108 protein-coding genes and 5 tRNA genes (2 of these 113 cut by a window edge) are annotated in these 115,343 nt (G+C 49.8%); 40 read left to right on the forward strand and 73 right to left on the reverse strand.

What is annotated here, in order from left to right; all coding sequences use genetic code 11:
* The 12 genes from QP938_07735 to fliM form a co-directional block, all read right to left on the reverse strand.
* Positions 1 to 308, reverse strand: the 5' portion of a protein-coding gene (locus QP938_07735) for a hypothetical protein (protein ID WIO73203.1). The gene continues 1,057 nt to the left of window position 1, outside the view; 308 of the gene's 1,365 nt are visible here — the first part of the coding sequence; the start codon lies at positions 306 to 308; its stop codon lies off the left edge, out of view.
* 425 nt (positions 309 to 733) lie between these two features.
* A complete protein-coding gene (locus QP938_07740; protein WIO73204.1) occupies positions 734 to 1,186 on the reverse strand; it encodes a YbjN domain-containing protein in 453 nt (150 codons plus the stop codon).
* 110 nt (positions 1,187 to 1,296) lie between these two features.
* Positions 1,297 to 2,298, reverse strand: coding sequence for a flagellar motor switch protein FliG (fliG, locus tag QP938_07745; protein WIO73205.1), 1,002 nt, complete (start codon positions 2,296 to 2,298; stop codon positions 1,297 to 1,299).
* Positions 2,299 to 2,303: 5 nt separating this feature from the next.
* Positions 2,304 to 3,467: a chemotaxis response regulator protein-glutamate methylesterase gene (locus QP938_07750; GenBank protein ID WIO73206.1), complete on the reverse strand. Its 1,164-nt coding sequence runs from the start codon at positions 3,465 to 3,467 to the stop codon at positions 2,304 to 2,306.
* Between the two features lie 41 nt (positions 3,468 to 3,508).
* Positions 3,509 to 4,144: a chemoreceptor glutamine deamidase CheD gene (locus QP938_07755; GenBank protein ID WIO73207.1), complete on the reverse strand. Its 636-nt coding sequence runs from the start codon at positions 4,142 to 4,144 to the stop codon at positions 3,509 to 3,511.
* A 2-nt stretch (positions 4,145 to 4,146) separates the two neighbouring features.
* Positions 4,147 to 4,974, reverse strand: a complete 828-nt coding sequence (locus QP938_07760) for a protein-glutamate O-methyltransferase CheR (GenBank protein WIO73208.1) — start codon at positions 4,972 to 4,974, stop codon at positions 4,147 to 4,149.
* Positions 4,975 to 5,002: 28 nt separating this feature from the next.
* A complete protein-coding gene (locus QP938_07765) occupies positions 5,003 to 5,278 on the reverse strand; it encodes an STAS domain-containing protein (protein ID WIO73209.1) in 276 nt (91 codons plus the stop codon).
* A gap of 10 nt (positions 5,279 to 5,288) precedes the next feature.
* Positions 5,289 to 7,649, reverse strand: a complete 2,361-nt coding sequence (locus QP938_07770; protein WIO73210.1) for a methyl-accepting chemotaxis protein — start codon at positions 7,647 to 7,649, stop codon at positions 5,289 to 5,291.
* 64 nt (positions 7,650 to 7,713) lie between these two features.
* The gene (locus QP938_07775) at positions 7,714 to 8,211 is read right to left on the reverse strand and encodes a chemotaxis protein CheW (protein ID WIO73211.1); all 498 of its coding nucleotides are present in this window, start codon (positions 8,209 to 8,211) and stop codon (positions 7,714 to 7,716) included.
* Positions 8,212 to 8,275: 64 nt separating this feature from the next.
* Positions 8,276 to 10,366, reverse strand: coding sequence for a chemotaxis protein CheA (locus tag QP938_07780; protein WIO73212.1), 2,091 nt, complete (start codon positions 10,364 to 10,366; stop codon positions 8,276 to 8,278).
* A 133-nt stretch (positions 10,367 to 10,499) separates the two neighbouring features.
* Positions 10,500 to 10,781 carry a FliM/FliN family flagellar motor switch protein gene (locus tag QP938_07785; protein ID WIO73213.1) on the reverse strand — a complete coding sequence of 94 codons (282 nt, stop codon included), beginning with the start codon at positions 10,779 to 10,781 and terminating at the stop codon, positions 10,500 to 10,502.
* Positions 10,778 to 11,758 (reverse strand): flagellar motor switch protein FliM, encoded by a 981-nt coding sequence (gene fliM, locus QP938_07790; protein WIO73214.1) that lies wholly within the window; start codon positions 11,756 to 11,758, stop codon positions 10,778 to 10,780. The genes QP938_07785 and fliM overlap by 4 nt, the downstream gene beginning before the upstream one ends.
* A gap of 317 nt (positions 11,759 to 12,075) precedes the next feature.
* Here fliM and QP938_07795 point away from each other — a divergent pair, with 317 nt between their 5' ends.
* From QP938_07795 to QP938_07840, 10 genes are all read left to right on the forward strand, one after another.
* On the forward strand, positions 12,076 to 12,447 hold the full coding sequence (locus QP938_07795; GenBank protein ID WIO75637.1) for a response regulator: 372 nt from the start codon (positions 12,076 to 12,078) through the stop codon (positions 12,445 to 12,447).
* Positions 12,448 to 12,471: 24 nt separating this feature from the next.
* Positions 12,472 to 13,257 carry a protein phosphatase CheZ gene (locus QP938_07800; GenBank protein WIO73215.1) on the forward strand — a complete coding sequence of 262 codons (786 nt, stop codon included), beginning with the start codon at positions 12,472 to 12,474 and terminating at the stop codon, positions 13,255 to 13,257.
* A 273-nt stretch (positions 13,258 to 13,530) separates the two neighbouring features.
* On the forward strand, positions 13,531 to 15,060 hold the full coding sequence (locus QP938_07805; GenBank protein WIO73216.1) for a PAS domain-containing methyl-accepting chemotaxis protein: 1,530 nt from the start codon (positions 13,531 to 13,533) through the stop codon (positions 15,058 to 15,060).
* A 172-nt stretch (positions 15,061 to 15,232) separates the two neighbouring features.
* The gene (locus QP938_07810; protein ID WIO73217.1) at positions 15,233 to 15,592 is read left to right on the forward strand and encodes a metalloregulator ArsR/SmtB family transcription factor; all 360 of its coding nucleotides are present in this window, start codon (positions 15,233 to 15,235) and stop codon (positions 15,590 to 15,592) included.
* A gap of 37 nt (positions 15,593 to 15,629) precedes the next feature.
* Positions 15,630 to 16,634, forward strand: coding sequence for an ArsJ-associated glyceraldehyde-3-phosphate dehydrogenase (locus tag QP938_07815; GenBank protein WIO73218.1), 1,005 nt, complete (start codon positions 15,630 to 15,632; stop codon positions 16,632 to 16,634).
* An 18-nt stretch (positions 16,635 to 16,652) separates the two neighbouring features.
* Complete coding sequence (arsJ, locus tag QP938_07820) at positions 16,653 to 17,864, forward strand: organoarsenical effux MFS transporter ArsJ (GenBank protein WIO73219.1); 1,212 nt, start codon at positions 16,653 to 16,655, stop codon at positions 17,862 to 17,864.
* Between the two features lie 237 nt (positions 17,865 to 18,101).
* On the forward strand, positions 18,102 to 18,893 hold the full coding sequence (locus QP938_07825) for a transporter substrate-binding domain-containing protein (GenBank protein WIO73220.1): 792 nt from the start codon (positions 18,102 to 18,104) through the stop codon (positions 18,891 to 18,893).
* 107 nt (positions 18,894 to 19,000) lie between these two features.
* A complete protein-coding gene (locus QP938_07830) occupies positions 19,001 to 24,337 on the forward strand; it encodes a transporter substrate-binding domain-containing protein (GenBank protein ID WIO73221.1) in 5,337 nt (1,778 codons plus the stop codon).
* Positions 24,338 to 24,387: 50 nt separating this feature from the next.
* The gene (locus QP938_07835) at positions 24,388 to 25,404 is read left to right on the forward strand and encodes a two-component system response regulator (protein ID WIO73222.1); all 1,017 of its coding nucleotides are present in this window, start codon (positions 24,388 to 24,390) and stop codon (positions 25,402 to 25,404) included.
* Positions 25,405 to 25,862: 458 nt separating this feature from the next.
* Positions 25,863 to 26,723, forward strand: a complete 861-nt coding sequence (locus QP938_07840) for an MliC family protein (protein ID WIO73223.1) — start codon at positions 25,863 to 25,865, stop codon at positions 26,721 to 26,723.
* A gap of 118 nt (positions 26,724 to 26,841) precedes the next feature.
* Here the strand turns inward: QP938_07840 and QP938_07845 are convergent, their stop codons facing one another.
* From QP938_07845 to QP938_07865, 5 genes are all read right to left on the reverse strand, one after another.
* Entirely contained in the window at positions 26,842 to 27,402 is a 561-nt protein-coding gene (locus QP938_07845) for a PqiC family protein (GenBank protein ID WIO73224.1), read from the reverse strand.
* A 13-nt stretch (positions 27,403 to 27,415) separates the two neighbouring features.
* Positions 27,416 to 29,047, reverse strand: coding sequence for an intermembrane transport protein PqiB (gene pqiB, locus QP938_07850; protein ID WIO73225.1), 1,632 nt, complete (start codon positions 29,045 to 29,047; stop codon positions 27,416 to 27,418).
* A 4-nt stretch (positions 29,048 to 29,051) separates the two neighbouring features.
* Complete coding sequence (locus QP938_07855) at positions 29,052 to 30,029, reverse strand: paraquat-inducible protein A (GenBank protein WIO73226.1); 978 nt, start codon at positions 30,027 to 30,029, stop codon at positions 29,052 to 29,054.
* 892 nt (positions 30,030 to 30,921) lie between these two features.
* A tRNA-Ser gene (locus QP938_07860) sits at positions 30,922 to 31,009 on the reverse strand.
* Positions 31,010 to 31,381: 372 nt separating this feature from the next.
* Positions 31,382 to 31,936, reverse strand: a complete 555-nt coding sequence (locus tag QP938_07865) for a nitroreductase family protein (GenBank protein WIO73227.1) — start codon at positions 31,934 to 31,936, stop codon at positions 31,382 to 31,384.
* Positions 31,937 to 32,049: 113 nt separating this feature from the next.
* Between QP938_07865 and QP938_07870 the strand changes: the two genes are divergently transcribed.
* A complete protein-coding gene (locus QP938_07870) occupies positions 32,050 to 33,441 on the forward strand; it encodes an adenylate/guanylate cyclase domain-containing protein (GenBank protein ID WIO73228.1) in 1,392 nt (463 codons plus the stop codon).
* A gap of 59 nt (positions 33,442 to 33,500) precedes the next feature.
* On the opposite strand, the gene queF is transcribed toward QP938_07870, so the two are convergent.
* From queF to QP938_07905, 7 genes are all read right to left on the reverse strand, one after another.
* Positions 33,501 to 34,328, reverse strand: coding sequence for an NADPH-dependent 7-cyano-7-deazaguanine reductase QueF (gene queF / locus QP938_07875; protein ID WIO73229.1), 828 nt, complete (start codon positions 34,326 to 34,328; stop codon positions 33,501 to 33,503).
* 27 nt (positions 34,329 to 34,355) lie between these two features.
* On the reverse strand, positions 34,356 to 35,129 hold the full coding sequence (locus tag QP938_07880) for an ABC transporter permease (GenBank protein ID WIO73230.1): 774 nt from the start codon (positions 35,127 to 35,129) through the stop codon (positions 34,356 to 34,358).
* Entirely contained in the window at positions 35,126 to 36,064 is a 939-nt protein-coding gene (locus tag QP938_07885) for an ABC transporter ATP-binding protein (protein ID WIO73231.1), read from the reverse strand. The genes QP938_07880 and QP938_07885 overlap by 4 nt, the downstream gene beginning before the upstream one ends.
* A 134-nt stretch (positions 36,065 to 36,198) precedes the next feature.
* A tRNA-Gly gene (locus QP938_07890) sits at positions 36,199 to 36,274 on the reverse strand.
* A gap of 1 nt (position 36,275) precedes the next feature.
* A tRNA-Glu gene (locus tag QP938_07895) sits at positions 36,276 to 36,351 on the reverse strand.
* 55 nt (positions 36,352 to 36,406) lie between these two features.
* Positions 36,407 to 36,482, reverse strand: a tRNA-Gly gene (locus tag QP938_07900).
* Position 36,483: 1 nt separating this feature from the next.
* A tRNA-Glu gene (locus QP938_07905) sits at positions 36,484 to 36,559 on the reverse strand.
* Between the two features lie 282 nt (positions 36,560 to 36,841).
* Here QP938_07905 and QP938_07910 point away from each other — a divergent pair.
* Both QP938_07910 and QP938_07915 read left to right on the forward strand, forming a co-directional pair.
* Positions 36,842 to 38,062, forward strand: coding sequence for a pyridoxal phosphate-dependent aminotransferase (locus tag QP938_07910; GenBank protein WIO73232.1), 1,221 nt, complete (start codon positions 36,842 to 36,844; stop codon positions 38,060 to 38,062).
* Positions 38,063 to 38,198: 136 nt separating this feature from the next.
* Positions 38,199 to 38,351, forward strand: coding sequence for a hypothetical protein (locus tag QP938_07915; GenBank protein ID WIO73233.1), 153 nt, complete (start codon positions 38,199 to 38,201; stop codon positions 38,349 to 38,351).
* Positions 38,352 to 38,373: 22 nt separating this feature from the next.
* Here QP938_07915 and QP938_07920 read toward each other — a convergent pair whose 3' ends face one another.
* The 3 genes from QP938_07920 to QP938_07930 are packed head-to-tail and all read right to left on the reverse strand — an operon-like array spanning position 38,374 to position 40,933.
* A complete protein-coding gene (locus tag QP938_07920) occupies positions 38,374 to 39,480 on the reverse strand; it encodes a 4-phosphoerythronate dehydrogenase (protein ID WIO73234.1) in 1,107 nt (368 codons plus the stop codon).
* Positions 39,477 to 40,370 (reverse strand): 5'-3' exonuclease H3TH domain-containing protein, encoded by an 894-nt coding sequence (locus QP938_07925; GenBank protein WIO73235.1) that lies wholly within the window; start codon positions 40,368 to 40,370, stop codon positions 39,477 to 39,479. Before QP938_07925 ends, QP938_07920 begins: the two co-directional genes overlap by 4 nt.
* Positions 40,367 to 40,933, reverse strand: coding sequence for an elongation factor P hydroxylase (locus QP938_07930; GenBank protein WIO73236.1), 567 nt, complete (start codon positions 40,931 to 40,933; stop codon positions 40,367 to 40,369). Before QP938_07930 ends, QP938_07925 begins: the two co-directional genes overlap by 4 nt.
* A gap of 186 nt (positions 40,934 to 41,119) precedes the next feature.
* Between QP938_07930 and QP938_07935 the strand changes: the two genes are divergently transcribed.
* On the forward strand, positions 41,120 to 41,815 hold the full coding sequence (locus QP938_07935; protein ID WIO73237.1) for a hypothetical protein: 696 nt from the start codon (positions 41,120 to 41,122) through the stop codon (positions 41,813 to 41,815).
* 160 nt (positions 41,816 to 41,975) lie between these two features.
* On the opposite strand, the gene tusA is transcribed toward QP938_07935, so the two are convergent.
* Entirely contained in the window at positions 41,976 to 42,209 is a 234-nt protein-coding gene (tusA, locus tag QP938_07940) for a sulfurtransferase TusA (protein ID WIO73238.1), read from the reverse strand.
* Positions 42,210 to 42,291: 82 nt separating this feature from the next.
* Here tusA and QP938_07945 point away from each other — a divergent pair, with 82 nt between their 5' ends.
* Positions 42,292 to 42,573: an antibiotic biosynthesis monooxygenase gene (locus tag QP938_07945; protein WIO73239.1), complete on the forward strand. Its 282-nt coding sequence runs from the start codon at positions 42,292 to 42,294 to the stop codon at positions 42,571 to 42,573.
* A 6-nt stretch (positions 42,574 to 42,579) separates the two neighbouring features.
* On the opposite strand, the gene rlmM is transcribed toward QP938_07945, so the two are convergent.
* Genes rlmM through QP938_07960 form a run of 3 tightly spaced genes read right to left on the reverse strand, consistent with a single transcriptional unit; the run spans position 42,580 to position 44,545 of the window.
* Positions 42,580 to 43,662: a 23S rRNA (cytidine(2498)-2'-O)-methyltransferase RlmM gene (gene rlmM / locus QP938_07950; GenBank protein WIO73240.1), complete on the reverse strand. Its 1,083-nt coding sequence runs from the start codon at positions 43,660 to 43,662 to the stop codon at positions 42,580 to 42,582.
* 5 nt (positions 43,663 to 43,667) lie between these two features.
* On the reverse strand, positions 43,668 to 44,303 hold the full coding sequence (locus QP938_07955; GenBank protein ID WIO73241.1) for an alpha/beta hydrolase: 636 nt from the start codon (positions 44,301 to 44,303) through the stop codon (positions 43,668 to 43,670).
* A complete protein-coding gene (locus QP938_07960; protein ID WIO75638.1) occupies positions 44,303 to 44,545 on the reverse strand; it encodes a YheU family protein in 243 nt (80 codons plus the stop codon). Before QP938_07960 ends, QP938_07955 begins: the two co-directional genes overlap by 1 nt.
* A 168-nt stretch (positions 44,546 to 44,713) precedes the next feature.
* On the opposite strand from QP938_07960, the gene QP938_07965 reads away from it, so the two are divergent.
* On the forward strand, positions 44,714 to 45,253 hold the full coding sequence (locus tag QP938_07965) for an ACT domain-containing protein (protein ID WIO73242.1): 540 nt from the start codon (positions 44,714 to 44,716) through the stop codon (positions 45,251 to 45,253).
* 6 nt (positions 45,254 to 45,259) lie between these two features.
* Here the strand turns inward: QP938_07965 and QP938_07970 are convergent, their stop codons facing one another.
* The gene (locus QP938_07970; protein ID WIO73243.1) at positions 45,260 to 46,024 is read right to left on the reverse strand and encodes a VIT1/CCC1 transporter family protein; all 765 of its coding nucleotides are present in this window, start codon (positions 46,022 to 46,024) and stop codon (positions 45,260 to 45,262) included.
* A gap of 65 nt (positions 46,025 to 46,089) precedes the next feature.
* Here QP938_07970 and trmL point away from each other — a divergent pair, with 65 nt between their 5' ends.
* The 4 genes from trmL to mnmC all read left to right on the forward strand — a co-directional run bounded on the left by trmL (position 46,090) and on the right by mnmC (position 49,747).
* Positions 46,090 to 46,554, forward strand: coding sequence for a tRNA (uridine(34)/cytosine(34)/5-carboxymethylaminomethyluridine(34)-2'-O)-methyltransferase TrmL (trmL, locus tag QP938_07975; GenBank protein ID WIO73244.1), 465 nt, complete (start codon positions 46,090 to 46,092; stop codon positions 46,552 to 46,554).
* An 80-nt stretch (positions 46,555 to 46,634) separates the two neighbouring features.
* Positions 46,635 to 47,081: a flavodoxin domain-containing protein gene (locus QP938_07980; protein ID WIO73245.1), complete on the forward strand. Its 447-nt coding sequence runs from the start codon at positions 46,635 to 46,637 to the stop codon at positions 47,079 to 47,081.
* Positions 47,078 to 47,602: a flavodoxin FldB gene (fldB, locus tag QP938_07985; GenBank protein WIO73246.1), complete on the forward strand. Its 525-nt coding sequence runs from the start codon at positions 47,078 to 47,080 to the stop codon at positions 47,600 to 47,602. The genes QP938_07980 and fldB overlap by 4 nt, the downstream gene beginning before the upstream one ends.
* A 93-nt stretch (positions 47,603 to 47,695) precedes the next feature.
* A complete protein-coding gene (gene mnmC, locus QP938_07990) occupies positions 47,696 to 49,747 on the forward strand; it encodes a bifunctional tRNA (5-methylaminomethyl-2-thiouridine)(34)-methyltransferase MnmD/FAD-dependent 5-carboxymethylaminomethyl-2-thiouridine(34) oxidoreductase MnmC (protein WIO73247.1) in 2,052 nt (683 codons plus the stop codon).
* A gap of 3 nt (positions 49,748 to 49,750) precedes the next feature.
* On the opposite strand, the gene QP938_07995 is transcribed toward mnmC, so the two are convergent.
* Positions 49,751 to 50,026 (reverse strand): hypothetical protein, encoded by a 276-nt coding sequence (locus tag QP938_07995; GenBank protein ID WIO73248.1) that lies wholly within the window; start codon positions 50,024 to 50,026, stop codon positions 49,751 to 49,753.
* Between the two features lie 87 nt (positions 50,027 to 50,113).
* The gene (locus tag QP938_08000) at positions 50,114 to 51,583 is read right to left on the reverse strand and encodes a peptide MFS transporter (protein WIO73249.1); all 1,470 of its coding nucleotides are present in this window, start codon (positions 51,581 to 51,583) and stop codon (positions 50,114 to 50,116) included.
* Between the two features lie 250 nt (positions 51,584 to 51,833).
* Here QP938_08000 and QP938_08005 point away from each other — a divergent pair, with 250 nt between their 5' ends.
* From QP938_08005 to QP938_08020, 4 genes are all read left to right on the forward strand, one after another.
* The gene (locus QP938_08005) at positions 51,834 to 53,933 is read left to right on the forward strand and encodes a peptide MFS transporter (protein WIO73250.1); all 2,100 of its coding nucleotides are present in this window, start codon (positions 51,834 to 51,836) and stop codon (positions 53,931 to 53,933) included.
* 181 nt (positions 53,934 to 54,114) lie between these two features.
* Positions 54,115 to 55,689: an MFS transporter gene (locus tag QP938_08010; protein WIO73251.1), complete on the forward strand. Its 1,575-nt coding sequence runs from the start codon at positions 54,115 to 54,117 to the stop codon at positions 55,687 to 55,689.
* Positions 55,690 to 55,905: 216 nt separating this feature from the next.
* Positions 55,906 to 57,351: an MFS transporter gene (locus QP938_08015; GenBank protein WIO73252.1), complete on the forward strand. Its 1,446-nt coding sequence runs from the start codon at positions 55,906 to 55,908 to the stop codon at positions 57,349 to 57,351.
* Positions 57,352 to 57,548: 197 nt separating this feature from the next.
* Positions 57,549 to 59,015, forward strand: a complete 1,467-nt coding sequence (locus QP938_08020) for a hypothetical protein (GenBank protein ID WIO73253.1) — start codon at positions 57,549 to 57,551, stop codon at positions 59,013 to 59,015.
* 68 nt (positions 59,016 to 59,083) lie between these two features.
* Here the strand turns inward: QP938_08020 and QP938_08025 are convergent, their stop codons facing one another.
* From QP938_08025 to QP938_08035, 3 genes are all read right to left on the reverse strand, one after another.
* Positions 59,084 to 61,078, reverse strand: coding sequence for an oligopeptide transporter, OPT family (locus tag QP938_08025; protein ID WIO73254.1), 1,995 nt, complete (start codon positions 61,076 to 61,078; stop codon positions 59,084 to 59,086).
* Between the two features lie 136 nt (positions 61,079 to 61,214).
* On the reverse strand, positions 61,215 to 61,679 hold the full coding sequence (bfr, locus tag QP938_08030) for a bacterioferritin (protein WIO73255.1): 465 nt from the start codon (positions 61,677 to 61,679) through the stop codon (positions 61,215 to 61,217).
* Between the two features lie 141 nt (positions 61,680 to 61,820).
* Complete coding sequence (locus QP938_08035; GenBank protein ID WIO73256.1) at positions 61,821 to 62,027, reverse strand: bacterioferritin-associated ferredoxin; 207 nt, start codon at positions 62,025 to 62,027, stop codon at positions 61,821 to 61,823.
* 177 nt (positions 62,028 to 62,204) lie between these two features.
* Here QP938_08035 and nfo point away from each other — a divergent pair, with 177 nt between their 5' ends.
* The gene (nfo, locus tag QP938_08040) at positions 62,205 to 63,047 is read left to right on the forward strand and encodes a deoxyribonuclease IV (GenBank protein ID WIO73257.1); all 843 of its coding nucleotides are present in this window, start codon (positions 62,205 to 62,207) and stop codon (positions 63,045 to 63,047) included.
* Between the two features lie 100 nt (positions 63,048 to 63,147).
* Here nfo and QP938_08045 read toward each other — a convergent pair whose 3' ends face one another.
* Both QP938_08045 and QP938_08050 read right to left on the reverse strand, forming a co-directional pair.
* The gene (locus tag QP938_08045) at positions 63,148 to 63,750 is read right to left on the reverse strand and encodes a YigZ family protein (GenBank protein WIO73258.1); all 603 of its coding nucleotides are present in this window, start codon (positions 63,748 to 63,750) and stop codon (positions 63,148 to 63,150) included.
* A 55-nt stretch (positions 63,751 to 63,805) separates the two neighbouring features.
* Positions 63,806 to 64,483, reverse strand: coding sequence for a hypothetical protein (locus QP938_08050; protein WIO73259.1), 678 nt, complete (start codon positions 64,481 to 64,483; stop codon positions 63,806 to 63,808).
* A 100-nt stretch (positions 64,484 to 64,583) separates the two neighbouring features.
* Here QP938_08050 and QP938_08055 point away from each other — a divergent pair, with 100 nt between their 5' ends.
* Positions 64,584 to 65,120, forward strand: a complete 537-nt coding sequence (locus QP938_08055) for a YaeQ family protein (GenBank protein ID WIO73260.1) — start codon at positions 64,584 to 64,586, stop codon at positions 65,118 to 65,120.
* 14 nt (positions 65,121 to 65,134) lie between these two features.
* On the opposite strand, the gene QP938_08060 is transcribed toward QP938_08055, so the two are convergent.
* The 4 genes from QP938_08060 to QP938_08075 all read right to left on the reverse strand — a co-directional run bounded on the left by QP938_08060 (position 65,135) and on the right by QP938_08075 (position 70,770).
* A complete protein-coding gene (locus QP938_08060; GenBank protein WIO73261.1) occupies positions 65,135 to 66,097 on the reverse strand; it encodes a DMT family transporter in 963 nt (320 codons plus the stop codon).
* Between the two features lie 268 nt (positions 66,098 to 66,365).
* Positions 66,366 to 69,086 carry a TonB-dependent receptor gene (locus QP938_08065; GenBank protein WIO73262.1) on the reverse strand — a complete coding sequence of 907 codons (2,721 nt, stop codon included), beginning with the start codon at positions 69,084 to 69,086 and terminating at the stop codon, positions 66,366 to 66,368.
* A 78-nt stretch (positions 69,087 to 69,164) separates the two neighbouring features.
* A complete protein-coding gene (locus QP938_08070; GenBank protein WIO73263.1) occupies positions 69,165 to 70,196 on the reverse strand; it encodes a FecR domain-containing protein in 1,032 nt (343 codons plus the stop codon).
* Positions 70,186 to 70,770, reverse strand: a complete 585-nt coding sequence (locus QP938_08075) for a sigma-70 family RNA polymerase sigma factor (GenBank protein WIO73264.1) — start codon at positions 70,768 to 70,770, stop codon at positions 70,186 to 70,188. Before QP938_08075 ends, QP938_08070 begins: the two co-directional genes overlap by 11 nt.
* A gap of 377 nt (positions 70,771 to 71,147) precedes the next feature.
* Between QP938_08075 and QP938_08080 the strand changes: the two genes are divergently transcribed.
* On the forward strand, positions 71,148 to 71,558 hold the full coding sequence (locus tag QP938_08080) for a hypothetical protein (GenBank protein WIO73265.1): 411 nt from the start codon (positions 71,148 to 71,150) through the stop codon (positions 71,556 to 71,558).
* 415 nt (positions 71,559 to 71,973) lie between these two features.
* On the opposite strand, the gene QP938_08085 is transcribed toward QP938_08080, so the two are convergent.
* The 3 genes from QP938_08085 to QP938_08095 all read right to left on the reverse strand — a co-directional run bounded on the left by QP938_08085 (position 71,974) and on the right by QP938_08095 (position 74,420).
* Positions 71,974 to 73,158 carry an NAD(P)/FAD-dependent oxidoreductase gene (locus QP938_08085; GenBank protein ID WIO73266.1) on the reverse strand — a complete coding sequence of 395 codons (1,185 nt, stop codon included), beginning with the start codon at positions 73,156 to 73,158 and terminating at the stop codon, positions 71,974 to 71,976.
* Between the two features lie 22 nt (positions 73,159 to 73,180).
* Positions 73,181 to 73,708, reverse strand: a complete 528-nt coding sequence (locus QP938_08090; protein WIO73267.1) for a SprT-like domain-containing protein — start codon at positions 73,706 to 73,708, stop codon at positions 73,181 to 73,183.
* 151 nt (positions 73,709 to 73,859) lie between these two features.
* Positions 73,860 to 74,420, reverse strand: a complete 561-nt coding sequence (locus QP938_08095; protein ID WIO73268.1) for a DUF2058 domain-containing protein — start codon at positions 74,418 to 74,420, stop codon at positions 73,860 to 73,862.
* Positions 74,421 to 74,536: 116 nt separating this feature from the next.
* Here QP938_08095 and QP938_08100 point away from each other — a divergent pair, with 116 nt between their 5' ends.
* Positions 74,537 to 74,764 (forward strand): DUF3820 family protein, encoded by a 228-nt coding sequence (locus QP938_08100; protein ID WIO73269.1) that lies wholly within the window; start codon positions 74,537 to 74,539, stop codon positions 74,762 to 74,764.
* A gap of 8 nt (positions 74,765 to 74,772) precedes the next feature.
* On the opposite strand, the gene QP938_08105 is transcribed toward QP938_08100, so the two are convergent.
* The 4 genes from QP938_08105 to kynA form a co-directional block, all read right to left on the reverse strand.
* Complete coding sequence (locus tag QP938_08105; protein WIO73270.1) at positions 74,773 to 76,203, reverse strand: MATE family efflux transporter; 1,431 nt, start codon at positions 76,201 to 76,203, stop codon at positions 74,773 to 74,775.
* A gap of 67 nt (positions 76,204 to 76,270) precedes the next feature.
* A complete protein-coding gene (dbpA, locus tag QP938_08110; GenBank protein WIO73271.1) occupies positions 76,271 to 77,653 on the reverse strand; it encodes an ATP-dependent RNA helicase DbpA in 1,383 nt (460 codons plus the stop codon).
* A 446-nt stretch (positions 77,654 to 78,099) separates the two neighbouring features.
* The gene (locus QP938_08115) at positions 78,100 to 78,546 is read right to left on the reverse strand and encodes a hypothetical protein (GenBank protein WIO73272.1); all 447 of its coding nucleotides are present in this window, start codon (positions 78,544 to 78,546) and stop codon (positions 78,100 to 78,102) included.
* 442 nt (positions 78,547 to 78,988) lie between these two features.
* On the reverse strand, positions 78,989 to 79,822 hold the full coding sequence (gene kynA, locus QP938_08120; protein WIO73273.1) for a tryptophan 2,3-dioxygenase: 834 nt from the start codon (positions 79,820 to 79,822) through the stop codon (positions 78,989 to 78,991).
* Positions 79,823 to 79,982: 160 nt separating this feature from the next.
* Here kynA and recQ point away from each other — a divergent pair, with 160 nt between their 5' ends.
* From recQ to QP938_08140, 4 genes are all read left to right on the forward strand, one after another.
* Positions 79,983 to 81,797 (forward strand): DNA helicase RecQ, encoded by a 1,815-nt coding sequence (gene recQ / locus QP938_08125; protein WIO73274.1) that lies wholly within the window; start codon positions 79,983 to 79,985, stop codon positions 81,795 to 81,797.
* Positions 81,798 to 81,807: 10 nt separating this feature from the next.
* Positions 81,808 to 82,221 carry an alternative ribosome rescue aminoacyl-tRNA hydrolase ArfB gene (gene arfB, locus QP938_08130; GenBank protein WIO73275.1) on the forward strand — a complete coding sequence of 138 codons (414 nt, stop codon included), beginning with the start codon at positions 81,808 to 81,810 and terminating at the stop codon, positions 82,219 to 82,221.
* Between the two features lie 117 nt (positions 82,222 to 82,338).
* Complete coding sequence (locus QP938_08135) at positions 82,339 to 82,632, forward strand: GIY-YIG nuclease family protein (protein ID WIO73276.1); 294 nt, start codon at positions 82,339 to 82,341, stop codon at positions 82,630 to 82,632.
* An 85-nt stretch (positions 82,633 to 82,717) separates the two neighbouring features.
* Positions 82,718 to 83,578 carry a PHP domain-containing protein gene (locus QP938_08140; GenBank protein WIO73277.1) on the forward strand — a complete coding sequence of 287 codons (861 nt, stop codon included), beginning with the start codon at positions 82,718 to 82,720 and terminating at the stop codon, positions 83,576 to 83,578.
* A gap of 49 nt (positions 83,579 to 83,627) precedes the next feature.
* On the opposite strand, the gene hrpB is transcribed toward QP938_08140, so the two are convergent.
* Positions 83,628 to 86,159, reverse strand: coding sequence for an ATP-dependent helicase HrpB (hrpB, locus tag QP938_08145; GenBank protein ID WIO73278.1), 2,532 nt, complete (start codon positions 86,157 to 86,159; stop codon positions 83,628 to 83,630).
* Between the two features lie 15 nt (positions 86,160 to 86,174).
* A complete protein-coding gene (locus QP938_08150; protein ID WIO73279.1) occupies positions 86,175 to 86,777 on the reverse strand; it encodes a DUF502 domain-containing protein in 603 nt (200 codons plus the stop codon).
* Positions 86,778 to 86,936: 159 nt separating this feature from the next.
* On the opposite strand from QP938_08150, the gene QP938_08155 reads away from it, so the two are divergent.
* From QP938_08155 to QP938_08170, 4 genes are read left to right on the forward strand one after another with little or no spacing between them, the layout of a single operon-like run.
* The gene (locus QP938_08155; protein ID WIO73280.1) at positions 86,937 to 87,431 is read left to right on the forward strand and encodes a glycine zipper 2TM domain-containing protein; all 495 of its coding nucleotides are present in this window, start codon (positions 86,937 to 86,939) and stop codon (positions 87,429 to 87,431) included.
* 41 nt (positions 87,432 to 87,472) lie between these two features.
* On the forward strand, positions 87,473 to 87,817 hold the full coding sequence (locus QP938_08160) for a PepSY domain-containing protein (GenBank protein ID WIO73281.1): 345 nt from the start codon (positions 87,473 to 87,475) through the stop codon (positions 87,815 to 87,817).
* 28 nt (positions 87,818 to 87,845) lie between these two features.
* Positions 87,846 to 88,535 (forward strand): response regulator transcription factor, encoded by a 690-nt coding sequence (locus QP938_08165; protein WIO73282.1) that lies wholly within the window; start codon positions 87,846 to 87,848, stop codon positions 88,533 to 88,535.
* Positions 88,532 to 89,872, forward strand: coding sequence for an ATP-binding protein (locus tag QP938_08170; GenBank protein WIO73283.1), 1,341 nt, complete (start codon positions 88,532 to 88,534; stop codon positions 89,870 to 89,872). The genes QP938_08165 and QP938_08170 overlap by 4 nt, the downstream gene beginning before the upstream one ends.
* A gap of 33 nt (positions 89,873 to 89,905) precedes the next feature.
* On the opposite strand, the gene QP938_08175 is transcribed toward QP938_08170, so the two are convergent.
* Both QP938_08175 and QP938_08180 read right to left on the reverse strand, forming a co-directional pair.
* Complete coding sequence (locus QP938_08175) at positions 89,906 to 90,508, reverse strand: hypothetical protein (GenBank protein WIO73284.1); 603 nt, start codon at positions 90,506 to 90,508, stop codon at positions 89,906 to 89,908.
* A gap of 39 nt (positions 90,509 to 90,547) precedes the next feature.
* Positions 90,548 to 91,075 (reverse strand): polymer-forming cytoskeletal protein, encoded by a 528-nt coding sequence (locus tag QP938_08180; GenBank protein WIO73285.1) that lies wholly within the window; start codon positions 91,073 to 91,075, stop codon positions 90,548 to 90,550.
* A gap of 211 nt (positions 91,076 to 91,286) precedes the next feature.
* Between QP938_08180 and QP938_08185 the strand changes: the two genes are divergently transcribed.
* Positions 91,287 to 92,264 (forward strand): tRNA-dihydrouridine synthase, encoded by a 978-nt coding sequence (locus tag QP938_08185; GenBank protein ID WIO73286.1) that lies wholly within the window; start codon positions 91,287 to 91,289, stop codon positions 92,262 to 92,264.
* A gap of 135 nt (positions 92,265 to 92,399) precedes the next feature.
* Here QP938_08185 and djlA read toward each other — a convergent pair whose 3' ends face one another.
* Positions 92,400 to 93,191 (reverse strand): co-chaperone DjlA, encoded by a 792-nt coding sequence (gene djlA, locus QP938_08190; protein ID WIO73287.1) that lies wholly within the window; start codon positions 93,189 to 93,191, stop codon positions 92,400 to 92,402.
* A 121-nt stretch (positions 93,192 to 93,312) separates the two neighbouring features.
* On the opposite strand from djlA, the gene QP938_08195 reads away from it, so the two are divergent.
* Positions 93,313 to 94,689 (forward strand): MBL fold metallo-hydrolase, encoded by a 1,377-nt coding sequence (locus tag QP938_08195; GenBank protein WIO73288.1) that lies wholly within the window; start codon positions 93,313 to 93,315, stop codon positions 94,687 to 94,689.
* A gap of 35 nt (positions 94,690 to 94,724) precedes the next feature.
* On the opposite strand, the gene QP938_08200 is transcribed toward QP938_08195, so the two are convergent.
* The 8 genes from QP938_08200 to QP938_08235 form a co-directional block, all read right to left on the reverse strand.
* On the reverse strand, positions 94,725 to 95,024 hold the full coding sequence (locus QP938_08200; protein WIO73289.1) for a DUF1244 domain-containing protein: 300 nt from the start codon (positions 95,022 to 95,024) through the stop codon (positions 94,725 to 94,727).
* Between the two features lie 49 nt (positions 95,025 to 95,073).
* Positions 95,074 to 96,408, reverse strand: coding sequence for a type II toxin-antitoxin system HipA family toxin (locus QP938_08205; protein WIO73290.1), 1,335 nt, complete (start codon positions 96,406 to 96,408; stop codon positions 95,074 to 95,076).
* Complete coding sequence (locus QP938_08210; GenBank protein ID WIO73291.1) at positions 96,402 to 96,749, reverse strand: helix-turn-helix transcriptional regulator; 348 nt, start codon at positions 96,747 to 96,749, stop codon at positions 96,402 to 96,404. Before QP938_08210 ends, QP938_08205 begins: the two co-directional genes overlap by 7 nt.
* Positions 96,750 to 96,878: 129 nt before the next feature.
* The gene (locus QP938_08215; protein ID WIO73292.1) at positions 96,879 to 97,118 is read right to left on the reverse strand and encodes a hypothetical protein; all 240 of its coding nucleotides are present in this window, start codon (positions 97,116 to 97,118) and stop codon (positions 96,879 to 96,881) included.
* A complete protein-coding gene (locus QP938_08220; GenBank protein WIO75639.1) occupies positions 97,111 to 97,755 on the reverse strand; it encodes a class GN sortase in 645 nt (214 codons plus the stop codon). Before QP938_08220 ends, QP938_08215 begins: the two co-directional genes overlap by 8 nt.
* A 21-nt stretch (positions 97,756 to 97,776) precedes the next feature.
* Positions 97,777 to 99,897, reverse strand: a complete 2,121-nt coding sequence (locus tag QP938_08225) for a marine proteobacterial sortase target protein (GenBank protein ID WIO73293.1) — start codon at positions 99,895 to 99,897, stop codon at positions 97,777 to 97,779.
* A 26-nt stretch (positions 99,898 to 99,923) separates the two neighbouring features.
* Positions 99,924 to 100,469 (reverse strand): OmpA family protein, encoded by a 546-nt coding sequence (locus tag QP938_08230; GenBank protein WIO73294.1) that lies wholly within the window; start codon positions 100,467 to 100,469, stop codon positions 99,924 to 99,926.
* Entirely contained in the window at positions 100,454 to 100,672 is a 219-nt protein-coding gene (locus QP938_08235) for a hypothetical protein (GenBank protein ID WIO73295.1), read from the reverse strand. The genes QP938_08230 and QP938_08235 overlap by 16 nt, the downstream gene beginning before the upstream one ends.
* Positions 100,673 to 100,954: 282 nt before the next feature.
* Here QP938_08235 and QP938_08240 point away from each other — a divergent pair, with 282 nt between their 5' ends.
* Both QP938_08240 and QP938_08245 read left to right on the forward strand, forming a co-directional pair.
* Positions 100,955 to 101,650 (forward strand): response regulator, encoded by a 696-nt coding sequence (locus QP938_08240; GenBank protein WIO73296.1) that lies wholly within the window; start codon positions 100,955 to 100,957, stop codon positions 101,648 to 101,650.
* Positions 101,651 to 101,652: 2 nt separating this feature from the next.
* Positions 101,653 to 103,791, forward strand: a complete 2,139-nt coding sequence (locus tag QP938_08245; protein ID WIO73297.1) for an ATP-binding protein — start codon at positions 101,653 to 101,655, stop codon at positions 103,789 to 103,791.
* A 53-nt stretch (positions 103,792 to 103,844) separates the two neighbouring features.
* Here the strand turns inward: QP938_08245 and ilvA are convergent, their stop codons facing one another.
* The 10 genes from ilvA to pheA form a co-directional block, all read right to left on the reverse strand.
* Positions 103,845 to 105,389, reverse strand: a complete 1,545-nt coding sequence (ilvA, locus tag QP938_08250) for a threonine ammonia-lyase, biosynthetic (protein WIO75640.1) — start codon at positions 105,387 to 105,389, stop codon at positions 103,845 to 103,847.
* Positions 105,390 to 105,418: 29 nt separating this feature from the next.
* Positions 105,419 to 105,718, reverse strand: coding sequence for an acetolactate synthase 2 small subunit (gene ilvM, locus QP938_08255; GenBank protein WIO73298.1), 300 nt, complete (start codon positions 105,716 to 105,718; stop codon positions 105,419 to 105,421).
* A complete protein-coding gene (gene ilvG, locus QP938_08260; protein WIO73299.1) occupies positions 105,718 to 107,367 on the reverse strand; it encodes an acetolactate synthase 2 catalytic subunit in 1,650 nt (549 codons plus the stop codon). The genes ilvM and ilvG overlap by 1 nt, the downstream gene beginning before the upstream one ends.
* Before the next feature lie 428 nt (positions 107,368 to 107,795).
* Positions 107,796 to 109,013 (reverse strand): lipopolysaccharide assembly protein LapB, encoded by a 1,218-nt coding sequence (gene lapB, locus QP938_08265; protein ID WIO73300.1) that lies wholly within the window; start codon positions 109,011 to 109,013, stop codon positions 107,796 to 107,798.
* Positions 109,010 to 109,306: a lipopolysaccharide assembly protein LapA domain-containing protein gene (locus QP938_08270; GenBank protein WIO73301.1), complete on the reverse strand. Its 297-nt coding sequence runs from the start codon at positions 109,304 to 109,306 to the stop codon at positions 109,010 to 109,012. Before QP938_08270 ends, lapB begins: the two co-directional genes overlap by 4 nt.
* Before the next feature lie 183 nt (positions 109,307 to 109,489).
* Positions 109,490 to 109,783, reverse strand: coding sequence for an integration host factor subunit beta (ihfB, locus tag QP938_08275; protein ID WIO73302.1), 294 nt, complete (start codon positions 109,781 to 109,783; stop codon positions 109,490 to 109,492).
* Positions 109,784 to 110,183: 400 nt separating this feature from the next.
* Positions 110,184 to 111,869, reverse strand: coding sequence for a 30S ribosomal protein S1 (rpsA, locus tag QP938_08280; GenBank protein ID WIO73303.1), 1,686 nt, complete (start codon positions 111,867 to 111,869; stop codon positions 110,184 to 110,186).
* A gap of 202 nt (positions 111,870 to 112,071) precedes the next feature.
* On the reverse strand, positions 112,072 to 112,770 hold the full coding sequence (cmk, locus tag QP938_08285; GenBank protein WIO73304.1) for a (d)CMP kinase: 699 nt from the start codon (positions 112,768 to 112,770) through the stop codon (positions 112,072 to 112,074).
* A gap of 45 nt (positions 112,771 to 112,815) precedes the next feature.
* Positions 112,816 to 115,059, reverse strand: a complete 2,244-nt coding sequence (locus QP938_08290) for a bifunctional prephenate dehydrogenase/3-phosphoshikimate 1-carboxyvinyltransferase (GenBank protein WIO73305.1) — start codon at positions 115,057 to 115,059, stop codon at positions 112,816 to 112,818.
* Positions 115,060 to 115,181: 122 nt separating this feature from the next.
* Positions 115,182 to 115,343, reverse strand: partial view of a prephenate dehydratase gene (gene pheA, locus QP938_08295; protein ID WIO73306.1) — the final stretch only. It continues 918 nt past the right edge of the window; the window shows 162 of its 1,080 coding nt (coding positions 919-1,080); its start codon lies beyond the right edge, outside the window; it ends in the stop codon at positions 115,182 to 115,184.

The following is a 115,343-nucleotide window of genomic DNA, read 5'->3' on the forward strand; positions in this document are numbered from 1 at the left end:
GCCTTGATCAGTACAGACAGCTTGTCGTAATCCTCATCTTCCAGCATTTCACGCTGCGGGAATACCAGCCTGAAAATCGCATCATTGCGGGGATCATCCCAACCGACCAGCTGATCCAGCACATAGGTATTAACCCGAAACGGGAACACGCTGGCAGCTACTTTAATGTCGTGCTGCAGTGCTTCTGGCAGTTGCTGGAACTGGGGAATCTTGTCGATATTGCGATCGGTAAAGACAGTGAATTTGGGAGCGTCGGCAAAAGTGGACGCAATCACGGAGGAGTCGATATTTACTTTTAAACTGGTCATAGGCCTATGTAAGCTGGTTTCCGGACTGTCTCTCGACAGCCATTACGTCGTCATACAGGTCGCCCAAAGGACGAAACATATTTAACAGGTTGTTGAAATCCTATCTGCGTTGCTACTACGGCGTTAAAATGGGCTAAATTTGGTCATTTATTACAATAAATTCCCTCATTTCAACCATTTTTGCCTTGTATTAACGGCCTCGATAACGAACTTCAACAGCCTGTTGGACCGAGCGGGTCTAATCACACTACTGGAAGACTTGCTGCTTGCGGTCAGACGGGGGAGACAACACAAACCCCTGAGGTGTCAAAAGCGGGAAAAAACCACCCCGCTCTGGAAAGAGTCCTAATTTTACTGAATTGTGGGCAATTTTACCAATTTGAGCTGGATTTCACTGTTTTCGGGGCTTTGCTCCAACCGAAAACTCAATGCAGTGATTTGCGGTCTGGCGTTGCCGAGCGCTCGCCCAGGTAGTCCATTCGGGTACATTCGGCGATCAATTCGCGAGTAGCGTCGAGAGTGGACTGCACAAACAGATTGAACTGTTCCAGGCTGATTCCGGCTTGAAGATGAAAGAAATCACTCACCACCAGTTGCGGCCGTCCTTCGTCTACAACGTCAAGGAAAAGCTTGAGATACGGGTAATTGATATTTAGCGCGGTCAAATCTGCAGACAGATGCATCAAAACGGACGGGCGCACTTCCAGCTCTGTGGATAGCAGCAATCCACCCTGCTCCAGAAACAGGCGGCACTCCACCACATTGTCCAGGCTCTGAACGTCTGCCAGGTGCAGGCCGTGACACTCTCCACACAGATAGTGTTTGATACCCGCCTGGTCGAGCCACTTGGCGATATCGGTTTCTGTGGGTGATTGCATGGCGTAATGCCTCTGGTAGAAAATTTGGGGGGGCGTAAGGATAAAGCAAAGCGCCGCTGGTAGCTACCGACGGCGCTTTTTGGTTATGACTTGATAGTATGGATTTGAGTCTAGCCGAGCATTTCCTCGGCACCAGAAGCAACTGTAATCTTACCCTCGTCCAGCAGTCGTTTGGCGACGATCATGATTTCACGCTGCGCGGCTTCCACCTCACTGACTCGCACAGGTCCACTGGCCTCCATGTCCTCCACCAGCATCTCGGCGGCACGTTTGGACATATTGCGAAACACCTTGTCCTTGATAGCGTCGTCTGCACCTTTCAGGGAGGTAACCAGCTGATCCATTGGTACTTCCTGAACCAAAATCTGGAATTCACGATCCGGCACACCGATCAGGTCATCAAACACAAACATCAACTGCTGAATATTGGCGGCCATCTGTTCATCAACTTCGGTTATGCGTTCCATCAACTCTTTTTCCTGGGACGATTCCAGGCTGTTGACGATATCTGCCACCGCTTTTAACCCACCCATGTTGGTCTGCGACATGGAGGTGGTGTTATCAAGCTGCTTGTCGAGCACGTCGCTCAACTCTTTCATGGCGTCCGGGTGCATGGGTTGTAACGAAACCACTCGCATCACCACCTCCAAACGCACTTCGGGCGCGAGGAATGAGAGCACCTCCGCCGCTTTCTCGGACTCCAGGTAGGAAACCACGGAAGCCTGGATTTGCGGGTGCTCGCCTTTGATCAGATCGGCGATAGCGCGGGATGGCATTAGTTTCAGGGATTCAAGGCCACTGCTCTCCTCGCTCAGGAAGATACGACTGGTCAGTCGTTTTGCTTCTGATTCGCCCAGCGCCTTCACCAGGGTTTCCCGAATGTAATCTTCAGTTCCCACTTCAAATCCGACGGTTGAGGATGACTCTTCGAGAAAATCTCCCAGCGCTTCGCGAATTTGCTCAAGGTTAACCCGCTTGAGTTGCTTCATGGCATGACCGATGCGTTGCACATCGGACTGGTGCAAATACCTGAAAACTTCAGCGGCACACTCCTCACCAATAACCGACAACAGCAGTGCCGCCTTATCCAGTTTGCTCATTCCATCAGCCATAAAACTTATTCACCTTGACTGTCAATTTGCTCTTTTTCTTCGGCAAGTCCCACCAGTATCTGGCGTGCCACACGCTCTACAGGGGCTATCGCCCTGGCAGCCTGCAATCTTACCGCTTCGCCGGGCATTCCCCAAACCACACTGGTCGCTTCATCCTGGGCGATAGTATACGCACCATGTTGCCGCATCAAACGTAACCCTTCAGCGCCATCTTTGCCCATACCGCTGAGAATTACACCCAGTGCATCGCGGCCCGCACTGGTCGCCACCGAGTGAAACAGTGCATCTACCGAGGGCTTGTGGCGATTGACCTTGGGTCCATCGTCCAGCTTGCAACGGTAGCGCGCGCCATCGCGAACCACCAGCAAATGGCGATCGCCGGGGGCTACATAGGCATGACCCGGTACAATCCAGTCCCCATCGGCAGCCTGCTTGACAGTCAACTTGGACGTGGCATTCAATCGCTCGGCAAAAGAGCGACTGAAGGTCACCGGAATATGCTGGGCAATTACCACACCGGGACAATCCTCCGGCAGTTGGTCCAGCACTTCACGGATCGCTTCAGTACCACCGGTGGATGCGCCAATGGCAATTACTTTATGGGTGGTGCTATAGCTTCGCTTGGCACGATTAATAATATGGGTAAGATCCGCTGCCGGTTTGGCTGGAGTTGCCGATGTTTTGAGAGTGCCTGCCTGCAGTCGCTGTTTGGCTTTTGCGGCTTGCTTAACTTTGGCAATCAGCTCGTCGGCGTAATCGTGTATCGCAGAGGTCACATCAATTTTGGGTTTTGTTACGTAATCAATAGCACCTAAAGCCAATGCTTCCAGGGTAGCTGCTGCGGATTTTTCCGTCACAGTGGAGACCATCACCACTGGCATCGGGCGCAATCGCATCAAGTTACGCAAAAAAGAAATGCCGTCCATTTTGGGCATTTCCACATCCAGGGTAATTACATCCGGATCGTGCTTTTTGATTTTTTCCCGAGCTGCATAAGCATCCATCGCAGTATCGACCACTTCAATATCGCGATCCGAACTCAGTATTTCGGACAACAGCTTGCGCATCAGCGCCGAATCATCCACTACCATGACGCGAATTTTTTTACTGCGAGAACTTATTTCGCTGATATCACTGGCGGATTTGATTTCAATGGTATCTGTAATCATCGATTGTTTCTTGTTTATTTTTAGCGGTTATTGCCTGAATGTTAACGCGGCCATTCAATGGGCATTCCGCGACGATAATTGCCTTCCCGCCGCTCAATAGTATCGTTTTTCAGCGATTTTAATCGCTTTACCATTACTTTTCCGGTCAATGGCGAAAACTTTATCTTGCGAGGAAACTGGCTTCCAGTGTCTTCCACCGCAATCATTATGCCTTTTTCCAAAAAGTAGCTGCGACAGTATTCGGCATTCAGCCGCCCAACTACCCCTTTATCCCCAAACACCTGAGCGCCACCAAAAACTTTAATGACCAGGTTTTGCTGCTTGCAGCCAAGCCTTAACAAATCACCAAGTAGAGCATCTATCGCGGAGCGACCATAGCGCAGGCGCTCATTGAAACGCTGCTTGCGACACTTACCTGGCTCGTCACCAGCTTGGCCCGGCAACATAAAGTGATTCATGCCGCCCACCTGAATTTCCGGGTCGTATGCACAAACTGCAACACAGGAGCCAAGCACCGTAGTAATCATTTCACCGCGGGTGGAGATGTAGTATTCCCCCGGCAGAATTTTTGCAGCAAAACATTGGTGCATGGAATCGTAATAGCGGTTGACATGCACAAACTGGGGCAGGCATGGTGGCAATACTCGATTGCCCAGACGCGTAGTAGCCTGCAGCAAATTTAACCTACCTTCTCGTAAACGGTTTTTCCCAGCAACCGAATACGACTCGACATATTCTGAATCATCTCAGAGTGACCAACAATCAAATGGCCACCGGGCTTCAGATGATCGGCGAACCGCTCGACCAGACGTTTTTGGGTTGGTTTATCAAAATAGATCATTACGTTTCGGCAAAAAATAACATCGAACTGGCCGACACCGGGCCAACTTTCCATTAAGTTCAGGCGTTCAAATTTAATTAAATTAACCAGTTCTTTTTTCGCTTTGACGAAACCATCCCGACCACCCTTGCCTTTCATAAACCAGCGCGCAAGGCGCTCCTGCCCTACTTTGTCCATCTGTTCAATGCGATAAACGCCGTCACGCCCGGAGCGCAGACAATTTTGGTCAAGGTCGGTAGCGAGAATTTCGACATTGCCACTCATGCCAAAAAACTCCCTCATCACCATTGCCATGCTGTAGGCCTCTTCGCCACTGGAGCAACCGGCAGACCAAGCGCGAAATGGTTTGTAGCGACCATGGTTTTTGGCAAAGGCAGGTAAAATGAGATCACTGAGCATTTCAAAGTGATGCTCTTCCCGAAAGAAATAGGTGAGGTTTGTGGTAATTGCGTCCGAGAAACTGAGAATTTCCTGCTGGTGACCGGACTTCAAATATTCAATATACGCGCGGAATGATGGAATCCCCAAGGTTCTCATACGCGGGGTCAGCCGGCGCTTTACCAGGTCGACTTTATTATCTGCCAGACTAATACCAGTGTGTCGACGAACCAAGTCACGCAATTCGTTAAAATCGTCGAGTTCCAGTTTGACGTTAGTCAGATCCAAGTGGGCAGTCTCCGATAATCAGCACTGTCTACAGCTCGAGCTGTAAAGCGCCACACAACCCGAGCTCATCAGCACTTTGGTAAAGGTCGATGGACAGGTTATCCCACACAACAACAACTGATCGTCGAGCCAGATCTGCCACCAGAACAGCCAGAAATTGTAGCCCCAATAGGTCTGTTTCAATCAGTTCACCACTGTCTATTACAGCTTTGCTGTCACAGCTTTCAACCTTCTGGCTAAAAGCCATGTGCAGCTCCACTACAGTTTCGGCTGTCAATTTTTCTGGCAATGTAAATGTCGCCATATCCCAGCCCTTAGAACTCTTCCCACTCGGCATCACTATCCGCAACAAAGGCCGCGGTTGCCGCAGGTGCTGGTGCTGGTGCTGGTGCTGGTTCAGCTTTTGGCGCTGCCATAGGCTCGTTCATAAAGCTCATCATGTCATCGAAGGTGTCCAGTTGTGGAATCGCCTTCGGAGCAGAGACAGTGCCATCGCCCAATTTAAAGAACGACATCTGGTTATCCAGGTGTACCGACTGATCACCCATTGAGGTACTTGCTGCCGCAGCCTGTTCAACCAGTGCCGCGTTTTGCTGGGTGATTTCATCCATCTGCAAGATAGCGCGGTTAATCTGCTCAATCCCCGACGCCTGCTCGTCACTGGCAGCAGAAATTTCCGCCACAATATCGGACACTTTTTTCACTGACGCAACGATGTCTTCAAGGGTAGAACCCGACATATCCACCAGGCGACAACCTTCCTCCACCTGTGCGCTACTCTCTTCAATCAGGCCTTTAATCTCTTTGGCCGACGTAGCAGAGCGACCAGCCAAATTGCGAACCTCACTGGCCACCACCGCAAATCCGCGGCCCTGCTCACCGGCACGCGCTGCCTCTACCGCTGCGTTCAATGCAAGCAGGTTAGTCTGGAAGGCAATGTCATCAATTACGCGAATAATGTCCGCCACTTTTTTACTGGAAACGCTGATGCCGTTCATGGCATCCACCGCATTGCGTACTACATTGCCGCCCAACTCGGCTTTTTCCCGTGCGCTTTGAGCAAGAGTATTTGCCTGGCGGGCATTGTCGGCGTTTTGCTGAACGGTACTGGTCATCTCTTCCATACCGGACGCGGTTTGCTCCAGACTCGCCGCCTGTTCTTCGGTACGCTGGCTCAGGTTGAGGTTGCCTTCGGAAATTTCCTGCGCTCCAGTGCGAACTGTGGCGGAGCTGGATTTAATTCGGCTTACCACGTCGGTGAGTTTGGTTACCGTTTCGTTCACGTAGTTTTTCAATTCACCAAATGAACCCTGATAGTCTTCGGTGATTGAGCGGGTCAGATCACCGCCGGAAATACAGCGCAACACGTTGGTAACATCGCCAATAATGCTTTCGTTCACCTGAACCAGTTCATTAATACCAACACTGACCTTACGATAAAAACCGTCCTTATCCCTTAGGTCAATACGCTTGGTGAGGTCGCCAGCCAGAGCGTAATAAACAATTTCTTCCACTTCATTTTCGATGCGTTTTTCCACACTGCGGTCAGACCACTCTACAACCACACTGCGCATGGATCCGTCTTCGTCAGACATTGGTGTAGCCACCAAATGGAAGCTGCGGCCACCAACGGTCATATCAAAATCACGTGGGGCATTGAGTTCTTTAAGTCCACCAACCAGGCCCAGCTCCTGTAGCATGTCGCTGAGGTTACTGCCGCGCAGTTTGTTGATATTGAAATGTGGCATCACCGACATCAGGTCCATCTCGGCTGCACGGAACATACGCTGGATATTGTTATTCAGGTAAATAATGCGGCAGTCGGCATCGGCGATCATCACGTTGGTCTGAACGTTATCGAGCGCCAGTTGAATTCGCTGGTTATCCTGGGTCAGGCGCATGCGACTTTCCGCTTCGCGAATTTTAACTTCCGCTTCTTTGCGCGCGCGCTCTTCGCGAGCGAGAATTTCAGTAACATCCATCCACTCAACAACGGTGCCTACACGACGGCCATCGCCATGGATTGGGTTCAGCACGATCTGGAAAGAACGCCCCCCCAGGGTCATGGTGGTTTTATGTGTGTCCACCAGGCTGTCGAGCAGTTTTTTCAACGGGCCGGGATTGTGGTGAACGTGCTGAATATTGGAGCCCATCAGGCGCTCAACACTGAAGTTTGGCAGTTGCTCACGAAGGTCTTCTTCCACACGGCGCAGTGTGGCGTAACCCGCTTTATTCAGGTAGGCAACACTGTGGTCTTTATCCACCACCATTATGTTGCCACGCATACCTTCCAAAGCTCCCAGCAGGGTTTCCTGATTCTGCTTTTGGGTATTTCGCTCTTCGCCGGAATGACGCATTTCGTATTGCATGTGTGCCAGTGCGCGGGCCAAATCGCCCATTTCACCACCGGCAACATTAGTTAACTGTGTGTCGAACTTACCCTGCTCGATGCGCTTGATGGCACTCTCCATTACATCGACAGGTTTCGATATCGAGAGCTTCGCCACCAACTGCAAGCTGACCGCAGCAATTACCACGATGGCTGCATCAATTAAATAACCGGCTACCACATCTTCCGGCAGCACCAACCAGGCGACGACTTTCAACGGCACCCAAACCGCCAGCAGCACCAGCAGCAATCTCTGGCCGAGCTTCATATTGCTGAAAAAGTTCATCCGTCTCACACTCCGTTAACCAAAAATTATTCTTTCGTATCTAATTTTTTGCACCTAAAACAAGTCAGGCGCTCTCAATCGCTTCGCCCATCTCGGCAGCGCCACCCAGCGCTCGCAACAAATCGGCATTTACCAGCCTGTCCACATCCAGCAGGATGATCATGTTTTCTTTGATGGTGACCAGCCCGCTCACATAATCAGCATTAACCGTGCCACCAAAATCCGGGGCTTCACACACGTCGCTGGCTTCGATACTGTACACATCGGATACCGCATCCACGACCAAACCTACTGTGCGGCTGCTGTCGCCCTTCGCCACTTTTACAATCACTACTACGGTGGTTCTCTGAATATCGGCAGTGGGCAAATTAAAACGAATCCGCAAATCCAGAATCGGCACAATAATTCCGCGCAGATTTATTACCCCCAGCACATAGTCCGGTGTATTGGGGATCGGCGTGACCTTGTCCCAACTCTGAATTCCCTGAACTTTCAGAATATCGACACCGTACTCCTCGTTGCTGAGGAAAAACGTCAGGTATTGGTTACTTTCCGATAACATTCACTGGGTCCTGATAATTCTTTTGTCATTAACTTTTGCGAACTCTTTTTCAACTTCTTTTAAATCAGAGTTCTGCCACCACTGCACGGCGACTTGGAATTGCTCCGCCATGCACTTTGTTTATTCTTACCAGATCCGGCACATCCAGAATCAACGCCACTGAGCCATCCCCCAAAATAGTGGCGCCAGCCAGTCCATCCACCTGCCCGTAATTAGCTTCGAGACTTTTAATAACCACCTGTTGTTGTTCCAGCAGTTCGTCAACCACCAGACCAAAGTGCTGGCCTTCGGACTCCACCACCACCAGCAACTGACCTTCCAGATCATCCTGCTGCCATGCGTGTCGATTGCCTTCGCTGTAACTCTTCATCAGAATGATCGGTATCGGCTCGTCGCGCAGTGAGTACACGGTTAATTCACCGCCAATCACACTGATTAATTTGCTGCGAATCTGGATGGTTTCAATAATGGAGAGCATCGGAATGATGTAAATTTCCGGGCCAACCTTGACCAGCTGACCATCCATAATGGCGAGGGTCAGGGGCAGCACCACGATAAAAGTGGAGCCTTTGTCCTGCTCAGAACGGACCTCTACACGGCCACCGATATCCTGAATATTGCGTTTCACCACATCCATGCCGACACCGCGGCCGGATACATCACTCACTGCTTCGGCAGTGGAAAATCCCGGCGCAAAAATCAGCTGGTGAACCTGTTGATCGGTAAGCTGCTCGTCACTGCTCACTAGTCCTTTACTGATTGCTTTTTGAAGCACCTTATCGACCGGAATACCGGCACCGTCATCGGTAATGCGAATCACGATTTTCCCGGATTCGTGCGATGCACTCATAATCAGTTTGCCGCGCTCTGACTTACCTTTTTCAAGGCGCTTTTCCGGCGCTTCTATGCCGTGATCAAGGGCGTTGCGCACCAGGTGCACCAGCGGATCGGCAATTTTTTCCAGTACGATTTTATCGAGCTCTGTCTCTTCGCCTCGCAGTTCCAGATCTACGTGCTTACCGAGTTTGCGCGACAGGTCGTGAACCAGTCGTTTGAAGCGCTGGAATGTGGCCGCAATCGGCATCATTCGCACGCGCATCACACTCTCCTGTAGCTCGCGGGCGTTGCGCTCCAGTTGAGCCAAACCATCGCGCAGTCCGTGTAGAGCCGGATGCTCCATCAGCTCGCTGTTATAGCTATTGAGCATTGACTGGGTAATAACCAGCTCGCCCACCAGGTTTATCAGACTGTCAATTTTATTGGTATCAACCCGAATCGAGGCGTTACTTTTGGCGGTTTTTTTGCCATTACTGGCAACGACCGGTTTTTGCTCGGGAGCATCTTCCGTTTCGGGTTGTTGAATAATCACTTCCGGTTCAATAACCGGATCAACTATTGGCTCTTGCTCAATGACCGGCGCATTGTTTTTCACGCTCAGCAACCAGCCATCATCGAGCCAGGCCAGAAAATCTTCCAGGTCGGTTTGTTTCACGTCACTGTCGAGAAACACATTCCAACCCATTACCAGGGTATCGGGCTTAAGCTCGGCGAGTGATGGCAAAGTTTCAGAATCCAGCTCAACTCGATACTCACCAAAGCATTTCAGCTCTTCAAAAATACGCACCGGCCCTTGGGGCTGAAGCGCTTGTTCCGGGTCGGGCTTAATGGAAATCAGGTATTGGCTGGTTAAAGGGGCCGACTCAGATTGCGGTGCTTCAACCGCAACTGCCACTTCCGCCGGAGCAGTAGAACAGGGCTTGCGGTCCAGCTCTGCTTGAACCCGTCTGGATAAATCTGCGCAATAAGTTGTGTCCTGACCATTGCCCTCTTCCGCCTGCGGTAACATCAGGCGCAGGGCATCCAGGCAGTCCAGAAACAGGCTTACCAGATCATCGGTCACCTGGCGCTCATCAGAGCGAATTTCGTCCAGCAGGGTTTCTATGCCGTGGGTGAATTCGGCAATGGCGGTAAATCCAAAAGTAGCCGAGCCACCTTTAAAAGAGTGGATGGCGCGAAATACTTCGTTAATATCGTCGTGCAGGTCGCCCTCACCGGATTCGATGCGCAACAAAGCCGCTTCCATAGTGTCGAGCCCCTCGGCGCTCTCCTCCAGGAATAACTGCTTGATGCCTTCCATTCCGAAATCGTCGGACATGTGCTCCCCGTACTACCTAATCTCTTTCGTGTTTTTATTACCGGCAAGGACTTGCCACACCACGGCAAGTCCTCACCCCAACTGGCCGTTAGTTCTGCCTGTCAGTTAGCGTCTTTAATTCGAAAAACTTTAATTACCCCAACGTGCGAATTCGCTCTTCGGGCGTGGCCACGTCAACAATGCGTACCCCATAGTGATTGTCGGTTTCCACTACTTCACCAGTCGCCAGCGGTACGTTGTTTACGTATACATCCATCAGGTCATCAGCAGACCGATCGAGGGTGACGATGGTGTCCGGCTTCCACGAGAGAATTTCACGCACAGTCAATTGTGCAGAGCCCACTTCCACTGAGAGCCCAACCGGAATATCGAGAATCAGGCCAAGCTCCGAATTACTTTTGTCCGAATTGATCATTGCAGTTCACCCTGTGCAGTGGATTGGGACAGGCTTTCGAGAATACGCAACGCCACCTTGCCGTTGGAGCTGCCACAGCGCGCTTTGTACACAGGCACGTTGTTGGCGCAGAGTGTGGCGGTATCTTTCATCTGAATGGGGATTACATCGCCAACCTTGAGGCTGTTGACGTCGCGGAAAGTGAGGTCTGCTTCCGCCATTGCGCAACTGAGGCTGACCTCGACATCGCTGAGGTGTTGCAGCAGCGCCTCGGTCCAGCACTCTTCTTCGTTGTCGTTGTTTTTTACTCCGGCATCCAGTGAATCAAATACCGGCTCCAGCATGCTGTACGGCATGGCGATATCGATCTGCCCCTTCACCCCTTCCAGCTCAATGCGGAAAGGGCTCACCACCAGCATGTCATCCGAGCCATAAACGGTGGCCATCATCGGGTTCATTTCACTGCCGATGCGATCAAATCCGAGATCCACCACATTGGACCAAGCCTCCTTTAAATCACCGAAGGTGCGCTCCAGAACCTTGTCGATAATGCGGTTTTCGATGGTGGTAAACTCGCGCCCCTCAATCTTGGTGTAACGGCCTCCACCACCAAAGAACAAGTCCACCATGCCAAACACCAGCTTGGCATCGAGGATGATCATGCCCACCCCGCGGAGCGGGTTGAATCGCACGATATTCACACTGGTTGGTACAAACATGCTCTGCAGGTAGTCAGAGAACTTGAGTACCTGCACATCTTCCGCCGTCACTTCCGCATTGCGTTGCAGCAGCGCAAAAATGGTCATACGCAGCAGGCGAACGTATTTCTTGTTAACGATATCCAGCGACGGTAAGCGGGCACGGATTATCTTGTCCTTACTGGTCAGGTCACACAGCCGAACATCGCCATGGTCGTTACTGCCAGCGGTCTCGACTTCACCGGACTCCACGCCACCAAAAAGCGCGTCGATTTCGTCTTGAGATAAAATGTCTTGCACGGCTCGCGCCTCACCCCGATAGTTAATACATCCAAAACCTATGCAAGCCCTGTGCCAGCAAGCGCCCTTAAATTTTTCAAAAATTTGCCCATAAAGACTCAAGTTTTCTAAAAACAGGCCGACAATGGTGCTGAGAAAGACGGTGAACTGACTTTGATGTACACCGGGCGTCAGACTCTTGACGCACTGGCACATCAAATAACCGACTTGAATCGCCTGATACTTCAGCGCCCGCCACCGCCGACAAAGGCAGACGACGGACGAACGATAAAGCCAATTACAGAAGCAGGAGCTAACCCGTGGCCCCCAATAAAGACATGAAAATTCTGGTAGTAGACGACCACGAGAGCATGCGACGTATCGTCAAGCAGATTCTGATGGACATCGGCTTCACCAACATTGAGATGGCCGACGACGGCGCCACCGCCTACCCAATGCTGCTTAACGGCAACTTCGATTTTCTGGTGACTGACTGGAACATGCCGCAAATGACCGGTATCGACCTGCTCCGCAAGGTGCGCTCCAACGACACCCTGAAAACCATGCCGGTACTTCTGGTAACTGCAGAAACCAAAAAAGAACAGATTATCGCGGCCGCCCAGGCCGGCGTTAACGACTATGTTGTCAAACCTTTCAACGCCCAAACCCTGAAAACCAAGATCGAGCGCATTTTCGCCAAGCTGGGATAAACCAATTCGCTGACAGGTAGCTACATGCAATTACATAATAACGATACCGCGTCTATCGCTGATGAGGCGCTCGGGGGACTGAAAAGCCACGCCGACAAGCTGATGCATAGCATTCAGCAAAACGATCTGGCCGGGGCAATGGAATCCATCAAGCGCATCAATGCCCTGAAAGAACAGAGTATTTTTAAAGCGTTAGGCGAAATGGCCAGCGGCCTGCGCAAAGCCCTCGCTGACCTGGATCAGTCCCTGCCCGGTGCCGGAGAGATTCAGGAAAAAGACGGTGCGAAAATCGCCCAGGGCCTGACCAAGATTATTCAGCTCACCCACGACGCATCATCGAAAACTCTGGATATGGTGGATAACGGCATCCCCAGCGCCAGTAGTATTGCCGAAGACAGCCGCAACTTCCGCAAACAGATCGACAAAGTGTTGGCCACCTCCAAAATCGATCCGAACACGGCTGCCTTGCTGACCGAGGTAAACGCTCACCTTGAGTCTACCGAGAGCAAGGCTGACCAGCTTGGCGACGGCCTGCGCACTATCCTGATGTCACAGAATTACCAGGACCTCACCAGCCAGGCGCTGCAAAAGATTATCGCCATTATTCAAACGGTAGAGAAAAACCTCAGCACACTGATCAGCTACGCCAATCTGGTTCAGCAGGCCATTCGCCTAAGCGAGAACCCGGAGGAAGCGCACAATATGCAGAAGCGAGACGAGCTGGCTCACTCCCTGGAAGGCTTGAGTGAAGACTCGGACATTCTGGATCAGGGCGATGTGGACGAGTTATTGAACAGCCTGGGATTCTGATTTCACTGGACTGATTTACATAGATAGTCTGAGCTGATGCCAAAGGCCACTATCTGAAACACGCCGTGAACCCATCCATGGGGGCTCGGATGCCGCATCCATGCGGCATACGGTTTCAGATAGCGGCCTTTGGCATTTTTCAGTGTCCCTTGGCATAACTCAACAAAACAATTTTGTTTTGATTCAGGTCATTCAAGATTAATCCCCACCTACCGACATGTATTCAAGCCAGTTTTAAAGCAGTAATAGCAATCGCTTAACGCAGGAACAAGAGTGAAAAATAATCCATCGGTTACCCAGATTGAACGCAAATTAAAGCCCGGCCAGGTCATCGTTTCAAAAACAGACCTGGAAGGTCGCATTACTTACGTCAACAACCCCTTTATTGAAATCTGCGGCTATCGTGAGCAAGAACTGATTGGCTCGCATCACAATATTATTCGTCATCCAGATATGCCTCGGGAGGCATTTACCGACCTTTGGGCACACCTGAAGGCCGGACAACCCTGGACTGGCATGGTGAAAAACCGATGCAAAAACGGTGACCACTACTGGGTGGAGGCCAACGCCAATCCCATTTGGGAAGACGGCAAAATTATCGGTTATATGTCGATGCGCACCCAGCTGGATGATGCAAGAATTGCCACTGCCGAAAAAATATATCGGCAATTTCGGGAAGGCAAAGCCGCGGGATTGCTCATCAAGGCCGGCGGAGTAGTGCCAACTGGTATACGTGGACTAAAACACTCCCTTTCTCGAATAACCCTGTTCAAAAAAATTATCTCGCTCAATATCGCCACAATTGTTCTGGCGCTATCCGGCTTGCTTCTGGCCAGACTGGACAGTTTTCTGAATGCCCCAAAAGCCATCGCTACTGTTTTTAGTATTCTGGCAATTACCGTGATCGGCTATAACACCTGGCTTTTAGCTCGAAAGGTGTTTACGCCACTAAAATCACTGACTCGTAACTGCCATGTGATCGCTTCCGGTGACCTGCGATTCAGTGAAAAACCTGCTAAAAAACACGAACCGGAAATCCAGCAGCTATACCATGCCCTGCAGACCATGCGTGGCAATCTGGCCAGCCTGGTATCAGAGGTACAGGACGCAGGGGTGACGATTGCAAACGCCTCCAAAGAGGTGAATACAACCTCCAACTCACTGAGTTCAGCTTCTTCTGAAGCCGCTGCCGGTGTTGAGCAAACCTCTGCCGCGCTTGAAGAGATACGTGCTTCTATCGGCCAAAACAGTGACAACTCCAACAAAACCATGGAAATAGCCAATCGTTCTGCAGACCTCTGTAAGCAGGGTGGCAAAGCGGTGTCGGAAACTCTCCATGCCATGGAAGAGATCATCAAAAACACGCACATCATTGATGATATTGCCTACAAAACCAATCTGCTCGCTCTCAACGCCAGTATTGAAGCCGCAAGAGCTGGTGAACATGGTAAGGGCTTTGCCGTGGTGGCGCATGAGATCAGCAAACTGGCCGACCGCTCGCAGATAGCTACCCAACAAAATGGCGAAAAAAGCTCCATTAGCATGACCCAGGCAACCAGCACCAACGCAATTCTTGAAGAAATGATTCCAGTAACCCTGATGACCTCAGACCTGATCTCCGATATCGCCAACACATGTATAGAGCAATCTCGTGGAATTGAGCAAATCAGTAACGCCATGAATCAGTTTAACTACGTCACCCAAAACAACGCTGCAGCAAGCGAGGAGCTGGCATCCACTGCTGGCATGCTGAATTCCAGCGCAGACAACCTTATGCGCTATGTCAGCGCTTTTAAAAAGTAACTCCATACTTGCCCCGCGAATTAGGCAATTTACTTGATCGTGGGGCCAACGAAAGTACCCCCACTCAGGTCCAGGCTCTGACTGTCGTCATAAAACCCTGTAAGAATTGCATATACGCACATTGACATATGGATAATCGCATATATGATTAACCATATATGCAGGAGGTCGTATGAACATTACCATTGAACCCAGCCAACTTTTCAAAGCCCTCTCCGACCCAACCCGGCTGCAAATGCTTTTGCTAATCGCCGATCAGGAAGAACTCTGCGTTTGTGAGCTGACAACAGCGCTGGAGGAGAGCCAACCCAAGGTTTCCCGACATCTGGCACAGCTGCGCAAAACCAATATTCTCAGCGACCGGCGCCAGGGCCAATGGGTTTACTACCAGCTCAACAAGGCACTTCCGGGCTGGGCCGTAGAGGTTATTCGAACCACCCTGAAGCACAACCAGGGTTCTATTGAACCGCTCAAAAAACACCTCTGTGGCATGGGTGATCGGCCACAACGGCAAGCCGCCTGCTGCCCCTGAACCGAAAAATTACATTTGAATTCAAAGGAATCGAACAATGACAATCAAAGTAGGCATTAACGGATTTGGCCGTATGGGCAGACTGGCTCTGCGCGCGGCATACGAATGGCCTGACTTCACTTTTGTGCAGATCAATGATCCTGCAGGTAACGCCGAGACGCTCGCCCACCTGCTCAACTTCGACTCCGTGCACGGCACCTGGAACCACAATGCCAGCAGCGATGGCGAACAGATTGTGATCGGTAAAAACCGCATCGCTGTGACTGCCAACAAAACGATCGGCGAAACAGACTGGTCAGGTTGTGACCTGGTAATCGAAGCATCTGGAAAAATGAAAACCAAAGCGCTTTTGCAAACGTACCTTGATCAGGGTGTGAAGCGCGTTGTTGTTACTGCTCCGGTGAAAGAAGAAGGTGTACTGAACGTGGTGATGGGCGTTAACCACCAAGAGTTTGACCCGGAAAAACACCCTGTCGTGACCGCCGCCTCCTGCACCACCAACTGTCTGGCACCGGCGGTAAAAGTGATACACGAGAACATTGGCATCAAGCATGGTTCAATGACCACTATTCACGACCTGACCAACACCCAGACCATTCTGGATGCTCCACACAAGGATCTGCGCCGTGCGCGCGCCTGTGGTATGAGCCTGATCCCGACAACAACCGGATCTGCAACAGCAATTACCCATATTTTCCCGGAATTAAAAGGTCGCCTGAATGGCCACGCAGTAAGGGTGCCACTAGCAAACGCGTCTCTCACCGACTGTGTATTTGAACTGGAGCGGGAGACCACTATTGAAGAGGTAAACGCACTGTTTAAGAAAGCTGCTGACGGTGAGCTCAATGGAATTCTAGGCTACGAGCAGCGCCCATTGGTATCCATCGACTACCGCACCGATCCGCGCTCCAGCATTGTGGATGCCCTTTCCACCATGGTAATCAATGGCACCCAACTCAAAACCTACCTCTGGTACGACAATGAGTGGGGGTATGTGAATCGCACCATGGAACTGGCCAAACTGGTTGGAAATCACTCCTAAGAAAACGGAATTTACAGCATGGCGCTGAACGAGAATATCAGGCAGTACCTGATCATCACCGGCAATTACTGGGCATTTACCCTCACCGACGGGGCCCTGCGCATGTTGGTGGTACTGCATTTTCACCAGCTGGGTTACAGCCCGCTGGCCATCGCTATGCTGTTTCTGTTTTACGAGTTTTTTGGCGTTGTCACCAATCTGGTGGGCGGCTGGCTGGGCGCTCGACTCGGTTTGAACAAAACCATGAATATCGGCCTGCTGTTGCAAGTCGGTGCTCTGCTGATGTTAACCGTTCCTGCCACTTTCTTGACTGTACCCTGGGTAATGGCTGCACAAGCGCTGTCCGGTATTGCCAAAGACCTCAATAAAATGAGTGCCAAGAGCGCAGTTAAAACCCTGGTGCCAGACGATGCCCAGGGTAAGTTGTACAAATGGGTGGCGATTCTTACAGGCTCAAAGAACACCCTGAAAGGTGTCGGCTTCTTTTTAGGCGGTGCCCTGCTCACTCTGTTTGGTTTTGGGAACGCTGTGTTAGCGATGGCACTGGCATTACTGGTGGTCTGGTTATTCAGCCTGGTTACACTGAAAAAAGACCTTGGCAAATCCAAAGCAAAACCTAAATTCACCCAGATTTTTTCCAAAAGTCGCTCAATCAATATTCTCTCTGCGGCACGACTGTTTTTATTTGGCGCAAGGGATGTCTGGTTTGTGGTCGCCCTGCCGGTATTTTTGAGCGCCGCTCTCAACTGGGACCACTGGGCGGTAGGCAGTTTTCTGGCGCTCTGGGTTATAGGTTACGGTGTGATTCAATCACTTGCACCCGCCATTACCCGCAATCGCCACAAACACACACCAGATGGTCGTACTGCATTTGGCTGGGGTGCCACTCTTGCTGTCTCTCCGGCACTCATCGCCACCGGCCTGTGGCTGAACTGGCCTACCGAACAGCTTTTGGTAATCGGACTGATTATTTTTGGAGTTCTTTTTGCCATTAACTCCTCACTGCACAGCTACCTGATTGTGAATTATGCCAACGAAGAACACGCCTCAATGGATGTGGGCTTTTACTATATGGCCAATGCCATGGGGCGTTTAATCGGCACCGTATTGTCCGGCTGGGTCTACCAGTCTGCCGGACTGACGGCGTGCCTTCTGGTTTCTACAGGCTTCGTGGCAATAGCCACATTGATCTCCTGTGCTTTACCGAGAGGTTTACAGCAAAATAACTAGGGCTCTTATCAGCTCGATAATACAGAGCCTACGCAACCTATTATTTGCTTTTTACCCTACCTCACTCACCCAAATTTGAGCTGTTATTCAACCCGTCTATACTATTGAAATACTCAGCATTTATACTGGGTCAGTGAATAACAATACCAACAAAATAACGGACTTGAATTGAATCCAATAGTGTAGCTGTAGGCATAGTGGGAACAGGCTTCGCCACAGCAACAAGGGAGTGAATGCATGAACTTATGGCGATTGCTGTTGTTACTGTTGCCTGTCCATTTTCTGGTGTATCTGCCGGCGAATGCCGAAACAACCCAACCGACACTTCGAATCGCTATACCCGAAGACTATCCACCCTATTATTACCGGGACAAGGATGGCCAGTTTCGTGGTGCATCTTTTGAAATCGCGCAGCTGATTTGCAAGCGCCTTGGCTACCATATCAACGTCAGCCAACTGGATAATATGCGAACCGTGCTCGCCGAAATGGATGCTGGCAGACAGGATCTCAATATTAATCTCACCGCTACCCCTGAGCGTCTGGAAGTGGCACTGTTTACTAAAACACCTCATATCCATGAAGCCCAGAACCTGATTGTTCGAGCTGATACCGATATTAACTTTGACGGGAAATTGGTTCCGCTGGCTCGATATCGGTTCGGCCCGATTTTTGGCTGGACGTACGGGCCACAGTTTGATCAGGCCGCATTTCTGGACAAAAGCTATGTAAATAACTCCAGTGAACAACTGCGCGGCCTGCTATCAGGCCAATTTGATATTGCAGTCAACAATCGAGAGTTTTTTATCTATACCGCCAGGGAAATGGGAGTCACCAGGGCCTTTCGTGTGCTTGATCCCCCTGTTTACAACCTTCCGGTCACCATCGCGGTGTCCCGCCAATACCCGGGAGCAGAAAAGCTGGTCAGCAAGCTTGAGCGAGAAGTAAGCCAACTTATAAAAGAAGATGCTTATCAGGAAATTCTTGCTCGATATGGGTTCATATCCCCTAAGTCGGAAAAGAAATCATAATGAAAATAATGACCCTATCCAGACTAGTTTTTTTCTGTGGCTTCTTTCTGTTTTTTCATAGCGGGATATGTGCGCAGTCTGAAACCGCTATTGAAAATAGCAACCGGATGATTCGACTTATCGAGCTGGTCAAAGAGCTACAGTTTCAGGATGAAGTGCTGACCAGTTCAATGACCACATACTCTTATTCAAAAGAGCCTCAATGGCTGGAGCGCTATGAAAAGGCGGCTGCAAAGTTTGACCAGACATTGGATGACATCAATCGAAATTACAGCGAGCTGGCACCGGAAACGCTTAAACAACTAAATGCAGCCGCAAAAATTCTTTATGAACTTGAACGCAAGGCACTAAAATCCATACAGGACGATCAAGTTCCCACTGCACAGAACCTGCTCAAATCTACCGAATATACAACCAATAAATCAAAGCTTACCCGCTCAACAGTGGAGTTGATTCAATTACTGGAGACCGAACTTGCAAACAAGGTACGGGATCAAACAAATAATCAGTACATTGAATTAACAGAAGAGGAGCAACGCTGGATTACCGCAAATCCCAACGTATTGGTTGGCCAGGAAAAAGATTGGCCACCCTTCAACTACGTTTCTGTCAGTGGTGATTATGTTGGCATTTCGGTGGACTTTCTCAGGCTGATCTCGAGAAAAACAGGCCTGCAATTCCAATTCTCCTCACCCTCCAGTTACGGAGAGCTACATGATCGTTTGCGTAATGGAGAGCTCGATTTAATCGCAGCAGCCTACTACTCCGAAGAACGCAGCCATTACGCGCTGCACACCCCTGCCTACATTATTATTAAAGAGTTCATCTACGTTCGGGAAGGCAGCAAATTTACTCGAATGACAGACCTGAACGGGAAAACCATGGCAATTCCCTCAGGGTATGGAACTATTCCATTAATAAGCAAGGCACTACCTGACACTGAGATTGTACAGACCGAGTCCATTCTAGATGCACTGGAAATGGTGCTATCGGGTAAGGTCGATGCCACAATCGATTCCCAGAGCGTCGTTGAATATTATCTGCAGGAAAATGCGCTTTCCGGATTGCGTTCCTTCCCCAGTGAACTGGACAACAACCCTCTACGTATGTTGGTTAATGGTGATAAGCCAATCCTTGAATCCATACTCACTAAAGCCATCTCCTCAATTACACATACAGAACGCCAGGAGATTCTTTCCAGGTGGCTTCAGCCATCAACGCTGAGTGACAGTAACTTTTCAATACCCGGTAAAAACCTGACAGAATCCGAGCAGGCCTGGTTAAATCAGCATCCGATTATTCGTGTGGGTGTCGACCCAGACTGGCGACCATTTGAATTCGTAAATGAAGATGGAAGATATCGCGGCATGATTGCGGATTACAGCGAAATTGTCGCCAGTCATTTAGGCATTGAATTCAGCCCAAAAACTGACATCAGCTGGTCGGAAGCAGTTGAGCTTGGCAAACAAGGTCAACTGGATCTCTTTCCGGGAATGGTTGACACACCTGAACGCAGGGATAACTTCCTGTTTACTGAGTCTTATTATCAGGTTCCTACGGTAGTAATCACCCGTGCTGATGAAGAGCGATTAGGTAACTTGAGAAACTTTAAGGATCGTACACTGGGGGTCATAGCCAGCTACGCCTCCACCGAATGGGTTCGAACCAATTACCCTGAAGTAAACCTTGTTTACCTGGATAATATCTCTGTGGGTTTACAACAGGTTTCGGAAGGAACCATAGATGCAATTCTGGCCAACAAAATTACTGCTCTCGACAGGGTCAATGAGCTCGCCATAACCAACCTGAAAATTAACTTTCCCACTGAGTTTGAATATGAGCTGGCCTTTGGAGTACGCAATGACTGGCCAGAACTTGTAGGCATACTGAACAAGGTACTTGCCGAGATAACGCCCGCCCAACGGGATGCTATCCGCAATCGATGGGTCAGTATTGATCTGGAAGAAAACACAGCAACTTCCTCCAGTCTCTCAGAAACCAGAATACCGATTCTTCGAATGATCGCCCTGATCATATTAATGGCAGCTGTCTTTCTTGCCATTGCCTGGCTGATAGCTCGCAAGCAGGGAGATATCATTTCCCTTTATCACTCCGGTCGATTGCGGTTTTTCATCGCACTGGGTGTTTGCTCAATATTGATCCTGGTTGTAGGTGTGACGTGGTATTCACTATCCAAGGAAGAACGAATTGCCAGGGAGCGCTCAGGTGAGGCTTTAACTACCGTGTTACAAGCCACTGAAGATACTCTGGTTTACTGGATACGCGGCAAGGAACGCATGATAAACCTCATTGCCAATGAACCTGGACTGAGTACCTTATTTGAATTAACCGGTAAAGATCAAAGTATAAATATTGACAGTAATGAAAAATTGTCCCTTAAGGCGCTATTGAAAAAATCTGTGAGTGATTCTGACAACTGGCAGATTTCAATGGTATTAAAGGACGGCACGGCGGTTTTCGATGACAGTCCCTCTATTGACCACCTCTACTCAAAACTTCAGGAAACTGCATTTACTGGAAAAACTGCCTTCATTCCTCCCCTGCTCCCTCCCGGCAGCAGTGATCCAGCCATGTACTTTGTTGCACCGGTAAATGACTACAAAGGAGAGCCTATTGCTGCTGTAGTCGCGTCTTTTGACCCCAAAGAAGAATTTTCAGACATTTTCAGAAAAGGAAGAATTGGCCAAACCGGGGAGTCTTATGCTGTTAATCCTTATGGCGCAATGATCTCCAAGAGCCGATTTAATGCCCAATTAATTGAATCAGGTCTTCTGAGAAATGACCAGAGTTCCATCCTGAATATTCCATTAACCGTTCCAGATGAAAACTTACCGGCCAGTAAGCGACAGTTTACTGTTGTAGGAGAAGCAATTAGGGCTGGAAAAAGCGGTATTCATCTTGAAGGGGCAAAAGACTACCGAGGCATTTCAACGATAAGTACCTGGCACTGGAACCCTCAGCTGGGAATAGGCATTGTCACTGAAATGGATGAGTCCGAGGCACTTTCAGCCTTCGACATCTCTAGAAAAACTCTCTATGCCGTTGTCGGTATTTCCCTGTTTCTCTCATTGAGCCTCATGGCATTCAGTGCATGGATAGGTGATCGAGCCAACAAGTCACTGGTACACGCTCGTGACGAACTGGAAGATAAGGTGGAAGAGCGCACTGCTGAGCTGGTCGATGCGCGGGAACAGGCGGATCAAGCCAACCAGGCCAAAAGTGACTTCCTCGCTAATATGTCCCATGAAATTCGTACACCTATGAATGCGATCATCGGCATGTCTTATCTTGCCCTGCAAACCGAGCTGGATCGTAAGCAGCGTAATTATGTGCAGAAAGTGCATCGTTCCGCAGAGTCACTGCTTGGCATCATTAATGACATTCTCGACTTTTCAAAGATTGAAGCCGGCAAGCTGGATATTGAAAACGTGGATTTTCGAATCGAGGATGTTTTTGACAACCTGGCAAATCTCGTCGGATTGAAGGCAGAAGAAAAAGGCCTGGAACTGTTGTTTGATCTTCCGGCAGATCTGCCCAGTGCATTGATTGGAGACCCTCTACGCCTGGGGCAAATTCTGGTCAACCTGGGTAATAACGCGGTCAAGTTTACTGACACCGGAGAAGTCATCATTCGCGCTGAAGTTCTTGATCAACAACCTGACTCAGTTTTTCTAAAGTTTTCAGTAAAAGATTCCGGTATAGGTATGTCAGCGGAGCAGCAATCCCGACTATTCCAGTCCTTCTCCCAGGCGGATTCCTCCACAACTCGAAAATATGGCGGCACCGGTTTGGGTTTGGCCATCAGCAAAAGCCTGACTGAAAGAATGGGTGGTGAAATTTGGGTTAACAGCAGCCCGGGGAATGGCAGTGAGTTCATATTTACAGTGAAATTGGGCAAGCAGGAACAGCAGGATGAGCCACTGCGACGGGAATGCCAAACCGTACTTGGGGATATCCGAGTACTCGTGGTTGATGACAATCAATCATCCCGTCATATCCTTACCACCATACTCTCTTCACTTGGAATAGATGTAGATCAGGTGGACAGCGGGCAGGCTGCTCTAGATCAACTGAAAAAACAGACGGATTCTTCAAGTTATCAGGTGCTGCTGATGGACTGGAAAATGGATGGCATGGACGGAGTCGAAACCGCAAGAGTCATTCAGTCCCAAGGTCATTTAAAAGAGTTACCCACTATTATCATGGTGACAGCTTATGGTCGCGAAGAAGCAAAACAAGCCGCTGAAGGCGTCCAAATCAGCAGCTTCCTAAGTAAACCAGTTACACCTTCCAGTTTACTCGATGCCATTATGAGTGGTCTTGGCCGAGGCAGAATATCCGGTACCTCTGCCAGTTACCGAAAAGAAGTTACAGATAAATCAGCAGCCAAATTGCGCGGCGCACGTATTCTCCTGGTTGAAGACAACGAAATAAACCAGGAGTTGGCAGTGGACCTGCTCAGGAACAACGGAATGACCGTAGAAGTTGCCAGCAATGGTCTGGAAGCGATCGAAGCCCTACAAAAGGAAGACTTTGATGGTGTTTTGATGGATTGCCAAATGCCGGTCCTGGATGGCTATGAAGCAACCCGGCAAATCCGTCAGCAGGCTAAATGGGCTGACTTACCGATACTGGCAATGACTGCCAATGCCATGGTTGGGGATCGTGAAAAGGTAGTTACTGCCGGTATGAATGATCACATTGCCAAACCAATCAATGTCGGAGAACTCTTTAATACAATGGCCAAATGGATTACTCCCAGCCAACCTGCCCAGCCACTTACGGCCATTATTTCGAGTGAAACAGATTCAGAAACATTAATCCCGGAGGAGCTACCGGGGATTAACGTTTCAAGAGGCCTTGAAACCACTCAAAACAACAAGGCTCTTTACTTAAAATTATTGAAAAAATTTAAACGTGGTTACCGCGACTTTGAATCCCAGTTCAGGGAAGCACATAAATCCAGAGAAAATAATGACAGTGAACGACTGGCTCACACCCTGAAGGGTGTGGCTGGCAATATTGGCGCAGAGAAGGTACAAGCAGCCGCCGAGGTGTTAGAGGGATACTGCAGGAAGAACGCCTCCGATCAAGAAATTGAAGGGATTCTGGCCTCTTTGAATGCTGAACTATCCTTGACGCTCAACGGCCTTCAATTTCTTGAAAATGAAAAGTCAATCATCACTCAAAATAAAACGGTTGAGGTAATAGACAAAGTTCGCATTAACTCGTTGCTGGAAAAGTTAGATGAACTGCTTTCGGACTCCGACACACTGGCAAATGAAGTACTGGAAGAGTTGCTGGCTGAGCCAGGTATGGGAACATATGAAAACCATCTGACACAGATAGTAAAATCTCTCGAAGATTATGATTTTGATCAGGCTTGTGACTCACTTAACGAACTGAAAGAAGCACTTGCCTAAAATAATGTTGTTGTAACTGGGTAAATGGAATTGACACCAAAGGTGATGTTATGACTGATAGTAAGCAAACTGTACTTGTTGTTGACGATACCCCGGAAAACATTGAGGTATTGGTAAATACTCTCAATCAGGATTACAAGGTCAAGGCCGCGATCAACGGACACAAAGCTCTGGAAGTGGTTCATAAATCCCCTCCCGATATTATCCTTCTCGATATCATGATGCCCGGAATTGACGGTTATCAAGTGTGTGAAACCCTGAAAGCTGACCCAACCACTCGCCATATACCAGTTCTTTTTATCACTGCAAAAATTGGCTTACAGGATGAAATCAAAGGCTTTGAATTAGGTGCCGTCGATTACATCACCAAACCCATTAGCCCACCTATTGTGAAGGCACGGGTAAAAACCCACCTGGCGCTCTACGATCAAAATCGTGTATTGGAAAGAAAGGTGCAACAGCGTACTGAAGAGATTCACGCAACTCGATTGCAAATTATTCAACGACTGGGTCGGGCAGCAGAATATAAAGATGATGACACTGGCCTGCACGTAATACGAATGAGCCACTATGCCCGCATTTTGGGGTTAGCAGCTGGCATGAGCGAGTCCGAAGCCGAGATGCTGTTCAATGCAGCTCCAATGCATGATATTGGGAAGATTGGCATACCGGATAGCATCCTGAAAAAACCAGCCAAGCTCGAAGAAGACGAATTTGATGTCATGAAAACCCATTGTGAGATCGGCGCACAAATTATTGGCGATGATGCATCCGAGCTTTTACAAATGGCCAAAACCATTGCCCTCACCCACCATGAAAAGTGGAACGGCCAAGGTTACCCCAAAGGACTTTCTGGCCAGGATATACCTCGAATCGGTCGTATCGTTGCCATCGCCGATGTCTTTGACGCCCTAACCTCAAAAAGACCTTACAAGGAAGAGTGGCCCGTTGATGATGCCATAGGATTATTGGAAGAATCTGCAGGTGTGCACTTTGACCCGCAGCTGGTAGCACTTTTTAAATCAGTGTTACCTGAAGTTTTGAAAGTTAAGGAGAGATTCTCCTGATAAATATGCCATGTTCAGTTAAGGGTTAATACGTCAGGGTCAATGCACTCCTGCATATATACTACTATGCAGGAGCAAATTAAGAAGACGGCACTTTATCAAATATGTTGAATCAGAAAATCATCTTGATCCAATGATCTGCCGATCAAAGATAGCGTTGCTTCAAGTTTTTCTGTTTCTGCCGGATCGATTATGGTTGATTTGGTTTTGAGGCCTGACATGTGTAAACCCTCATTTCACATAGCCATACAGGTCACGTCATATTGATTTACAACCTTGGTACGTTACATAAATGTACACCAGAATAAGGTGTGGACAACCAAACCCGCTCTACAAGTTAATGACCACTTGTCATAGAGTTACCAAAAATCTGGGGATCGAAGTATCCTTATCTTTCAGAAAGTAGATACTGAGAGCGTTTGGTATTGATACCAGCAGGTCTTTTGAAGGAGTAGACGATGCGTATTTGGCAATTGATTTTTGTAGTAATGTTACTTGGCTGCCAGGATAACATTGAGCACACAGAATCTCCTGATGCGGCACCAGCGCTCTGTACAGAAGCCTGGTTCATCTCGGTTGAGCAAAAAGTGACAACAGGAGATGGCGCTGGTCATGGCCCGGACATAGGTTCAGAGGAGTGGAAGTCAGTAGTGGAATTCAAGTTGAAAGTACGTGGCAATCCAGATGTCCCCGCCCGCAATAGCGAAAGCTGGTGCCGTTACATTGATAACTTGCTCGCCACAAAAGGCGAATCGGATACAACAGTTGATACTAAAAACCCGGTTACCTTCAATCCCTCATTTGATTGCAGCACAGTTTCCCCGGGCAGCATTCCAGCACTTATCTGTGAAAGCCCCACCCTGTCCGGGCTGGATCGTAAACTTGCAGAAGTGTACGCCGCCGCACTAAAAATAGCGGTTAACGAACAGCCACCAACTCTCAAAGCCGAGCAGCGAGGCTGGATCAAGGGGCGTGACGACTGCTGGAAATCGGAAGATAAATTGCAGTGTGTTGAAACACTCTACCTGCGTCGCATAGCCGAGCTGCAAGCCCGCTATCGCCTGGTTTCATTCAAGGGGCCTGTGCGTTATACCTGTGAAGGAAATCCCGCCAATGAAGTGGTAGTGACTTTTTACGACACCGAACCCGCAACTCTCATTGCAGAACGCGGAGACAGTGTCTCTGTAATGTTTCAACAGCCCAGCGCCAGCGGCACCAAATATCAGGGCCGTAATGAGATGTTTTGGGAGCATCAGGAAGAGGCCACGATTGTCTGGGGATATGATGCACCCGAGATGAGTTGCCAGAAAGCCAATTGACGGCAATCTTGGGCTCGCCAGTTTCAACTTGGAATATCTTAGCAGCAAAAATAATCGAAGTTGTGCAGGTTAAATCCAAGGCCTGTACCGCCCCTTTACAGCTGGAAGACCCGGTAGGTTAACGGCCAACCTGATTGGCAATACTTTCAGAAAGCTGGACAAGCAGTTCACGTTGTTTGGCAACTGACTGGCTGTACCCGTCACCTTCCAGTGCTGTGCGATACGAAAATGGCTGTCGGGTTACTTGCACTCCCTCTCCCAACCAGTAAGTACCTGCCAAAATCACTTCCCCACCACTGGTGGGGGCAAAGTGATCAATGTTTAGCTTCAGCCACTTGTTAGCCTGAACCACATCCGGATCATTTACACGAACCAATTGAATGGCCGCTGACCGAAGAAGGTCATCATTTAATACCCTGGCTATGCTGTTAACCAAGGGCTCACCCCACTGGTGACGACTGGAAAAATAAAGCTGGTAATTGTCATCCAGAATGCAAAGTTCGGGCTGTTGCAGATAATTAGCCACTGAAATATCTTTTAGCAACAAATGCTGCTGAACAGGTGCCTTTTCCTGGGATACCCGCGCATCATTATCTAACAGGTAATAGCTAACGGTTAACGGAGAAGAAGCACAACCAGCGGTCAATATAATCAGGCATGTCAGCAACAGTTTTTTCATTAAATCAGCTCCATTATTGTGCAGGCGACCGTCGTGGGATTCTTTCTTCTTCGGACTCAACGCCAAAAATCAGGCTATTGGGTTGCTCTTTCAAAGTTCTCAACAGCGGCTTTAAGTCCAGCAATCGAGTATTAACAGACTCCATGAGCTTAACCAATTCATCGTAACTCGAAGAGCCTTCCGAATAACCCCGGGCTAATACAGATAACGCTTTTAGTGAATCATTTATCTGGGAAATCAACTCTTCCTGATTGGCCTCTTTCAGCATCACCTGCAGATCATTGCCAACTTTACTCAATACTGCCACTGACTCAGTCAACCCTGACATCAAGTCATTGGCTGAACCGGCCAAATCGTCCAGAGGTAATTCGTTGAGTTTGGCAAGCAGCCTTCCCGCTTCGATGGCAATCTGGCTGTAATCATTGGCTCGAACAGGGATCACCGGATAATCGTCAAAACGTTCCACACTGGCTACTTGCAAGTCCGGAAAGTGTTGCAACTCCACATACAGTTGCCCAGTCAATAAATTACCAGTTTGTAATTGAGCTTTTAATCCTTGCCTGGTCCATTGGGAAATTTGCTCCTGAACAAATAACTGATTCTCCCTTGTGTCTTCAAGGCCAAGCTTACCTGGCTGTATAGTGATCAATACCGGAATCTGGTAATCATTAGAAATTACCGTAGGTCTATCAGGCACAGATACATTAATTTCTAAAACCTCCCCAATCTCAAGTCCTCGGTATTGAACCGGCGCACCTACCGATAGTCCTCTTACAGAATCACTTATCAGCAGAATGTAATTCAGACGATAAAGGTATGTGGGGTGGTTTGCTTCTTCCCGATTGGCATATATATGAAACCGTGTCTTGGCATCAATCGGATTTCCTTTCCCTGCTGGCGATAACTCACCAAAACTCACCGCATTCATTAAAAGTGATACCAAACTTTCGGTTTCCACATTCAAACCATCTGCATTTAACGAAACTGACACCCCGCTTGAGTTCCAGAAACGCGTATTGGTATTTATTAATTGATGATAAGGAGCTTCAATAAAAGCACTGTAACGCACTTCGCCGGTATCAAGGCTGTAATCTACATCCTCAATCCTTCCCACTGTCAGCCCTTTATAAATTACCGGGTCACCTACGGTATATTCAAAACGATCTTCACTGATCAATGCCACGTGAAGCCCAGGCGTACCCGCTGGCGTAATTGGAGGATGATCCAAAGCGATAAAATTGCGTTGTTCTTCGCCTTCATAGCCTGGCGACCACTCTATATAAACCCCGGAAAGCAAGGTATTTAAGCCCGACACCCCACTGCTCGTTACACGTGGCGAAACCACCCAGAATTGGGCTTCTTCCGTTAGCAGGTCAGAGACCTCATTGTCGAGCTGGGCGCTAACAATGACCTTGCTGTAATCATCACTGAGCTGGATATCCGTCACGACGCCCACATCCACATCGCGAATCCTGACCTTGGTTTTATCCACTTCAAGCCCTGAGGCAGTCTGGCACTCAATGGTGATTGTGGCCCCCTTGTCGAGCCACTGCTGCAACAAAATCCATAGACAAAAAACTAATGCCAGAATTGGCAAAAGCCAGGCTACGGAAATACCGCGTTTTTTGGATACTTTAGCGAGCAATCTATTAACTCCCCTTCTGAACCTGCAACCAGATCAATCTGGTATTAAACTGCAATGTGACAAACATAGTGAGTATAACCATCAGCGCAAATGACATAACTGCCGGCCCAGGATAGATTGTGATCGCATTGTCAAATTGCACCAGAGCTACCAATACCGACACCACAAATACATCTATCATAGACCAGCGGCCTATAGCCTCGACCCACTTGTAAAGTGACAACCGCTGATCCGGCCGACTAAAGCTTCCTACCTGAATCGAATAGGTTAAAAAGCTCAAGATAATAATCTTGACCAGAGGCACAATCACACTCGCAACCAGAATCACTGATGCTATGAGGTACGAACCTTCATCCCAAAGAACAACAGCCCCACCGATGATTGTATTAGGATCACTTCGCCCAAATAATGTCGTACTCATGATGGGGAGCGTATTGGCAGGAATAAACAAAATTGCTGATGCTATCAATAAAGCCCAGATACTCTGGGTATTGCCACTGGATTCATGCCTCTTGAGCTGGACACCCAGTCGCTGTCGCAACTGCCAATCATCGTATTGCAATAGAGTCATCACCATCAGAATGGTAAAAAACAGATAGGTGTAAAAAGAGGTACCAAATCCCACATCCGCCAGTGAGGAAATCTTTACCAGACTCACCAACACCCCGATCAGGAAAATCTCCGCCATCCCCCAGGGGTGCAATCGCTCTATTAAATTCAACACCTGCCCTGAATACTTCGGTGCAGGTTGGCCAAGCAACAGAGGCACCGCCAGATACAAAATCCCGGTCAAAATCAATGAGGGAATAGCGAATACTATTAACACCTGAATGACCGCCAGCAACCAGTAGCCCTGCTCCAGCATTGTGCTAATACCACCCGCCAATCTCATTACATGGCTTTGCCCTGTTGCACTGAGTGACAGAAACTGAAATGGCCACGATGCCGCAAGCATGATTAATGCGGCGATAGAATACGCCACCAGGTTTTGCAGGAATCGCTTATTGTAGCCCGTCAAATGAGATGAGCAGCGACTGCAATGAACCTGCTCATGATGCTCAAGTGGCGGAAACCGCTGATGTAGCCCACAGAATGGACACTCTATTTCATGCACGCCGGTCTATGACCTCTGATTAAGACTGGAGTCAGGTATCAAATTTGAGTAACAACTGACCAGTATTCAAGCAGAAACCACTATAGCGTAAGTTTTCTGTGATCAGCTATTGATGGATGCCCAAAATGGGAGAAGTTACCGTGCGTAACCCATAACAACGTGAATGCTTTGATTGTGTTTTATCAATGCTGATTTAAGGAAGTAGAAACAAAAAACCCGGCCGAAGCCGGGTTTCTATTTGTGGCGGTGAGGGAGGGATTACATACCTGCAGCCTTTAGGCTGCAAACACCCCTGCGGGGCTTCGTCGCTTCGCTCCTCGTGCAAAATGCTCAGCCGCATTTTGTCGAACCCGGCGAGGCTTCTCACCCTCCACTCACGCACAAAAAAGCCCAGCTTGCGCTGGGCTTTGATTGTGGCGGTGAGGGAGGGATTACATGCCTGCAGCCTTTAGGCTGCAAACACCCCTGCGGGGCTTCGTCGCTTCGCTCCTCGTGCAAAATGCTCAGCCGCATTTTGTCGAACCCGGCGAGGCTTCTCACCCTCCACTCACGCACAAAAAAGCCCAGCTTGCGCTGGGCTTTGATTGTGGCGGTGAGGGAGGGATTACATGCCTGCAGCCTTTAGGCTGCAAACACCCCTGCGGGGCTTCATCGCTTCGCTCCTCGTGCAAAATGCTCAGCCGCATTTTGTCGAACCCGGCGAGGCTTCTCACCCTCCACTCACGCACAAAAAAGCCCAGCTTGCGCTGGGCTTTGATTGTGGCGGTGAGGGAGGGATTCGAACCCTCGATACGTTGCCGTATACACACTTTCCAGGCGTGCTCCTTCGACCACTCGGACACCTCACCGTGTAAAACTAAATTGTGCTTTTGAGAACCCACGAAATCGCACGTCGTGCTCGTTACTCAGGCTTACGCCTTCGCCCTTCGGGTCGCCTACGCTTTGCTTCGGCGCTCTCTCGGTGAGACCTCGAGTCGACCACTCGGACACCTCACCGTGTAAAACTAAATTGTGCTTTCGAGAACCCACGAAGTCGCACGTCGTGCTCGTTACTCAGGCTTACGCCTTCGCCCTTCGGGTCGCCTACGCTTTGCTTCGGCGCTCTCTCGGTGAGACCTCGAGTCGACCACTCGGACACCTCACCGTTTCTCTTTCAGTCATATCAACAGCTCGACTGGAAGAGGCGCGCACTTTACACAACTGCGCCCTCAAAATCAACGTTACCAAGCGGTGAAGAATTGATCAGGAGATACAGCTGGTACTGGCTTCAATCTGCCCTTTGGGGTACCCAGGTAAAGGAAACCGACAATCTGTTCATTTTCAGCCAGGCCAAGTCCCGTTTTGACCACTTCATTGTAAGCAAAGTCGCCGGTTCGCCACATGGCGCCAATCCCTTGGGCATGGGCAGCGTTTAGCATGTTCTGGACCGCGCAGCCTGTTGAGATAAGCTGCTCAACCTCAGGAACCTTCGGGTCGTCGTGAATAGAGGCAATGGCTACGATAATCATTGGTGCGCGGTGGGGCTTGGCAGCCCAACTGGCCCTCTCCGCCTCGGACATTGGCTCATTGGGGTTGGTTTTGGACTGGACAAAGAGTTCCCCGAGCCGGTCAAGACCTTCACCCTCAATAACAAGGAAGCGCCAGGGCTGCAGCAGCCTGTGATCAGCCGCTCGCAGGGCAGCTCGCTGGATATTCAGCAGCACTTCCCCCTCGGGAGCCGGCGCCTCCAAAGATGGTACTGAGACACGGTTGTGCAAAACTTCTAAAGCTTTCATAGACTTATTCACTAACAAAGAACAAAATAGTGGCTCGAATGATACCTGATTTCATTCTCGCGATAGTAAGCCAAGCAGAAGAGTGATACATAATCACCCGGTGCAGAATAACAATGAACATGAAAGAACAGACTCTGACGTCGCCCCAACCCACAATTACTGACATCCGTCACGGGATTCAGGATGTGTTTCGCGCGCTAGCCAGTCTTGCTGTATTGGCCATTTTGATCCTGAAAAGTGACAGCTCTTTGGGAATGGCCACAATTACATTGTGTATTGCCATTGCCAGTTATGCGTTGATTAGCCAGATAATCCTGAAGTTCTCCAAACCCGAACACCGGGATATGACCTACCACATCAGTGGTGTTCTTGATTTCCTGATGATGGGCCTGTTTTTGGCCTACACCAACTTTTCGCTACTTCCAACCGGCCTGCTTCTTCTAATGAGCCTGCATTGCGCATTTAGCAGTGGTGGACTGCTGCGAGGCCTCGAAGCAGCAGCGGCACTCGCGACCGGTGCCGGCTTGTATGCCTTGCAATATAACCTCAATTTCGAGTCGGAGTTATCTGCAAATTACGGGCTGGTTGCTGCAGTTACATTTGGCCTCTACCTTTTTATCTCCAGCCTCTACTCCTATGGCAGCAGCCAGTTTTTGCGCCAGCAGATACAGAGCCTTAGCCAGCAAATGTTGCAACTGAAGCTTCGCACCTACAAACTCTCGAAATATCTGTCCCCTGCCCTGCGCAAGGAGATCCTGTCTGGCAAAGAGGTAAAACTGGAAACTCAACGCAAAAAATTGACGATTTTCTTTTCAGACATCAAAGGGTTCAGCGAACTGGCTGAGGAAATGGAAGCGGAAGCACTGACTGCCCTGCTCAATAATTACCTGACCGAGATGTCTGACATCGCCCTGAAGTTTGGAGCCACCATCGATAAATTTATCGGCGATGGCATGATGGTGTTTTTTGGTGACCCCAACAGCCGTGGCGCCAAGACCGACTGTGTAGCCTGTGTTTCCATGGCAATTGCCATGAAGAAGCACATGAAGGCACTGCAACTGCGCTGGGCCAACCAGGGCATTCAGAAACCCCTGGAAATTCGCATGGGTATCAACACCGGTTACTGCACTGTAGGTAACTTCGGTACAGAAAATCGCCTTGACTACACCCTCCTCGGAACCGAAGTAAACCTTGCCAGTCGCTTGGAATCTGCCGCCCAACCGGGTGAAATTCTGATCTCGCACGAGTGCTACTCGCTGGTTAAGGATGTGATCGTCTGTGAGGATAAAGGCGAAATTAATGTGAAAGGTTACCAGCACCCGGTCAAAGTCTACTCCGCGCTGGACATGCGCAAGAATCTTGGCAAAGACCAGACCTACTTCGAACACGCAACCGACGGCTTTTCGGTCTATATGGATCTCGACAAGATCAATAACTACGACAAAGATCGCATTCTGAAGTCACTGAAACAGGCAGCAATCAGGCTGGAAAAGCAGAAAATCTAACCCAGCCTGACTCCCCCCCCTTTTTATTAATGAAGGGTTAATGACGAGTTACTGTCGAGTTACTGTCGAGACAAACGCCAGCTCGGTGGCTGGGTTTTGTGGGTACTACGCCAGGGATTAATATCCAGGCCGCCACGGCGAGTATAGCGAGCGTACACATCCAGCTGCTCTGGTGAACAACGCGCCATAATCTCGGTAAATACCCGCTCTACGCACTGCTCGTGAAAGTCCTGCTGCTCGCGAAATGACACGATGTATTTCAGCAGTCCTTCCCGACAAATTTTCGCACCGCGATATTGAATGTAAATGCTCGCCCAATCCGGCTGGCCGGTAACCGGGCAGTTTGATTTCAGCAGGTGACTGTGAAGAGTCTCTTCAACCAGCTCACCACCATCCGTGCACTTGAGAAAATCCGGGTTGGGTTTGTAGCAATCAATATCGGTATCGATATCATCGACACACTCGCCCTGCAGCTCAGCTACACCAGTGCGGCCATACTCGCTCAGGGTGAACAATCGCACTGCCACTTCCCCATTGGCGCATTCACTCAAATCTTTCTGAAGCAGACGGCGCACCTCACCCCAACTTTCAAAACGGGACTGATTGAATGAGTTCAGGTACAACTTGAATGACTTTGACTCAATGATTGACTCACTGTCAGCTGGAACCACAAATTCAGCAATAGCCACTTGCGGTTTACCACGACTGTTCAACCAAGACAGTTCAAAGCCGGTCCACAGATCCGAACCGACAAACTGCTGCTCCCGCCCCTCAATACCCAGCTCGGCACGTCCAAGCGCCCTTGGGATCGGTGTAAGCAGACTTACATCATATTGCGATACATATTCCGTCTGTTTACCTAGGTGTAACTTGGATAAATCTGTCATTACTTTTCTTGACTCTTTCCCTGCTCTTTAACTGCGCAACCGAGTGCCGTTTTCAAGCTGATACAACGCGACCCAGAACAGGCCGATACTGAAAATTATTACCATTACGAACGCCCAGGTTACGTCGATATCGGACACTCCGAGCACGCCATAACGGAACGCATTCACCATGTACAAGACCGGGTTTGCCATCGATACACCCTGCCAGAAGTTCGGCAGCAAACTTATTGAGTAAAACACTCCACCCAGGTAAGTCAGCGGCGTCAGTACAAATGTCGGTATGATCGATATGTCATCAAAGTTACGAGCAAATACCGCATTGATAAAACCCGCCAGCGAAAACATGATCGACGTACAAAGTACAATACCTATGGTTACGCCCAAATGCGTCACCTGCAGGTCAGTAAAGAACAGCGACAGCAACGTCACAATAAAGCCCACCGACAGGCCTCGAGCCACACCACCAACACAGAACCCCAGCAAGATAATGTAATGGGGAACCGGCGACACCAGCATCTCTTCGACACTGCGCTGGTACTTGGTACTGAAGAACGATGACACCACATTGGAATACGAGTTGGTGATTACCGACATCATAATCAACCCGGGCACCACAAACTCCATATAGCTGAAACCGGCCATCTCGCCAATGCGCGGGCCAATTAATGTGCCAAAGATAATAAAGTAGAGACTAATGGTAATTGCCGGCGGCAACAGGGTTTGCATCCAGATGCGAGTAAACCGGCGAATCTCTTTGGTAACGATGGTTTGAAAAGCGATCCATTGAGCCTTGGCGTTCATTGTGCCGCCTCCTTACCACTGTTAGTCATCGACACAAACATCTCCTCAAGGCGATTGGCTTTGTTGCGCATACTCTGCACCTGAATGCCCTGCTCGCTCAGCGCTGAAAACACCGCATTGAGGGACTGCCCCTTTTCAATTTCCACTTCGATATGACAACCGTCATCTTCATTAACCAGTCGCGCCTGAAAACCGGGAATCTTCGGCAGCTCGACCAGCTGATCCGCCACATCGAGCACAAACACCTCTTTATTCAACTGTCGCAACAGCGCTCTGATACTTGTGTTCTGTACGATTTTGCCATGGTCAATAATGGCGATATTGCGGCACAGACTCTCCGCCTCTTCCAGATAGTGGGTGGTCAGGATAATCGTGGTTCCGCTGGCATTCAGCTCGCGCAGAAACTCCCACATGGAACGGCGAAGCTCGATATCCACCCCTGCAGTCGGCTCATCCAGGATCAGCAGCCTGGGCTCGTGAATCATTGCGCGGGCAATCATCAGGCGACGCTTCATACCACCCGAGAGCATGCGTGAGACACTTTTACGCTTCTCCCACAGCCCCAGCAAACGCAGGTACTTCTCTGCCCGCTCGGCAGCCACAGAGGGCGACAGGCCAAAGTAACCGGCCTGATTAATCAGAATGTCGTAAACCTTCTCGAACTGGTTGAAATTGAATTCCTGGGGTACGACACCGATGTGTTGCTTGGCCAGGGAGAAGTTCTCATCAATATCCTGACCAAAAATCTCCACCTTGCCGCTCGTTTTCCGCACCAGCGAACAGATGATTCCAATAGAGGTGGACTTACCTGCACCATTGGGTCCAAGCAACGCAAAAAAGTCGCCGGGCTGAACCTCCAGACTGATGCCCTTCAGCGCCTCAAAACCGTTACCGTACACCTTCTGCAAATCGGTAATCTTAAGAGCTGCCGTCATTGAATTTGCCTTATTGTCATAGCGTTAAACACATCTTCCGATGCGATAAAGGGCGCAAAGTATAACGCACTCTGCGTGATGAATTCGGCAATGCAAAAAGGCGCAGACCTTTCGATCTGCGCCTTTCTGGAATTTGGAGCGGGAAACGAGGTTCGAACTCGCGACCTCAACCTTGGCAAGGTTGCGCTCTACCAACTGAGCTATTCCCGCATGGCATCCCGTAGGGGAGTCGAACCCCTGTTACCGCCGTGAAAGGGCGGTGTCCTAGGCCTCTAGACGAACGGGACACGGTGCTTATGCAAGCATCTTCGTTAGAGTTCAATGCCATCTCCAAAAGGAAATTGGAGCGGGAAACGAGGTTCGAACTCGCGACCTCAACCTTGGCAAGGTTGCGCTCTACCAACTGAGCTATTCCCGCATGGCATCCCGTAGGGGAGTCGAACCCCTGTTACCGCCGTGAAAGGGCGGTGTCCTAGGCCTCTAGACGAACGGGACACTGAACTCTCTAATTTGATTCAACCGCGTTGGCGGCGTCATCAACGAAGAGGCGCGCATTCTATGAACCAGACAAAAAGCTGTCAACACTTTTCTGTAATAATTCACGATGTTTATCAACATCTTGCGCTCCTGCTTATTACTTATACAGGAATGTGCCCCCAAGCCAAGGATTTACCCAGGTACAAAGGTTCTAACTCTATGACACTTTGGAATTTCCATCTATTCCTGAGTTCGTTATAGCATGGCTTACTATTTTTGCCCCAAACAAACACAAACACTATGACCAAGCCATCAATACCAAAATCCAACAAACTGGCAAATGTCTGCTACGACATCCGTGGCCAGATACATGAGCACGCTCACCGGCTGGAAGAAGAAGGCTGCCGAATCCTGAAGCTGAATATCGGTAACCCCGCCCCTTTTGGACTCTTTGCTCCCGATGAAATCATTCATGATGTAATCCACAACCTGCCCAAAGCACAGGGATATGGCCAATCCAAAGGCCTGTACAGTGCCCGTAAAGCGATCATGCAGCGCTGCCAGCTCCAGGGAATAAAAGGGGTCACTGTCGATGATATCGTTATCGGTAACGGTGTCAGTGAAATGATTGTCATGGCGATGCAGGCGCTGCTGAATGACGGCGACGAGATCTTGATCCCCGCCCCAGACTACCCACTGTGGACGGCCGCTGTCTCACTGGCTGGCGGAAAGCCAGTTCACTACCTGTGTGATGAAGAAAATGGCTGGCAACCCAACCTGGAAGACATTAATAGCAAGATCACTGATCGCACTCGGGGCATTGTGGTTATCAACCCCAACAACCCTACTGGAGCCGTATACAGTGAAGACGTTCTCGAAGACCTGGTGCAGATTGCTCGGGAAAGAGATTTGATTGTCTTTGCCGATGAAATTTATGACCAGATTCTCTATGACGGTGCCGTACATACGCCCCTGGCAACACTGGCAACTGATATTGTCTGTCTCACTTTTAACGGTTTGTCCAAGACCCACAGAATGGCGGGGTTTCGATCCGGCTGGTTGATTGTCAGTGGAGACCGGCAAAGAGCTAATGGTTATTTCTCCGGAATAGAAACACTGGCATCAATGCGCCTCTGTGCCAACGTACCGGCAATGTTTGCTGTTCAGACCGCTTTGGGGGGCTATCAAAGCATTGATGATCTGACAAAACCCGGAGGCAGGCTATATGAACAACGTGAATTGGCCTGGCGAAAGCTAAACGATATTCCCGGTGTCAGCTGCGTAAAGCCTATGGGCGCTTTGTATCTTTTCCCGAGACTGGACCCCGATGTCTACCCAATAGAAAGCGATGAACAGCTGATACTCGACCTTTTGACACAGGAGCACATCCTGCTGGTGCAAGGTACGGCCTTCAACTGGCCAAAGCCAGATCACTTTCGGATTGTTTTTTTGCCAACCGTGGAAGACTTATCAGAAGCCATTGACCGATTGGGCCAGTTCTTGGCGCGATATCGCAAATAGCATCTCCCAGGGTCTGTTGCACACCAGAAACGGTGACACATTAGTGTCACCTTTCAGTAATAGACTCCCGGCCGAAGTATTGAGGTACCAGTAATACTGTTGTATGTTTCCACTCTAACAAGGAGATGTAGTCGTTATGCAGGACACTGATAAAAACAACGAAATTGACTTTCACGGCGCAGCTATTGTGGACTCAAATGGTCGTGAGTTGCCGATCACTGAAGAGATGGTTCAAACCGCCTGCTCAAGCCTGGATGAGCAGAAAGAGAGCGAAGATAAGGCTGCCTGAAACAGGCAGACCCGGTCAGCTGCTAACTCAATTCAAAGCCGAGCGCCTTAAGGCGCTTGCTGTCTTCTGTGCCAATGCCACCTGACAATCTGTAGCAGCTAAATTCATTGCGTTGGGGATACTCCTTTCTGAGCCGGTCAAAAACAACCGACCTGCCCTTCTCGTACCCCTGCAATGCAGAGCGCATACGGCTATCGTCCTGGCAAATGTTGTAAGCACCCAGAATCGCCTCACAGAAAGAGTCCGCTGTAAGCTCTGCTAATTCAGCACCCTCTTTCGGCTCATCGGCTTTCGCCCCATTCCACTTCCGAAATGCCTCGTAGACCATACGCGTTCCATTGGTTTTGCCCTGAACGCTATAGCCGGCGATGTGGGGTGTAGCAATTGCCACACAATCCATTAGTGCCTGCGGGACTTCCGGCTCAGCTTCCCATACATCCAGGACAATCTTGATATCGACACCTTGTTGCAAACACTGAAGTAAGGCTTCGTTATCAATCGCAGGGCCTCGGCCGGCATTGATCAATACAGTTCCGGGCTTTAATTGCGCTAGCTGCGATTCGGACAGCATGTGAAAGGTGGGATGCGGACCGTCTTTGGTAAGCGGCGTATGCATGGAGATTACCGAGCAATCCAGAACTGTCTGCAAATCTGTCAAATCGGGATTATCTGCAGCAGTCAGGAATGGATCGTAGCAATGAACTCGCACACCAAGCTTTCGCAATCGCTTATGCAACCGGCCACCCACATTGCCACAGCCGATAATACCTACTGCCTGCTCACCAGAGAAAAGTGCCTGCCAATTTATTTCTACAGCACAGAGTGCGGAAAACACATAATCGACAACAGCGTTGGCATTGCAACCTGGCGCACTGGTGAATTCGATATCGCGCTCCTTCAAGTAGTCCGCGTCGACATGATCTACGCCAATAGTTGCTGTGCCTACAAAGCCTACTCGACTACCTTCCAGCAGTTGGCGATTCACCTTGGTGATTGAGCGAACCAACAATGCATCAGCATCCCGCAGGTCATCAGCCTGAATCTCCCGGCCCGGCAGGCAAACCACTTCACCGAAGCGACCAAACAATTCACGCACCAGTGGCATGTTTTCATCGGCTACTATTTTCATGCAGACTTCAGCCCTTCCGCTCGTTTGATCAATCGACTTCCCAATCCCATACGCTGGCAAAATTCAGTAAACCCTGCCCTATCAATTCCGCGCCAAAGTAACTCGCCCACGCAAATCCCCAACGGGGCATCACAGCAAATTTTGGTAAGCTGGCGGGATAACAACAACTGATCCTGCCACGGCACTATCTTGTCAGCCAGAGTTTTTGCGCCTCGAACCTTTAAATTTGCGAGCTGATCCGGATCCTCAAGAATGGCATCAATTGAGGAATAATGACCAATGATTGCTGCCGCTGTTTTGGGGCCAATCCCCGGAACGCCAGCAATGTTATCAATGGCATCACCAACCAGCGCCAGATAATCCGCCAAACGACTCACCGGCACCTGAAAATGCGCCTCCAGATCAGCTACTGTACGAGGCTCAGCACTGCCATAGTCCCACAGCACTTCACCTTCTGCGAGGAGTTGAGCCAAATCCTTGTCGCGGCTAAGCAGTGTTGGACAGAACCCTTCGCTGCGGGAAATCGACGCCAATGTGCCGACGATATCGTCCGCCTCGTACTCATCGCTGGCCAAAGAAGTTATACCCAGCAACTCCGCGACTTCCCGGCAGGCATTGAGCTGAAATGCCAGAGCCTCATCAGGTAGCACCCGGTTTGCCTTATAGTTCGGGCAGAGACGATGCCGAAAACCACTGCCAAGACTTTCATCATAAGCAGCGGCCAGGTGTGTCGGGGACTCAGCCTCCAGAAGTTTCAGCAACCACAATGTATAGCCATAGACAGCATTGGTTGGATATCCACCCTCGCTGACCCAGTTATCCGGCAGCGCAAAGTAGCTTTTAAAAATATAGATGGATGCATCAATCAGGTAGATCGGACGAATACTCACAAACGCTCCCCGATATATCGATCCGGCAAACTGGTTTCACCACTACCAAAGAAATTTCGAAGGGCATCTGCCAACATTTTTGCCCTGGGAGGCAATCCCTGCTGACAGTAGTCCTGAGCCTGTTTAATTACAGCCTCGGCAAATCGCTCGCTGGATCCAGCTTCCTCGTCAATGGATTCACCCGACAGGTTATCCGCACTCAGGTGAAAACGGTGTCCGGCCGCTTCTGACAAGTGCCACTCAACCGCTTGAGGCTTTACCTCCACCGATTCAAAAGTACGCTGCTGTTCGGCACTGCGACCATCCGGCTGGTACCAGTAACCAAAATCCAACAACTGGCGACGCGCTTCTCCGGCAATACACCAATGAGCGATTTCGTGAAAGGCACTGGAGATATAGTCTTCTCGAAAGTACAGGCGGTGATGTGGATACTGCTCAGTCGCAGGTTGATACAACGGTTCGTCTGCACCACCGATCAACTCGGTGTTGTAGCTGTCAAAGAAAGTGTCCCGGAAAATCGCTTGTAGCGTCTCTACGGTCAATAGTGTCTCAATGTGCGACAAGAAAAAGCTCCAAAATTGACAGTTGTGCTTGGTTCGTTTCGGGAGTAACTTATTACTTATGGGTGTGAAAGCCCTTGCTGAAGCACCCTGAATTGGCGACGTGGTTGTCTGGTCACGGCGTCAGCACAGCAACAGGTGGTGTGAACAATAATCACAATTCACCCCCTGACCTTGAGGAGGCTTATTATGACTACCTCAACCAAAGGCCACAAGACGGACAACGTGGTCGACCTGTTCTCAGGGAAGCCCTACTCCGACCCTTTCAATCGGCGCATCATTCGACTCGCTCCTGAACACGACGGCCTGGAAATGCTTTACTCCAATGAAGCACATCCGGACAAGCTGTTCAGTATCCGCGTGCTCTGCTGGGGTTTACGCGCCGATGGTGAAGTTGTCGGGCTGGTGCCATGGCTAGATAGCATTACTCCGTGCACAGAGATACAGGATCCGCTCAACGGCCAATGGGAAGGCTATTACGACCAGGGCATTGATGAGCTCTTTACCGAGCCGCCACTGCATAAGGTCATCGAGCTGGAAACCGCTGCCGAGTACTACAGCTACGAGTACCAAAATGATTCGGACATTATTCAGGAGTTGCCCGACACCATTGGTACCCATGCGGTGCTCTCAAACAACGGTTTTAAAACCCTTACCCTGAAAGAAGTGATCAGCTGGCGCTTGCATGCCGATGGCAGTGTGGAAGGCATGCTCATTGATGCTGATAAAGTGCAATCCACCCCTGTTTTACCCGGCGATGATTGTCTCTATCCAGCCACCAGCGATTCCGGCTTTCGCTACTACTTCCAGCACCACATCGCCAATATGATCAAATCCGAAGACCCGGAAGCGTTGGCGGCAATTTCGATGCTGGTGGAACCCTGATCGCAGTTAAACGTTATTAACTGACGTCAGGTAGCAAGTCTTATCCATCTCTTACAGGGGTGGACGGGTTTCGTCCCCCCTAAAAAAATCATAGTGACATGGACATGCGACGTGCGACGTGCGACGTGCGACGTGCGACGTGCGACGTGCGACCAGAAATTTAACCTTTGCGAATAAAAAACAGGTACGCCTTCCCCTCCTCCTCAGCGCTCAGTAACTCATGGCCAAGAAAGTTACAGAACTTGGGGATATCGCGCATAGTGGACGGGTCTGTAGCTACAACCTTGATAACATCACCACTTGCTGCATCACGCACAGCATTGTGTAGCATCATCACTGGTTCCGGGCAGAGCAACCCTGTGGTATCCAAAATTGTATCAGGTTGATTTTTCATGGCGCGCATTGTCGCAGACTATTCACTATTGGCAAATAGTGTCCCGTGCTATTCTTGATTTAAAAACGAAAGGAGTAAAAGAATGATTCGGGTTTTGATTCAGCGTGTTGTCGCGCCTGGCATGGAGTCCACTTACGACGAATATATTCGCGGCACCATTCAGGCGGCTGTTGCTGCACCCGGTTTTATTTCCGGCGAATCCCTTCACGACATTGAACATCCCAATGTTCGCTATGTGATCGTCAAAATGCGCTCTGTTCAGGATTGGCATGCCTGGTATCACTCCGATGAACGCATACAAGCGGTAAACCTGATTACCCCACTGCTACTGGAGCCCGAGGGTATTACCCTGCTTAGTCATTAGGGCCTGCTAAGAGTCATTAACCGCCAAAAAGCCGGTCACCTCTTCGCGATCATGGTAGAGCTGCTTGAATCGCAGCTCTGCCGACATTCCCGCCTTTTCCAGAGCCTCTTCGATTTTCTGGCGACAGTCCTGCACCGCCTGGTAGCGCTGTTTCATTGGTAATTTCAGGTTAAAGATCGCGCGACGGCACCAACGCTTTGAAACCCAGCGACCCACCATATCGGCTGTCCGAGCGGGCTTATCAGCAATATCACAAACCAGCCAGCTTACATTTCCCTTAGGTTCGTAAGTGTATGCATCGCCACGAACATGGGCGACCATGCCGGTATTCATCAAATCCTTATCCATTGGGCCATTGTCCACAGCATCCACATAAAGACCACGCTGTACCAACTGCCAGGTCCAGCCACCGGGGGCTGCACCAAGATCTACCGCCAATGTGCCCGCCTTCATCAATTCGTGTTGGCGATCGCCCTGCAAAAACCAGAGAATCGCTTCGTCGAGTTTCAGTGTTGCACGACTGGGTGCTGCTTTAGGCATCTTCAGTCGCGGGACGCCCATTGGCCAAGGGCTACCATTTGCGGGATTTCCCACACCAACAAATGCACTGCCGCCATCAAGAAAGAGGATGTGCAGACGCCAGGAAGAATTGTTTTTTAGCAGACCTTTTTTCTGCATTGCCTGCCTGAGTGGGTGGCTGATTTTCCGGCACAGCTTGGAAAGCGACTTGCCTTCGTTGGTATCTGTGTACTCGATGGAAATATCACTGAATCGCCCAAGGCTGGCCGCAGAGTCAATCAAAGTAGATACGCGATCATCAGTTGGCAATTCTTCAATTTGTGGCAAAGCGGCAAACCACTCGCGAGCAAATACCAGTTCGGAAAAATCCATTTTCTGCAGCAACTGTGCAGCGCCATTTACTGCGTGAGCAACATAAACCACATAACCGTCATTAGGCTTTGCTTTAACATAGCCAACCACACCTTGCAGAGCAGCCAGCTCGGAAATTTCGGCGGCACACTCTTTTTCAAAGCCGGGACGACAATAGAGTACAAGTTGATTCAATTCTGCTTCGGAATGCAATGACATGATAATCAGGTATTTCTTTGTTGAATAAATTTGGCGACGGCTTTCGCGGCGCTAACAATATGCTCGCTTTGAGTGAACCCCGAACGAACTGTTGGCTTAAGATCATGATCTCCCGCCTCAAGCCATTCTATTGTAACGGCTTCTGACAGCGATTCCCCACTCAGCTCATCGGGCTTGCCAAACGGATCGCGAGTGCCCTGGATAATCAGGGTTGGAATCCCGAGGGTTTGCAGGTGTTCGGTACGCATCTGCTGCAGCTTGCCTGGAGGGTGAAACGGGTACCCAAAGCAACATACTCCAGCTGCACTCAAAGTTTCAGCAATTAGTGTCGCCATGCGGCCACCCATTGATTTTCCACCAATCAACAGAGGCTTTGCGAGCTTCTCCATACCGGCAACCTGGTGATAAACCGCTTGCCAACACTCCAGCAACACCGGCTGACGATCCGGTGGGCGTTTTTTGCCACCATCCCGTCGCTGTTGCATATAGGGGAATTCAAACCGCACCACATCGATGCCCTGCTGATTCAGGGCGCCGGTTAGTTCGTTCATAAACGGGCTATCCATTGGTGCACCAGCGCCATGGGCCAGGACCAGGGTTCCCTGCCGTTGTGAGGATTGACTGTAATCGATCATCAACATCAATCTGGATAACCTGATGATTGCGCGTTGAGAAATTCGCGCCTGGTGAGCAAGTTACAGCTCTCGGTCTCCGGGTCAAAAGTTACCACGACTTCACCGCGTTGTACCTGACGCTTTACCTGCTCTACTTTGGTCTCGAGAGAAACTTCGCTAACACCGTAATCAGTTCCCTCGCGAGAAATGAATTCCACAATTACGGCCTCAAGGACCTCCGGTGACAAACGTTCTGGTGGGATTTGAATCAAGACTCACTCCGATAGGCAGTTGTTGCCGCGACTTTATACTTGGCTTTGCCTGGAGCATCAACAAAACCCGGCCTTTTTCAGCAAATCGACACATTATTGCTCTACAGATCACTCTGAAAACTATACTATTTAAACTTCTCTCGCACTCAAAACAAGGAACCTACCATGTCCCGACAATATGTATTAACCATCACCGCTAAAGACCAAACCGGACTGGTTGAGAAAATCGCCGATGCTGTTGTGGATGCGGGCGGGAACTGGCTGGAGAGCAGCCTTTGCCATCTGGCTGGCAAGTTTGCCGGTGTTGCGCTGGTTTCTGTACCACCAGAGCAGGAAGAGAAGCTGATGCAGTCATTGAAAGCGCTGGCGGACAAAGGCATTGAGGTGGGCGCTACCGCTTACGAAACTCCTGCTTCTGAGCCTACCGAAGAGCTGCTGATGGTCAAAATCGTCGCCAATGACCGTCCCGGCATTGTGCAGGAATTAACCCGCCTGCTCGCCTCGCTCAATGTGAACGTGGAAACTTTTGACAGTGGCTGCGAAAGCGCTGCCATGTACTCCCAGCCAGTATTTGAAGCATCTGTGGTCGTACAACTGCCCGCCAACCTGACCCAGGAATCCCTGGCCAATCATCTGGAAACCCTATCGGATGATCTGATGGTCGAAATTCACGACCTGCTGGAAGATGAAGAGGCCGAAGCCTAACAGGCCCTAGACCAACCCTTTCAACAATACCCCTACACCATAAGCAAGGGCGGCCGCTGTGCCGCCTATTGCCAAGGTCTCCAAACCTGAAACAAAAGGCCGGCGACCGATATATTGCCCCTTGGCCAAACCCACCAGCAAAAAAGCTACTGCTGTGAGCAGGCAGCTCCAGAGAAATGGAGACTGAATGGATTCTGGCACTAACCAGTTCCATACATAGGTGAAAAGCGGAATCGCGCCCACCACAAAAAACGCTGCGAACGTGCTCCACCCGGCTCGCCACGGATCGTGGGCCTCTTTCGATAAACCGTGCTCTTCCTGCATCATTGTATTCACCCAACGCTCCTTGTCTTCTGTGATTACGCTAACCACCTGCTCCAGAAGATCCCCATCAAACCCTTTGCCGGCATATATCTGGCGGATTTCCTCTCGCTCCCCTTCCGGCCACTTTTTGATCTCGTCCCACTCCCGCTTCTCCGCCTGACGGCGATACTGGTTATCGGCCCGAGTGCCAAGGTAGTTACTGACCGCCATGCTGAACCCATCCGCCAACAGGTTTGCCAGACCCAGTACAATTACCACTCCACTGGAGAGACCAGCTCCGGCAACACCCGCTACTACGGCAAAGGTGGTGACTGCACCATCTATTGCTCCGTAGATCACATCTTTTAGATACAGGGATCGAGGGCCATCCCCCAAACGCTCGGCAATTTGCTCCGGTGAGTGGCTGTTGCGGTAAGCATCACGGCTTTCAGTCTTGATTCGGTTCATCGGATTTCCTTTCTCCTGCCCTATTAGGCAGAATAGCCTTCTTTTAACCTTCGACCCTGAAAATCATGCTGGATATCGTTCTCTATCAACCGGAAATACCACCAAATACCGGCAATATCATTCGACTTTGCGCCAACACCGGTTTTCGCCTGCACCTGATTGAGCCGTTGGGCTTTGACATGGACGACAAGAAGTTGCGCCGTGCTGGCCTGGATTATCGAGAGTGGCAGCAAGCGCAGCTTCACACTGACTGGGAAAGTTTCGTGGAAAAGGTTGCGCCAAAAAGGGTGTTTGCCATCTCCACACGTGGCACCAACTACTACAACGCGCCCCAGTACGCCGATGGTGACGCACTGGTTTTTGGCCCGGAGACCCGTGGCCTGCCCCAAGCGTTTCTGGAGGCTCTGCCAGCAGATCAGATACTGCGTATTCCCATGCAGCCACAAAGCCGCAGTATGAACCTGTCTAATGCGGTATCGGTGATTGTTTATGAAGCCTGGCGCCAAACCGGATTTAACGGCAGCGTTTAACGCCTACTTCACCCACAGCACTCGAAAGCACGGCCGTCGAAACGTTATAATTCGCGGCCATTCAAAAAGTCGAAGTCACAATGACCAAAATTCGTATCATCGTCGGGAGCGAAACCGGCACGTCCCTGGATGTTGCCGATGCCATTGAAGAGACCTTGAAAGCTCAGGGCCTTCAAGTAGAAGTTGCCGACAATCCAAAGCTGTCTGATTTGACCGCAGACAGTGATGAAGTACTGCTGATTTGTACCTCTTCCACGGGCGCGGGCGAATTGCCTACCAATATTCGCCCTATGTATGGTGAGTTGTTGGCCACTCCACCCAATATTGCCAGTCGCCGCTACGGTGTAATCAGCCTGGGTGACAGTTCCTACGAAACCTTTGGGGCTGCAGCGAAAATCCTGGATGCTGCTCTTGAGGACATTGGCGCTATTCGCGTCGGCGAGCCATTACAGATCGACGCTATGGAAACTTTTGAACCGGAAAAAGAAGCCCTGGTATGGGTTGCAGAGTGGATTCAACTGCTATGACTACCTCTGAAAAAATCGGCCTGTTTTATGGCTCTTCGACCTGCTACACGGAAATGACTGCGGAAAAAATTCGCAAAATCTTCGGCGACGATCGAATAGATGTCTACAACATTGCCGACGAACCAATCACCACCGTCGAAGAGTACGACTACCTGATTTTTGGCATCCCCACCTGGGATTTTGGCGAGCTGCAGGAAGACTGGGAAAATATCTGGGACGAAATCGACGATATCGACTTTACCGGAAAAACGGTTGCCATTTACGGGCAAGGAGACCAGGTCGGTTACCCGGAGTGGTTCCTGGATGCGATGGGTTACCTGTGGGCCAAGCTGGTCAATCTTGGCGCCAAAACTGTCGGTTTCTGGCCTGTGGATGGCTTCAAGTTTGAACAATCCAAGGCACTGACAGCAGATCAAACTCATTTTGTCGGCCTGGCATTGGATGACGAAAACGAATTCGATCTTTCCGAGCAGCGCTTGAATACCTGGTGTGAACAGGTTTTAAGGGAATTTGCTTTGTAAGGTGCGCACAGCGCACCCTACCAGTTCAAATTGCTATACCGTAGGGTGCGCCGTGCGCACCGAAAAAAATGCTCACTTACCCAACAGAAAGCCATGAGCGATAAACTAAACAACGCAGACATTCACTGGGATGAAAATGGCCAGCCCATTTCCAGCCAATACGATGACGTCTATTTTTCGCGCGCTTCCGGTATCGAAGAAACCCGCTACGTGTTTCTGCAACAAAATCACTTACCGGAACGTTGGTCGCAATTGCCAACTGACAAATCAGGTTGTTTTACTATTGCTGAAACCGGTTTTGGCACCGGACTGAATTTTCTTGCCGCTGCCGAATTATGGCTAAAAGTTGCTCCCAAAAACTGGCGCCTGCATTTTGTATCGGTAGAAAAATTCCCGCTGAATCGCGAGGATTTCCAAAAGGCTTTATCTCTTTGGCCCGAACTGGCAACGCTCGCAGAAGAGTTACAAGCCAACTACCCGCCGCAAATCCCCGGTTTTCACCGCTTGCACCTGGCCAATAACCGCCTGCAATTAACATTGCTGTTTGGTGAAGCCGCCGAGATGTTTGAACAACTTGCCGGCAGCGATCATCCATTGTGGCAACACAGTGGCCACGGGAAAGTGGACGCCTGGTTCCTCGACGGTTTTGCACCATCTAAAAACCCCGATATGTGGACCGAGCAATTGTTCAGCGCGATGGCAAACCTGAGTGATGCAGGCACCACACTTGCCACATTTACCGCCGCCGGAATTGTTCGCCGCGGCCTGCAAGCGGTTGGCTTCAATATTGAAAAAATCCCGGGTTTTGGCCATAAACGCGAAATGGTTCGCGGCGCCATGGCCGAGCAAATTTCTGTTGAAATAACTCCAGAAGAACTCCAACCAGCAAGCTATAACGGCATCACCGAAGCGCCCTGGTATTTGAATACCAATCCTTTATCGAACACTCAACATGCTGCTGTTCTTGGCGGCGGTATTGCCGGTTGCTCAGTGGCAAGTGCCCTGGCCAAAAGGGGCTGGCATGTCACATTGATAGAACGTCATCAACAACTGGCGAACGAGGCTTCCGGCAACCCTCAGGGAATCATTTACCCAAAGTTCTCCAAGCAGGACTCCCCTCTTTCCCGATTCGGACTTTATGGGTTGAGCTATGCCAGCCGGTTCTATCGCCCTTTTTGGCAGCATAACGAGCTAGGTCAACAGTGCGGTGTCCTGTTACTTCCAGAGTCAGAAAAACAGGCAAAAGATTTCCCACTGATTGCCGAACGATTTGCCCACTGCCCGGAATTGCTTCACGGTGTAGGTAATCTCGCGATGAAACAACTCAGCGGTTTGAACCTGAAGGCAGAGCAAGGGCTACACTGCCCCAATCTCGGCTGGGTTATTCCCCCGAAAATCTGCGCTGCACTCGCCAGCCACCCAAATATAAACCGGGTAACTGCCGAGATTGATACGCTTGAATTCGAACAGAACTGCTGGCGATTGCTCGACTGCCAAGGCAACACTGTTGCCGAGTCTGAAACAGTTATTCTCGCCGCCAGCCATGAGTTGGCAAAATTCGAGCAAACCGCTCACCTGCCGCTAAAACGAATTCGCGGCCAGATTAGTCAGGTTGCGCAAACAGATAGTGACGTAAAGCTTAATACTGTCATCTGTGGCAAAGGCTATATCGCTCCCGCTCTCAATGGCAGTTACACCTTGGGTGCAACTTACAACTTGCGGGATGAATGTGCGGATGTTCGCGACAGCGACCACCAAACCAACCTGACAAAGCTGACCGAAACCGATCCGGGTATTTCAGAACTTCTGCCCAAAAGCACCACAAATCTACAAGGTCGAGTTGGCTTTCGCTGTACCACACCCGACTATCTGCCACTGGTAGGGCCAGCACCCAAAGCCGACGAGATGCAGCAACGCTTTGAATTACTCAGCAAAAATGCCCGCGCCCACATTCCGCTGCCCGGCAAATATTATCAAGGTTTGTATATCAGTGCAGGATATGGCTCGCGAGGCCTGAGTTACGCACCCATTGCCGCAGAATTATTAGCGGCACAGATTTGTGGGGAGACAGCGCCGGTTGAGAGGGATTTGGTTAAAGCGTTAAGCCCGGCGCGTTTTTTGATTCGGGAATTGAAGCGAGGCTGAATTTCACCAACGACCATTGCGAGGTGTGGGCCCATCCACTTCCGGGTGTGCATTTACTCGTCCATGAAACTTGGACAGTCCGTCCTTTTTACGCACTTTTTCCGCCCATAATATGCCAGCAAACAATCCCAGGGCACCCAGGACCCTAAATACTAACGGGTTAAAATCATCGATCACGATTGAGATTAGAAAGCCAAGGAATAGTGCCAAAAACAAAATTGATGCAACATTCCAGAGCCAAAGAAGTGAATAAACTATAAATGCGACAACCTTGGACATAACATTTTCTTCCTTGTGTATGACATTTCCTTTATACAATAAAAAAACGCGCACTTGAAGTGCGCGTTTTTTTATTCAAATAGAGCCTTAGGTGGCATCCGGACGAGTTTCCAACTCCTCTACCAGAGCCTCCTGGAAAGTCTCTTCATGCTGAGCAGGACCTTCCGCACCGTGCATCCAATCGATCAAACGATTAGAAACCAGCATCAAAATGATGCCTGAAATAACTGCTGTGATAGTGATACCACCGAAGATTGCGAAGGCATTTTCCATCTGCTGCGCTTCGTCACCATGACCGATCAAAGAACCAACAAAGGCCGCGGTGTAGTTAGAAACAGCGTTAAAGAAGAACCATACCCCCATCATCAAGGAAGCCAGACGAAGTGGTGCCAACTTGGTAACCATTGACAAGCCGATTGGCGACAGACACAGCTCACCCAAGGTGTGACACAGGTAGGCAGCCACAATCCACAGCATACTGGCTTTTGCATCACCACCATCGATTTGCATGGAAGCACCAATCATGAACACAAAGCCAAGAGCCAGCAGGAACAGGCCACAACCAAATTTCACCGGTGAATTTGGCTCTTTGTCACCCATCTTGATCCAAAGTGCAGCAATAATTGGCGCAAAGATCACGATGAAAATCGGGTTCAGGGACTGGAACAGCTCGGTCGGAACTTCAAAACTGCCAATGGTACGGTCGGTGAAGTTCTCAGTGTAAAGCGTCATCAAACCACCGGCTTGCTCGAAGCCCACCCAGAAAACCACAGTAAACAGGCCCATGATCATAATCACTTTAATACGATCACGCTCTTGCTTGGTCAGCGGCTCACGACCTGCGTTTTGGGCTGCATTCTCACGCTTGGAACGCTTGGCACCGGGCTCCACACCAATCTCACCCAGCAACTTCTTGGCCCAGATCATCTGGATTGCGAGGGAAAGAACCATACCCAGACCGGCGCAGAAGAAACCAACCTGACGGTTGCCGTCAAAAGCAGCCACAACTGCTGCAGCTGCAATACCAGCAAGAGCAGCACCAATGTTGATACCCATGTAAAAGATAGTGAAAGCACCATCACGACGATGATCGCCCTGAGGGTACAGATCTCCCACCATAGTTGAGATATTTGGCTTAAACAGGCCGTTACCAGCTACCAGAAGAACCAGACCAGCATAGAAGAAGGCAAGCTCCATCCCTTCAATCCATGGGTGCGGAGTCGCAATCATGAACTGGCCAGCAGCCATCAGGAAACCACCGATAATGATGGCTCGACGTTGCCCCAGGAAGTTATCGGCCAACCAGCCACCAATCAGCGGAGTGATGTACACCGCACCAGTGAAAATACCGTAAAGTTGCAGGGCGGTAGGGTTGTCCCAACCGAGACCAAAGCCACCTTCTGCACGAACCTTATCAACAAGATAAAGAACCAACAGGGCCCGCATGGTGTAGTAGGAGAAGCGCTCCCACAGCTCGGTTCCAAATAATAGAAACAACCCCTTTGGGTGCCCCATCATCTCACCAGCAGAAGCTGGTGCTCTAGAAGTGCCAGACATATACCTCGTCTCCATCCGTTTTTAGCTAAATTTTTGCCAGCGATTCAGTATGGACCTGTATCGTGGCTGTTATAAGGATCTTGGAAAACGCACTAGTGTAGCCATCCAACTGCCATTAGCAAGGAAATTGTCACATTCCCCACCCCCGATTGGTGTCTAACATTCCGTAAAAGCTTGAACCTTGTGGTGGCTAACCACTCTACGTTAGCGCTATAACTAAATAATCACGCAATTGATGGGGGTATGTTCAATGTTCTCAGCATCTAATCAGCCAACCCTGTTTGGCCAGCCAACCGGACTCTATACGCTGTTCTTTGCCGAGATGTGGGAACGATTCTCCTACTACGGTATGAGAGCCCTCTTGGTCTACTACATGATCAAGGGCTTTCTGTCGATGTCAGACGGCGATGCCTACAAGATCTATGGTGCCTACACCGCAATGGTCTACATGACCCCGTTTATAGGCGGCATGATTGCAGACCGCCTGCTCGGCGCACGCCGCGGCGTGGTGTTTGGAGGCCTGTTAATGGCAAGTGGCCACCTGTTGATGACCATTGAGCACCATCACACTTTCTTTGTGGCCCTCTCCCTGATCATTCTCGGCAATGGTTTCTTCAAACCCAACATCTCCAGCATTGTCGGCTCCATGTACAGCGAGGACAGCCCCAAACGGGATGGCGGCTTCACAGTTTTCTATATGGGGGTAAACCTTGGCGCAGCTCTGGCCCCGTTGCTGTGCGGCTACGTCGGCGAAACCTACGGCTGGCACTACGGCTTTGGTATGGCGACTATCGGCATGCTAACCGGACTGGCCGTGTTTGTAATCCCGAGTAAAGTAGCTCAATGGACTATTCTCCTGGGTGCCATAGCCACAGCTATCAGCATGGTGTCAATTCAGAATGATGCCCTCCTGTTTGGAGTTAACGGCTTTGTTGCACTCGCCCTGATAGCCGCCGGCATCATTTCCTTCAAGGCCATCAGCAAGGGCGGCTTGAGTAAAGAAGCGGGTGAAGCAGCCGACCCAACCAAGCTCAAGAGAAAGATCTGGGGTATTCGCGCTGACCATATGGTCTATATCGGCACTCTGATCGCCGCCCCTATTATTGCCCTGATGATCGCCGGCAACCGCAGTGTCAAGATGATCTCTGATGAGTTTCTGGAAGGAATGCAAGGCTCAACAATCGGAGACCTGGGTGCAACTCTGCTTGGTGAATTGAGTACACCCACTGGTCTGATTCTGTTCCTGACCGGTGTGGTCGCTATTGTTTACTTGCTGAAAGAGTCTTTCAAAGCTAGCAAAGTTGAGCGAGAACGATTGTGGGTAGTAATGAGCCTGATGTTTTTCTCCCTATTGTTTTGGGCCTTTTTCGAACAGGCGGGCAGCTCGATCTCCAACTTCACCGACCGCAACATCGACCGGGTAAATGAAGAAAGAGTTTTAACCCAGGCAGATGTGGGCAAGACCTACACCATTGACCTGACCCAGGAGCAGCTTGGCTACCAGAATACCCACCCGGAGATGAATCCTCTGATTGCCAAAGCCATTCGGCAGGTCCATACCGAACGCGGTGTCGTTGAGGAACAGATTGAGTCACTAATAGCTGAAGTGGCCAAACAGGGCGTATTTACCCTGACTGCGCTGGATGCACTGAAAACAGCCAAAACCGAGGATGGAGAACCACTCAACAAAGGTGTTAATTGGCAAGTTTCCGAACCAAATATCGGTATGGGTATCGGCGGCACAGTGATTCCCGCCAGCACCTTCCAGTCCGCAAATCCCATATTCATTCTGCTATTCGGGCTCGTTTTTACCGCCCTTTGGACCTATATGGGCAAACGCGGCCGCGAACCCTCTACTCCAATCAAGTTCTCACTGGGACTATTGCAGCTTGGCTTGGGCTTTCTGGCACTCTGGTACGGAGCCAGCCTCAGTAACGAACGAGGCATGGTTGGCATGGAGTGGTTATTGCTCGGCTATCTGCTGCATACCACCGGTGAGCTGTGCCTGTCTCCGGTAGGCTTGTCGATGGTGACCAAAATGTCACCAAAGCGTCTGGTTTCGACCGTAATGGGGGCCTGGTTCCTTGCCACCGCATTCTCAAGTTACCTCGCCGCCATAATTGCCACCTTTACTGGCGTCGGTCACGGTAGCAATGGTCACAATGTCATTCCTGCACCGATAGAAACGGTAAATGTATATGGTGACGTTTTTGGCACCATTGCTATCGCAGCAATCTCCAGCTCAGTACTCCTGCTGCTTATCACCCCGATTCTTGTTCGATGGAGCCACGAAGAGGCCATCGTTCACGAAAAAGATGAAACCCCGAAACTAGTCACAGAGCACACCTAACAAACTCTGCCTGCAACCCCAAAGGCGAAACTCCTGTTTCGCCTTTTTATTATTTCAGAACCAAAACACAGACTTTTGTCCCAAGACTGAAAGATCTGATCCAAGGATGCTGCTATAGTGCACCGTTTGAATCGACTTTAAGATCGATATAAACATTTTTGGAGAGAGAACAAGGTAGACCATGAGTAACGATTCCCGTAGAGAAAATCACTCAACAAACGTTTCCGATGTGAAACAGCTTGGCACTTTTGCCGCAATCGCCAGCCTCAGTTACGTGTTCTGGGTGGTTGGCGGAATGGAGCTGGTAGAACGTCTCGCCTATTACGGCGTCCGCGCATCTCACTCACTCTATGCCAAGGCACCGGTTTCTGAGGGTGGTCTTGGTATTACCATGACTGAATTCGGTACCATCTTGTTATGGTGGGGTGTGCTGCAATCGCTGTTGATACCACCTCTCATCGGTGGTATTGCCGACAGGATCGGCTATAAACAGGCTATTTTTGCTTCGACCGTTTTCAAAATTTCCGGCTATCTGGTAATGGCATTTTTCCCAACATTCGGAGGCTACTTCTGTGGCGCTATGCTGTTGGCTGCTGGAACAGGCGTATTCAAGCCCGGAATTACCGGTACTTTGGTGAAATCCACCAACCGAACCAACAGTTCCGTTGCTTGGGGTATTTTTTACCAGATGGTGAATTGGGGCGGGTTCTTTGGACCACTCATCGCTGTACAACTGCGTCAGCTCTCCTGGGACAACCTGTTTTTTACTTGCGCCGCGATCATCTCAATCAACTTCCTCCTCCTGTGCATCTACAAAGAGCCTGGCAAGGAAGAACGGCTCGCTTTGAAAGCCAGAGTCAAAGCCGGCGAAGTAAAACAGGACAATCTGGCAATCGCCTCGCTGAAAGCTCTCTCAGACCCTAAATTGTTTCTGTACCTACTCCTGTTTTCAGGATTCTGGTTCATGTTCATGCCATTTTTCGATGTACTTCCGGCCTTCATTCAGGAGTGGGTTGATACCAGCATCATCGTGACTCAACTATTTGGTGACCAAGGTACGCAGAATGCCTTTGCCAAATTTATTCTAGGAATGGATAACAGCGGTACTTACATCAAACCTGAAGGTTTGCTGAACCTGAACGCCGGCATGATTATGCTGACTTGTTTCTTGGTTGCCGGTTTCTCCGCACGCATGAAGGCCTTGAACAGCATTGTCCTAGGCACTTGCCTGGCTTCAGCTGCCATGCTGATTCTCGGCTCCTTTCACTGGGCCTGGATGATTGTTATCGCAATTGTTGTGTTTTCAACCGGTGAAATGCTCTCAAGCCCGAAGTTCTCGGAATATCTGGGTAACATCGCTCCAAATGACAAAAAAGCGATGTACTTGGGGTTCTCTCAAATTCCGGTAGGTGTTGGCATGTCGGTTTCCGGCAAAATTGCCCCAATGCTATATGACAAATTTGCATCCAAAGACCTGATTGCCCGTGAAATGATTGGTGGGCTCGGCGCGGACAACAGCCTAGAGGCCATTCCACAAGGTGAAGCCTTCTCTCACCTGGTAACCATGACTGGCCAAACCGCTTCCGAACTCACCCTTCAGCTTTATCAGGCAAACAATATCGGTATGCTCTGGTACATTTTGGGGTTGGTTGGGATTCTTTCCGCATTCGGTATTTCAATGTATGCACGCTGGATTTGGCGCCTTGCAAAGAGCGAAGAGACTACCGCTTCTGGAGTAAAACAGACTGCGTCTTGAGCTAGTGCATTACTAAACAACTAAAAAGGCGGGACAGATGTACCGCCTTTTTTGTTGTTTATCATTATCCAATCCCCTCTACATTATCCATTTTTCGTATAGGATCTCTCGCCCCCCTTCTGATATATTGGCCCGTTGCATTGCTTTCAATTCGACTATTAAAAAATATAAGTTGATAGATTTTTATTATTAAAAGATTTGGGCGGAGATATCTTTATGACTACAACCACTAAAAGTGGGGGCTCATCAGGCAACCCCATTAGCAACTACATAAAGGACTTCAGTGTCCTGAAAGACAATAAGGCTTCTTATTGGGCCGTACAGGCCGTCAATATTCTGGATTGCGTTGCGTACTACGCAATGATTACCACCATTACCCTGTTCCTTACCGGCAACGTTGGCCTGGAAGATGACATCAGTGGATACGTTGTTACCGGATACGGCATCGCGGTTTCCCTCACTCTTGTTGTAGCGGGCTTCTTAACCGATTCATTCGGCATGCGGAAAGCCACATTCATCGGCATTGGACTGCAAACCTTATGCCGTGTGGGAATTTTAGTACTGGGCCTTTCTCCCGAAATTCCTGGTCGAGAGTGGATGATTGTATTTTTGATTATCCTCAGTGCTCCGGGCCAGGCGATGATGCAAGCCGTATTCCAGGCAGGCACCAAGCTGTTTAGCAGCAAGCGCAGTCAATCCGCTTCTTACAATGTCTGGTACCTGTTGATGAACCTCGGCTTCGCTTTGGGCGGCCTTTCAGTTGACGTTATCCGCAAGACCCTGGAACTGGACCTGAGTTACATCTACGGCATGAATGCGGTTACCGGCATCCTGGCAATCCTGGTTGGCCTGGCCATCGTTAAGAAGTCGGAGCAAGGTACAGAGGAAGACGAGCCTGCCACTAATGAGAAGAAAGTCAGCGGCTGGGAAAAATTCCTGGGGCTATTCAAACAACCACCATTCAAACGCATGCTGGCCCTGATGGGTGTTCTTCTGGGTGTACGCGCTGTATTCCTTTACACCTTTATGCTTATGCCCTTGTACTGGGCTCGCACCATTGAGGCATCCAGTGGTGAACTCATGGATATGGGCTTCGTCCAGAGCATCAACCCCATTATGATCTTCGCGGGTGTATTCCTGTTCATTCCTCTTGCCAACAAGTGGAATATGTTCAAGATGTTGATCGTGGGAACATTGATGAGTACAGCGGCCATCTGGCTTCTGGTTATGCCCTGGCAGTGGTTTGGCGACAGCGTCGCAAGTGGCTACCTGTGGATGACCGTCTGGATGATGATATTGCTGAGTCTCGGTGAAATTATCTGGAGCCCTAAGCTGTACGACTACATTGCGACTGTTGCTCCAAAAGGTCAGGAAGGTTCATACCTGGGCATGGGGATGATCCCCTGGTTCCTTGCTAAAACTATCGTCGGTCTACTGGCTGGTCATATGCTAATGCGCTGGGTTCCTGAGGGCATTCACACTTCTATCGAAGCTGGCACGCTGGGCTTCTGGGACAGCCCAGAAGCGATGTGGCTGATACTCGCAACCTGGGCCACCCTGAGTGTCCTCGTGGCATGGTTGTTCCGTGGCTGGTTCACCAAAGGTACTTCTGCCGAAGTTGAAGTTGAAGAGGCTCCAGAGGCCAAGACGACTACAGCTTAACGTTAGAGCTGAATAAAAAAGGCGGGGGTTTCCCCGCCTTTTTTTGTGCCTGATGAAACCGGAATATCCATTTTTTGTGTGGGATCTCTCAATTCCCTTCTGATATATTGCTCTGCTTTACTGCTTTTAATTCAACTATAAAAAACCAAGAGCTGATAGCTTTTATTTATCCAAGAACTTGGGCGGAGATACACTTAATGACAGAGATAACCACAACCGATCAATCCGGATTGGAGAAGATCAAAAATTACATAAGGGACTTTAAGGTCCTGGGTCAAAACAGCAAATCCTTCTGGGTACTTCAAGGCATTAATATCCTGGACTGTATTGCTTACTACGCAATGGTCACCACAGTCACCCTCTTCTTAACCGGACAAATCAGTGATGGTGGTGTAGGGCTTTCGGATATTGCCTCTGGGGACGTAATGTTTTGGTGGGGCATTATCATATCAGCCTCGCTGTTTATGACCGGGTTCATCACAGACACTATAGGCATCAAGCGTTCAATTGTTATCGGCAGTACTATCCAGTGGGTAACCCGTGGCGGAATTGCATTCTGCGCGTTAAGCCCAGAGCTGCCTAACCGTGAAATCATAATCATTACCTTTTTCCTGCTGAGTGCTCCAGGAATGGCGATGATGCAAACCAGCTTCCAGGTTGGTAACAAACTTTTCAGCACCAACAAAAGTCGTGCTGCGTCATTTAATGCCTGGTACCTGCTGATGAACCTGGGTTTTGTTATCGGTGCCCTGCTGGCCGACCAGATTCGCGTAGATATGATGCTGCCAATTAGCTACATCTTCGCAGCCAGCGCCATTGCCTGTGTTACCTCTGTTGTTATCAGCCTTATGGCCATCAACCAGAAAACTGACACCCTGACCAATCTTTCAGATGAGCAGGCTACCCAGTCTGATGAATTACCCAAGAGTGTTTTCAAACGCTTCACCAACCTGATAGTACAACCTGCTTTCCAGCGCCTGCTGGCACTTATGGCAGTATTGACTGGTGTTCGAGCGGTATTCCTTTATGGATTCCTGCTTATGCCTTTGTACTGGAAGCGCGTTATGGAAATCCCCAACGGCGGCCCGGTAGAGCAAGGTTTCCTTCAAATGATCAACCCGCTGTTTATCTTTGTTGGCCTTACCCTGTTTATTCCCATTGCCAATAAATTCAACATGTTCAAAATGCTGATTGCTGGCGCAATCGTAAGCTCTCTTTCGGTGTTGGTACTGGCTCTTCCATGGGAATGGTTCGGCGGCAACATGGTTGATGGCTACTTCAATATGGCCATTGTCATGATGCTGTTGTTGAGCCTTGGCGAAATTACCTGGAGCCCTAAACTGTACGAGTACACCGCAGCCATTGCCCCCAAGGGCCAAGAAGGCGCTTACATGGGTATGAGCATTCTTCCTTATTTTGTCGCTAAAGTTGTTGTGACCAAACTGTCTGGCGTCATGCTCGTAACTTGGGTTGCTGAAGATGTTAGTGTTCGAATTGCCGATGGCACCCTCCCATTCTGGGAGAGCCCTGAGGCTATGTGGCTTGTTCTTGGTGTCTGGGCGCTGTCCGGGCCAGTAATTGCGTGGTTCTTCCGCGGTTGGTTTACCAAGGGTACCACTGCTGCCCAGCAGCAAGCAGATTCTGCTCAGCCGGCAACTGCTTAATAATTTAGCTCCATAAAAAAGGCGAAGCTGAATCAGCTTCGCCTTTTTTTATTTTCGAGTACTCCGAATCAGTGAGCCCGTTTTACAGACTTAAAGAACCAGCTCACTAACAGTACAAATGCAATAACTCCCAGTACCGTCGGAATCCAGTTAATTCCACCCCACTCAAGTCCTAATCCCGCAGGCTTTTGTGAAGTGATAAACGCGGATGCTGCAATACCAACACCCAGCAAACCTTCGCCACCCACAAAGCCGGAACCGAGAAGTACACCTTTCTCACGGCGCCCTTCCAACTCTTCACCTTCGCGACTCTTGCGCTCGAAGAAGTGGCGAATCAGGCCACCTACAAGGATCGGCGTCATGGTAGAAACCGGCAGATACACACCGACGGCAAATGGCAGTGAGGGTATTTTTACCAGTTCACAAATCACTGCAATACCCACACCTACTGCTACCAGTGTCCAGGGCAGATTTTGATCCAACACCCCATCGATAACCAACTTCATCAGGTTGGCCTGAGGAGCTGGCAACTCTGCCGTACCAAACCCAAATGTTTCAGCCAGCAATAACACTGAGAGACAGACAAAGGTTGCTGAGGTCAGTACGCCGATAAGCTCGGCAAGCTGTTGGGATTTTGGCGTCGCACCCAACAGATAACCACTTTTCAGATCCTGTGAAGTATCACCTGCAATAGATGCTGCAATTGCGACCACACAGCCAACAATCAGGGTTGCTGCTTTGCCAGCAGTATCGGTCCAGCCGAATGCCAGAAAGATTGATGCGGTTCCCAGCAGAGCGGCAATGGTCATACCACTGGTGGGGTTAGAGGTCACGCCCACCATACCTACAATGCGTGAGGCCACAGTGACAAAGAAGAACGCAAACAGCGATACACAAAGTGCTGCTGCCAGACGGGTACCAACGCCACCGACATCACCAAACGCCTGTGGAACTAAAGCCAGCACCAGTACGATGGCCAGAACGCCCCAGCCCACGTATTTGAGAGACAGATCGCGCTTTGTACGTGGTACCTCGGCAATGGTTTCTCCATTGGCTTTGGCAGTCGCGCGTTCACGCAGCTCTTTACCACCCACCTTGAAGCTTTCGATCATCACTGGGATATTCTTGACCAGCGTAATAATACCTGCCGCCGCTACAGCCCCGGCGCCAATATAACGAACGTAGCGGTTCCAGATTTCCTTGGCATCCATATCTGTAACCAGCTTGGTTACTTCAGGGAAAACCGGGGTCTGGCTGGATGCCCACAGGTAGTCGAGTACCGGGATGATTACCAGCCAGGACAATAAGCCGCCGCCCACCATTATCAGGGCGATGCGCGGCCCAAGAATATAACCCACACCAAACAGCGCAGGAGAAAGGTCGATACCCAACTGCGCCTTATTTATGAATGGAATCTTGGCGCTAAGGCTACCTGGAATGATCTTCAACCAGGATGTCAGGGCTTTAAACAGCATGCCAACACCGATGCCAATAAAGATACTTTTCGCCTTGCCGCCACCGGCTTCATTGGCCACCAGAACTTCCGCACAAGCGGTACCTTCCGGATAAGGCAGTTTGCCGTGTTCTCGCTCAATCAAAAACTTGCGCAGCGGAATCATAAACAGAATTCCCAGCAAGCCGCCGCACATCGCCAGAATGGTCATCTGCAGCAAGTCCGGAGCAACGCCCCACATAAACAGGGCCGGCAAGGTAAAAATCACCCCACTGGCCACTGAACTGGACGCCGAACCGGTAGTTTGGGCGATATTGGTTTCCAGAATAGTGCCTGGTCGGCCGTATTTTGCGAGAATCTTGAACACTGCCACCGACATAACCGCCACCGGAATGGAAGTACTGATGGTCAGGCCAGCCCTAAGGCCCAGATAGGCATTGGCAGCACCAAAGATAATCCCGAACAGAATTCCCAGCCCCAATGATTTGAAAGTGAATTCTGCAATGGACTCTTGAGCAGGTACGTAAGGTGGATATTCTTCCCCCGCTTTCAACTCTCGATAGGCTTTGGGGTCTAGCCCCTTGTTATTAGTCAGCGCATCATTAGCCACTGGCTTCTCCTTGTAGATTTTTGACCCGCAAAGCCTAGAGAAACTGACACCAAAAGTCACCCCCGCCAGCTTCATGTACAAAGTAGAGACATAAAAAAAGCGGGGTCATTACCCCGCTTCTCAAAAGCTAACCCATTTACATCATCGATTGCTGGTAGTTTTGCATACCAACACGATCGATAAGATCCAGCTGGGTCTCCAGCCAGTCTACGTGCTCTTCTTCACTTTCCAGAATGCGCTCAAAGACTTCGCGAGATACATAATCGGATACCGATTCACAGTGGGCAATAGCCTCTCGCAGCAGCGGAATAGCCGCCTGCTCCAGCTTCAGATCGGACTCGATCATTTCCTTGACGTCCTCACCAATCATTAACTTGCCAAGATCCTGCAGGTTGGGCAGCCCTTCCAGGAACAGAATTCGCTCGATCAGCTGATCGGCGTGCTTCATTTCGTCGATGGACTCTTCGTACTCTTTGGCATTGAGCTTTTCCAGCCCCCAGTTCTTGTACATACGAGCATGAAGGAAGTACTGGTTGATGGCTGTGAGTTCATTGGTCAGTGCCTGATTGAGGTACTGAATGACCTTGGCATCACCTTTCATAACGCGCTCCTGGCTTATTGATTTTTAACTGCGGACAAGAGTGATAATCAGCCGCAAATAGCAGAAATTCCTAGCTTTTTTACGCCAGGACCAGCAAGGAATATAGCAGAAATGAGCGCCGAGAAAAGCGCTGAAAGGAAATCAGGCGACCGGTTCCCAGATGGCCGGATCTTCCATCGGGCGGTTGGAAATGGCTTCGCGAATAACGGTACGGGCGTGCTTGCTGCACTTGCCACATTGGGTTCCCACACCCAGACGCTGACCAACTTCACGCATGGTAGACGCTCCCTGATCCACCGCCTGGCGAATCTGGCTATCTGTTACTGCGCGACAAATGCAAACGTACATGTGGAATCTCACGAAATATTGCTATCAACCTGATAGAGATTCTAAATACTAATGAGAATGATTGTCAATTAGATTAGTATTTGTATTGAGTGTCCAAACGGGTTCATTTGGTCACGCTGATTGGGTCAGATACCATCAAACGCTATACTGCCCTTCTTCTATCAGAATAAGTTTGTGATGAAATACATTGGAGCCCACGTCAGTGCCTCTGGCGGAGTAGAAAACGCCCCGCTCAATGCCCGCAAAATCGGGGCGACTGCGTTTGCCTTTTTTACCAAGAACCAGCGTCAGTGGCATGCCAAACCTCTAACTCCAGAGTCGATTGAGGCTTTTAAAGCCAATTGCCAAGACTGTGGCTATGGCCCCAGCCAGATCCTGCCCCATGATAGCTACCTGATTAATCTGGGCCACCCTGAGGCAGCGGGCCTGGAAAAGTCACGAAACGCCTTTCTTGATGAAATGCAGCGCTGTGAACAACTCGGGCTGATGTATCTCAACTTTCACCCCGGTAGCCATCTGAGACAACTCTCCGAGAGCGAATGCCTTAGACGTATAGCTGAATCCATTAATTTAGCTTTGGATAAAACCCAAGGAGTATCGGCAATAATTGAAAATACCGCCGGGCAAGGCAGCAATCTCGGTTTTCGGTTTGAGCATCTGGCTGAAATCATTGATCAGGTTGAGGATAAGAGCCGAGTTGGAGTCTGTCTGGACACCTGCCACACTTTTGCGGCCGGCTACGATTTGCGCACTAAAGCTGATTGCCAAAAAACTTTTGCCGAATTTGAGCGAGTTGTTGGATTCAAATACCTGAAAGGTATGCACCTGAACGGGTCAAAATCCACCTTTGGCAGTCGGGTGGATCGTCATCACTGCCTGGGCCAGGGTGAGCTGGGAACTGCTGTATTTGAATTCATGATGCCTGATTCACGATTTGATGATATTCCGCTGGTACTGGAAACCATAGATCAAAGTATCTGGCCAGAAGAGATCGAGTTTTTAAAACAATTGGCTGCCTAGGGCCTGTTGTGTTACGACGCAGTGACGAATTTACCCCTACCCCGTCATTGCGAATCGCACAGCGATGAAGCAATCCAGTGTCTTTTGTCGCTCTTGACCGTCAATCCTCAAATTCCAACTCACAGCCATTAGCCAGCGCAAATTTTTCAAGTTCATTTTTAGACTCTTCCAGTACTTGCAAGCGAATGGTTACACGGTTGCTGTAGACAACATCCTCAACCGATCCTTCATTAACGCCGAGCCAGTGCCGTACAGCTTGCTCGATTGAAAAGTCACAGTGCAGTGTCCCTGCCAGCATCGCACGATGCTCCTGTACCGGCAGCTCCTCCATAGCCTGCTGCGCAGCAGTTGAATAGGCTCGAACCAGCCCCCCTGCCCCCAATTTGATGCCGCCAAAGTAGCGTGCAACTACCACCATCACATCACCAATATCTTTATGCTGCAGCACATTCAGTATTGGCTTTCCGGCTGTACCGGTGGGCTCGCCATCATCACTCATTGCAGCACTTGTAGCAGTAGACGGATTGCCCAGCAAATAGGCCCAGCAATGATGCCTCGCATCAGGAAATGCCACCCGCATCTCTTCAAGCAAAGCCATAGCTTCTTCTCGAGTAGAGGCCAAACCAGCTCGGGCGATAAAGCGACTTTTTTTAATCTCGTATTCGATCTGAACGGTATCGGCGGGAGTGCGAAATACAGCCATTAAATATTATTTCCAACGGGTGGTAAGTGATGGCAATCATACACTCTGGGCAAGCTCATTGAAAAAATCTCAGCCTGACACTTTCCTGACTGTATAAAATTGAGACAAACAGGTACCAGAGGCTGACTAAAAGGAATAACCACCACTCCAACGATGATCGAATATATTCTTCATATAGCTCCGGCAACAACAACTGACCAGATACGCTAAGGAAAGCCATAATCAAATAGCTCCATAAACAAATAGTCATTGCTTGAAGAGCACCTTCAGCTGTCGAAATCTCACGCTTGAGCCATTTCGTCATCAAAATCTGTGCAGCCACAGTAAACCCAACCCCAAACATCACCCCAGCATAACGAAACAAACGATAAACGCGATCCTGCTCGCCCAGTGCCACGCAATACACCACAATAAACAGACACCCCAGCACCCCGCATAGCATCATTGATCTTTTTACCGGCGAGTTTGACCAGGAAGTAAGAGTGTTTGGCACTAACAACCAAAACAACGCCCCCATCACCATGCCCGGTATTATCAGCCCACGATAAATCAGGGTAATCGGCAATTGCCGGCCGACTTTACTTACCGAAGCACACCCATCCCAATAAGGCACACACCAGGAAATCAGTTCGCTTTGCGCAGCAACGATAAAGCCAGCGTGTAAAGCCACAAAGGGCAACAGCGCACAGAGCAATGGCAGCCAAAATGCCGCATAAGAATGGTTATTTTTCATACATCCCATATTAGCAGTCGAATAACTGGTGAAGGTAATCTGTCTAAGAATCGCGTAAGCTTGTGCCCCTTAGTAACCGCTGCAAATAGAGCTGGCTGATATGGCAATTAGTGCCACCATTTTCAAAGCGACACTGCAAATCTCCGATATGGATCGCAACTACTATGCGAGCCACCACCTCACTATTGCCCGCCACCCCTCGGAGACCGACGAACGTATGATGGTGCGACTGGCAGCCTTTGCATTTCACGCCAGTGAGCAGCTGGAGTTTTGCAAAGGGTTGAGCACCGAACACGAGGCGGCATTGTGGGAAAAGAACCTGGTAGGTGATATCGAGCACTGGATTGATGTGGGACTACCGGATGAAGACCGAATTCGCAAAGCACACAATCAGGCTGATAAGGTAACTGTATACGCCTACGGCGAACGCACTGCCCCAATCTGGTGGGACGGCATCAAAAACAAAGTCAGCCGGTTTGACAATTTATCGGTTTTTTACCTGGATCCTGAGTGTTGCGATGCCCTTTGCGATCTGGTGGAACGTACCATGCAATTTCAGGCAACGATTCAGGATGGCGAGCTATGGCTTAATAGCAACAAGGGCAACGTCACCATCACCCCGGAACGCTGGAAGTAGCTGAATCCTGCTTTCTAGGACCTGCCAGGACTGTTTTTCCGGCTAAAGTCCGGAGCTGCACTCATATCGGCAGGCTGAATCTTTGGTGGATGGCGACGATCACCCAGTTCACTGACCAGCATGCCGGCAATAATCAAAGCTGCTCCCAACCAACCATACCCTCCCATCCGTTCACCCAGAATTATGGCAGCGGCAAAATGGGCGAACATAGGTTCTGCAGCAAAGATAAGCCCTACCTGATAGGGTTCCAACAGTCGCTGAGATGCGGTTTGCGCCCAAAATGCCAGCGCAGTTGCTAACGTACCGGACACCAGTACCGTTGACCATACAATAGGTTGTTGAATCGCCTCTAGTGTCGCCTCACCGACCGGCTCAAAGATAATCGCTGCGATGAGACTGTACAGACTCACCGCCGCCATCTGTAATGCACAGAGCGGTATTAATGGAAACGTTTTGGCCACTCGCCCTGTCGCCAGAATATGCAAGGCGTAACAAAAAGCACATATAAGCACCAGGGTATCCCCCTGGTTAAACGTCAGATGCTCACCGACCGTAATAAAATATATTCCTGCAGTAGCACCGATTACACCTAGCCACGCGATGGGTTTAATCACAGCACGAAAAAGTATCAATCCCAAAATAGGCACCAGCGGAACACTCAGGCCGGTAATAAACCCTGTATTTGATACAGAGGTGTACTGTAACCCCATGGTTTGAAAGGCAAAACTGGCAAACATAATCAGGCCAAGTCCGGCACTGACAAACAGTAATTTTGACGATATCTTCAGTCCCGCTGCTTCGGGGTCGATCCGGCACAGTGGCCACAGGCACAGCGCTGCCACAGCAAATCGCAAAGTGTGAAAGCTGTGAACAGGCAAGTGCTCAATGGTCTGATCCACGAGTACAAACATCAATCCCCAGATAGCACATACAAATATCAGTAGTGCTACCGCCCGGGGTGGAGAACTCAGCGTCATTATTCGCCTTCAATCAATTTGTGTTGGCTTAAATCGTTGAGCGTGGATTGTACAATAGAATCTAAATCCTAAAGCAATCATTTTCCCTTATGAGGGGTCATAACAGGAAGATTCATGCGCGGATTAGCTGAAAAAGGAAGCTTACTAACTTACATATTTCTGGAGTGGCTTTTGCAGATTGCTGATACAGCAACCATTAAAGACCCCTCAAAGAGAATAAATATGGCGATAGAGATTCTGATAGCAGAGCCCCTACCGCCAAACTCAATTAGAACCGACCTCTAAAGGTCAACAATACTCTTCGACTACTTTGGGTAAGACTGGAAGAATCACGATAAAAAGAAAATGAGCTTGGATTTGAACTTGGATAATTTGCACTTAATGCAGTTTGTTCCGCATCCAAAAGGTTTTCGACCGAAAGTCTTACAAGAACATTATCAGTAATCACTTTCTCTACAAACACTTCAACGTTAGGATCCAGCTCTGACACCGAAGTACTCCCTCCTCCGCTGCTAAACTTGGTCTCTCGTGAGTCTTTTGTTATCCAGTTAACACTTGCACCATAGCTTAACCCAAGGGATTCCAATTCATGGTCATATGTCAAGTTAACAGCGCCAGAGCGATTACTTAGCTCTCCCGTTCTGGATTGACTGGAGTATGTGGCATTAAAGTAAAGCTGTGCAGTTTCACTGATAAAGTTCAATGGCATACTCAAGTCAAGCTCGGCACCATGAACCTTCATTTCAACATCGCTATTAAATGGCAATGACACATTAAGCAGCGGCAATGGAACATTATTGATGATGGCCTGATTTTGAAGATAAGCATAAAGTCGACCAACTTCCCCAGCTAACATTGGGTTGGCAGATTCAAAATTTTCAAAGGGTATATTATCTTCACGAACAATTGCATTATCGATAAATCTTCTAAAAAGATTCACACCCAAAATACCGCCATCAAACCTCCAGTCATAACCAAGATCAAACCCAAGAGACTCTTCTGGCTTCAAAGCCCGGTTACCTACTCGAGCATATACTCGTGTCCCAAAAGATGCCGTTTCAACTTTAATATCCTTCGTTGGATCGAATTCGCTAATATTTGGTCGACGCTCGGTTTTTGCCAATGACACTCTAAGCATGTGACCATCGGCAAAATCCCATCGAAAATGGAGGTTCGGGCTAAAGCTACTGTATTCCGCATCCAACTTTGTTGGGTGATCTGAAGATACAATTTCAGGGTTAATTACAAATCCACTTAAATCAAAAATGCTGAAATTAACATATTGATCAGTCGACGAAGAAGATAAATCTATGGAGCTATACCTCCCACCACCAAGCAAGGACATATAATCATTTATACTCCACTCATAACTGGCAAATAAAGTTTTTCTTTCGGCAGTTTGACTGGTATCGTAAACACTTGTTGTATAACCAAAATCAATAATATCAGCAGAATAATTATTAACATTACTATTTTTATTATAATCCACACCAAACTTAAATTTTCCAGATTCAAAAAAATTATAAGTCAGCTCACTTTTTGCTTGGATAACCTTGGAATTTCCATCCCGAAAATTTTCTCTGTTGGTTCCATATACATACCCATCTTGAATATAACTATCTCTGGTTACATCACTTTTGTTATACAAAATAGATGAAGCCCAATTTAGGTTATCAAAATCCATATCGTATGAAAGACCTACAGAATAAGCATCAACTTCTTGATTAAACCGACTTATCCTTTCATAACCATCTTCAACAGGAGTTGAATCCAAGGGAACACCATATAACACTAACTCATTTCGACTCTCACTGGAAGTCTCCTCTACAGAGAACCCTGACAAATCATTTTTAAAAAGGTTGGCCGAGACAGTTAATGTGGAATAACTATTTAAATAAAAACCAATATTGGCATTTAAAGACCTGTCTAAATTTTGATCACGGGATGTAATATCCGTTATAGATTCAGAAATTATTTCACCATTATAAATATCACCAAAATCAATTTTACTGACCGAACCGGACATAAACTTATTAGTCAACACCCTGGAACGCTCTTGACTTGTTAATCCGACCGAATAAAAGAATTCTTCACCTCCACCACTAACAGTAATACCCCCAACATGATTAATATCACCATCAACATAAGAAGCTCCGACCCTCCATGAATCCCTAGCTTCCTGCGAAAGACTCTTTCCATCTTTAAGTATCACATTCAGCGTCATACCAATACCAACACTATCAATATCAGCTGTTGGACTCCGAATAACCTGGATTTCCTTAATATCATTTGCCGGTATTGTGGAAAGTAATGTATTTGGTCCTGAACCAAAATCGATACCTGCAATACTCTTTCCATTAACCAGAATCTGAGTGTACTTGGCGTCAAGATTCCTTAATTTCGGCCCTTCTGTTTCAATATCGTCATTATCCAATGGACGGGACACATCAGGAGCATTAAATAATTTATCAAAATAAACCCCTGGAACACGCTTCAACATGTCATTTAAGGTTAAAGGCTCAAATCGTTCAAAGTAACCTGAATCATAAACCAGGGTAGGTGAAACCGTATTAGCCCGATTCCGAGTAACAACCCGGCTACCAACCACGACAAGTTCATCAACTGTTTCATCCCGGGGGACATCAGATTTGGCCTCGTCCAGGCTGATCACCACTGAATCATCTGAAATAAACTTGTATGTAAGCCCTGATCCTTTCAGCATTTTCTCCAGAGCTTCTTCAAACGTATACTCACCACTAAGCTCTACCAGCCGGGAGTCTGCTCCAATATCAGTGGGAATAATAATCTGAAATCCAGATATATCTGCCAGTTCCATCAAGGCTGTATCGGCATGCTTCATTTCTATCTGTATATCCAGAGATCTGCTATCTACTTCAGCGGCATAACCAAATGATGCCATACCAAGTAACACCAAAGACACAGAAGCAACCAATGGCTTCCTATTAATTCTCACAGTTCTGTTATTCACTTATCTACCTCACCTAAGATTAATTTTATAGTCGCACTAACTAAACGTTCAGAATATGAGAATCCAGATTTTTCAGAATTATTTTCCAGAAATAACAATTTTATCAAAGTAGTGAGTAACTTTAATTGGCATCGACATTTCAAATCCAACAAGAGCTGTATTCATACTTTCAATTTTTACTAATGCATTCACCGTCAAACCCATGACAAATTTATCCTCAATTAATATTTTTTTTGCACTGTATCGATTTAGCTCTTTAACTACCTTATAGAGTTCTTCATTTTTGAAATGCAAGACGCCACCGGTCCAACCTGGTACATTACCAATAACCTCACTTGAAAGGAGTGATTGATCTACCGAGCTAACCTCCACCTTCCACCCTGCGGGGATTTTCAATTGCCTCACCCCTTTGAGGCCGGGTGATAACACCGACGCCATAGGTGAATTAGCCTCGACTGTTTCTGCCAGAGGGTGAGTCACCACAAGTCCTTCAGTGACTAATATTTCCACTTTATCGGAATATTTTCGGACAAAAAAAGACGTACCAAGAACTGTAATGACATTCTCACCAGCCCTTAACTCAAAGGGTCTGGATTCATCTTTTTCCACCTCAAAATACACCTCGCCCCTTTGCAGTATTGCCGTCCTGCTATCTTCCTTATCTATATATAAGACTTCAGAACCTGTATTTAGCGACATAGTGCTGCCATCAGAAAGGCTAACTTCTTTTACTTCTCCAATTCTTGTGACATATCGAAGAGCCTTATCAGCCTCTACTGATAAGTCATTTTGGGTTAACCAAACACCGGAGAGAACACAAAGCAAAACACCTGCTGCAATAGACAGTTTTTGCCAACGCTGTGCCCCTTTCCTTGCTTCACCGGTGAGCACTTTGGCATCTACAAGCTGCAAAATTTCTTCATCTGTGGACAGCGAATCAACATCTGCCCAAAGATGGAAGTTAGAAATCAGCTCATCGCGATATTGACGGTTATCACTGTGCCATGGGTTTTGAATACCATCATCTTCCCTTGGCAACTCTCCAGAGAACAGTTTTCCGATTGTCACGGCTGCCGCTCTGCTGGCAATTGAATCTACTTTAGCTTTCATTCGAATAATCCTGGCCGAAGCCACCCTGATACATTTGATCAACTTTTTTCCGAAGATTAGTCACAGCAGAGGCCACGTAACTCTCAACCTGCCGGCTTTTAACACCCATAACCTCGGCTATTTCCTTATGACTCATATGCTTAAAACGACTTAAAACGAATGCAGTACGGTGATTCGGCTTCAACTCCTTGATGGCTTGCTTTACAAGTTTCAAATGTTCTCTTGCAATCACAACCACATCAGGAGAAAGGTCATCAAAATAGTCCTTGGCTTGCTCACCCTGTTTGATACTGTAGCGCCAGCGCACCAACTTATTGCGCTCCATATCAACCACAAGGTTATTAGCAATTGTGAACAGATAGGCCCGCTGCTGCTTAACACCGCCCTCCAGCCGCGCTTTAAGATCTTTTTGCTTTGAGATACGTACAAACAGGTCCTGGACAATATCGTCTATGTCCTCCCTGTTTTTCACCCGCTTGTAGAGAAAGCAGCGCACAGCCTTACCGTGTTCCTCGTATAACTCTTTCAGAATACGGCGATTTTCACTCTTGTCACCTGCTTTCAGCTTAACCACAACACCTCTTTGCATTAACCCTTTATCCGTCAAATCAATACAATTCACCTAATTACTTAACGGATTAGCGAGCCAAATCCAGATTTCGGGGCAAAAAAAACCAACTTTTACCCAAAAGCTCTATGGCCCGGATCTGTTGCAATTTCATTTATAGAAAAATGACCATACCTGCATATCGAGTCAGCTATCTATGGCCCTTTCTGCCTGATAAAAGTTTGGTTCCTGTTGCCTACTAATGCCACCAAAGTGCCTTAACAAATTTGGTGACCCAACAATGCCACATAAGTCATTGTAGAATCTGCAATTGTGCACTTGTTCAGCCCTCAACAGAGTGACGTTCTATACTCTGTGGAATACCAAAACATGGAGGATTTCATATGAAACAGATTCTTACACTGCTGCTACTCACTATTTCACTGAATGTCTCTGCTGCTGCCTATATCAAATTAGGCGACATCAAGGGCGAAAGCCAAGCTATTGAAGAAGCCGACAAAGGCTGGACTGAACTGGTGAAAAAGTATCCACGCCAGCAAACACGTGCTCCTGAACGCAAAGCCACGGGAGAAAGCCTTGAAGAGATCAACCTCCACTTTCCTGAATCTCTAAGTGGCTATGTACTGACCGAAAAAAATGAGTTGCTCCATGTCCAGAAAGGAAAAATCGTGAAGCGTATACCGGAAAAGCTGCGTCATAAACAACGTGCGGTTAATGACGAAAAGCCGGAGGAGAAAAAGCGGGAAAAGCCCGAGACTCGACCAACTGACCGCTCACAAGATAGACAGCGATAAAGATTAAGGGTACTTCTAAAAATAGTGATTTTTTTGCGCGAGCAAGGCGGCAATGCACACAGACCCGGAGTGTATACGGCATACATGAGGAGTCTAGGGCCTGTTCACACTAATTGAATACTTACTGTTGTGACTAAAAAAGCGCCAATCAAGGCATGAGGAGAGCAGTTTGGTCATTCCAAATAAACGACGAATAACGCAGAGTGGCGCTTTTTTAGCCACAACCCGAAGGGCTAAGGTCATTTTTTCGTCCAGCTGCGTTATCAGTCGCTTATGTAGAGTGACTACACCTCACTCCTTCTGCCTTGCTGGCCAAAAAAATGGCCCTCAGCAGTAAATATTCAATTAGTGTGAACAGGCCCTAGTACGATGCCAACACGGCTATCGCGGGAAAAGTCCGTTTTTAGAAGTGCCCTTAAACCACCTGCCCTGCAACATACCCTGATGCCCAGGCCCACTGAAAATTAAACCCGCCGAGGTGGCCGGTCACATCGACCACCTCGCCGATAAAATAGAGTCCCGACTGATTTTTGCACTCCATGGTTTTGGAGGATAAACCATCCGTATTGACGCCCCCCAGTGTTACCTCAGCCGTGCGGTAGCCTTCCGTTCCGGCAGGCTTTAGCACCCAGCCATTGAGTTTTTCACCCAGATCTATCAACAGCCTGTCAGGTAAGTCGCCAACTGGTCGATCAGCCTGTTCGGGCCACCACATCTGTTCCAGTTCCTGAACCAGTTTTTTTGGCAGCAGCTGTGACAAAAGTGTCCGCAATAACTGTTTTGGCTGTCGTTGTTTGCAGGTTTTCAACCACTCTTCTGCATTCAACTCCGGCAGCAGATTGATGGATACCCATTCACCCAGTTTCCAGTAGCTGGAGATTTGCAAAATAGCCGGACCGCTCAACCCTCGATGGGTAAACAGGATATTTTCACGAAAGCTTTTGCCATTGCAGCTGACCAGTGAATCTACCGAAACACCTGAGAGCTTTTCCGAGAGTAGTTTGAATCCATCAGTAAATGTAAAAGGCACCAGAGCAGCGGTGAGCGGCAATACCTCCAGACCAAACTGACGGGCAATATCATAGCCAACACCTGACCCACCAAGCGTTGGAATAGATAACCCACCTGACGCCACAACCACTGACTGCGCCTCAAAAACACCTGAACCGGTCTGCACTCGAAAGCCGTTTTCAGCATTTACCGATTGCACATCGCAATTGGTCATTACCTCTACACCGGCATCTTCGCACTCAGCCAGCAGCATATTTAAAATATCTTTGGAGGAGTTATCGCAAAATAGCTGGCCAAGTGTTTTCTCGTGATAGCCAATACCATGTTTGTTCACCAGCTCGATAAAATCCCACTGGGTGTATCGACTCATTGCTGATTTACAGAAGTGCGGATTGGCGGAAAGGTAATTGTCCGGCTCGGCATACATATTGGTAAAGTTACAACGCCCACCGCCGGACATCAGAATTTTCTTACCGACTTTATTGGCGCGCTCCAGCACAACCACCGAGCGACCACGCTGTCCCGCCGTAATCGCACACATCAAACCTGCCGCACCGCCGCCAATAATAACTACGTCGTAATTCTTCAATTTAAAAACTCAATCCAAAAAGTCAGGTGAAATAAATGAGTTGACCATTACAGAACCGGCACAAATAGCGGGCACCTTTTCTGACCACCTTATTGTGCCTGACCATCGACAACTGATGTTCACGGCAGTCACAGCGATAATTCACCGTTCGCATTGAACGCCCTGGAATCCCTTCCATATCCATTTTGCAGGTTCGGCTGTTATCGGCACCAAACAGCGCCATCACCGTTTTCCACTCCTGGCCGTGAGGCCGGACCCGGCCAAACAGCTGCTCAGTTATGTAGTGCGCTACTTCATGCGGAATGGTGGTGCGAAAATGCTCATCCCATTCCTTGGCAAATACCCAGGGATTAAACCGAATCACCCGTTGAATACTCCTGCCACGCCCCACCATTTTGTACATACCGGCTGCCTGCCCTTTCAGATCGAAGCGCACCGGAATCAACTCAAACCGACAATCCAGCTCCGAAGACGCAAAGCGAATATAGCGCTCGGTTTCGGTGATAACCTGTTGCTGCTGCTCCGCATTGATCGGTTCGACAAAGTCCATGTATCAGTATTAACCGCTCAGAGAAAACTAATATAGGGATGAGGATTTTGATGTCAGAGCAAGGCGGCACTGTGCGCAGGGAGGGAGCGTATTGAAATACGTGACCGACCGAGCACAGCGCCAACGCAGCTATGGCTTCAAAAGACCATTCCTACCACATCAAATCGTCGGGGATTTCGAATTGAGCATAGTACTCGTCGTCCGAATCCGGCTCCGCCTGCGCCTCACCCGGATTGTTACGCAGCACTACAAACGTCTCGTTTCGCTGGGCAATCTTCTCAGCTACTGGCGCAGGCACCAACTCAAAACGCTCTTGCTCAGATTCGGCTAACGTCACAATCGCCAGAATGCCACGCTCAAGCTGTTTCTGCTGTTTGGCATCAACGTAGATCTTCTTCACCTTTTTATCGTGGGTAAAGCTGTAACCGATCTCCCCCTGTTTGGGCTGACGGTTACTTTCAATCAGCTGCTTGATCTGGGCAGCAATCGCCTTTTGTTCTGCCTCCGCTGCACGCTGACGGTTCAACTCGCGATCCCGCTCAGCCTTCTCCTGCTGGGCCTTTTGTGCAGCCAGCTTGGTCTCGTCCACCGCCTTCTCGCGGCTTTTGTGCTGCATTTTGGTTTGCTTCTTTTTGTCGCGCTGAACCTGCTTGGCTTTTTTAGAATCCACCAAACCGGCTTTCAGCAATTGATCCTGAAGTGAGTTACCCACTTGGGTGCCTCCTGTATGACTATGTTCGAAAGGTAGGCAGTATATCGGTTTCCGATGATCTCGAAAAACAGTAGAGTGACCCGCTAATACTGATTAGCACCTTCGAGACCTATTGAATGTTTGAAAAACAAGACCTGCTCGACCTGGCCCGCATGAAGATGCCCTTTGGCAAGTACAGTGGCCGAGTACTTATCGACCTGCCTGAAGAATACCTGTTGTGGTTTGAGGGCAAAGGCTTCCCTGAGAGCAAACTGGGTCGCCTTCTGGCACTGGCGCTGGAAATACACCGGAATGGACTCGCCCAAATACTCGACCCACTGCGACAGCCACCCAGGTCCCGTTGAAACGAGTGTTACTCCTCCGACTTGGCGAATGACCCGCCCATTTGGGAACGTGCGGAACTGTATGGTGATTGAGCGCTCTGCTCTACACACACCTCCGGCTTAACAACCATCTCATGGTGCCGCTCCATCTTGCGAACCTGCCACAGCACTATTGTGTAGGCGACTGTGCCCCACAACAGAGAGCCGGCCATCTCACCGGCAATAACACCTACCGCACCAAACCAGTCAGACAGCAGGTACACCAGCGGTACAGTACCCAACAGCGCGCGGGCAAAATTAAACATGGTTGCCTGAGTAGCGCGATTGAGATTGTTTGACGCCGCATTTGCGACAAACAACATGCCGTTAAAGGCGAAACCGATTACCAGCCAGGTCGCGTAAAAATCGATCAGATGTGCCGCATCCCCTTCCGCGCCAAAGGCATCAATAATCTGGTTGCGCAGTAAAAACATCGCCAACCAGATCAACAGCACATACCCTGCATTAACCAGAAGCGCGTTGTAGAGGGTTTGGCGAACCCGACGATATAAGTCAGCACCGGCATTCTGGCCAATGATTGGCCCAACCGAACCGGATAATGCAAAGATCAAGGCAAATGCCACCGGCGCAATCCGCCCCAGAATGGCTGCACCAGCAACCGCACTATCGCCAAAAGTTGCCATGGTTTTCAGAACATAACTGCTGCCGATAGGCGTCGCCAGATTGGTCAACATCGCCGGGCCGGCAATTGGCACAATTGCGCGCAGGTCTGCCCTTAGAGATTGCCAGCTCGGTTTCTTACCCAACTGATGATGCTTCCATACCGCTATCGCTCCGATGGTGATCAGCGTCAGGCGGGAAATTACCGACGCAGTGGCCGCGCCCTGAATACCCATATCCATCCCGAAGATAAGAATTGGATCCAGCACCGCATTTACCGCCGCCGCGCCCATAGTGGTCCACATCGAACGACGCGCATCGCCCACTGCGCGCAGTGCCGCCGCAGCGCACATACCGCAAGCCAACAGAGGTGTGCTTGGGAGAATAATTCGGCTGTAATCCAGTGCCAGCTCAAGGGTCAGCCCACTGGCACCCAGGAATACAAACAGATCTTCAAGATAAATCCATACCGGCAACATCACCACTGTCGCCAACAACGCACTGAATAGCATCAGGTTGCCGTAGTAGCGCCCGGCTAGCTCCCGGTCGTGACGCCCTTCGGCACGAGCTACCAGCGCCCCCATACCGATCTGCAAGCCAATACCCACCGAGGTGAGAAAGAACAGTAACGTACCGGAAAAGCCAATCGCCGCCGCCAGTTCCTCATGCCCTAGCAGGCTGAGAAAATACATATCGACCAGATCGACAGTAAACAGCGCCAACAAACCTACTGTGCTGGCGCCAGTCATTACGAGAATGTGTTTAAGCGTTGAACCTTTGGTGAATACCGCAGTTTTCATCGAGTCAGTCGTCCATTAACAGCTCAAGTGAAGCAGCATACAGCAACGAAGTACTTTCGCCAGAAACTTAACGCAACTTTCTGACTTTAAAATTGCGCCCTTTGATCTTACCTTTTTCGAGGCGTTTCAAAGCCTGGTTGGCAACGGCACGTTTAACCGCCACAAAGGCACTGAAATCATAAATATCTATTTTGCCCACCTGCTGGCCGGGTATACCAGCATCACCGGTAAGTGCACCGAGAATATCTCCGGGCCGAACTTTCTGCTTGCGACCGCCGGCAATCTCCAGCGTGACCATTGGCGGGCGCAGCTCAAAATCATTCGGCGCTTTCATATCCGCAAGATTGCCTTCCTCAATTGGGTTTCCCTGATACTCGGCAATGGCATCCAGCTTATACAGCTCACGCTCGGTATAGAGGCTCCAGGCGAAACCACTTTTACCTGCACGGCCGGTACGACCGATACGGTGGACATACACTTCTGGGTCGCGTGACAGCTCCACATTCACCACCGCCTGCAGATCGCTGATATCCAGTCCACGTGCCGCCACATCCGTGGCCACCAACACCGAGCAGCTGCGGTTTGCAAATCGCACCAGCACCTGATCACGATCGCGCTGCTCAAGGTCGCCGTGCAACGCCAGAGCCGAAATCCCCTGCTCGCGTAACTCAGCCGCCAATTCGGCACATTGCTTTTTGGTGTTGCAGAACGCCACCGTGGATTCAGGACGATACGTAGCCAGCAACTTGATCAGCGCTTCAGCACGTGCTGATTTTTCTACATGGAAAAAACACTGCTCGATATCAGAACTTTTGTGGACCGCCTCTACGCTTACCGACACTGGCTGACGTTGGATAGAGGCGCTCAATTGTTCAATGGTGTCTGGATAGGTCGCCGAAAACAGCAGTGTCTGGCGCTTTTTCGGGGTCAGGTTAATGATCTCGGTAATTCGGTCATAAAACCCCATATCCAGCATGCGATCAGCTTCATCCAGTACCAGCATCTGTAAATGCTTCAGCGACAGCGACCCTTTACGCAAATGCTCCTGAATACGCCCCGGGGTCCCCACCACAATATGCGCGCCGTGTTCGAGCGAGCCCAGCTGTGGCCCAAAACCCACACCGCCACAGAGGGTCAGAATTTTGGTGTTATGGGTAAACCGCGCCAGCCGACGCAGCTCCTTGGCCACCTGATCCGCCAGTTCGCGGGTCGGACATAACACCAGTCCCTGCACTTTAAAGCTCTTTACGTTGAGCTGGGTCAGCATGGGAATCCCAAACGACGCCGTCTTGCCACTGCCGGTTTTGGCCTTGGCAATCACATCCCGACCGCCCAGCGCGTACGGAAGGCTCTTGGCCTGAATGGGGGTCATTTCCCGATAGCCGAGGTCATCAAGGTTTTTGAGCAGACTTTGGGGGAGTTTGAGTGAGGCGAATTTGGTGTTTTGCACTTGGGGGAAGCTGTGTTGGTGGGTGGAGGGGGATTGTAGCAGATATCTAGCTTGTCATTCCCGCACAAGCGGGACTAATACGTTTACGCATTGAGCGCCGATGGCGATAATCTATTTCTTGTCATCCTGAGCGGAGCGAAGGATCTCATAGGGTTGCTTGGATTCTTGGGATTTCGCCCCCGAAGGCTAGGTGTGCGCCTGCGGCGGGCTGGGTTCAGTGTACTGGGGGCGAGTTTCTTTTCTTTTTGCCTTCCCAAAAAGAAAAGAAACCAAAAGAAAAAGGGGCTAAAAGCGCTTCACCTTCTCGGCAGTGAATTGTACAGCCCCTAGAAGCTCGCTTACTCCCCAAGTGGGACTGCTATATCCTGCGGTGCTTCTGGATTCTACCCAAAGGCCTAATGAACTAGTGGCGATTCATTACTTGTGACTTACAAGGGTCTCATCGTTTATATGCGAACATCCTTTTCAATCATAAATGCAATAACTAACTGCCCCCTTTTAATTAAAAAGCCTTCCTGATAAATCCCTTGTTGCTCCCGCTCTCTCTTAAATCGCCATACATGATCACCTTCCTTATAATTATTTGCCATACATCTTGCTTGACTCACATAGTTAACCTTCTCATAGTGCTTGAGCTTCTCTTCATATTCTACATAACCCAATTGATCTGGAATATAATACGCCAATACCTCTTCTCTAGCTGAAACATCGGCGGCCAACATTTTCAAAATGGCCTCATTAATTGAAACCTCAACAACAAAATCCTTATCCAGAAAAAATTCACTCTCGACAGAATCTCCAGAACGGCAGTCAATAAGCTTAGTTTCTTCTGTGGCATTTGAAGTATCTATATATAAAACAAGCATCAAGCCTAGAGAAAACAATTTAAGCATTACGCACCTCTATCTAATAAATGTTGGCAGGTTTCTACTTCATATTAAGATTACAGCAATATCGTAACTTTATTCTTGGGTAGAACCTAAAAGCATCGCAGGATATAACAGTGAATCTTGGGGAGTAAGTAAACCCCTAGGGTCAGTACAATTCACTGCCGAGAAGGTGAAGCTCTTTTAAGGCTCTTTCTTTTGCATTCTTTTCTTTGAGCCAGCAAAGAAAAGAATGTCGCCCCCAGTGCATGGAAGCCGCCCGCCGCAGGCGCACTCCAAACCTTCGGGGGCGAAATCCAAAGAACCAGAGCAACCTTGTGAGATCCTTCGCTACGCTCAGGATGACAACGTAATCGCTCAGAATGACAATCTGTACGTTCACGGGAATGACGGAAACAAAAAAGGGCGACTAATTCAGCCGCCCTTTTCAACTCAAACAATCAGCACATCACAACTTGGTGCGAACCGACCAAAGCTCCGGGAAGAAGCTCAAATCCAGAGCCTTCACCAGATAACTCACACCACCAGTACCACCAGTCCCCTTACGGTAACCGATAATGCGCTCAACCGTCTTCATGTGGGCAAAACGCCAGGTCTGGAAACGGTGTTCCATATCCACCAGCTTCTCCGCCCATTCGTACAGATCCCAGTACTCATCACCTTTTTTATAGATCTCACCCCAAATCTCTTCTACTTTCGGGTTGCTTGTGTAAGCAACACTCCAGTCACGCTCCAGGCACTCTTTGGGTACATCAAAGCCGCGTTTGGCCAAGAGCTGCAGGGTCAGGTCGTAGATGCTGGGTGCATTCAGAACATCGTTTACGCGCGTGAAGATTTCCGGGAAAGCCTTGTGAGCATTCACCATATCGCGGTTTTTATTGCCCAGGGAGAATTCGATGATGCGGTATTGGTAAGACTGGAAGCCGGAGCTTTGACCCAGTGAATCACGGAAACTCAGGTAGTCTTTTGGAGTCATGGTGGACAATACATTCCACGAGTGAATCAACTGCTCCTGGCAACGGGCGATACGCGCCAGCATTTTCATCGCAGGCCCCAGCTCATCGCGTTTTACACTCTCCATGGCCGCTGTCAGCTCATGGATCATCAGTTTCATCCACAGCTCGGACGCCTGGTGGATGACGATAAACATCATCTCATCGTGGCTGTCTGACAGGCAGTGCTGAGCATTCAGCACCTGATCCAGAGCCAAATACTGACCATAACTGATATCCTGATCCCAGTGGATTTCTTCCCCTTTGAGATCGACGGTATTGTCGGACATTGGACATTTCACGTTAGTTACCCCTGACCAAAATTGTTTACACGTAAAGATTGTAAGGGTTTGTAAGAATATTGGAAATATTGACAATACTCCGCTTCTCTGCGCAATTTCAGGCTGAATTCATCCTCACAATCGATGTCCTCATCGGTATAATGCCGCGATGATTGATCACGCCTTAAACGTCCTGCACGAAATCTACGGTTACGACGCCTTCCGCGGCCCTCAGCAAGCGGTTATCGAATCCGCGTTGGCAGGCCACGACACTCTTGTGCTGATGCCCACTGGCGGCGGCAAGTCGCTCTGTTACCAGATTCCGGCACTGGTGCGCGATGGTATGGGAATTGTAGTCTCCCCCCTGATCGCGCTGATGCAAGACCAGGTGTCTGCCCTGCAACAGCTCGGTATCAACGCTGCGTTTCTCAACTCGACGCTCAGTGATGTCGAGCAACAGGATGTATTGCGTCAGATGCACCAGGGCGATCTGGATATGCTCTACATTGCCCCGGAGCGACTGTTACAGGACCGCACTCTTCGACTGCTGAGCCAGTTTAAAATTTCCCTGATTGCCATTGATGAAGCCCACTGCGTATCCCAGTGGGGGCACGATTTTCGTCAGGACTACCTGTTGCTGAACCGCTTGCGGGAACACTTTCCCGGTGTGCCGCGTATGGCACTTACCGCTACGGCCGATCCACGCACTCAGCAGGAAATCCCCGAACGTCTGGCATTCGATAGCCCCAAGCGCTTTGTCAGTGGCTTTGACCGCGCCAATATTCGCTACAGCGTGCAACCAAAAACCGATGCAAAAAAGCAGCTGATCAAATTCCTGATTGGCCATCGCGACAACTCCGGCATTGTTTACTGTATGTCTCGCAAGAAAGTTGAGTCTACCGCTGAGTGGCTCACCACTCGTGGACTCACTGCTCTGCCCTATCATGCCGGGCTGCCCGCCGAGATGCGCGCCGAGCACTTACAGCGCTTTCTGCGTGAAGACGCCATCGTGATGGTGGCCACGATTGCCTTTGGTATGGGCATTGATAAACCGGATGTGCGCTTTGTCGCCCATCTGGATCTACCCAAGAGCATGGAGGCCTACTACCAGGAAACCGGCCGAGCCGGTCGTGATGGCGAGCCAGCCGATGCCTGGATGGTGTATGGCCTGCAGGATGTTGTTCGGCTGCGCCAGATGGTGGATGACTCCGGCAGCCACGAACAACAAAAGCGCATTGAGCGTTCCAAACTGGATTCACTCTTGGGCTGGTGTGAAGTCACCGAGTGTCGACGGGTGTCGCTGCTGGGTTATTTTGGTGAAGGTTATCAATCAGCCAGTGGCGAGAAAAAGTGTGGCAACTGCGATATCTGCCTGACCCCGCCACAAACCTGGGATGGCACTGAAGCCGCCCAAAAACTTCTCTCTTGCATCTACCGCACCGGCCAGCGCTTTGGGGCCGGCCATGTAATTGACGTGCTGCGTGGCAAAGAGAACGACAAAATGTACCAGTGGGGACATCACCAGCTCTCCACTCACGGTATCGGCAAAGAGCTATCCGACCAGCAATGGCGCTCTGTCGTGAGGCAACTGGTGGTCCAGGGCTATCTTATTTCAGACCCCGAAGCTTATGGCGCACTCCGCTTGACCGAAGCCAGTCGCCCGCTACTGCGCGGCGAAATCAGCCTGACTTTGCGCACTGACCTGGCCGAACCGCAACTGCGCAAGCCGGTTCGCAAACAGCATGGTTCCAATGTCAGCGACTCGGATCGAAAGCTCTGGGAAGCCCTGCGGGCCTGCCGCAAGCAGCTTGCAGACGAACATGGCGTACCGCCCTATGTGATTTTCCACGACGCCACATTGATGGAAATGATGGAATACCACCCTACCAGCGAAATGGAGTTACTGAACATCAGTGGTATCGGCCAGTCTAAAATGGAAAAGTTTGGCAGTGAATTTCTGGAAGTTATCCGGGAGCATGTCTAAGGAACCTTTGATGCTGTATATATCCAATACCGTATCCATTCCCGATGAAGAGATCGACTTGAGTGCCATTCGCGCTCAGGGCGCCGGCGGCCAGAATGTTAACAAGGTCTCCAGCGCCATCCATCTGCGCTTTGATATCAACGCCTCGTCGCTGCCGGATTTTTACAAAGAGCGACTACTGGCCAGCAAAGACCAACGTATCACCAAAGAAGGTGTGGTCGTTATCAAGGCCCAGCAATTTCGCACCCAGGAAAAAAACCGCGAAGACGCGCTGGAGCGATTGCGCGAGCTTATTAAAAAAGCCACTGTCGTCCAGAAAACCCGCCGCCCCACTAAACCCACCAAAAGCTCACAGAAAAAACGCATGGATAAAAAGACTCAGCGAGGAAAGGTGAAAGCCATGCGGGGCAAGGTGATGGATTGAATCTAAAGACACTGGATTGCGTCGCTGCGCTCGCAATGACGAACTGTGTGGGTATCACGTCATTGCGAGCGCAGCAAAACAATTCAGTGTCTTAAAAAAACAACTCAAGGAAGAGTTATGCAAAAACAACCAGCGATATACATCCTCACCAACAAGCGCAACGGCACTCTTTACACTGGAGTAACCAGCAATCTTATTCAGCGTATCTGGCAACATAAACAGCATCAAGTGGATGGATTTTCCAAACGCTATAAGTTGGATTGGCTGGTCTACTATGAGCTTCATCAATCCATGCTTGATGCTATCATTCGAGAAAAGCAGTTAAAGGCCGGTTCTTGCACTAACAAGATCAAGCTAAATGAGTCAACCAACCCTTATTGGAATGATCTATACCCAGCCTTACTTGGATGATAAGACGCTGGGTCGCTTCACTATGTTCGCGATGACGTAAGCTCCGCAGTCGTCATTGCGAGGAGCATAGCGACGAAGCAATCCAGTGTCTTACGCAACCACTTATGCTAAATTCCACCCCATGAAAGTAGACCTGCACTGCCACACCACCTGCTCAGACGGCTCGCTAACCCCACAACAACTGGTTCAGCGGGCCAGTGATAACGGCGTTACCCATTTATCCATTACCGATCACGATACCGTAGCTGCGTACGCGCAAATAAGTATCGAAGACTGTCCGGTTAAACTTATTCCAGGCATAGAATTTTCCACTACATGGCGCAAGCAAGGCGTTCATATCGTGGGGCTGGAAATTGACCTGAATAGCGATGCCATTGCCGAGGGAGTGCAATTCCAAACTGAAGCCAGGCTTGCAAGAGCCGAGCAAATTGCCGCGAAACTCACCGCCAAAGGGCTAGATTGCAATCTGGAAGATGTACAGAAACTTGCAGGTGGCGATCATGTCGGACGCCCTCATTTCGCCCAACATCTGGTCAATGTCGGAGCGGTCAAAAATCAGCAACAGGCATTCAAAAAGTACCTTGGCGCCGGAAAGCCCGGAGACGTAAAACAGCACTGGGCAAGTATGCAACAGGTGATTGACTGGATTCGAGGAGCCGGGGGTACCGCAGTTCTCGCTCACCCGCTCAAATATAAAATGACGCGCACCAAACTATTGGCACTGGTTGAAGACTTTAAAAGCTGCGGGGGCCAAGCCATGGAAGTAGTATCGGGCAAGCAAATTCCTTCCGATACACGCAACATGCTAAATATTTGCGAGCAATTCGAATTGCTTGCCTCCTGTGGGTCAGACTTTCACCATCCGGGATTGCAGTGGTCTGAATTGGGGCATTATTCTGTGATGCCGGAAAGCAAGTGTGACATCAGCAATTATTGGAATTCCTGATTAAACAATCGGCCACTTTTTTTCTTGGAGAAAATAAATTTGTTAAAAGTTAGAGCCTATTTTTAACTTTACCTGTCGCCACAGCTTCCAAAGGATTATCCGGCCAGGGGTGTTTCGGATACCGCCCTTTCATCTCTTTTTTAACCTGTTCATAGCCGGTGCGCCAGAAACCAGCCAAATCCTGGGTTATTTGCAGTGGCCTTCTGGCTGGAGACAGCAGGTGTATCATTAATTCCACCTTGCCATTGGCAATTGTAGGTGTCTGCTGACAGCCAAACATCTCCTGCAATTTAACCGCCAGTACCGGCGGCGACTGAGTATAGTCAATTTGAATATGTGAGCCAGATGGAACCTCCAATCGCAAAGGTGCCAGCTCATCCAACTGCTGTGGTAATGGCCACGGTAACAGCCCCTGTAAAATTGATTTCAGGTCAAGCTGCTGAAAGTGGCTGAGTCGATTGATGTCATTCAGATAAGGAGCCAGCCACTCTTCCAACGTATTCAGCAGATTCGTATCAGATACATTCGGCCAGGGATCGCCAAGATTTTCTTGCAATAGCATCACCCTTGACTTCCACTGACGTAATTCGTCGTTCCACGGCAGTAATTTCAGGCCGCGATTGCGAACCAATTGAATCAGCGCCTCGGTTTTCGCCTCAATAGAAATAGTCTGTATCGGAGTCGCCTGCACAACAATCGCACCAACCATCTTGCGGCGCTCTGCGACAAAACGCTCATCGCGGCTGACCCATTGCACAAATTCTTTTTCAATAACGTTAACCGCCAATTCATCACTCAAAAGCGCGGGATCAAACTCAGCAGCCGAAAAAATAATATCACTGGAGAGTCCTACCCTACCGCCCAGTTCAGCGACGGCCAACCAGTCACAGCGGGAGAGGCTATCGTGCTCCGACAAGGTGGCAGTACGACCATTGCTCAGCAAGTAATTATTACCATTGCGACGTTTTGCGATTCGATCCGGGTAAGCGGCGGCAATTAACAACCCCAATGCCTGCAGTTCATCAAGATCGGCTTTTGACTGGTTTTTGCGACAGAATGATTGATAGCGCTTGGCTTGCTGCAAAATGCGCAGACGCCAGCCTTTTAAATGTGCCGGACAACGACTGTCACCATTCAGGATCATTAAGCGAGTGGACAGATCTGCACCTTCTCTGCTGAGAGGGTCTCGCTCTGACATCAAAGCCGCCAACTGGCAAGCTAATTCCGATACACCATGAGCCATTCCCACCAAAAGCAGATGCGCCAATCTTGGATGCGCAGGCAAATTAGCCATCTGCTCACCATGAGCAGTCAGTTGCCATCCACCTGCATGCGTTTGCTCAGCAGCTCCAAACGCCACCAGTAAATCACGAGCCTGATTAAATGGTCCACTGGGCGGAGGGTTGAGCCAAGCCAGCTCGTTGGGATCATCAATTCCCCAAGCAAGTAGTTGCAGCACCAGTGGTGCTAAATCCGCTTGAAGAATTTCCGGTGTAGATTGAGCGGCCAATTGCTGTTGTTGCTGTTCGCCCCACAGTCGATAACAGTGTCCCGGCCCCAAACGCCCCGCCCGCCCGGCACGCTGCACACTGGAAGCTTTGGAAATTCGCCGGGTCTGCAATCGCGTCATACCGGTTTGCGGATCAAAAATTGGCTCTCGCGCCAAACCCGAATCAACAACTGAGGTAATGCCTTCGATAGTCAAACTGGTTTCTGCAATATTAGTGGAAAGCACAATCTTTCGACCACCGCCATCACAAATCGAAATTGCCAGCTGCTGTTCAGAAAGACTCAAACCCCCGTACAGTGGCGCAATTACCGTATTTTTAAAATCTGTGCCTTCTAACCGCTCCGCCAACGCCTCAGCCACGCGATTGATCTCGCCTTGCCCCGGCAAAAAAGCCAACACGCTACCTTGATGCCTGGTTAGTGCTGTGCAGATGGCATCCACCATCGGACCGGTAATCGGCTCGTTGGGCTGACTGGGTGTGCCGTAGTAAACCTCGACCGGATGGCAACGTCCTTCGCTGGTAATGATAGGCGCATTGTTCATCAACTTTGACACCGCCTCACCATCGAGGGTGGCGGACATAACCAACAGCTTTAGAGGGTCGTCGTCATCGCGAAACAACTCCCTGCCCTGCAGGGACAGAGCCAGGCCGAAGTCGGCGTCGAGGCTGCGCTCATGGAATTCGTCAAAGATTACCAGTGCGGTATCCGCCAGTGACGGATCGTCTTGTAGCATCCTTGTGAGAATGCCTTCGGTGATAACTTCGATTTTAGTGTTATCGCTGACTCGACTTTCCAGCCGAATTCGATAGCCCACCGTTTCACCCACCTTCTCACCCAAAGTGGATGCCATTCGCTCCGCTGCCACTCTGGCGGCCATACGACGAGGCTCCAGCATCAGGATTTTTCGCCCCCTCAACCAGAGCTCGTTCAGTAGCGCCAAAGGTACGACGGTGGTTTTACCAGCGCCGGGCTCAGCCTGCAGAACAAGTTCATGGCGCTCACCCAATTGCTGGCGAATGTCATCAAGAACTTCGCCGATGGGCAGATTTGTGGTGAATGGTTTGGACACAACAATTACCAGATGTCAGGGAGTATCCGGGTTGCTTCCAAACAGCTTGCCGGTACCGGCGCCGCAGGCGATGATCGTGCGCATCATCTCTTCCACTTTGATCTCGGGATGCAACTCGACCTGATCCGGTTTCAGGTGGTACATCAAACCGGAAGTTGGGTTGGGGCCAGTAGGAACAAATACAGTGAAGTCACCATTGGGGTGGCGCGAAGTCACCAGAGCGGTGACAGAGGTCGGGCAATCGGTGCCAAACAATTTCACGAGCGCCACTTCACCACTGGCAAAAGGGGACGAGTCAGGGTCGCCAAAGAACTGCTCCAGTGTTGCCTTGATCAAGCGATATCCCGGTGCCAGCTTCACCAGATAGCGGTCAAAACGGTTGTGAATCCAACGTCCGAGGCCGGTGGTAACAAACCCGCCTATCAGGAAGCAAACCACCAGAATCACGGCAATCACAATCAGGTGGCCTACCAGCTCAGGGAGACCCAAATTGTCTACCACCAGTGTGGTGAGCGGTCGAATCAGGTCGGTAACAAAGCGGAATACCCAGACAAAAGCGGCGGTCAATAAGGCCACCGGCAACAACACCATTACCCCACCAATAAAGATCTTCTTCATACCGCCTTCCTGTTTGAGCACCATTATATGAATGGCTGCATTCTACCTTGATGTTCTGTTAAAAAAAGTTTTCCTTGCTTCAGAATTGGTTCAGGTTCGCGGGAGTAATCTGCACACAACCTCACCAAACGGGTGCGGGATTGAAGAAGGAGAAATACCATGAAAACTCTGACTATGCTGTTTGCCCTGATGGTGGCCTCTACTTCGGTAATGGCCGGTCCCCACCACCGCGATCGTGGTCATCACGTGGATTACGCTAAAGTAACCAGCGTAACCCCGATCTACGAATGGCGCACCGAGCGCAGCCGTCGCCACTACAGTCGCCACGATGATCACCACGACTCCGCCACTGCCCCGGTTCTGGGTGCCATCATTGGCGGTAGTATCGGCAACGCTGTTGGCAACAACCGCAGCAGCAAGAAGGTTGGTGCTGTAGCAGGTGCGGTTTTGGGCGCTGCAATTGCCACAGATATTCAACGCCGCGACCACGATGACGACTACTACGAAGCACGTCATCACCGCGACCATCGCTATCGTGTGATTGTGGGTTACGATGTACGCTATCGCTATCACGGTCGTACCTACTACACTCGCACCAACTACGATCCGGGTCGCCGCATCAAAGTGCATGTTGACGTACGCCCCGCGCGTTGATGCAATAGCGGACAATTTCTAAACTTTAAAAGGAGCCTGACATGCTGCACATTTTTAAACATCTTATGCTGCGCATCAGGCTCCTGCTTGTTTTAATAATCACTGTCAGCGCATTGACCGCTTCCCCACTCGCCCTTGCCGATGTCAGCCGCGAACAGGCTGGTGCCATCGCTCAAAAACAGGTGGGTGGCAAAGTGCTGAAAATCACTGCTATCCAGTACAACAAAAAAGATGCCTTTCGGGTGAAATTGCTTAAATCCAATGGCAGCGTTACCCAAGTTATAGTGGATGCCAAGAGTGGCCGTGTGTATGGCGGCAAATCGTCTTCTGACGATAAAAAAGACAAGGGCAAGGATAAAAGCGACCGTCGTGGATATAGACGCTGACTGGCGGTAACCAGCAAGGGCATAAACTATGCGACTACTGATAGTAGAAGACGAGCCGCAACTGCTCAGCCAACTCCAGCAGTTTTTAACCAAAGACGGCCATGCGGTAGATACTGCAGACAATGGCGTAGATGGACTCTATCAAGGCCGTGAATTCCCGTACGATCTTGCTGTAGTTGATCTGGGGCTACCCCAGCTCAGCGGTATCGAGATCATCAAAACACTGCGCAGAGAAAACAAAACCTTCCCTATTCTGATTTTAACGGCGAGAGGCAGCTGGCAAGATAAAGTGGAAGGCCTTGAAGCTGGTGCTGACGACTACCTGGTGAAACCATTTCACCAGGAAGAGCTTCGCGCTCGCATCAATGCGCTGTTACGACGTTCCAGTGGCCACGCCAGTGCTGAACTTCGTTTTGGCCCACTGGTAATTGATACCACAGCCAAGCAGGTCAGAGTGAACGGTCAGGCACAGGAGTTAACCAGCTACGAATACAATACGCTGGAATATCTTGCTCATCATGCCGGCAAGGTTATTTCACGAACCGAGCTCACCGAGCATCTGTACGCCCAGGATTTTGAGCGCGACAGCAACGTAATTGAGGTATTTATTGGCCGACTGCGCAAAAAACTGGATCCGAAAGGCTCACTAAAACCAATCGTTACAGTACGCGGCCAAGGCTATCGCTTTACTCTTAGCGCTGACGGTGAATCCGCTTGAGCTGGCGAGTATTTTCCGGCTCCCTCAAAGGTCGGCTACTGCTGGCCTCCCTGGTATTGCTTCCACTGTTTTTAGGTATCAGCGGGTTTATGCTGGAAAAATCCTTTCAGCGCAGCCAGGTAAGTGCCCAGAAAGAGCGGCTGGAGAGTTATATCTATTTACTTCTGGGTGCTGCAGAAGTTGAAGATAGCCAACTGGAAATGCCAGAACTCTTGACCGAGCCTCGACTCAATAACCTAAACTCCGGCCTGATGGCCATAATCAGTGACGATAAAACTACCCTGTGGCGCTCCGCCTCCACCTTGATTGACACGCCAATCGATGTGGTGAACACATCATTAGAGCCTGGCAAACGCCATTTTTACGATATTGATTCCGGGGATCAGCAGCTATTTGCGTACAGCTACGATGTAAATTGGGAACTGTCCGATCAAAATCAGCTATTGCGGTTTACCATTCTTAGCAGTAAGGCACCTGTGATTGCCGAAGTAAAAAGCTATCGCACTGAATTGTGGCGTTGGCTTGGTTTGCTAGCTCTGTTTTTGTTAATTGTGCAGTTCCTGATTTTGCGCTGGGGGCTCAAGCCTTTAAAAACAGTCGCAGCGGATTTACGTGACATTGAGTCAGGGGATAAAGAACTGCTGAGCGGCGACTATCCCAGCGAGATTTCTCCGATAACAGGGAACCTGAACGAAGTAATCAGCAGCGAACGTGAACAGCGGGAACGCTACCGAACCACACTGGCAGATTTGGCACACAGCCTGAAAACCCCACTGGCAGTCATGCGTGGTCACTTGGAACAACGCAACGAAGGCAGTGAAAACTCTGTTCTGTTTGAGCAATTAAATCGCATGGACCAGATCGTTCAGCACCAACTGCAACGATCGGTGCGCGCACAAACCAGCACTGCAGGTAAAGTAATTGTTGCTCCGCTGGCACAGCGTTTGTGTAACAGCCTGGCGAAAGTGTTCGCCGAACAGAGCCCCAACTTCCAGCTACAAATTGAAAAGGATGTATTTTTCCGCGGTGACGAAGCAGATCTGATGGAAATTCTTGGTAACTTGCTGGAGAACGCCTGTAAATATGGCAACGGACTAATTCACCTGTCCGCGCGCAATGACCACAAACACCTTTTACTATGTATTGAAGACAATGGCAGCGGCGTTCCCGCCGGCCAACATACTGCCATTTTGCAACGTGGAGCCCGGGCTGATAGCGCCAACCCTGGACATGGGATCGGCCTTGCAGTGGTAATTGATATCGTCAGCAGTTACGGCGGCTCTCTTCAGGTGAACCAATCGGATTTGGGTGGCGCACGGTTTGAGTTACAGCTTTAAACTCCGTCTCAGAAAAAAACAAACATAATTAAGTCACCAAAAAATATTGGCTTTTTTCAACGCTAAAGTTTCTTCCGGTTTTAACAGTACTTCCAGTTTGCCATTGGAAAGCAACGTCCCACGACTAACTTCCAATCCACGAAACTCCTTACTCAATTCACCCTGTCTGTGAGGGTACAGGGCATCGCCAGCTTCACCACTTCGCACGCTGATTTCAGTTGGTGAAGTGACTCCATAATGACAACTGGAAATAACCGTTCCCGGTTTGTGAATACCAAAACCGTGCAGCAGACTATTTACTGACAGCCACGGCATCAGTGCTTCTGAAAATGCACGCAAGGCGGTTTGATTCAGGTAGTTGGGGAAATCCCAAAGCAGACAGATATCAAATTCGGTATGAGCTGGAAAATTGAGAATTTGATGAAACTCATCCCGAAGTTCTTTTTGACCAGCATCAGACTCCTGTAACGTTAAAACAGGTTCCGAATACAAATCCAGGCAATGCAACCTTGTTCGATACCGGGAAAGGAAAGTGACGGTGTCCGGGTTGGCTAGTCCAACATCCAGTACCGTCAAACTGTCCCCAACCTCTCGTCCTTCAAACAACTGAGGCAGCAATTGGCTTTTCAGTAACATTGATAAAATACCAGCCGCACAATGGCACTGTTATAGCAATCAATGGGTGCTTGATACAGTACTGGTTCCCGCAGCCGAGTCACTCTTGGTTTCGACCGGCTTAGGCACCAGGGATTCGGCCTGCTTGCTTTTTGCAGCTGCAACCTTTTCGCCGGGATCCATATCAATACTGCCTTTGAATTTGGCACCATCTTCCAAAGTCACCCTGGGAGCAACGATATTGCCTTGCACATTGCCGCTTTTTGAGATGGTAACTTTTTCGTGACCAGTAATATCACCCTGTACTTCACCATCAATTCTGACCGATTTAGCGGTGATATTGGCATTGACCCGACCGGACTGACCGATGGACAACTCATGATTGCTTAATTCAATTGAGCCCTCCACGGTACCATCCACGATAAGGTTTTCACCGCCGCGAACTTCACCTTTCACCACAATAGTGGAACCAATCATGGCGCAAGTACGTGCTGGTGAGGTCACGCTGGTTGCTGGCATATCACGCACGGAAGCTTCCAGTACGGAACTGGCAGGCTTTGATTTGTCACTACTTTTTTTGTCAAACATGGCTCGCTCCAAACAGTTAGAGGCGATCATCCTATCAATCTCGCCGCTCGAGAAACGCTACCTGAATCTCACCCAGGCCATACAAGGGTCTCAGAATTGTAGGCCAACTCCAATTAGAGCGCCCCGGGCGGTCAACGTTCGGCCTGTCCACCAGTGCTTACAGCCAGTACAATGCGCGCCCTGTTGTCTAAATGAACGAAATTATCTGGTTATGCGAATCTTTCTCGCCCCGATGGAAGGGGTAGTCGATCATCATATGCGCGACCTGATCTCCTCTGTTGGAGGGGTTGACCTGTGCGTGACAGAGTTTATTCGAGTAACAGATGCCGTCCTTCCAGAGCGTGTGTTCAAAAAATCCTGCCCGGAGCTGTTAAGCGACAGCCGCACCCCCACTGGTACCCCGGTAAGGGTGCAACTACTGGGTAGCAATATCGAAAAACTTGCCCGCAATGCTGCCAAGGCGGCTAGCCTGGGTGCTCCGGCCGTAGACCTCAACTTTGGTTGCCCGGCCAAAACCGTGAACAACAGTGACGGTGGAGCCACCCTGCTGAAAGATCCCCGGCGGGTTTACGATATTGTTAAAGCGGTTCGTGAAGCGGTTCCATCGCAGGTGCCGGTAACCGCAAAGATTCGATTGGGGTTTAATGACCGGGAAAGCTACCTGGAAAATGCTCATGCCGCCGTCGATGGCGGCGCTGCCGAATTGGCAGTTCACGCACGATCCAAAGCTGACGGCTACAAACCACCCGCCTACTGGGATTACATCGGCCGCATTCGCGAAACCGTAAATATTCCGGTCATAGCCAACGGCGAAATCTGGACGCTGGACGATTACCGTCGCTGTAAAGAACAGTCAGGATGCGAGGATTTTATGCTTGGCCGCGGCCTGTTGGCACGGCCTGATCTGGCGCTGCAAATTAAAGCGTTTGAAGCCGACAAAGAATACCAACCCATGCCTTGGCAGCAGGTATGTGTTCTGCTTTACCGTTTCTACCTGGAAACCGCTGCCGCCTACCCGGAAAAGTTCCTGGGCAATCGCGCCAAGCAGTGGTTGATGTATCTGCAGCGAACCTACCCTCAGGCGGCAGAGATGTTTGAGGAAATCAAACGCATGAAGACCGATGATGAATTTAAGGCCGCTTTCGCTCGACAGTTTGGTGAACTACCCAACGCTATTCTCGGCCATTAAAACACTTCCACTCCGTCATTCTGAGCGAAGCGAAGTCAAAAGCGCATGACGCGTTGGGCGCCGAAGGTGACAATCTCTTGTTTGTTTAGAGATCCTTCGTTGCGCTCAGGATGACAGCAACCTAAAAACCCAAGCCTATAAATTTCGACTCTTTTTCACCAAGTCATAGGCCACTTGAATTTCTTTGGCTTTTTCCGTTGCCACTTTCAGCATATCTTCAGGCACCCCCTGCCCCATTAACTTATCCGGATGATATTGGCTCATCAGTTTTCGATATGCTCGCTTTAGCTCCTGATCGCTAACATCCGAACTGACACCCAGTGCTTTATAGGCATCATCCAGGGCATTGCTCGCTGATGCCGCTTCGCCTTGATAACCTCGATAACCTTGGGAAAAATGCGACTGATTCAAGGTCATGTTCAGAATCGCCTGGAATTCTGCCTGACTGAACCCCAGTTGTTGGGCAATTTCTTCCAGCAGGGATTTTTCTGCCGCATCTATCACACCATCCGCAAGAGCCATCATCACCAGGTAAACCAATAAAACCTGGCGCAAGTTGCGGGTATGGCCACAGGCAGAGCGAAAATCGGCCAGTGTCTGACGAATATCAAATCCACTGGCAGAACCTTGCTTAAACCAATCGATGGCCTGCTGACGGTGTTCTGCGGTCATTCCGAGCTGACGGATAAACGCCTCGGTATGATCTATTTCCGCCTGGGAGATATGTCCATCAGCCTTGGCTAGCTTGCCCTTGAGAATAAATACTGTTTTCAGAAATACTCGTTGGCGTTCACCTTGGGTAAAGGGGTTAAACCCGCCAGAGCCGTAACTTTTTACCCGGTCAAAAGTACCACCCAGCAAAAAGCCAAAAATCGCCCCAAGAGGGCCAAATGCCAGGCCAACAAGGGCGCCAATTATTTTAAACACTGTGATCTTCCGTTTTTGAATACGACGAACAGTTTATCTAACACTTGGAATGAACTCCAAGGGCAAGCTGTATTTCAATCACTATACTGAGACTAAGAACTACAACATTTGGAGTTCACTCTTGAAACAGACATTGAGCCTGAGCTTTCTGGGTGCCGCCGGCACCGTTACCGGATCGCGCTATCTGTTGGAACTTCGCAATGGCGGTCAATTAAACCGTATTCTTGTAGATTGTGGGTTATTCCAGGGTTACAAGAATCTACGACAGCGCAACTGGAGACCATTCCCGGTAGAGCCAGAGACTATCGACGCGGTGCTGCTCACTCATGCGCATCTGGATCACAGCGGCTATTTACCCCTGTTTGTTCGAAATGGCTTTGAGGGACCCATCTACTGTACAGCAGCCACACGCGATCTCTGTGAAATTCTGTTGCTGGATGCAGCTCACCTTCAGGAGGAAGAAGCTGCCTTCCGCAATCGCCATCACTACAGTAAGCATGAACCCGCCCTGCCTCTCTACAACCGACAGGATGCAGAACGTGCGCTAAAGCAGTTCAAGGTGGTTGAGTTTGATAAACCACTGGACGGGGGTCCGTGGAAAGTTCGCTTTCACCCCAACGGCCACATACTTGGCTCTGCTTTTCTGGATGTGGAGATTGGCGGGAGACATATTCTTTTTACCGGCGACCTTGGCCGTCCCAACGACCTGATTATGCGACCACCCGAGCCACCGGTTTACTGTGATTACCTGGTCACAGAGTCCACATACGGCAACCGGCTACATGACAATCGAGACCTGCAGAGTACGGTGGCCGACATTATCAACACCACAGTGCAGCGAGGGGGCAGTGTATTAATTCCCTCTTTTGCAGTAGGGCGCGCTCAAGCCATGCTTTACCTGCTTAACCAGTTGCGGCAGAACAATCGAATTCCCAATATTCCCATGTACCTCGATAGCCCCATGGCCATTCGGGCAACAGAGGTGCTGCAGCGCCACTGCAACCTTCATCGTTTGAACAAGCATGAGTGCCAATCTCTGGACGATCAGGTGACCTTCACTCGCACCGTAGACGAATCTCGCGAACTGGACCATCTGAAAGTACCATCAATTATTCTCTCCGCCAGTGGCATGGCTACCGGTGGCCGCGTTCTTCACCACCTTAAGCGTATGATTCGTGATCATCGAAATACAGTGTTGTTTGCCGGCTTTCAGGCAGGTGGTACTCGCGGCGCTCGGCTGGTTGATGGGGCCAAAACCGTACGAATTTTTGGCAAGGAGATGAATGTTCAGGCAGAGATTCAGCAACTGGCTTTCTTATCTGCTCATGCTGACTATCAGGAACTGACTCACTGGCTACAGAAAATACCTGTGGCACCCAAACAGTGTTTTATCACCCACGGCGAACCGGAAGCGTCCGACCAGTTAAGGCTCAGGCTAAATGAAATGTTTGGCTGGAGTGCCTGTGTACCGGAGATGGGAGAGCGGGTAGAGCTTTAATGCCTACCCGCACGCAACGTTGATTTGGAGTTCAGTCAAGGCTTTCTGCCGCGACGTGCCTCAAATGCAGCCTGCTGTTCCGGGGTAGCGTCGGTCTGGTACTTATCCTTCCACTCACTGTAGGGCATACCGTAGACGATTTCACGCGCCTGCTCGTATTCCACTGTTTCGCCACGCTCTTCAGATGCCGCCACATACCACTTGGCGAGACAGTTGCGGCAGAAATCCGCCAGGATCATTAGCTCTATATTTTGCACTTCCTTATGGTTATCGAGGTGTTGTAACAGGCGACGAAATACTGCTGCTTCCACTTCGGTGCTGGTTTGTTTATCCATAATTTTTTCCTCAAAACTGTAAATTTTCGAATGGCGTCAACAGGCCCACCTATAACTGCCGATGGGCATTTCCAATCTGTTTACTCACTTTCTCTGCAACACCGGCCTGTTTGGCAAACTCCGGCCAAGCCTGAACAGCGGCATGCACCTCGTCAATCACCTGCTTGGGGCGTGGCAGGCTGATGGAGTGCCCCACATCCAGTAAATCCTGAACTGTAAAGTGATCCCGCTTTCCATTGATAGACATCTGATGCTGGTTGGTCCAGACACCTGCGGGGTTATGGGCATAAGTGACATCATAAGCCGGTGACAAGCGCCACTGCCCATCCTCATCCATCAGGAAAGCTATGTTTTTGGTGTGGTCATCCTGATTGCGCGCCAGCACATTCAACACCATACGTCGAAATTGCTGCTCCGCCTCAATACGGGACAACCTCAATTGACGCATCACTGTAAAAGCCTGCTCGTAGCCGTAGGCACCGGGCATATTAAAGTCGAAATGGGCGACACCACAGAGCGTTTGCATGTGCTGCTTGCGCATTTTTCCCTTGGAGTCCCGTTGGCGATCAAAGCGGCGGGTCATAAAGTGCGCCCTGCCACCTTCCTCCAGTAATCGACACTCACTCATCTGAATGCCAGCCTTCTGCGCCATCAGATAGTAGCCGTATTCAATTCGACCGTAACCCTTGGGCTTTCCGAGCTCCAAATCATCGACGCCATCAAATTTCAGCAGCCAGTAATCAAATCCCTCTGGCGCTTCCACTTGTCCGGAACGCACGTCCCCATCATCGTTCATGGCAATAATTGCTTTGGGTCTGGCGCCACCAGCAGAAGTGCCAACGCGCAAAATATCAAGCATGGCTTCGCCGTTTTGGCTCTCAGCAGGACGCTCAAAATCAAATGCCACCTGCAACTGACTACGCTCGGCGGTAATCTGTTGTGCCAGCTTAACCAACTCCGCTACCTCAACTGGTACTGACTGCTCCTGACCACGGCGATTGATGGCTGGCGCAAACTCCAGCGCGCCCATGCCACGACTCCCTGTGTAACACAACCGCTCTACCGGGCTGAAATCGGCCCCCGAACGACCGTTGCGTGCCAACCAGGCGTCAATCAGGTTATTACCAAATTTGTCGGGTAGCGAATCTGCCAACAAACCCGGCAAACCCTTATAGGTATCCCGGTTAAGGCCTGCAAAGCTGTATAAGCCATCTCCACGCAAGGCATCTTGCAATGGCATATTAATGGGCGACAAATCCAGTCCGCGACGTAAAAAGTCCGGCTCAAATTCAAATACTGCCAGATCGCGATCTGCGAGCCAGCTCACAGCACCAACCGTCATCCCCCAAAGCTGGACCAGGGCCGTATCCACCCGATCTACCATTCCACATCATCCTTGGTAGATTTACCGGAATGCCCACGACTGCCGGTAGCCCTCTGACGAGGCCGCCCACGGCGTTTGGCCAGTTGCAACGGACTGATTTTCGGCTCTTCCAACAACCCCTCCAACTGTTCGAGCACTCCCAACTCACGCATTACAGCGACGACGGTAGCGAGTTTGGCTTTACCGTTTTCCAGTGCCTTGATGGTATTGAGAGACAACAGCGTACGCTCAGCCAGCTCTTGCTGACTGAGATTTTTGCGAAGCCGCAACGCTTTAAAGCGATCACCAAGCTCCTGAAGAATAGTCTGGTCACTGAATGAGTGAAAATCTTTAAAAGCCATATTTAGGTCTTTAAGTTGGATTAAAACCACTTAACAGATCAAATATTAGCCCTTATGAAACATAAATCAAATAATTTTAAAGATCCTTTTTAAGGCTTTTAAATTGATATTTGCTAATTTAAAGCCTTATTAAAGGCTGTTACCTATAATAGATCTTATGAATTGCTTCCAGATAGCCAGCTCGGCAGCTCGCTGGTCGGCAACTTTTAATTCATTCTTAACTTTCCGTACTTTAACCACGTGACCATCCCCTCGCACATACAGTCGTTCCCCCGAATCCAGCTGCACAAAACTGATTTGCTCCACAGGCAACCGCCAAGTCACCTCTTCTGCCGCAGAAGTAATAGCGATGGTAGCCATATCATTCATTCTCGGTCTCCGATCTGATCTGGGGCACGGCGATTGCCAGGTATCGCCAGGGGGTATGCAGCTCAACACCACGGAATGGCCAACAGGTGTAAAGCAGCAAAGATTGCTCTGGAACATACAAATCCGTGTCATCAATATTGACCACTTCCAATTCGGTTACTTGAAAACGCCGAGGCCCAGAGTCCTTGTAATATTGAAACTCAAGCACTGAGCCAAGGGTTATATGTTCAAGGAATGAAAAGTGGGTATCGCGGTGACCGCTAACGACAAGACCACCGGAAGAAGTCGAAATCAAACCGGGCCCAAATGCCAATGCCTGACCGTTATCACCCGCCAGCACTACTTGGTCAACATTGAGTTTCGGAATATGCAATCGAGCCACCGGCCAGGTATCCGCCCAACACCAGGGCTTCACCTGCTCACCCTTCTCAAGGGACTCCTTCCAGGCAGATCGAATCAGGTACTGCCCAAGCTGCGCTTTGGCGTGGATATATAGTGAATCAACTATCAAAGCTATCGCAAAAAGAGCCAGCACAGCAGCCAGGTGGCGGCGCCAATTTCTGAGTAAAAAAAATGGGCTGACACCTTTCGGCATCAGCCCCAAGGCCACTTTTGACATATGAAAAACTGTGGCCATCTTGCTCACGGCGGGGAAACCTTAAAGTGCTTTTGTTGCATTTGATGACACAAATGGATCTGTTGGTGACCAATTTCTGCCCGAGCGCCACAAAACTATCGCCAATAGCAAGAGTACCAGGGCTAACAGACTGTTACGAAGGGCTGGCGTAGCGGTCTGGACCGGGTTGAACTGGGTTCCTTTCGGTGCATTATTGGCAATTGGGTGATTTTTCAGGCCCTGATCTTCGGGCCGAACAGGAGTGACATCGACAGCAACCAGACTGGTAAACGGGCTTACCAGATGATGATTTAGGGCCAGCTCCAGTACCTCACTGCGCAACTGATCGCGATAAACCAGATCACGCTGGTGACTACGCTGGTCAACCAGGCTTTTAATTTTTTGCCGCGCCCAAAGCACATGAATACCATCGTGACGGGACGGAGAAAGCGCTACTGTTTCGCGCCATTCTGACTCACCGGCCCAGCCAGTCACCAGCGCCTCGCTCGGCAAACTGGCACCTGTGAACTGTACAACCAAAGGCTCTCCCGCATACAAATCAGGAATTGGCGAGGGAATCACCTCTATAGATGATGAGCCAGACAACTGAACTTTCAGATCCGTAAGTACCGGAGCTTCCAGCTTGCGATAGAGGTCGGCCATTTTTGTAGCTACTTCATTGGCATTGGCAATATAGGTGAAGGTCCCTCGTCCAAACTCTGCCGCCCGAGTCATAAAATAGCTGTTCGGTGCCGAGCCTATACCCACGGTAAACAGCCGTGTACTGCCAAGCTCAGCGCGAATCATCCGAAATAGCTGCTCTTCGTTACCAATAGCGCCGTCGGTGATAAAGATAACCTGTCGAACCCTGCCCTCATCATTGCACTCCTTGCACAAAGCCGCCTCTGCCGCTTTAAGCATTTCAGTGCCACCTCTGGATTCAAGCCCCCTAACGAAAGAGCGAGCTCTACTTAATGTACCAGGCAGTGCTGGCTGAACATCAGCAAACAGGCTGTCAGTCGTTGAATTAAACTCAACAACGTTGAAGCGATCTTGCTCCTTCAATCGATCAAGCGCCCACAACAACGACTGTTTAGCCTGACGAATTGGCTCGCCCCCCATGGAGCCAGAGGTGTCGATGACAAAAATAACATCACGAGGCAGATGATTTTTCTCGGGCTCCAGCGATGGCGGTGTGATTTGCAACAGGCCGTACTGGTTACCTTCGTATTGTTCGGAAAAAAAGGCAGCCTGAGGAACTGCTTGATCCTCAGGCTGCCAGCGCAGTTCAAAATCGCTGTCAGATAAATGGCCACGTTCGGTTAGCGACACAACTGACTGCAAGGGGGATGGCACATCCATGTGCACACTGTGGTGGGGAGAGACCACCTTTCCAAGGAGAAAACCGGGATTTAAAGAAACCGTGATTCGAGTGGGATTGGTATTTTCCGTGCCAATATTCCAGGGAGGGGTTATACGCGACGCATCGGGAACTGCATCAGTATCAGGCGCTATTCCATTGCCAGACTGTTGAACCAGGCCCGACTCATCCACAATCGGACTTCCCGGCACATAGCGCGGCGTCACTGTCATCGGGTAACGCAGGCTATATTCAATACCATCGCGATGTACCGAATGCTGGTATTCGATCTCGACAACAATCTGTTCGCCCGGAGGAATATTGGCGACGCTGGTGGTAAACAGGTTGGGGCGCTCCTGTTCTACGAGGCTGGCACGCTTACCACTCTGCTTGGCCACCTGATAGATTTTTTTTGCCTCTTCCCGCTCCTTGATTTGACCTTCGATTATCCGTTCACCAATACGCATGCGCATATGATCGACAGCAGCATTTTCTGGCAGAGGAAAAAGATAGGTCGCTTCTGCCCATTGCTCTGAGGGGTTGTGAAAACGCTGTTTGACCACTGCCCTCACAATGGGACCGGTCACATTAATGTTCACGTAGGAATCGAGGGTGGGTGCTACCCAGCGGGTAGACTCCTCATTGAACCTGAGGAACAGAGTACCTGAGCTGACATCATCCCAGGATCGGGAAGTGGTGGCCGAAGCCGGCAGTGCGATGACCACCAGCCCCAGCCATAGAAAGATATAAGTAAGTAACCAGTGAGCTGTTGATGGGGTGGTTATTTGCTTGAATCCGTTCATCGCTCTCACCCTCTCTGGGTTAACCTTTAATTTCTGCTCAGCCTTGGCGAATCATCAATTGCCTGCAAACCTTCGGCAATCAACTCCACCCGGCGATTTAATTGCTTACCACTGATACTGCTATTGGAAGCGATTGGGGCAGTCTCGCCACGACCATCCACTTCGAATACTCCTGCGGGAACACCCACTTCCATTAACCTGTCTGCCAGCGCATGGGCGCGGCGGATGCTTAGCAGCATATTGCTCTTGTCAGACCCTTCAGCATCGGTGTGGCCAACCACGGTAATGCGGGTAATCTGCTGCCAACTGTCGAATTTCTCCAGAAGCGGGGCCAATTGAGTATCGATATTGGTCGGCAATAAGGCGCCACTGCTTCCGCTGTATACTTTCAGGCTGTAGCGAACGGGCCTTAATACAGGCGGCCTGTCGAACTGTTCAGCCGAATTTTCCACCTTCGGAGTTTTTACAACTTGATCCGCAGATGAAACCTGGTTCTGGCAACCGGCACTCAATACAAGTGCCGCCGCCAAAGCCACTGAAGAAATCAGTGTTTTAATTAGTGAGCAGCGCATGCCCGTAACTCCTGTTGAGAACCCAGCTCATTGCCGCTGGAGTCGAGGATTGTGAACTCAATCACATCACCATAACCATCCATAGTCAGAGGCTGAGGAATCAGGTGCCGACAAGCGACGTCATGACTGAATGGAACCAAACGGTCATACAGTTCCGGGTGGTTGTAAAAAAGATCGTCAGTGATTGCTACAAATTCTTTCATGAGTTCCTACCTGGCCTCTTTGAGCCTTTAATCTAAATGAGCCTTGATGTGATTAGCATTAAAGCTAATGAAAATGGAACGGACGGGTATAAAAACTGGACAAAAAGTGAAAGTTAATTTGAACCACTGTCTCCCCCACGCCTTCAAAGGTATGTTTCCCCCTAAAACAGCACATCAGGGTATGATAGAGCCCTGACAGAACCAAAAACGGGAAGCTTTCACGTTAAGTTCGGGCTGATATCACCAACTGAGAAATTACCCCTACCAACAATAAGGATTCCAATGAGCTATTTGATTGCCATAGTCGAAGACGACGCCGACCAACGCAGTAATTACTGTGCAGCCATTGAAAACAAAGGATTTGAGACAGCGGCTTACCCAAATCGGGCAGCGGCCTTGGAAGGAATTCGTGAACGCCAGCCTGATCTCGCTGTACTCGACATCATCCTGGAGAGTGAAGTGGATGGCGGCTTTATGCTGTGTAGGGATCTGCTTGCGCAAAATCCGGAGTTGCCGGTTATTTTCCTGACTGAGCGAGTGGACGAGATCGATAAAATTTCCGGTCTGCGCCTTGGCGCCTGGGACTACCAACCCAAGCCGATCAGCGCCACCTTCCTGGCCGAGCGTGTGGCCTCCCTTTTACGTTTGAAAGAAGTTCGAGCCGCACCCGAAACCACTAAGTCAAACGCCAAACGGGTCGGCGACCTGACCCTGAATGAAAGCTCAATGCAGGCTGCCTGGAAAGGTGAGCGTGTTGACCTGACACTTACCGAGTTTCGCTTGCTGGCACACCTGCTTCGAATTCCCGGCGAGGCAGTTACTTACGACAGTCTGATGCAATCAACCATCCAGAGCTACGTCACCAGCAACACGATTAATACACACATGCGAAATATCCGGAAAAAATTTCGACAGCTCGATAGCGAATTTGACTGTATTAAAAACGAATACGGCTTCGGTTACCGCTGGGCAAAATAAAAGTGGCTTCAAAAAAGTTTCGCGGCCCCAAGCTAAGTACCAAGCTCTTGATGCTTGGCTTGGTTTTGCTGGTTATCCCTTATTTGGGTATCCAGTCATTAATCGCCATGAAAAACTTTTTGCTCAAAGGTCAGGAGCAGGCGCAATTATTAACCGCCGAAGGGATTGCAACCCTGCTTTATGGCCGCGACGAACTGTTCAACGATATGCCCTCCTCTATCGATGGCTACGAAGAACTTCCCATTTATCCACTCGACACCAATATTCAATTGGACGCCTTTGATGATGAGTGGCGCGCCTACGGATTAACCCGAAAATCGACCACTTACCGCGGCAGCGGTATTTTCTTCGAGCTGGTATTTGGCGAGCGGGAAGGATATATCTACGGCTTGCTGCAAGTTAACGACAGTACACCAGTAAATCGTGATCCAACCCTGCTGCGACTGAATCAGTCAGATCATGTTCGACTCTATTTTCGTGATGAACAGGGCAACGACCAGCGAGTACAGATTGTCTGGGAAGGCAGTGGCGTTACCACCAGTTATTATGTCGATGAAAGGTGGCGAAATTATCTTGGTGACGGCCTGCCGGACACCAGCATCAAAGGCTATATCCAACGCAGTAGCGACTCCTATACGCTGGAGTTTCGGGTTCCACTGGATCTTATCAGTGGCCGCCAATTGGGGCTGGAAGTTGCCGATGCGCACTCACCTCAAGAGCGCCAGATCAATGCACGCTTCGGCACATTCAAGACTCTTGAAGACAATCCATACAGCCAGATGGTGATGCGTTCACCTCGACTGCAGGACTTGTTGGACGGCATTTCCACTACCAATTCCCGAGTCTGGATCATCGACCGCGATTATCGAGTACGTGCCAGCAGCGGCGAGCTGGAAAAGGATCGCGAATTAAATGAACTTAAAGGCCCCACCAATAACAATGTGACATTGCGGGAAGTGTGGCGTGCTTTACGCTCCTGGATGACCGATCGCATCATCGGCATGCCGGAGGGTGAAATTCAGGATTATGACCCAAGACTCACCACCAGCCGGGAGGAGCTGGTTTTGCGCAACGCACTGAATGCCGAATCCGGTATACAGAAAAGACAATCCCTGGATGGCAAAAGCACAATAATCACCGCTGCTCACCCTATTCGCAGTAACAGTGGCGTAATCGGTGCAGTACTGCTGGAACAGAGTACTCACCAAATTCTTGGCCTGCAAAGTGAAGCACTGGAACGGGTAGCTACACTTACTCTGATCAGCCTGCTGGCAGTCATTATTACCCTGCTCTCTTTTTCTGCCCGCCTAGCCTGGCGCATACGTCGGCTTGGCCAGGAGGCCAGTATGTCAATTGATGACTATGGGCGGCTGCGTGGTTTGAGCATTGCCCGGGATCTTCGCGCTGGGGATGAAATTGGCGACCTGGCCCGCAATATAAAGCTGGCGCTGGAAAAACTGAATCAACACCAGGGTTTTCTGGCCAACATTCCCCGCACACTTCGCCACGAAATCAATAATCCACTCAATACCATCAGTACCTCACTGGACAACCTGGAGCGGGAAGCACTGGCAGGAGATGACAAAAATCCTTACCTTGCAAGCGCCCGCCGGGGGCTTCAACGAATTAGCATTCTGGTCGGGAAATTAGCCGATGCAGCTAACCTTGAAGAAGTTCTCGACACTGAAGAGATGTTCGAGTTTGATCTCGCAGCCATGCTTAGTTCCTACGTGCAAAACCAACAAAAGCTGAGCCCGAATCAACCGCTGCAATTACATCTGAGTGAACCTTCAGTGATGATTCACGGCTCAGATATGCACATTGAACAATTGCTGGATAAATTACTGGATAACGCTCGGGATTTCAGTGAGCTCAACGAGCCGATTCTGATCAATTTACTGGTTATAAAAAATCAGTGTGAACTGCAAGTAATCAATAAAGGACCCATGCTGGAGAGAAATGATATTCCAAATCTTTTCCAGATTATGCACTCAAAACGTCACGACAAAACCCCCGGCCACTTCGGGTTGGGCCTCTATGTCGCCCGAATTATTGCAGAGCATCACGGCGGCACAATTAAAGCCGAAAACCTGGCCGACGGTTCTGGCCCATGTTTTAGAGTGCGCCTACCGATGAGTTAGAATCTGCTGATATAAATGTCGGTCGAACGACAATTCGACCGACATTTATCCAATCAACAACGACTGGCCAGAAACATTTTGTAGGCAGGATTGTTACTCTCGTCGGTATACAGGTAACCCAACCGCTGCAAATGCTCCAGGAAATCACCCATCTCTTCATCGGGTACTTCGATACCAGCCAACGCCTGGCCAACCGATGCGCCGTGATTACGAAAGTGAAATAGAGAGATATTCCATTTATCACCCAGCACTTCCAGAAATCGCATTAATGCCCCTGGTGTTTCCGGAACCTCAAAATTAAACAGGCGTTCATTTGAAAGTCCGGCAGGCGAACCTCCCATCATGTAACGAACATGCAGTTTCGCCAATTCGTTATTAGAGTAATCATCCACACTGTAGCTCTTGGCAGCCAAATCAGCCTTGATCTGATCAAGCTCGGTATCGGCATTTCGCAGTTGCACCCCGACAAAAACATGAGCCTCCGCATCAGGAACGAAGCGGTAATTAAACTCCGTTACCGGGCGCCCACCCATGGCCATGCAAAAGCGCCTGAAACTACCTTTGCATTCAGGAATTTTTACTGCCAGTAATGCTTCACGTTTTTCCCCAAGCTCACAGCGCTCGGATATATATCGCAGCGTATGAAAATTCAGGTTGGAACCACTTAGCACCGCTGCCAACTTGCGTCCTTCGTAACCGTGCATCTGCTGGTGTTTTTTCAAACCCGCCAGCGCTACTGCACCTGCCGGTTCGGCAACCGCTCTTGTATCTTCGAAGATATCCTTGATGGCAGCGCAGATCTGGTCAACGTCAACCTGAATCACTTCATCCGTGTACTCTTGCGCCAGGCGAAACGTCTCTTCACCCATCCGCTTTACGGCAACCCCATCAGCAAAAACACCTACATGCTCTAGCTCAACAGGAGCACCTGCCTCCAGTGCTGCGGCAAAACAGGCAGAGCCATCAGCCTCTACACCGACAATGCGAATGTCCGGACGCATCTGTTTCAAATACACAGCGACACCGGCTAATAGACCACCTCCACCAACCGGGACAAAGACCGTATCCACTTCCGGGTTTTGCTGGAGTAACTCTTTCGCCAGGGTACCTTGACCGGCGATCACATTTGGATCATCAAAGGGAGGGATCAAGGTCCAGCCTTTTTCGTCAGAAAGACGTCTGGCCTCTTTACCCGCATCATCAAAAGCTGCTCCGTGCAAAATAACATTGCCACCCAGTGCCTTGACCGCTTCCACCTTGATATCCGGTGTCGTTTCCGGCATCACGATTGTTGCCTCTATGCCGAGTCTCTGTGCGGAATACACAACCCCTTGAGCATGATTACCTGCGGAAGCTGCCACCACTCCTGCGGATTTTTGCTCAGCGGTGAGATTCACCAGTTTGTTATAAGCTCCACGCAACTTATAGGAGTGGACGGGTTGCAAGTCTTCCCGCTTGAGAAAAATTTGATTTCCCAAACGATTTGACAGTCGACTCATTCCGTCCAGGGGCGTCACCAAAGCTACCTGCCCCACTGGTGCAAGAAGAATCTGACGCAAATATTCCGTTGCCGATTGAGACTCTCCTCCTTTATCCAAGGGACGTTGTGCATCCAACACAGTGTTGTTCACAGTCGGCCTCCTTGTAACATGGCATCAGAAGTACTAACTACTTCAACGCTTGTTATGTCGTAGTTTTTCACGAGTTGATTTTCCAACAGGTGCAGAGGTCGCTCACCCGTCACACTCAACTCCACATGGAGAAATTTGTTACTAGTATCCAGTCGCGCATTGAAGCTCAAAACTGAAAACCCCCTGAAGCGCACTACTCGAAGTAAACGCTCCAGTGCCGCTGATTCATTTTTACACTGGACGACCAAACTATTACCTGCAACAGCGTTCATATCACCACTCTCCTTCAGGCTCATTACACTTCCTCCAGCATCTCTTTATTGGATTTTCCGGGCGGCACCAATGGCCAGACATTATCTTCGGCATTAATGCACACATGGAGCATTCTCGGTCCAGTAGAATTGATGAACTCCTCCAGGGCCTCATCAACCTCATTGCCTTCCGTGATTGTTCGTCCGGGGATATCAAATACCTTTGCCAATTGAACAAAGTCCGGGTTGTCGGACAGGTTTGTTTCACTGTAACGCTGGTCAAAAAATAGTTGCTGCCATTGGCGTACCATGCCCAGGCGTTCGTTATCGATCAGTAGAATTTTTACTGGAAGCTGGTAACGCTTGATGGTTTGCATTTCCTGAACGTTCATCATGAAAGAACCGTCTCCGGAAACTGCAACAACAAAATCATTCGGTCTGGAAAACTGTGCGCCGATCGCTACTGGCAAACCAAAACCCATAGTCCCCAATCCGCCACTGCTTAAATGGTTTTTGGGATCATCGAATGTCATATGCTGGGCAACCCACATTTGGTGCTGGCCAACATCGCAACAAACAACAGAGTTTTTCGGCATTTTCTCGCTGAGTTTTTTCAGCAGTGCCGGTGCGTAGATACCCGGTTTGTCGAAGTCGTATTGCCATTGGTAGGCATCTTTCAAGGCTTGACACTTACGACTCCAATTGTCCAGATTCAGGGACATTTTCAGGCGCGGCAGTACCTTTTTAAGGTCATCGTGTAACGCGACATCAGCGCGCCGCAATTTATTGGTTTCCGCCTGATCCACATCCAGGTGAATAACCTTTGCCTGCGGAGCAAAAGTGTCGAGCTTACCGGTTACCCGGTCATCAAATCGGGCCCCAACAGCCACCAGCAGATCGCAATCATGTACCGCGAGATTGGCGGCCTGATTACCATGCATACCGAGCATACCCAGGGTGTTTTCATTTTCGCGATCCAGAGAGCCCAAACCTTTCAAAGTACATACAGCGGGCATATTGGTAGCCTGCTGAAACTCTCTCAACTCTGCCACAGCATCTGCCATACCTACGCCTCCACCGACGTAGAGTACCGGCTGCCTGGCCTCGGCCAGCAGCGCTCTTGCTGATTCGATTCCTGCTTCATCCAACTCAGGCGAGAATTCTTCTGCTGCGAGGGCCAAATGCGGTTGGAGATCTACCTCGGCCAACTGAACATCTTTAGACACATCCACCAGAACCGGTCCAGGGCGCCCGTCTACAGCAACCTCAAAGGCATCCCTCAGTACCGCTTCCAATTCATTAACATCTTTAACCAGGTAGCTATGCTTGGTGACTGCCAGCGACAAGCCCAGAACATCGGCCTCCTGAAAGGCATCTGTCCCTTGAACGTTAGTGGCTACCTGCCCGGTGATTGCCACTACCGGTACAGAATCAAGCATGGCATCAGCCAAAGAGGTGATCAGGTTAGTGGCTCCAGGGCCTGAGGTAGCAAAACAGACTCCCACTTTGCCACTGGCTCTGGCGTAGCCAACCGCCGCGAAGCCGGCTCCCTGCTCGTGCCTGAACAGATGGTGCTGGACCGGACTGTCATAGAGAGCATCATACAGTGGCATGATTGCACCACCCGGGTACCCGAACACCCTGTTCACACCATGCTGTTCAAGTACCTTGAGTATTAATTCCGAGCCTTTCATGTCACCGTCCTAACCACTCTTTCGTTAATTTCATAAAGAAAAACCCCCGAATCTTTCGATGCGGGGGTTTAGGAGTTCGTAGTATTTCGCTTTATCGAATCCGTAGAGTACCCCGCCGCGATCCAATAATGATCTCAGCAATAATGCGAATAATAATGTTGCAAGATTCGACGTTTCTCATTTCTGTCTCTATCCAACGATGTCGAAGCAAATACATACCTCTAAAAACTTGAAAGCATGTTATTAGCATTTTTACTCAATGTGAATGATATTTTTTGCCAATTTGGCACTTTATATCAATATGACTGGCAGTTTTAGGCTATTGACCACCAATAATAGGCAAATAATAAACGCATCCAAGGGTAAGAAACGGGAATCAAAACAGTCTTAAAACTCGCATCGCTCCCCAATATGGGGGAGCAATGGGCTTACTCGCCTTCGATTCCCTTGATGGGTTTGACTGATCCCCAAGATTTGCAGGTCGGGCACAACCAATGCAGTTGTCGACCAGAAAAACCACACTGACTGCAACGATGGGTTGGACGTAAAAGCTGAAGTCGCTCCAGTGATTGCGTTAACAACCGATTCTGTTGCCGACTTGATTCGTCCTCTGGTGATTGCCACTCCAATAATTTCATCAATACCTTAATGGAGGGTGACTTCTTGAGCTGCCTGGTTAGGAACTCACTAGCTTGCTCAGTGTTTTGGGTGATAGAAATCTGATCGGCAAGTGCTACCAGTAAGCTACTGGTGGGATACTTTTCAATAAGAGTGGTCAGGTAATTGGTGAGCTCGACACCTTTACCCAGCTCACGATAGCAGGTGCAAATATGTTCAACGGCTTCTGGCAGGTAATCAGGGTCCTGGGCAACAATTTTATTAAAATGCTTCAGTGCCTCTTTGTAATTTCCCTGCTTTACTTCCAGACGTCCCCACAACAAACTGGCTCGCACCGAGTTCTTGTCATATTTAAGTGCTGACTTTAGCTGCCTGCGCACCTCAAGATACTCCCCCTTGGATAACGCAAGCTCGGCCAATTCACAGCAAAAGTGCGCCTGCTCCGGACAGAGTCTTGAGCCACCAAACAAGAGCCTGCGTGGTGCCAATCGACCGGCTGCGCGAATGGCTTTTTCCCACTCATGCTCTTCGCGATAGATTTCAATCAGGTACTTAAGTGCTGGCTGACGAAATCGTTCGGACATTTCAACCAGGTCGAGCATTAACCGCTCTGCCCGATCAAGCAAACCGGCAACCATAAAATCTCTGGCCAGCTCGAGTTGCGCCTGATGCACCTGCTCTTTCGATAAGCTCGGACGGGAAAGAAGATTCTGGTGAATACGGATTGCCCGCTCAACTTCACCACGGCGCCGCATCAAACTGCCAAATGCCAAGTGAGTGTCCAGCGTTTGGGCACTCACTTCGAGTGAGTTGATAAATGCATCTACGGATTCGTCAGGCTCTTCATTCAATAGAAAATTGATGCCGCGAAAATAGCTTTGGGTACTGCTGTCCGGCTGCTCAAGACCAACTTTTCGCTTTACCCACCAGGCACCGCTACACCAGGCGGCGATCAACGCAGCTAAAACCAGCAGCGATAGAATAATCAGCGACACCAGGTCCATCTGCATACCAGAGCTTAAACTCACGACTGTTTAACGGCTTCGAGCCTGGCAACTTTGCGCTCACTGTCAATCAGGCGCTGGCGATAACGTCGAGCCAGTCGACGTGAGTGCAAGGCAGAAGGCAGGGTCAACAGGCCACCCAACAGAGTTCCAACAGCGAAAGCGCCCAGCACCCACACTGCGGTAGGTAACTGCCCCATCGGAATGCCCGGCAGCACAAAAGCGACTTCCTGTTTATTTTCCATGTAGATCCACATACCAATCAGCACAATGGAAATACCAAGAAGGATAAGCAAAAGGCGTTTTAACCAGATCATTTTATTTTTTCCGTTTGTCACGGTGTGAGATTGCCACGTCGGTGGACGAGTCGCAACGGGATTTTGTCGGGAAACAATTTACAGGCGGATACTGTGATTCTGATTTTGATACGCAATCAATTTGCGGCTGAAGCCGCACATTGGAATGGATAAGTGCCAGAGAGGATGACAGGCAGCGAATGATCAATGGCCATTAAGGCTTTCATTAACCCGCTCTCTCAACTCCTTGCCCGGTTTGAAATAAGGAACATACTTGCCCGACAAAGTGACCGAGTCGCCAGTCTTGGGATTGCGGCCTACCCTGGGTGCTCGAAAATGAAGACAGAAGCTACCAAACCCTCGCACTTCGATACGGCGATCCTCCACCAGTGCCTGGGTCATGCTTTCAATAATCATTTTCACAGCCAATTCCACATCCTTGGGAGGAAGCTGGTCATGGCGAGTGGCGATGCGTTCGATCAATTCTGATTTTGTCATGGCTTATTATCCTGCAACGTGCTGAAAGTATTACGCTTTTTTCTATGCGTTGCAACTGGCTGATGAATTTTCAGGGATTGATCGACGTGCGGATCAAAATCACGCAAGCCAGCGAAATTGTCCAGCAATGGATTACGTCACAAAATGCCAAGGTGGAACCTGAAATATGGGTGCCAGCATGTATTGGGTCTGATTTGTTGTGACACGTCGTGAACCCATCCATGGGGACTCGTGGCCAGCATCCATGCTGGCCACGGTCACAACAAATCAGACCCAATACATGCCCATCAAAATTCGGTGGCCGCCCTAAGTTGCAACACAGTAAAGGGCCGCAATCAAATCCGCAGGCATAAAAAAAGGGCGACCTAAGTCGCCCTTTTTGACTGATCAACAGTGTTGATTAGTCGCGGTTTTCCATTTGTGCCTTGATCAGGTCACCGATGGTAGCCGGTTGAGCTGCTTCGGCAGAAGCCTTGCTGTGCTCTTTGATCGCTGCTTTCTCTTCAGCCACGTCTTTGGCTTTGATAGACAGGTTGATTACGCGGTTTTTGCGGTCAACGTTAACGATCTTGGCTTCAACTTCTTCGCCTTCTTTCAGCACGTTGCGAGCATCTTCTACCTTGTCGCGGCTGATTTCAGACGCTTTCAGGGTAGCTTCTACATCGTCGGCCAGAACAACAATAGCGGCTTTGGCGTCCACTTCTTTGATGGTGCCCTTAACGATAGTACCTTTATCGTTAGTAGCTACGTAATCAGAGAACGGATCGCTGTCCAGCTGCTTGATGCCCAGGGAGATACGCTCACGCTCGGCGTCGATAGACAGGATAACGGTTTCCAGCTCGTCACCTTTCTTGAACTTGCGTACGGCGTCTTCGCCAGCTTCGTTCCAGGAGATGTCGGACAGGTGAACCAGACCGTCGATGCCGCCGTCCAGGCCGATGAAGATACCGAAGTCAGTGATTGACTTGATGTTACCGGAGATCTTGTCGCCTTTGCTGTGCTTGGTGCCGAAGTCGTCCCACGGATTGGTGTGGCACTGCTTGATACCCAGGGAGATACGACGACGCTCTTCGTCAATATCCAGAACCATAACTTCCACTTCGTCGCCCAGTTGAACAACTTTGCTCGGGTGGATGTTCTTGTTGGTCCAGTCCATTTCGGAAACGTGTACCAGACCTTCCACACCCTCTTCCAGCTCGGCGAAACAGCCGTAGTCGGTCAGGTTGGTGATCTTGGCCTTGATACGTGCACCTTCCGGGTAACGGCTGATGATGTTCACCCAAGGATCTTCGCCCATTTGCTTCAGACCCAGAGAAACGCGGTTGCGCTCGCGGTCGAACTTCAGAACCTTCACGTCGATCTCGTCGCCAACATTGACGATTTCGCTTGGGTGCTTGATACGCTTCCAGGACATGTCGGTGATGTGCAGCAGGCCGTCGATACCGCCCAGATCTACGAACGCGCCGTAGTCGGTCAGGTTCTTCACGATACCCTTCAGCTGTACGCCTTCTTCCAGCTTGGCCAGAACTTCTTCGCGTTCAGCGCTGTTCACTTCTTCCATTACCGCACGACGGGAAACAACAACGTTGTTGCGCTTGGCGTCGAGCTTGATAACTTTGAATTCCAGTGGCTTGTCTTCCAGGTGAGCAGTTTCGCGAATCGGGCGAACGTCAACCAGAGAGCCCGGCAGGAAGGCACGCAGACCTTGAACGTCAACGGTGAAACCACCCTTAACCTTGCCAGAGATAACACCTTTAACCACTTCGTCAGCATTGTGAGCAGCTTCCAGCGCAGTCCATGCTTCGGCGCGCTTGGCTTTTTCACGAGACAGACGGGTTGCACCGAAGCCATCTTCTACCGCTTCCAGTGCTACTTGTACTTCGTCACCAACACTCAGAGTGCACTCGCCGTTTTCGTCGAGGAACTGGTTGGCCGGGATAACGCCTTCAGATTTCAGACCAGCGTGAACGGTAACCCAATCGCGGTCGATATCGATAACAACGCCGGTAACAATAGCACCAGGTGCCATTTCGACGGTTTTAAGGCTTTCTTCAAAGAGTTGTTCAAAGCTTTCGCTTACAGACATGAAAATCTACCTATAGTAGTCGGGGTAACAGGCGAGACTCGCTTGTTAGCGCCCTGCAACCGTATAGCCAGTTATACGGGTCATTAATGTATGGGTGGAGACTGCGCAATTCTGACTGATCGCAAGCCTCTGCCCGGCTTTGTTCGCACCCTCAACGGCTGCGATGACAAATCTGTATTTCGCGGCATTTCGCCACTAATCTTTACTGCTTTACTGCAGTATCAACGCCTTTACGTGCAATGATTTCCATCACGGTCTGGAGTACTTTGTCGATACTCATATCGGAGGAATCAACTACTTCAGCGTCTTCGGCAGGTACCAGTGGAGAGACCGATCTTTGACGATCGCGCTCATCGCGGGCACGGACCTGCTCGACGAGGGCGCCGAGGGTAACACTTTCACCCTTTTCTATCAACTGATTATAGCGGCGTTCTGCACGAACTTCGGCACTGGCATCAAGAAAAACTTTGGCCTGCGCCTCAGGAAACACTACGGTGCCCATGTCGCGACCATCTGCCACCAGACCAGGGGCTTTGGCAAATGCTCTTTGACGTTGCAGCAGCGCCTCGCGAACTGAAGGGATAGCTGCCACCAGAGAGGCGTCTGCCCCCGCCTCTTCCGTACGTATCTCTGAGGTGACCACCTCACCTTCAAGCAATACTCGAGTCTCACCATTTTCCTGAGCCTCAAAGCGAACATCCAGATGAGCCGCCAATTGAGTAATGGCCTCCTCATCATTCAACGCCACGGCATGACGACGTGCTGCCAATCCCAGCAGACGGTAAAGTGCACCACTATCCAAAAAGTGAAACCCCAACCGACTAGCCAACATCTGGCAAATAGTGCCTTTGCCGGATCCACTTGGGCCATCAACGGTAATTACGGGTATTTCTTTATTCATAATTCTATCCATGCATTTCTTTTGGGCTGATCCTGAAAAGAGTCTTCAGTGATCTTCTACCTTTATGCCTACCTTTTGAGCCAGATCGACAAAGCCGGGGAATGATGTCGCGACATTGTTACAGTTTTTAATACGTATCGGACCGCTTGCTCTCAAACCAGCGATCGTGAATGACATCGCGATCCGGTGGTCATCGTGGCTCTCCACCTCTCCGCTACTAATCTGGCCACCATTAATCACAATGCCATCTTCAGTGGCCTGGGCATCAATACCGAGCACAACCAATCCATCAGCCATCGCCTGAATACGGTCACTCTCCTTGACGCGCAACTCCTCTGCTCCGGTCAAAACCGTCTGCCCTTCAGCACAGGCAGCTGCAACAAACAGCGCCGGAAATTCGTCGATAGCCAGCGGAACCTGATCTTCCGGTATCTTGATTCCCTTAAGCGGTGCATATCGTACTCGAATATCGGCAACCGGCTCCCCACCTACTTCCCGCTCATTGAGGAGTTCTATATCACTGCCCATTAAGCGCAGAATATTGATAACACCAACACGGGTCGGGTTGATACCAACGTGGGTCAGGGTGATATCCGAGCCAGGAGAAATGGCCGCTGCAACCATAAAGAAGGTAGCCGAAGAGATATCGGCCGGCACATCAATTGAGGTCGCCTTCAAAGTGCCACCAGATTCTACAGTTGCTACAGCTCCGTCCCGCTCTACCTCATACCCAAAACCTTCCAGCATACGCTCGGTATGATCGCGCGTCGGGGCTGGCTCAGTTGTTTTGGTCTTCCCTTCCGCATAAAGCCCAGCCAACAGCACACAGGACTTCACCTGGGCACTTGCCATCGGCAACTTGTAATCAATACCTTTCAGCTTGCTGCCACCTTTGATTTTTAAGGGTGGCCTGCCACCTTCAGCGGTTTCGATCTCTGCGCCCATCTCTCGCAGTGGAACAGCAACCCGGTTCATTGGACGGCCCGACAGGGAGTGATCTCCAGTTAATTCGGTATCAAATGCCTGTCCAGCCAAAAGCCCGGCCAACAGCCGCATGGAAGTGCCGGAGTTCCCCAAATACAGTGGACCGGCTGGCGCCTTGAGTCCGTGCAGGCCAACTCCATGAATAGTCACTCGGCGCTGACCCTTCTCATCCGTTATTGGCCCCTCAATCACCACCCCCATATCACGAAATGCCTGCAGGGTAGCCAGACTGTCTTCACCTTCAAGGAAGCCAGTGACCTCAGTAATACCTTCCGCCAGGGAACCAAGCATAATAGATCGGTGTGAGATGGATTTATCACCCGGGACACGTATCTCGCCGTGGACAACGCCACCCGGTTGCACAATGTATTCAACGGAATGATCAATATCAGACACGTTTTCTGGCTCCATATAAGGTTTTTCTTCAAGCATCTTTGTGAAGTGGTTACGGGCCTCTTTGGCGCGGATAAACACCCCCAGCAAATGGTCACTGTCCCGATCTATAATCGCCTGCCTGAGGCTGCTCAAGTGATCTGTGAGCTGATCCAGCACGCTTACCACTGCCTTGTCATTGGCCAGTGCAATATCGTGCCACATGACCGGGTCGCTCCCGGCAATGCGGGTAAAGTCCCTGAAGCCCCCAGCGGCATAGCGAAAGATTTCGCGGTTTTCACGCATACCGGCAAGGGTATCAACCAGAGAAAACGCCAGCATATGAGGCAAATGACTGGTCGCAGCCAGCACCTCATCATGCTCTTCCACGGACATTTGATGTGGCTCAGCTCCCACAGCACTCCAAAGCCGGTCAATTTTTCGCAAGTGTTCTGTCGACGTTTCCGGCAAGGGCGTCAGGATCACTTTATAGCCTTCATACAGGCTCTCGTCCGCCGCCGTGATTCCGCTTTTTTCGGCACCAGCTATTGGGTGCCCCGGCACAAACTGGATTGGCAACTTGCCATAAATGCGCCTCGCATCTTCAACAACACTGCCTTTCACACTGGCTACATCCGTCACTGTGACAGTTGGCGAAAGACACTCGTTCAGTTCCTGGAAAACTTTTGCTACGGCCAATGTCGGAACAGCTATGACAACGATGTCATTTTCATTCAACTCGTCGGCAATGGTTTTAATTGAGACAAATGCTCGATCTACCACCCCCAGATCTACCGCAGCCTGGCAGGTTGAATCATCGCGTGCTACACCAATCACCTCCTGGCATAGACCGCGTACTCGGGCCGCCTTGGCAAGGCTGCCGCCGATAAGACCCAGACCGATAACCACCAGTTTGTTACAGATTTTAGCCATAGCAGAAAATGTAAGGTGATAAGAAAGCGCCCGTATCGACGCGAAAAAGGCAATTACAGAAATCGTGGGAAGGCCTGTTTGTATTTAAACAGGCAACTCAATCCCACGAAATCAACAGCAGCCTACAGGACCCCTTTGGGGTAAGAACCCAGCACTTTGACGTCAGCGGCTTTGGCGCGAACCTCATCCAGAACAGCGGTAACTGCCGGGTCATCCCTGTGACCTTTAAAATCGATAAAGAACACATAGTTCCATTTAACGGAACGGGATGGGCGAGTTTCAAT

It is taken from the genome of Porticoccaceae bacterium LTM1, assembly GCA_030252795.1.
Lineage (GTDB): Bacteria > Pseudomonadota > Gammaproteobacteria > Pseudomonadales > Porticoccaceae > SCSIO-12696.

Excerpts from the sequence above, each read along its gene's own strand:
- QP938_08160 (WIO73281.1), top strand. The coding sequence starts at position 87,473 with ATGCTGCACATTTTTAAACATCTTATGCTGCGCATCAGGCTCCTGCTT.
- recQ (WIO73274.1), top strand. The coding sequence starts at position 79,983 with ATGATTGATCACGCCTTAAACGTCCTGCACGAAATCTACGGTTACGAC.
- QP938_07915 (WIO73233.1), top strand. The coding sequence starts at position 38,199 with ATGCAGGACACTGATAAAAACAACGAAATTGACTTTCACGGCGCAGCT.
- QP938_08100 (WIO73269.1), top strand. The coding sequence starts at position 74,537 with ATGTTTGAAAAACAAGACCTGCTCGACCTGGCCCGCATGAAGATGCCC.
- trmL (WIO73244.1), top strand. The coding sequence starts at position 46,090 with ATGCTGGATATCGTTCTCTATCAACCGGAAATACCACCAAATACCGGC.
- QP938_08155 (WIO73280.1), top strand. The coding sequence starts at position 86,937 with ATGAAAACTCTGACTATGCTGTTTGCCCTGATGGTGGCCTCTACTTCG.
- QP938_08080 (WIO73265.1), top strand. The coding sequence starts at position 71,148 with ATGAAACAGATTCTTACACTGCTGCTACTCACTATTTCACTGAATGTC.
- kynA (WIO73273.1), bottom strand. The coding sequence starts at position 79,822 with ATGTCCGACAATACCGTCGATCTCAAAGGGGAAGAAATCCACTGGGAT.
- QP938_07880 (WIO73230.1), bottom strand. The coding sequence starts at position 35,129 with ATGAACGCCAAGGCTCAATGGATCGCTTTTCAAACCATCGTTACCAAA.
- QP938_07830 (WIO73221.1), top strand. The coding sequence starts at position 19,001 with ATGATTCGACTTATCGAGCTGGTCAAAGAGCTACAGTTTCAGGATGAA.
- QP938_07765 (WIO73209.1), bottom strand. The coding sequence starts at position 5,278 with ATGGCGACATTTACATTGCCAGAAAAATTGACAGCCGAAACTGTAGTG.
- QP938_08230 (WIO73294.1), bottom strand. The coding sequence starts at position 100,469 with ATGCGCTGCTCACTAATTAAAACACTGATTTCTTCAGTGGCTTTGGCG.
- QP938_08165 (WIO73282.1), top strand. The coding sequence starts at position 87,846 with ATGCGACTACTGATAGTAGAAGACGAGCCGCAACTGCTCAGCCAACTC.
- queF (WIO73229.1), bottom strand. The coding sequence starts at position 34,328 with ATGACAGATTTATCCAAGTTACACCTAGGTAAACAGACGGAATATGTA.
- ilvG (WIO73299.1), bottom strand. The coding sequence starts at position 107,367 with ATGAAAGGCTCGGAATTAATACTCAAGGTACTTGAACAGCATGGTGTG.
- QP938_07780 (WIO73212.1), bottom strand. The coding sequence starts at position 10,366 with ATGTCCGACGATTTCGGAATGGAAGGCATCAAGCAGTTATTCCTGGAG.
- rpsA (WIO73303.1), bottom strand. The coding sequence starts at position 111,869 with ATGTCTGTAAGCGAAAGCTTTGAACAACTCTTTGAAGAAAGCCTTAAA.
- QP938_08010 (WIO73251.1), top strand. The coding sequence starts at position 54,115 with ATGAGTAACGATTCCCGTAGAGAAAATCACTCAACAAACGTTTCCGAT.
- QP938_07945 (WIO73239.1), top strand. The coding sequence starts at position 42,292 with ATGATTCGGGTTTTGATTCAGCGTGTTGTCGCGCCTGGCATGGAGTCC.
- QP938_07750 (WIO73206.1), bottom strand. The coding sequence starts at position 3,467 with ATGATTACAGATACCATTGAAATCAAATCCGCCAGTGATATCAGCGAA.
- QP938_08150 (WIO73279.1), bottom strand. The coding sequence starts at position 86,777 with ATGAAGAAGATCTTTATTGGTGGGGTAATGGTGTTGTTGCCGGTGGCC.
- QP938_07825 (WIO73220.1), top strand. The coding sequence starts at position 18,102 with ATGAACTTATGGCGATTGCTGTTGTTACTGTTGCCTGTCCATTTTCTG.
- QP938_07995 (WIO73248.1), bottom strand. The coding sequence starts at position 50,026 with ATGTCCAAGGTTGTCGCATTTATAGTTTATTCACTTCTTTGGCTCTGG.
- QP938_07870 (WIO73228.1), top strand. The coding sequence starts at position 32,050 with ATGAACATGAAAGAACAGACTCTGACGTCGCCCCAACCCACAATTACT.
- mnmC (WIO73247.1), top strand. The coding sequence starts at position 47,696 with ATGAGCGATAAACTAAACAACGCAGACATTCACTGGGATGAAAATGGC.
- nfo (WIO73257.1), top strand. The coding sequence starts at position 62,205 with ATGAAATACATTGGAGCCCACGTCAGTGCCTCTGGCGGAGTAGAAAAC.
- QP938_08270 (WIO73301.1), bottom strand. The coding sequence starts at position 109,306 with ATGATCTGGTTAAAACGCCTTTTGCTTATCCTTCTTGGTATTTCCATT.
- QP938_08115 (WIO73272.1), bottom strand. The coding sequence starts at position 78,546 with ATGCTTAAATTGTTTTCTCTAGGCTTGATGCTTGTTTTATATATAGAT.
- QP938_08215 (WIO73292.1), bottom strand. The coding sequence starts at position 97,118 with ATGAATGATATGGCTACCATCGCTATTACTTCTGCGGCAGAAGAGGTG.
- fliG (WIO73205.1), bottom strand. The coding sequence starts at position 2,298 with ATGGCTGATGGAATGAGCAAACTGGATAAGGCGGCACTGCTGTTGTCG.
- QP938_08000 (WIO73249.1), bottom strand. The coding sequence starts at position 51,583 with ATGTCTGGCACTTCTAGAGCACCAGCTTCTGCTGGTGAGATGATGGGG.
- QP938_08070 (WIO73263.1), bottom strand. The coding sequence starts at position 70,196 with ATGAAAGCTAAAGTAGATTCAATTGCCAGCAGAGCGGCAGCCGTGACA.
- arsJ (WIO73219.1), top strand. The coding sequence starts at position 16,653 with ATGGCGCTGAACGAGAATATCAGGCAGTACCTGATCATCACCGGCAAT.
- QP938_07770 (WIO73210.1), bottom strand. The coding sequence starts at position 7,649 with ATGAACTTTTTCAGCAATATGAAGCTCGGCCAGAGATTGCTGCTGGTG.
- QP938_08005 (WIO73250.1), top strand. The coding sequence starts at position 51,834 with ATGTTCTCAGCATCTAATCAGCCAACCCTGTTTGGCCAGCCAACCGGA.
- QP938_08060 (WIO73261.1), bottom strand. The coding sequence starts at position 66,097 with ATGACGCTGAGTTCTCCACCCCGGGCGGTAGCACTACTGATATTTGTA.
- QP938_08050 (WIO73259.1), bottom strand. The coding sequence starts at position 64,483 with ATGAAAAATAACCATTCTTATGCGGCATTTTGGCTGCCATTGCTCTGT.
- QP938_07970 (WIO73243.1), bottom strand. The coding sequence starts at position 46,024 with ATGAACCGAATCAAGACTGAAAGCCGTGATGCTTACCGCAACAGCCAC.
- QP938_07740 (WIO73204.1), bottom strand. The coding sequence starts at position 1,186 with ATGCAATCACCCACAGAAACCGATATCGCCAAGTGGCTCGACCAGGCG.
- QP938_08200 (WIO73289.1), bottom strand. The coding sequence starts at position 95,024 with ATGGATAAACAAACCAGCACCGAAGTGGAAGCAGCAGTATTTCGTCGC.
- QP938_08055 (WIO73260.1), top strand. The coding sequence starts at position 64,584 with ATGGCAATTAGTGCCACCATTTTCAAAGCGACACTGCAAATCTCCGAT.
- QP938_08105 (WIO73270.1), bottom strand. The coding sequence starts at position 76,203 with ATGAAAACTGCGGTATTCACCAAAGGTTCAACGCTTAAACACATTCTC.
- QP938_07865 (WIO73227.1), bottom strand. The coding sequence starts at position 31,936 with ATGAAAGCTTTAGAAGTTTTGCACAACCGTGTCTCAGTACCATCTTTG.
- QP938_07795 (WIO75637.1), top strand. The coding sequence starts at position 12,076 with ATGAAAATTCTGGTAGTAGACGACCACGAGAGCATGCGACGTATCGTC.
- QP938_08045 (WIO73258.1), bottom strand. The coding sequence starts at position 63,750 with ATGGCTGTATTTCGCACTCCCGCCGATACCGTTCAGATCGAATACGAG.
- QP938_07800 (WIO73215.1), top strand. The coding sequence starts at position 12,472 with ATGCAATTACATAATAACGATACCGCGTCTATCGCTGATGAGGCGCTC.
- QP938_08175 (WIO73284.1), bottom strand. The coding sequence starts at position 90,508 with ATGTTACTGAAAAGCCAATTGCTGCCTCAGTTGTTTGAAGGACGAGAG.
- tusA (WIO73238.1), bottom strand. The coding sequence starts at position 42,209 with ATGAAAAATCAACCTGATACAATTTTGGATACCACAGGGTTGCTCTGC.
- QP938_08235 (WIO73295.1), bottom strand. The coding sequence starts at position 100,672 with ATGAAAGAATTTGTAGCAATCACTGACGATCTTTTTTACAACCACCCG.
- QP938_07910 (WIO73232.1), top strand. The coding sequence starts at position 36,842 with ATGACCAAGCCATCAATACCAAAATCCAACAAACTGGCAAATGTCTGC.
- QP938_07815 (WIO73218.1), top strand. The coding sequence starts at position 15,630 with ATGACAATCAAAGTAGGCATTAACGGATTTGGCCGTATGGGCAGACTG.
- QP938_07980 (WIO73245.1), top strand. The coding sequence starts at position 46,635 with ATGACCAAAATTCGTATCATCGTCGGGAGCGAAACCGGCACGTCCCTG.
- QP938_07885 (WIO73231.1), bottom strand. The coding sequence starts at position 36,064 with ATGACGGCAGCTCTTAAGATTACCGATTTGCAGAAGGTGTACGGTAAC.
- QP938_08220 (WIO75639.1), bottom strand. The coding sequence starts at position 97,755 with ATGGCCACAGTTTTTCATATGTCAAAAGTGGCCTTGGGGCTGATGCCG.
- QP938_07775 (WIO73211.1), bottom strand. The coding sequence starts at position 8,211 with ATGTTATCGGAAAGTAACCAATACCTGACGTTTTTCCTCAGCAACGAG.
- QP938_08020 (WIO73253.1), top strand. The coding sequence starts at position 57,549 with ATGACAGAGATAACCACAACCGATCAATCCGGATTGGAGAAGATCAAA.
- QP938_08205 (WIO73290.1), bottom strand. The coding sequence starts at position 96,408 with ATGGTAGATCGGGTGGATACGGCCCTGGTCCAGCTTTGGGGGATGACG.
- fldB (WIO73246.1), top strand. The coding sequence starts at position 47,078 with ATGACTACCTCTGAAAAAATCGGCCTGTTTTATGGCTCTTCGACCTGC.
- arfB (WIO73275.1), top strand. The coding sequence starts at position 81,808 with ATGCTGTATATATCCAATACCGTATCCATTCCCGATGAAGAGATCGAC.
- QP938_08240 (WIO73296.1), top strand. The coding sequence starts at position 100,955 with ATGAGCTATTTGATTGCCATAGTCGAAGACGACGCCGACCAACGCAGT.
- QP938_07955 (WIO73241.1), bottom strand. The coding sequence starts at position 44,303 with ATGTTGATGATCGATTACAGTCAATCCTCACAACGGCAGGGAACCCTG.
- QP938_08185 (WIO73286.1), top strand. The coding sequence starts at position 91,287 with ATGCGAATCTTTCTCGCCCCGATGGAAGGGGTAGTCGATCATCATATG.
- QP938_07840 (WIO73223.1), top strand. The coding sequence starts at position 25,863 with ATGCGTATTTGGCAATTGATTTTTGTAGTAATGTTACTTGGCTGCCAG.
- QP938_08225 (WIO73293.1), bottom strand. The coding sequence starts at position 99,897 with ATGAACGGATTCAAGCAAATAACCACCCCATCAACAGCTCACTGGTTA.
- QP938_07785 (WIO73213.1), bottom strand. The coding sequence starts at position 10,781 with ATGATCAATTCGGACAAAAGTAATTCGGAGCTTGGCCTGATTCTCGAT.
- QP938_07965 (WIO73242.1), top strand. The coding sequence starts at position 44,714 with ATGTCCCGACAATATGTATTAACCATCACCGCTAAAGACCAAACCGGA.
- QP938_08135 (WIO73276.1), top strand. The coding sequence starts at position 82,339 with ATGCAAAAACAACCAGCGATATACATCCTCACCAACAAGCGCAACGGC.
- cmk (WIO73304.1), bottom strand. The coding sequence starts at position 112,770 with ATGAATAAAGAAATACCCGTAATTACCGTTGATGGCCCAAGTGGATCC.
- QP938_08035 (WIO73256.1), bottom strand. The coding sequence starts at position 62,027 with ATGTACGTTTGCATTTGTCGCGCAGTAACAGATAGCCAGATTCGCCAG.
- QP938_08090 (WIO73267.1), bottom strand. The coding sequence starts at position 73,708 with ATGGACTTTGTCGAACCGATCAATGCGGAGCAGCAGCAACAGGTTATC.
- QP938_08015 (WIO73252.1), top strand. The coding sequence starts at position 55,906 with ATGACTACAACCACTAAAAGTGGGGGCTCATCAGGCAACCCCATTAGC.
- QP938_08290 (WIO73305.1), bottom strand. The coding sequence starts at position 115,059 with ATGGCTAAAATCTGTAACAAACTGGTGGTTATCGGTCTGGGTCTTATC.
- rlmM (WIO73240.1), bottom strand. The coding sequence starts at position 43,662 with ATGTCATTGCATTCCGAAGCAGAATTGAATCAACTTGTACTCTATTGT.
- ihfB (WIO73302.1), bottom strand. The coding sequence starts at position 109,783 with ATGACAAAATCAGAATTGATCGAACGCATCGCCACTCGCCATGACCAG.
- QP938_07835 (WIO73222.1), top strand. The coding sequence starts at position 24,388 with ATGACTGATAGTAAGCAAACTGTACTTGTTGTTGACGATACCCCGGAA.
- QP938_08180 (WIO73285.1), bottom strand. The coding sequence starts at position 91,075 with ATGTTTGACAAAAAAAGTAGTGACAAATCAAAGCCTGCCAGTTCCGTA.
- QP938_07845 (WIO73224.1), bottom strand. The coding sequence starts at position 27,402 with ATGAAAAAACTGTTGCTGACATGCCTGATTATATTGACCGCTGGTTGT.
- ilvM (WIO73298.1), bottom strand. The coding sequence starts at position 105,718 with ATGAGCCTGAAGGAGAGTGGTGATATGAACGCTGTTGCAGGTAATAGT.
- QP938_07935 (WIO73237.1), top strand. The coding sequence starts at position 41,120 with ATGACTACCTCAACCAAAGGCCACAAGACGGACAACGTGGTCGACCTG.
- bfr (WIO73255.1), bottom strand. The coding sequence starts at position 61,679 with ATGAAAGGTGATGCCAAGGTCATTCAGTACCTCAATCAGGCACTGACC.
- QP938_07920 (WIO73234.1), bottom strand. The coding sequence starts at position 39,480 with ATGAAAATAGTAGCCGATGAAAACATGCCACTGGTGCGTGAATTGTTT.
- QP938_07810 (WIO73217.1), top strand. The coding sequence starts at position 15,233 with ATGAACATTACCATTGAACCCAGCCAACTTTTCAAAGCCCTCTCCGAC.
- QP938_08210 (WIO73291.1), bottom strand. The coding sequence starts at position 96,749 with ATGGCTTTTAAAGATTTTCACTCATTCAGTGACCAGACTATTCTTCAG.